This window comes from Nocardia brasiliensis (genome assembly GCF_011801125.1).
In the GTDB taxonomy this organism is placed as follows: Bacteria; Actinomycetota; Actinomycetes; order Mycobacteriales; family Mycobacteriaceae; genus Nocardia; species Nocardia brasiliensis_C.
The window spans coordinates 5,730,470-5,844,473 of the sequence record NZ_CP046171.1; the positions used below are offsets into that span (position 1 = coordinate 5,730,470).

Annotated in this window: 104 protein-coding genes and 2 tRNA genes (2 of these 106 cut by a window edge); 38 read left to right on the forward strand and 68 right to left on the reverse strand. The window is 68.8% G+C overall.

Going from position 1 to position 114,004, the window contains the following annotated elements:
- From F5X71_RS26010 to F5X71_RS26020, 3 genes are all read left to right on the forward strand, one after another.
- A protein-coding gene (locus tag F5X71_RS26010) for a hypothetical protein (protein WP_167464380.1) crosses the window boundary here: on the forward strand, positions 1-132 show its final stretch. It extends 666 nt beyond the left edge of the window; only the last 132 of its 798 coding nucleotides appear in the window; the start codon falls outside the window, past its left edge; its stop codon occupies positions 130-132.
- 260 nt (positions 133-392) lie between these two features.
- Entirely contained in the window at positions 393-692 is a 300-nt protein-coding gene (locus F5X71_RS26015; protein ID WP_167464381.1) for a hypothetical protein, read from the forward strand.
- A gap of 54 nt (positions 693-746) precedes the next feature.
- On the forward strand, positions 747-1,079 hold the full coding sequence (locus F5X71_RS26020) for a hypothetical protein (RefSeq protein ID WP_167464382.1): 333 nt from the start codon (positions 747-749) through the stop codon (positions 1,077-1,079).
- A 3-nt stretch (positions 1,080-1,082) separates the two neighbouring features.
- Here the strand turns inward: F5X71_RS26020 and F5X71_RS26025 are convergent, their stop codons facing one another.
- Positions 1,083-2,078, reverse strand: a complete 996-nt coding sequence (locus F5X71_RS26025; RefSeq protein WP_167464383.1) for an NAD(P)H-dependent glycerol-3-phosphate dehydrogenase — start codon at positions 2,076-2,078, stop codon at positions 1,083-1,085.
- Between the two features lie 31 nt (positions 2,079-2,109).
- Here F5X71_RS26025 and cofC point away from each other — a divergent pair, with 31 nt between their 5' ends.
- The 3 genes from cofC (at position 2,110) to F5X71_RS26040 (ending at position 6,065) form a co-directional block, all read left to right on the forward strand.
- Positions 2,110-2,793: a 2-phospho-L-lactate guanylyltransferase gene (gene cofC / locus F5X71_RS26030; protein ID WP_167464384.1), complete on the forward strand. Its 684-nt coding sequence runs from the start codon at positions 2,110-2,112 to the stop codon at positions 2,791-2,793.
- 153 nt (positions 2,794-2,946) lie between these two features.
- Positions 2,947-5,106, forward strand: a complete 2,160-nt coding sequence (locus F5X71_RS26035; RefSeq protein WP_167464385.1) for an RNA degradosome polyphosphate kinase — start codon at positions 2,947-2,949, stop codon at positions 5,104-5,106.
- Positions 5,107-5,126: 20 nt separating this feature from the next.
- Positions 5,127-6,065 carry an NUDIX hydrolase gene (locus F5X71_RS26040; RefSeq protein WP_167466744.1) on the forward strand — a complete coding sequence of 313 codons (939 nt, stop codon included), beginning with the start codon at positions 5,127-5,129 and terminating at the stop codon, positions 6,063-6,065.
- 247 nt (positions 6,066-6,312) lie between these two features.
- On the opposite strand, the gene F5X71_RS26045 is transcribed toward F5X71_RS26040, so the two are convergent.
- The 3 genes from F5X71_RS26045 to leuC all read right to left on the reverse strand — a co-directional run bounded on the left by F5X71_RS26045 (position 6,313) and on the right by leuC (position 9,194).
- The gene (locus tag F5X71_RS26045; protein WP_167464386.1) at positions 6,313-6,972 is read right to left on the reverse strand and encodes an HU family DNA-binding protein; all 660 of its coding nucleotides are present in this window, start codon (positions 6,970-6,972) and stop codon (positions 6,313-6,315) included.
- A 156-nt stretch (positions 6,973-7,128) separates the two neighbouring features.
- A complete protein-coding gene (leuD, locus tag F5X71_RS26050) occupies positions 7,129-7,737 on the reverse strand; it encodes a 3-isopropylmalate dehydratase small subunit (RefSeq protein ID WP_167464387.1) in 609 nt (202 codons plus the stop codon).
- 35 nt (positions 7,738-7,772) lie between these two features.
- A complete protein-coding gene (gene leuC / locus F5X71_RS26055) occupies positions 7,773-9,194 on the reverse strand; it encodes a 3-isopropylmalate dehydratase large subunit (protein ID WP_167464388.1) in 1,422 nt (473 codons plus the stop codon).
- A gap of 174 nt (positions 9,195-9,368) precedes the next feature.
- On the opposite strand from leuC, the gene F5X71_RS26060 reads away from it, so the two are divergent.
- From F5X71_RS26060 to F5X71_RS26070, 3 genes are all read left to right on the forward strand, one after another.
- Complete coding sequence (locus F5X71_RS26060) at positions 9,369-10,070, forward strand: IclR family transcriptional regulator (RefSeq protein ID WP_167464389.1); 702 nt, start codon at positions 9,369-9,371, stop codon at positions 10,068-10,070.
- Positions 10,071-10,103: 33 nt separating this feature from the next.
- On the forward strand, positions 10,104-10,604 hold the full coding sequence (locus F5X71_RS26065; RefSeq protein WP_167464390.1) for a pyridoxamine 5'-phosphate oxidase family protein: 501 nt from the start codon (positions 10,104-10,106) through the stop codon (positions 10,602-10,604).
- A gap of 171 nt (positions 10,605-10,775) precedes the next feature.
- A complete protein-coding gene (locus F5X71_RS26070) occupies positions 10,776-10,979 on the forward strand; it encodes a DUF5302 domain-containing protein (RefSeq protein ID WP_167464391.1) in 204 nt (67 codons plus the stop codon).
- Between the two features lie 415 nt (positions 10,980-11,394).
- Here F5X71_RS26070 and F5X71_RS26075 read toward each other — a convergent pair.
- From F5X71_RS26075 to F5X71_RS26090, 4 genes are all read right to left on the reverse strand, one after another.
- Positions 11,395-11,467: transfer RNA gene (locus F5X71_RS26075), tRNA-Glu, on the reverse strand.
- A 150-nt stretch (positions 11,468-11,617) separates the two neighbouring features.
- Positions 11,618-11,689, reverse strand: a tRNA-Gln gene (locus F5X71_RS26080).
- Between the two features lie 134 nt (positions 11,690-11,823).
- Positions 11,824-13,296, reverse strand: coding sequence for a glutamate--tRNA ligase (gene gltX, locus F5X71_RS26085; protein WP_167464392.1), 1,473 nt, complete (start codon positions 13,294-13,296; stop codon positions 11,824-11,826).
- A 16-nt stretch (positions 13,297-13,312) separates the two neighbouring features.
- A complete protein-coding gene (locus tag F5X71_RS26090; protein ID WP_167464393.1) occupies positions 13,313-14,086 on the reverse strand; it encodes a fumarylacetoacetate hydrolase family protein in 774 nt (257 codons plus the stop codon).
- A gap of 233 nt (positions 14,087-14,319) precedes the next feature.
- Between F5X71_RS26090 and F5X71_RS26095 the strand changes: the two genes are divergently transcribed.
- On the forward strand, positions 14,320-15,507 hold the full coding sequence (locus F5X71_RS26095; protein ID WP_194250732.1) for an MFS transporter: 1,188 nt from the start codon (positions 14,320-14,322) through the stop codon (positions 15,505-15,507).
- A gap of 92 nt (positions 15,508-15,599) precedes the next feature.
- Positions 15,600-16,244: a TetR/AcrR family transcriptional regulator gene (locus F5X71_RS26100; RefSeq protein WP_275106743.1), complete on the forward strand. Its 645-nt coding sequence runs from the start codon at positions 15,600-15,602 to the stop codon at positions 16,242-16,244.
- 87 nt (positions 16,245-16,331) lie between these two features.
- Here the strand turns inward: F5X71_RS26100 and F5X71_RS26105 are convergent, their stop codons facing one another.
- The 4 genes from F5X71_RS26105 to F5X71_RS26120 all read right to left on the reverse strand — a co-directional run bounded on the left by F5X71_RS26105 (position 16,332) and on the right by F5X71_RS26120 (position 21,463).
- The gene (locus tag F5X71_RS26105) at positions 16,332-16,922 is read right to left on the reverse strand and encodes a Uma2 family endonuclease (RefSeq protein WP_203218375.1); all 591 of its coding nucleotides are present in this window, start codon (positions 16,920-16,922) and stop codon (positions 16,332-16,334) included.
- 177 nt (positions 16,923-17,099) lie between these two features.
- Positions 17,100-18,107, reverse strand: coding sequence for a 3-isopropylmalate dehydrogenase (locus tag F5X71_RS26110; protein WP_167464395.1), 1,008 nt, complete (start codon positions 18,105-18,107; stop codon positions 17,100-17,102).
- Between the two features lie 24 nt (positions 18,108-18,131).
- On the reverse strand, positions 18,132-19,730 hold the full coding sequence (serA, locus tag F5X71_RS26115) for a phosphoglycerate dehydrogenase (protein ID WP_167464396.1): 1,599 nt from the start codon (positions 19,728-19,730) through the stop codon (positions 18,132-18,134).
- A gap of 845 nt (positions 19,731-20,575) precedes the next feature.
- Complete coding sequence (locus F5X71_RS26120; RefSeq protein ID WP_167464397.1) at positions 20,576-21,463, reverse strand: LysR family transcriptional regulator; 888 nt, start codon at positions 21,461-21,463, stop codon at positions 20,576-20,578.
- Positions 21,464-21,554: 91 nt separating this feature from the next.
- Between F5X71_RS26120 and F5X71_RS26125 the strand changes: the two genes are divergently transcribed.
- Together F5X71_RS26125 and F5X71_RS26130 are read left to right on the forward strand one after the other, a co-directional pair.
- Positions 21,555-22,766: an MFS transporter gene (locus F5X71_RS26125; RefSeq protein ID WP_167464398.1), complete on the forward strand. Its 1,212-nt coding sequence runs from the start codon at positions 21,555-21,557 to the stop codon at positions 22,764-22,766.
- A 47-nt stretch (positions 22,767-22,813) separates the two neighbouring features.
- Complete coding sequence (locus F5X71_RS26130) at positions 22,814-23,617, forward strand: nucleotidyltransferase domain-containing protein (protein WP_167464399.1); 804 nt, start codon at positions 22,814-22,816, stop codon at positions 23,615-23,617.
- A 90-nt stretch (positions 23,618-23,707) separates the two neighbouring features.
- Here F5X71_RS26130 and F5X71_RS26135 read toward each other — a convergent pair whose 3' ends face one another.
- The 10 genes from F5X71_RS26135 to F5X71_RS26175 all read right to left on the reverse strand — a co-directional run bounded on the left by F5X71_RS26135 (position 23,708) and on the right by F5X71_RS26175 (position 32,835).
- Positions 23,708-23,911, reverse strand: coding sequence for a cold-shock protein (locus F5X71_RS26135; protein WP_014987157.1), 204 nt, complete (start codon positions 23,909-23,911; stop codon positions 23,708-23,710).
- Between the two features lie 142 nt (positions 23,912-24,053).
- Complete coding sequence (locus tag F5X71_RS37525) at positions 24,054-24,182, reverse strand: hypothetical protein (RefSeq protein ID WP_275106744.1); 129 nt, start codon at positions 24,180-24,182, stop codon at positions 24,054-24,056.
- A gap of 280 nt (positions 24,183-24,462) precedes the next feature.
- Entirely contained in the window at positions 24,463-26,304 is a 1,842-nt protein-coding gene (gene iolD / locus F5X71_RS26140; protein ID WP_174817138.1) for a 3D-(3,5/4)-trihydroxycyclohexane-1,2-dione acylhydrolase (decyclizing), read from the reverse strand.
- The gene (gene iolB, locus F5X71_RS26145) at positions 26,301-27,188 is read right to left on the reverse strand and encodes a 5-deoxy-glucuronate isomerase (protein ID WP_167464400.1); all 888 of its coding nucleotides are present in this window, start codon (positions 27,186-27,188) and stop codon (positions 26,301-26,303) included. Before iolB ends, iolD begins: the two co-directional genes overlap by 4 nt.
- Complete coding sequence (locus F5X71_RS26150) at positions 27,185-28,078, reverse strand: Cgl0159 family (beta/alpha)8-fold protein (protein ID WP_167464401.1); 894 nt, start codon at positions 28,076-28,078, stop codon at positions 27,185-27,187. Before F5X71_RS26150 ends, iolB begins: the two co-directional genes overlap by 4 nt.
- Before the next feature lie 22 nt (positions 28,079-28,100).
- Positions 28,101-29,051 carry a 5-dehydro-2-deoxygluconokinase gene (iolC, locus tag F5X71_RS26155; protein WP_167464402.1) on the reverse strand — a complete coding sequence of 317 codons (951 nt, stop codon included), beginning with the start codon at positions 29,049-29,051 and terminating at the stop codon, positions 28,101-28,103.
- Positions 29,048-29,857, reverse strand: a complete 810-nt coding sequence (locus F5X71_RS26160) for an ATP-binding cassette domain-containing protein (protein WP_174817139.1) — start codon at positions 29,855-29,857, stop codon at positions 29,048-29,050. Before F5X71_RS26160 ends, iolC begins: the two co-directional genes overlap by 4 nt.
- The gene (locus F5X71_RS26165) at positions 29,854-30,906 is read right to left on the reverse strand and encodes an ABC transporter permease (RefSeq protein WP_174817140.1); all 1,053 of its coding nucleotides are present in this window, start codon (positions 30,904-30,906) and stop codon (positions 29,854-29,856) included. Before F5X71_RS26165 ends, F5X71_RS26160 begins: the two co-directional genes overlap by 4 nt.
- Positions 30,907-30,923: 17 nt before the next feature.
- Positions 30,924-31,928, reverse strand: coding sequence for a sugar ABC transporter substrate-binding protein (locus F5X71_RS26170; protein WP_238815475.1), 1,005 nt, complete (start codon positions 31,926-31,928; stop codon positions 30,924-30,926).
- A gap of 10 nt (positions 31,929-31,938) precedes the next feature.
- Positions 31,939-32,835, reverse strand: coding sequence for a TIM barrel protein (locus F5X71_RS26175; protein ID WP_167464403.1), 897 nt, complete (start codon positions 32,833-32,835; stop codon positions 31,939-31,941).
- Between the two features lie 264 nt (positions 32,836-33,099).
- Here F5X71_RS26175 and F5X71_RS26180 point away from each other — a divergent pair, with 264 nt between their 5' ends.
- Together F5X71_RS26180 and F5X71_RS26185 are read left to right on the forward strand one after the other, a co-directional pair.
- Complete coding sequence (locus F5X71_RS26180; RefSeq protein WP_167464404.1) at positions 33,100-34,104, forward strand: LacI family DNA-binding transcriptional regulator; 1,005 nt, start codon at positions 33,100-33,102, stop codon at positions 34,102-34,104.
- A gap of 59 nt (positions 34,105-34,163) precedes the next feature.
- Positions 34,164-35,183, forward strand: coding sequence for a Gfo/Idh/MocA family protein (locus tag F5X71_RS26185; protein ID WP_167464405.1), 1,020 nt, complete (start codon positions 34,164-34,166; stop codon positions 35,181-35,183).
- 411 nt (positions 35,184-35,594) lie between these two features.
- Here the strand turns inward: F5X71_RS26185 and F5X71_RS26190 are convergent, their stop codons facing one another.
- Entirely contained in the window at positions 35,595-36,335 is a 741-nt protein-coding gene (locus tag F5X71_RS26190) for an HNH endonuclease (protein WP_167464406.1), read from the reverse strand.
- An 85-nt stretch (positions 36,336-36,420) separates the two neighbouring features.
- On the opposite strand from F5X71_RS26190, the gene F5X71_RS26195 reads away from it, so the two are divergent.
- Positions 36,421-37,308, forward strand: a complete 888-nt coding sequence (locus F5X71_RS26195) for an HNH endonuclease (RefSeq protein ID WP_167464407.1) — start codon at positions 36,421-36,423, stop codon at positions 37,306-37,308.
- A 49-nt stretch (positions 37,309-37,357) separates the two neighbouring features.
- Here the strand turns inward: F5X71_RS26195 and F5X71_RS26200 are convergent, their stop codons facing one another.
- Together F5X71_RS26200 and F5X71_RS26205 are read right to left on the reverse strand one after the other, a co-directional pair.
- A complete protein-coding gene (locus F5X71_RS26200) occupies positions 37,358-38,779 on the reverse strand; it encodes a vWA domain-containing protein (RefSeq protein ID WP_174817141.1) in 1,422 nt (473 codons plus the stop codon).
- Between the two features lie 184 nt (positions 38,780-38,963).
- Positions 38,964-39,845: an AAA family ATPase gene (locus F5X71_RS26205; protein WP_167464408.1), complete on the reverse strand. Its 882-nt coding sequence runs from the start codon at positions 39,843-39,845 to the stop codon at positions 38,964-38,966.
- A gap of 85 nt (positions 39,846-39,930) precedes the next feature.
- On the opposite strand from F5X71_RS26205, the gene F5X71_RS26210 reads away from it, so the two are divergent.
- The 3 genes from F5X71_RS26210 to F5X71_RS26220 all read left to right on the forward strand — a co-directional run bounded on the left by F5X71_RS26210 (position 39,931) and on the right by F5X71_RS26220 (position 42,298).
- Positions 39,931-40,350 carry a PPOX class F420-dependent oxidoreductase gene (locus F5X71_RS26210; RefSeq protein ID WP_167464409.1) on the forward strand — a complete coding sequence of 140 codons (420 nt, stop codon included), beginning with the start codon at positions 39,931-39,933 and terminating at the stop codon, positions 40,348-40,350.
- Positions 40,351-40,491: 141 nt separating this feature from the next.
- Positions 40,492-41,712, forward strand: a complete 1,221-nt coding sequence (locus F5X71_RS26215) for a cation:proton antiporter (protein ID WP_167464410.1) — start codon at positions 40,492-40,494, stop codon at positions 41,710-41,712.
- Positions 41,713-41,998: 286 nt separating this feature from the next.
- On the forward strand, positions 41,999-42,298 hold the full coding sequence (locus tag F5X71_RS26220; protein ID WP_167464411.1) for a hypothetical protein: 300 nt from the start codon (positions 41,999-42,001) through the stop codon (positions 42,296-42,298).
- A 60-nt stretch (positions 42,299-42,358) separates the two neighbouring features.
- Here the strand turns inward: F5X71_RS26220 and ilvC are convergent, their stop codons facing one another.
- From ilvC to F5X71_RS26235, 3 genes are all read right to left on the reverse strand, one after another.
- Positions 42,359-43,360, reverse strand: a complete 1,002-nt coding sequence (ilvC, locus tag F5X71_RS26225; protein ID WP_171904443.1) for a ketol-acid reductoisomerase — start codon at positions 43,358-43,360, stop codon at positions 42,359-42,361.
- A gap of 62 nt (positions 43,361-43,422) precedes the next feature.
- Positions 43,423-43,926 (reverse strand): acetolactate synthase small subunit, encoded by a 504-nt coding sequence (gene ilvN, locus F5X71_RS26230; protein ID WP_014987182.1) that lies wholly within the window; start codon positions 43,924-43,926, stop codon positions 43,423-43,425.
- A 67-nt stretch (positions 43,927-43,993) separates the two neighbouring features.
- Entirely contained in the window at positions 43,994-45,916 is a 1,923-nt protein-coding gene (locus F5X71_RS26235; RefSeq protein ID WP_167464412.1) for an acetolactate synthase large subunit, read from the reverse strand.
- A 450-nt stretch (positions 45,917-46,366) separates the two neighbouring features.
- Between F5X71_RS26235 and F5X71_RS26240 the strand changes: the two genes are divergently transcribed.
- Both F5X71_RS26240 and ilvD read left to right on the forward strand, forming a co-directional pair.
- A complete protein-coding gene (locus F5X71_RS26240) occupies positions 46,367-46,819 on the forward strand; it encodes a PH domain-containing protein (RefSeq protein ID WP_238815476.1) in 453 nt (150 codons plus the stop codon).
- A 310-nt stretch (positions 46,820-47,129) separates the two neighbouring features.
- Positions 47,130-48,971: a dihydroxy-acid dehydratase gene (gene ilvD / locus F5X71_RS26245; protein ID WP_167464413.1), complete on the forward strand. Its 1,842-nt coding sequence runs from the start codon at positions 47,130-47,132 to the stop codon at positions 48,969-48,971.
- Positions 48,972-49,073: 102 nt separating this feature from the next.
- Here the strand turns inward: ilvD and F5X71_RS26250 are convergent, their stop codons facing one another.
- Complete coding sequence (locus F5X71_RS26250; RefSeq protein ID WP_167464414.1) at positions 49,074-49,925, reverse strand: DoxX family protein; 852 nt, start codon at positions 49,923-49,925, stop codon at positions 49,074-49,076.
- Between the two features lie 177 nt (positions 49,926-50,102).
- On the opposite strand from F5X71_RS26250, the gene F5X71_RS26255 reads away from it, so the two are divergent.
- Positions 50,103-51,206 carry a PQQ-dependent sugar dehydrogenase gene (locus F5X71_RS26255; protein ID WP_167464415.1) on the forward strand — a complete coding sequence of 368 codons (1,104 nt, stop codon included), beginning with the start codon at positions 50,103-50,105 and terminating at the stop codon, positions 51,204-51,206.
- 112 nt (positions 51,207-51,318) lie between these two features.
- Here the strand turns inward: F5X71_RS26255 and gatB are convergent, their stop codons facing one another.
- The 9 genes from gatB to F5X71_RS26300 form a co-directional block, all read right to left on the reverse strand.
- Positions 51,319-52,824 carry an Asp-tRNA(Asn)/Glu-tRNA(Gln) amidotransferase subunit GatB gene (gene gatB / locus F5X71_RS26260; protein ID WP_167464416.1) on the reverse strand — a complete coding sequence of 502 codons (1,506 nt, stop codon included), beginning with the start codon at positions 52,822-52,824 and terminating at the stop codon, positions 51,319-51,321.
- A gap of 53 nt (positions 52,825-52,877) precedes the next feature.
- Positions 52,878-54,260: an alpha/beta hydrolase family protein gene (locus tag F5X71_RS26265; RefSeq protein WP_167464417.1), complete on the reverse strand. Its 1,383-nt coding sequence runs from the start codon at positions 54,258-54,260 to the stop codon at positions 52,878-52,880.
- Positions 54,261-54,300: 40 nt separating this feature from the next.
- Positions 54,301-55,440: an MAB_1171c family putative transporter gene (locus F5X71_RS26270; RefSeq protein ID WP_167464418.1), complete on the reverse strand. Its 1,140-nt coding sequence runs from the start codon at positions 55,438-55,440 to the stop codon at positions 54,301-54,303.
- 224 nt (positions 55,441-55,664) lie between these two features.
- Positions 55,665-56,699: an ATP-dependent 6-phosphofructokinase gene (locus F5X71_RS26275; RefSeq protein WP_167464419.1), complete on the reverse strand. Its 1,035-nt coding sequence runs from the start codon at positions 56,697-56,699 to the stop codon at positions 55,665-55,667.
- A gap of 102 nt (positions 56,700-56,801) precedes the next feature.
- On the reverse strand, positions 56,802-58,556 hold the full coding sequence (locus tag F5X71_RS26280; protein WP_238815477.1) for a serine/threonine-protein kinase: 1,755 nt from the start codon (positions 58,554-58,556) through the stop codon (positions 56,802-56,804).
- Positions 58,557-58,693: 137 nt separating this feature from the next.
- A complete protein-coding gene (locus F5X71_RS26285; RefSeq protein WP_167464421.1) occupies positions 58,694-59,521 on the reverse strand; it encodes a hypothetical protein in 828 nt (275 codons plus the stop codon).
- Between the two features lie 52 nt (positions 59,522-59,573).
- Positions 59,574-62,054: a serine/threonine-protein kinase gene (locus F5X71_RS37800; protein WP_194250733.1), complete on the reverse strand. Its 2,481-nt coding sequence runs from the start codon at positions 62,052-62,054 to the stop codon at positions 59,574-59,576.
- A 43-nt stretch (positions 62,055-62,097) separates the two neighbouring features.
- Entirely contained in the window at positions 62,098-62,793 is a 696-nt protein-coding gene (locus F5X71_RS26295) for a response regulator (RefSeq protein ID WP_174817142.1), read from the reverse strand.
- Positions 62,790-64,115 (reverse strand): sensor histidine kinase, encoded by a 1,326-nt coding sequence (locus tag F5X71_RS26300; protein WP_167464422.1) that lies wholly within the window; start codon positions 64,113-64,115, stop codon positions 62,790-62,792. Before F5X71_RS26300 ends, F5X71_RS26295 begins: the two co-directional genes overlap by 4 nt.
- A 339-nt stretch (positions 64,116-64,454) precedes the next feature.
- Here F5X71_RS26300 and F5X71_RS26305 point away from each other — a divergent pair, with 339 nt between their 5' ends.
- Together F5X71_RS26305 and F5X71_RS26310 are read left to right on the forward strand one after the other, a co-directional pair.
- Positions 64,455-65,162 carry an ABC transporter ATP-binding protein gene (locus tag F5X71_RS26305; protein WP_174817143.1) on the forward strand — a complete coding sequence of 236 codons (708 nt, stop codon included), beginning with the start codon at positions 64,455-64,457 and terminating at the stop codon, positions 65,160-65,162.
- On the forward strand, positions 65,159-67,651 hold the full coding sequence (locus tag F5X71_RS26310) for an ABC transporter permease (RefSeq protein ID WP_167464423.1): 2,493 nt from the start codon (positions 65,159-65,161) through the stop codon (positions 67,649-67,651). Before F5X71_RS26305 ends, F5X71_RS26310 begins: the two co-directional genes overlap by 4 nt.
- A gap of 9 nt (positions 67,652-67,660) precedes the next feature.
- Here F5X71_RS26310 and F5X71_RS36680 read toward each other — a convergent pair whose 3' ends face one another.
- Complete coding sequence (locus tag F5X71_RS36680) at positions 67,661-69,532, reverse strand: serine/threonine-protein kinase (protein WP_203218211.1); 1,872 nt, start codon at positions 69,530-69,532, stop codon at positions 67,661-67,663.
- 269 nt (positions 69,533-69,801) lie between these two features.
- Between F5X71_RS36680 and F5X71_RS26320 the strand changes: the two genes are divergently transcribed.
- A complete protein-coding gene (locus F5X71_RS26320; protein WP_167464424.1) occupies positions 69,802-70,701 on the forward strand; it encodes a hypothetical protein in 900 nt (299 codons plus the stop codon).
- Between the two features lie 10 nt (positions 70,702-70,711).
- Here the strand turns inward: F5X71_RS26320 and F5X71_RS26325 are convergent, their stop codons facing one another.
- Both F5X71_RS26325 and F5X71_RS26330 read right to left on the reverse strand, forming a co-directional pair.
- Positions 70,712-71,377: a response regulator gene (locus F5X71_RS26325; protein ID WP_167464425.1), complete on the reverse strand. Its 666-nt coding sequence runs from the start codon at positions 71,375-71,377 to the stop codon at positions 70,712-70,714.
- A 42-nt stretch (positions 71,378-71,419) separates the two neighbouring features.
- Positions 71,420-72,637, reverse strand: a complete 1,218-nt coding sequence (locus F5X71_RS26330; protein WP_428981397.1) for a sensor histidine kinase — start codon at positions 72,635-72,637, stop codon at positions 71,420-71,422.
- 167 nt (positions 72,638-72,804) lie between these two features.
- Between F5X71_RS26330 and F5X71_RS26335 the strand changes: the two genes are divergently transcribed.
- The 4 genes from F5X71_RS26335 to F5X71_RS26350 all read left to right on the forward strand — a co-directional run bounded on the left by F5X71_RS26335 (position 72,805) and on the right by F5X71_RS26350 (position 76,523).
- Complete coding sequence (locus F5X71_RS26335) at positions 72,805-73,545, forward strand: hypothetical protein (RefSeq protein ID WP_167464426.1); 741 nt, start codon at positions 72,805-72,807, stop codon at positions 73,543-73,545.
- Between the two features lie 161 nt (positions 73,546-73,706).
- Positions 73,707-75,035, forward strand: a complete 1,329-nt coding sequence (locus tag F5X71_RS26340; protein ID WP_238815478.1) for an alpha/beta-hydrolase family protein — start codon at positions 73,707-73,709, stop codon at positions 75,033-75,035.
- Positions 75,036-75,076: 41 nt separating this feature from the next.
- Positions 75,077-75,520 (forward strand): SRPBCC domain-containing protein, encoded by a 444-nt coding sequence (locus F5X71_RS26345; protein ID WP_167464428.1) that lies wholly within the window; start codon positions 75,077-75,079, stop codon positions 75,518-75,520.
- Between the two features lie 157 nt (positions 75,521-75,677).
- The gene (locus tag F5X71_RS26350; RefSeq protein ID WP_167464429.1) at positions 75,678-76,523 is read left to right on the forward strand and encodes an SDR family NAD(P)-dependent oxidoreductase; all 846 of its coding nucleotides are present in this window, start codon (positions 75,678-75,680) and stop codon (positions 76,521-76,523) included.
- 67 nt (positions 76,524-76,590) lie between these two features.
- Here the strand turns inward: F5X71_RS26350 and gatA are convergent, their stop codons facing one another.
- Positions 76,591-78,075: an Asp-tRNA(Asn)/Glu-tRNA(Gln) amidotransferase subunit GatA gene (gene gatA, locus F5X71_RS26355; RefSeq protein WP_167464430.1), complete on the reverse strand. Its 1,485-nt coding sequence runs from the start codon at positions 78,073-78,075 to the stop codon at positions 76,591-76,593.
- Entirely contained in the window at positions 78,072-78,371 is a 300-nt protein-coding gene (gene gatC, locus F5X71_RS26360) for an Asp-tRNA(Asn)/Glu-tRNA(Gln) amidotransferase subunit GatC (RefSeq protein ID WP_167464431.1), read from the reverse strand. The genes gatA and gatC overlap by 4 nt, the downstream gene beginning before the upstream one ends.
- A 360-nt stretch (positions 78,372-78,731) precedes the next feature.
- Between gatC and F5X71_RS26365 the strand changes: the two genes are divergently transcribed.
- Positions 78,732-79,382, forward strand: a complete 651-nt coding sequence (locus tag F5X71_RS26365) for an amino acid-binding protein (protein ID WP_167464432.1) — start codon at positions 78,732-78,734, stop codon at positions 79,380-79,382.
- 3 nt (positions 79,383-79,385) lie between these two features.
- Here F5X71_RS26365 and F5X71_RS26370 read toward each other — a convergent pair whose 3' ends face one another.
- The 3 genes from F5X71_RS26370 to F5X71_RS26380 form a co-directional block, all read right to left on the reverse strand.
- Positions 79,386-79,925 carry a GNAT family N-acetyltransferase gene (locus F5X71_RS26370; protein ID WP_167464433.1) on the reverse strand — a complete coding sequence of 180 codons (540 nt, stop codon included), beginning with the start codon at positions 79,923-79,925 and terminating at the stop codon, positions 79,386-79,388.
- Between the two features lie 71 nt (positions 79,926-79,996).
- Positions 79,997-80,341 carry a hypothetical protein gene (locus F5X71_RS26375; RefSeq protein ID WP_167464434.1) on the reverse strand — a complete coding sequence of 115 codons (345 nt, stop codon included), beginning with the start codon at positions 80,339-80,341 and terminating at the stop codon, positions 79,997-79,999.
- 36 nt (positions 80,342-80,377) lie between these two features.
- Positions 80,378-81,622, reverse strand: coding sequence for an AAA family ATPase (locus F5X71_RS26380; RefSeq protein ID WP_167464435.1), 1,245 nt, complete (start codon positions 81,620-81,622; stop codon positions 80,378-80,380).
- Between the two features lie 262 nt (positions 81,623-81,884).
- Here F5X71_RS26380 and F5X71_RS26385 point away from each other — a divergent pair, with 262 nt between their 5' ends.
- Entirely contained in the window at positions 81,885-82,232 is a 348-nt protein-coding gene (locus F5X71_RS26385) for a hypothetical protein (RefSeq protein WP_167464436.1), read from the forward strand.
- Between the two features lie 72 nt (positions 82,233-82,304).
- On the opposite strand, the gene F5X71_RS26390 is transcribed toward F5X71_RS26385, so the two are convergent.
- From F5X71_RS26390 to F5X71_RS26420, 7 genes are all read right to left on the reverse strand, one after another.
- Positions 82,305-83,348: an S-adenosylmethionine:tRNA ribosyltransferase-isomerase gene (locus tag F5X71_RS26390; protein ID WP_167464437.1), complete on the reverse strand. Its 1,044-nt coding sequence runs from the start codon at positions 83,346-83,348 to the stop codon at positions 82,305-82,307.
- Positions 83,345-84,037, reverse strand: a complete 693-nt coding sequence (locus F5X71_RS26395; RefSeq protein ID WP_167464438.1) for an SDR family NAD(P)-dependent oxidoreductase — start codon at positions 84,035-84,037, stop codon at positions 83,345-83,347. The genes F5X71_RS26390 and F5X71_RS26395 overlap by 4 nt, the downstream gene beginning before the upstream one ends.
- 98 nt (positions 84,038-84,135) lie before the next feature.
- Positions 84,136-86,289 (reverse strand): NAD-dependent DNA ligase LigA, encoded by a 2,154-nt coding sequence (gene ligA / locus F5X71_RS26400; RefSeq protein WP_428981504.1) that lies wholly within the window; start codon positions 86,287-86,289, stop codon positions 84,136-84,138.
- Between the two features lie 99 nt (positions 86,290-86,388).
- Positions 86,389-87,492, reverse strand: a complete 1,104-nt coding sequence (locus F5X71_RS26405) for a methionine synthase (RefSeq protein WP_174817144.1) — start codon at positions 87,490-87,492, stop codon at positions 86,389-86,391.
- A 107-nt stretch (positions 87,493-87,599) separates the two neighbouring features.
- Positions 87,600-88,715: a tRNA 2-thiouridine(34) synthase MnmA gene (mnmA, locus tag F5X71_RS26410; protein ID WP_167464439.1), complete on the reverse strand. Its 1,116-nt coding sequence runs from the start codon at positions 88,713-88,715 to the stop codon at positions 87,600-87,602.
- Entirely contained in the window at positions 88,715-89,944 is a 1,230-nt protein-coding gene (locus F5X71_RS26415) for a cysteine desulfurase family protein (protein ID WP_167464440.1), read from the reverse strand. The genes mnmA and F5X71_RS26415 overlap by 1 nt, the downstream gene beginning before the upstream one ends.
- Positions 89,945-90,089: 145 nt before the next feature.
- Positions 90,090-91,499 carry a lipase family protein gene (locus F5X71_RS26420; RefSeq protein ID WP_174817145.1) on the reverse strand — a complete coding sequence of 470 codons (1,410 nt, stop codon included), beginning with the start codon at positions 91,497-91,499 and terminating at the stop codon, positions 90,090-90,092.
- 362 nt (positions 91,500-91,861) lie between these two features.
- Between F5X71_RS26420 and F5X71_RS26425 the strand changes: the two genes are divergently transcribed.
- Entirely contained in the window at positions 91,862-93,055 is a 1,194-nt protein-coding gene (locus tag F5X71_RS26425) for a PucR family transcriptional regulator (RefSeq protein WP_167464441.1), read from the forward strand.
- Between the two features lie 28 nt (positions 93,056-93,083).
- On the opposite strand, the gene F5X71_RS26430 is transcribed toward F5X71_RS26425, so the two are convergent.
- From F5X71_RS26430 to F5X71_RS26440, 3 genes are all read right to left on the reverse strand, one after another.
- The gene (locus F5X71_RS26430) at positions 93,084-94,115 is read right to left on the reverse strand and encodes a lysophospholipid acyltransferase family protein (protein WP_167464442.1); all 1,032 of its coding nucleotides are present in this window, start codon (positions 94,113-94,115) and stop codon (positions 93,084-93,086) included.
- On the reverse strand, positions 94,112-94,990 hold the full coding sequence (locus tag F5X71_RS26435; protein WP_167464443.1) for a GNAT family N-acetyltransferase: 879 nt from the start codon (positions 94,988-94,990) through the stop codon (positions 94,112-94,114). Before F5X71_RS26435 ends, F5X71_RS26430 begins: the two co-directional genes overlap by 4 nt.
- A gap of 268 nt (positions 94,991-95,258) precedes the next feature.
- A complete protein-coding gene (locus F5X71_RS26440; protein ID WP_167464444.1) occupies positions 95,259-96,551 on the reverse strand; it encodes an NAD(P)/FAD-dependent oxidoreductase in 1,293 nt (430 codons plus the stop codon).
- A gap of 111 nt (positions 96,552-96,662) precedes the next feature.
- Between F5X71_RS26440 and F5X71_RS26445 the strand changes: the two genes are divergently transcribed.
- Positions 96,663-97,520: a LysR family transcriptional regulator gene (locus tag F5X71_RS26445; protein WP_167464445.1), complete on the forward strand. Its 858-nt coding sequence runs from the start codon at positions 96,663-96,665 to the stop codon at positions 97,518-97,520.
- A gap of 44 nt (positions 97,521-97,564) precedes the next feature.
- On the opposite strand, the gene F5X71_RS26450 is transcribed toward F5X71_RS26445, so the two are convergent.
- The 4 genes from F5X71_RS26450 to F5X71_RS26465 all read right to left on the reverse strand — a co-directional run bounded on the left by F5X71_RS26450 (position 97,565) and on the right by F5X71_RS26465 (position 101,203).
- A complete protein-coding gene (locus tag F5X71_RS26450) occupies positions 97,565-98,719 on the reverse strand; it encodes a hypothetical protein (protein WP_167464446.1) in 1,155 nt (384 codons plus the stop codon).
- On the reverse strand, positions 98,716-99,213 hold the full coding sequence (locus tag F5X71_RS26455; protein WP_203218212.1) for a DUF4365 domain-containing protein: 498 nt from the start codon (positions 99,211-99,213) through the stop codon (positions 98,716-98,718). Before F5X71_RS26455 ends, F5X71_RS26450 begins: the two co-directional genes overlap by 4 nt.
- A 211-nt stretch (positions 99,214-99,424) precedes the next feature.
- A complete protein-coding gene (locus F5X71_RS26460; RefSeq protein WP_029898373.1) occupies positions 99,425-100,381 on the reverse strand; it encodes an electron transfer flavoprotein subunit alpha/FixB family protein in 957 nt (318 codons plus the stop codon).
- 36 nt (positions 100,382-100,417) lie between these two features.
- Positions 100,418-101,203: an electron transfer flavoprotein subunit beta/FixA family protein gene (locus F5X71_RS26465; protein ID WP_167464448.1), complete on the reverse strand. Its 786-nt coding sequence runs from the start codon at positions 101,201-101,203 to the stop codon at positions 100,418-100,420.
- Positions 101,204-101,429: 226 nt separating this feature from the next.
- On the opposite strand from F5X71_RS26465, the gene F5X71_RS26470 reads away from it, so the two are divergent.
- Genes F5X71_RS26470 through F5X71_RS26480 form a run of 3 tightly spaced genes read left to right on the forward strand, consistent with a single transcriptional unit; the run spans position 101,430 to position 105,075 of the window.
- Positions 101,430-102,224: a class I SAM-dependent methyltransferase gene (locus F5X71_RS26470; RefSeq protein ID WP_167464449.1), complete on the forward strand. Its 795-nt coding sequence runs from the start codon at positions 101,430-101,432 to the stop codon at positions 102,222-102,224.
- Positions 102,221-103,825: a 1,4-alpha-glucan branching protein domain-containing protein gene (locus F5X71_RS26475; protein ID WP_167464450.1), complete on the forward strand. Its 1,605-nt coding sequence runs from the start codon at positions 102,221-102,223 to the stop codon at positions 103,823-103,825. Before F5X71_RS26470 ends, F5X71_RS26475 begins: the two co-directional genes overlap by 4 nt.
- On the forward strand, positions 103,822-105,075 hold the full coding sequence (locus F5X71_RS26480; RefSeq protein ID WP_167464451.1) for a glycosyltransferase family 4 protein: 1,254 nt from the start codon (positions 103,822-103,824) through the stop codon (positions 105,073-105,075). The genes F5X71_RS26475 and F5X71_RS26480 overlap by 4 nt, the downstream gene beginning before the upstream one ends.
- Positions 105,076-105,148: 73 nt before the next feature.
- On the opposite strand, the gene F5X71_RS26485 is transcribed toward F5X71_RS26480, so the two are convergent.
- On the reverse strand, positions 105,149-106,480 hold the full coding sequence (locus F5X71_RS26485; RefSeq protein ID WP_238815480.1) for a PQQ-binding-like beta-propeller repeat protein: 1,332 nt from the start codon (positions 106,478-106,480) through the stop codon (positions 105,149-105,151).
- 280 nt (positions 106,481-106,760) lie between these two features.
- Here F5X71_RS26485 and F5X71_RS26490 point away from each other — a divergent pair, with 280 nt between their 5' ends.
- Both F5X71_RS26490 and F5X71_RS26495 read left to right on the forward strand, forming a co-directional pair.
- Positions 106,761-107,510 carry an acyltransferase gene (locus F5X71_RS26490; RefSeq protein WP_029898358.1) on the forward strand — a complete coding sequence of 250 codons (750 nt, stop codon included), beginning with the start codon at positions 106,761-106,763 and terminating at the stop codon, positions 107,508-107,510.
- 35 nt (positions 107,511-107,545) lie between these two features.
- Entirely contained in the window at positions 107,546-108,091 is a 546-nt protein-coding gene (locus F5X71_RS26495; RefSeq protein ID WP_167464452.1) for a DUF1697 domain-containing protein, read from the forward strand.
- Here the strand turns inward: F5X71_RS26495 and F5X71_RS26500 are convergent.
- The 7 genes from F5X71_RS26500 to F5X71_RS26530 all read right to left on the reverse strand — a co-directional run.
- Complete coding sequence (locus F5X71_RS26500) at positions 108,072-109,265, reverse strand: class I SAM-dependent methyltransferase (protein ID WP_167466760.1); 1,194 nt, start codon at positions 109,263-109,265, stop codon at positions 108,072-108,074. The genes F5X71_RS26495 and F5X71_RS26500 overlap by 20 nt on opposite strands.
- Positions 109,265-110,272, reverse strand: coding sequence for a class I SAM-dependent methyltransferase (locus tag F5X71_RS26505; protein ID WP_167464453.1), 1,008 nt, complete (start codon positions 110,270-110,272; stop codon positions 109,265-109,267). Before F5X71_RS26505 ends, F5X71_RS26500 begins: the two co-directional genes overlap by 1 nt.
- A 167-nt stretch (positions 110,273-110,439) precedes the next feature.
- On the reverse strand, positions 110,440-111,216 hold the full coding sequence (locus F5X71_RS26510) for an enoyl-CoA hydratase-related protein (RefSeq protein WP_167464454.1): 777 nt from the start codon (positions 111,214-111,216) through the stop codon (positions 110,440-110,442).
- A gap of 34 nt (positions 111,217-111,250) precedes the next feature.
- Positions 111,251-112,021 carry an NUDIX hydrolase gene (locus F5X71_RS26515; protein ID WP_238816039.1) on the reverse strand — a complete coding sequence of 257 codons (771 nt, stop codon included), beginning with the start codon at positions 112,019-112,021 and terminating at the stop codon, positions 111,251-111,253.
- A 114-nt stretch (positions 112,022-112,135) separates the two neighbouring features.
- A complete protein-coding gene (locus F5X71_RS26520; protein WP_167464456.1) occupies positions 112,136-112,969 on the reverse strand; it encodes an ABC transporter ATP-binding protein in 834 nt (277 codons plus the stop codon).
- A 62-nt stretch (positions 112,970-113,031) separates the two neighbouring features.
- Positions 113,032-113,205 carry a hypothetical protein gene (locus F5X71_RS26525; RefSeq protein WP_167464457.1) on the reverse strand — a complete coding sequence of 58 codons (174 nt, stop codon included), beginning with the start codon at positions 113,203-113,205 and terminating at the stop codon, positions 113,032-113,034.
- A gap of 154 nt (positions 113,206-113,359) precedes the next feature.
- On the reverse strand, positions 113,360-114,004 hold the 3' portion of the coding sequence (locus tag F5X71_RS26530; RefSeq protein WP_238815481.1) for an aminoacyl-tRNA hydrolase. It continues 162 nt past the right edge of the window; only the last 645 of its 807 coding nucleotides appear in the window; its start codon lies off the right edge, out of view — the gene reads right to left on this strand; it ends in the stop codon at positions 113,360-113,362.

The window sequence follows — 114,004 nt, forward strand, 5'->3', positions numbered from 1 at the left end:
CTGAAGAACCTGATCCGGGCTCCTGCCGGGTTCGATGTGGCCAAGTCGGGCGCGGTGACGTGGCCCGCCGGCGCGACCGACCTGTTCGACAGCAAGGACGACGACTGGCACCAAGACGGCGAGGAGAAATGATGCACGACACCGCGCGCTTCCGGCACCGAGCCGCTCGCCCACTGGCGGTGGCCGCCGTCTGCGGCGCGTTCGCGTTGTCCGCGTGCGGTTCCGGCGAGGACGGACGCGCGGCCCCGGCACCGAGTGCCGCGGCGGTGTCCACCACGACAGCACCGGGACGGTGTCCTGCGGGCCCTTCCTCTCCCGCACAGAACGAGGACGAGAAATACCTGACGGCGACACTCACCAAACTGCGGTTCCCGGTGGGAACCTGCCTGTTCATGGTCGACGCGGTGGACCGGACCGCGGAGCCGGGGCGGATATCGGTCACGGTCGATCTGCATGTCACGGAGTCGACGAGTCCGAACGATCTGCGGCCCGTCGCCACGGAGATCGCGCGCCGGCTGAAGCGGTCGTCGCTCGCCACCCGGATCTCGGTACTGGACGTCACCAACGCCGGCGCACCGAAGCCGAAGTACCGAACGTTGTTGACCGACGAGAATTTCCGCGACCATCCGTGGGACGGCACTCCGTCCGAAGCCGCCGAACTTGCTGTCTGGCGCATCGTCGAACCGGGCTGAGCACCGCCGGGCGCCCTGACTCAGCAAGCATCGAAATCCGTGGAGTGATCAAGCATGGCAAGAGAACTGAAGGTAGACGTCGACCTGCTCGAGCAGGTCTCCAAGGTGTGGCTCAACGAGGTGGCCCCGGAATTGGCGCAGACCGCAGGCGAGATCGACCCGCTGAAATACACCGTCGTGCAGTTCGGGCCGCTCTTCTTCGGGATGTGGGAGTCCTACACCGCCGCAGCGGAATTCATCCAGCAGCGGCTCAACGAGGCCAAGCCGGTCGCCGAGCAGATCGGCAACGCGCTGCACACCGCCGCCACCAGCTTCGGCCTGCAGCAGGAACAGCAGGTGCGCGAGACCGAGAAGCTCAACAACATGCTCGGGGACCCGGCGAGCTAGCCACTACTCCGGCTTGATGCGGCGGCCGAGCAGATTGCCGACGGCGGCGAGCACCGGGACGTTCTCGTGGCAGACCTGATGGACCGCGGTGGTCAGGGGCATGTCGACGGCATGCTTCTCGGCCAGGGCGCGGATGGAGGTGCAGGACTTCACGCCCTCGGCGACCTGACCGTGGGTCGCCGCCTGCGCGGACTCCATCGAGCCGCCCGCGCCGAGCGCGTGGCCGAAGGAGCGGTTGCGCGACAGCGGCGAGGTGCACGTCGCCACGAGATCACCGACGCCGGCCAGACCCGCCAGGGTCGCCGGTTCGGCGCCGAGCGCGACGCCGAGCCGGATGATCTCGGCCAGCCCCCGCGTGATGATGCTCGCGATGGTGTTGTCGCCCAAGCCCATTCCGGAGGCGATACCGCAGGCGAGGGCGATCACGTTCTTACAGGCGCCGCCGATCTCGCACCCGATCACGTCGGTGTTGGTGTACGGGCGGAAATATCCGGTGGCGCAGGCCTGTTGCACCGCCACAGCACGCTCGGCATCGGTACACGCGATCACCGTTGCCGCGGGCTGGCAGGTGGCGATCTCCCGCGCCAGGTTCGGACCGGACAGCACCCCGATCCGGCTCGGGTCGGCGCCGCTGACGTCGGCGATCACCTGGCTCATCCGGAGCAGGGTGCCGGTCTCGATGCCCTTCGCCAGGCTGAGCAGCGTCGCGTCCGGGCCGATCAGGTCCTTCCAGTGCGCGAGATTCGCGCGCAGGGACTGCGACGGCACGGCGAGGACGACGAGGTCAGCGCCGTCCAGTGCGACCGAGGGGTCGTGCGTTGCCGCGATCGGTGGCAACTGAATATCGGAAAGATAGGACGGATTGCGATGATCGGTGCGCAGTACCTCGGCGACCTCGGGTCGTCGAGCCCAGATGGTGACCTCGGTGCCCGCGTCCGCCAAAACCTTCGCGAACGCGGTTCCCCATGATCCCGCGCCCAGTACTGCCGCCCTCGTCATCAGCCCAATATGCCATGGAAGGATTGGTCGCATGCGCCCGCACGCCGTGCATGCCGTGATCGCGGTCAAGAGCCTCGATCAGGCCAAGAGTCGTCTGGCCGATCGGCTGCGCCCGGAACACCGGGCCCGGTTGGTGCTCGCCATGCTCGCCGACACCGTGACCGCCGTCGCGACCGTCGAGGAGATCGCCTCGGTCACCGTTGTCACGCCCGACCCCGCGGTGGCCGAGTCGGCGCGCGGCCTGGGCGCCGCCGTGCACCCGGAGCCGCGACCGATCGGCCCGGACAGCTTGAACGCCGCGCTGGCCGACGCCGCCACCGCGCTGCGCCGCCGCCACGGGGCCATCGATCTGCTGGCGGTGCAAGCGGATCTGCCCGCGCTGCGGCCGGAGGAACTGGCCGACATGTTGGCCACCGCGCCGCTCGGTATGCGCTCGATCGTGGTCGATCACGCGGGCACCGGAACGGCCGCGCTACTTGTCCGCGATCCCGTCGCTCCGCTCGATCCGCGGTTCGGGCCGGGCTCGGCGGGCAAGCACGTCGCGGCGGGGGCGGTGGACCTACCCGGCGAATGGCCGGGGTTACGGCTGGATGTGGATACGGCCGACGACTTGGACCTGGCGATCGAGCTCGGCGCGGGCGGGTCGACCCGTGCTGTGCTGCACGACATCGGCTGGCAGGGCCGCGTTCACCAGCCCGTGCGCCGAGTGTGCTAGAAGGTCGCCAAACCCGTGGCCGATGGTGACGGCAATCGCAGTGTCGGCCTGCACATCGCACCCCGAGTAGGGGATGATCGTTGGCGTGAGTAAGCGAACTATGGACCGGTGCGCATCGCGCATGTCGGCGCCGAGCGCCAGCGAGGTACGGGCATGAGCGATACCGAGACCGTCAAGCAACAGTTGCTGCCCACCCCGCCGCCCGCGGCCTCACCGGAGCCGACGGACGCCACCGTCGAGCAGTTGCCACGCGATCGCTATCTCAATCGCGAGTTGAGCTGGCTCGATTTCAACGCCAGGGTGCTCGCCCTGGCCGAGGACGCCTCGCTGCCGCTGCTCGAGCGGGCCAAGTTCCTCGCCATCTTCGCCTCGAATCTCGACGAGTTCTACATGGTCCGCGTCGCGGGCCTGAAACGGCGCGCCGAGACCGGACTGCTGGTGCGCTCCGCCGACGGCCGCTCCCCCGGCGAACAGCTGGAGTTGATCACCAAGCGCACCCAGGAGATCGCCGAGCGGCACGCCAGGGTCTTCCTCGACGATGTGCTGCCCGCGCTGACCGAAGAGGGCATCGCGATCATCGACTGGGACGATCTCAACGACGATGAGCGCCAACGCCTCTCGGGTCACTTCCAGGATCAGGTGTTCCCGGTGCTGACCCCGCTCGCCGTCGACCCGGCGCACCCGTTCCCCTACATCAGCGGCCTGAGTCTCAATCTCGCCGTGACAGTGAAGGATTCGTCGACCGGTGGCGAGCACTTCGCCCGCGTCAAGGTGCCCGACAATGTCGACCGGTTCGTCCGGGTGCGCCGCACCGACTCGAATTCGCCTATCGCCGCGTTCCTTCCGATGGAGGAGTTGATCGCGGCGCACCTGGACCTGCTGTTCCCCGGCATGGAAGTGGTTGAGCAGCACTCGTTCCGGATCACTCGCAACGCCGACTTCGAGGTCGACGAGGATCGCGACGAGGACCTGCTGCAGGCACTGGAGCGCGAGCTCGCCCGGCGCCGCTTCGGCTCGCCGGTGCGGCTCGAGGTCTCCGACGACATGACCGAGCACATGCTCGAATTGCTGTTGCGGGAACTGGATGTCGATCCCGGCGATGTCATCCAGGTGCCCGGTCTGCTCGACCTGTCCTGCCTGTGGCAGGTGTACGGCGTGGACCGGCCCAACCTCAAGGACACCCCGTACGTGCCCGCCACCCCGGCCGCGTTCGGCGAGCGGGAGACCCCGCGCAACGTGTTCGCGGCGCTGCGCGAGGGCGATGTGCTGGTGCACCACCCCTACGACTCGTTCTCCACCAGCGTGCAGCGGTTCATCGAACAGGCGGCCGCCGACCCGCAGGTGCTCGCGATCAAGCAGACGCTCTACCGCACCTCCGGCGACTCCCCCATCGTCAACGCGCTCATCGACGCGGCGGAGGCGGGCAAGCAGGTCGTCGCGCTGGTCGAGATCAAGGCCCGCTTCGACGAGCAGGCCAACATCAAATGGGCCCGCGCGCTCGAGCAAGCGGGCGTGCACGTGGTCTACGGACTGATCGGGCTCAAGACCCACTGCAAGACCTGCCTGGTGGTGCGCAGGGAGGGCGCGACGATCCGCCGCTACTGCCACATCGGCACGGGCAACTACAACCCGAAGACCGCGCGCCTCTACGAGGATGTCGGATTGCTCACCGCCGCACCGGAAATCGGCGCCGATCTGACCGATCTGTTCAATTCGCTGACGGGTTACTCACGAAAAGAGAACTACCGCAACCTGCTCGTCGCGCCGCACGGGGTGCGCGCGGGGATCATCGAACGGATCCAGCGCGAGACGGAACTGGCCAAGCAGGGCAAGGATGCCCGAATCCGGCTGAAGGCCAACGCGATCGTCGACGAGGAGATCATCGACGCGCTCTACCGCGCCTCGCTGGCGGGCGTGCCGGTGCAGATCGTGGTGCGCGGCATCTGTGGTCTGCGTCCCGGCGTCCCCGGCATGAGCGAGAACATCGAAGTGCGCTCGATCCTCGGCCGCTTCCTCGAGCACTCGCGCGTGATGCACTTCCAGGCCCAGGATCAGTACTGGATCGGCAGCGCCGACATGATGCACCGCAACCTCGACCGGCGCGTGGAAGTGATGGCGCAGGTCAAGGATCGGCGGCTGACCGAACAGCTCGGTCAAGTTTTCGACTCCGCGCTGCATCCCAACACCCGTTGCTGGGTACTCCGGTCGGATGGTAATTGGCTCGCTTGGCCGGAGCACGCCGGAGATGACGACGTGAAAGTACGTGACCACCAGGAATTCCTCATGCGGCTGCGGAGGCCCGATCAGCAGTGAGCGGTGTCACCGGGTACGAGATGACAGGGGGTCCGTTGTGGGACCCCCGGGTTACCGCCAACATTCACGCCGCGGGCGCGGTGGTGTGGCGCAAGGCGCCGAGCGGGGCGATCGAGATCGCCGTCGTGCACCGGCCCAAGTATCAGGATTGGTCGCTGCCCAAGGGCAAGCTCGACCCCGGTGAGACGCCGGTGCTCGCGGGCCTGCGTGAGGTGGGCGAGGAGACCGGGCTGGACTGCAGGCTCGGTCGCTACCTCGGGCACGTCACCTACCCGATTCCCGGGCACCGCAAGCTAAAGCGGGTCGACTACTGGGCGGCGACGGTGGCAGGCGGCGAGTTCACCGCCAATAGCGAAGTGGACGTGCTGAATTGGCATCCGCTGGATCGGGTGATGGACCAGTTGTCCTATCCGATGGACCGGCAGGTGGTGCGCGCGTTCACCCGGCTGCCACCGGATACCAGCACGCTACTGCTCGTGCGGCACGCGAAAGCCGGTCGGCGCGACCGCTTCTCCGGTCCCGACCCGTTGCGCCCGCTGGATCGCGAGGGCCAGTCCCAATCCCGGGTGCTGGTCCCGAATCTCTTGGCGTTCGGGGCATCTGAGGTTTACTCCGCCGATCCGGTGCGCTGTGTGCAGACGGTGACACCGCTGGCGGAGAAGCTCGGCACGGAGATCGTGCTGGAACCGCTGCTGTCCGAAACCGGTTATGCCGCAGCGCAGGACGAGGGACGCGCCCGACTCGTCTCGCTGGTCTCGGACACCGAGGTTCGCGTTGTGTGCAGTCAGGGCAAGGTGATTCCGGATCTGCTGCAGTGGTGGGCCGATCGCGACGGGGTCACCCTGCCTTCGGCGCGCAACCGCAAGGGCAGTGTCTGGGTGCTCTCGTGCTACCGCGGCAACCTGGTCGCGGCCGACCACATGGACCGCACGCTGTCCGCCGACGTCGTCCGCGACTGAGCACACCGGACCCAAACCCGGACCCCGACAGTCGAAACCGGCCCTGCTCGCCCGTATCGGGCGAAAAGGGCCGCTACGGCTGCGTCCGCCGGTCGATCACCCCCGTGACCGGGCATCGTCGGCGACGCCCGTATGCCGCGCGGGAGAGCCGAACTCAGCCCACACGGCCTGAAAGGCCGGTCGGGACAGCCGAAACGGCCCCGGAGGCGAGCCTCCGGGGCCGTTGTTGCGGTCTTACCGCGTGTTCCTAGCGGCTGCGACGAGCCGGCGCCTTCTTGGCGGCCGTCTTCTTCGCGGGCGCCTTCTTGGCGACGGTCTTCTTTGCCGCAGTGGTCTTCTTGGCCGCGGTGACCTTCTTGGCGGGGGCCTTCTTGGCCGCGGCCTTCTTCACCGTGGCCTTGGCCGGAGCCTTCTTGGCTGCGGTCTTGGTCGCAGTCGCCTTGCGAGCGGCGGTCTTTGCGGGTGCCTTCTTGGCAGCCTTCTTCGCCGTCGTCTTGGCGGGGCCCTTGGTCGGGGTCGCCTTCTTGGCGGCGGTCTTCTTGGCCGCCGTCTTCTTCGCAGCCGCTTTCTTCGCTGCCACCGGGGCATTCGCGCCGCGCTTGACGGCCGGACCGCTCGCCGTGAGCTTCTGCTTGCCGGCGATCACGGCCTTGAACTGAGCGCCCGGACGGAACGCAGGCACCGAAGTGGGCTTCACCTTGACCGTTTCGCCGGTGCGCGGGTTCCGGGCGACGCGAGCCGCACGCTTACGCTGTTCGAACACACCGAAACCGGTGATTGTGACGCTTTGACCCTTGTGCACCGCGCGCACGATGGTGTCGACCACATGCTCGACTGCCGCGGTGGCCGTGCGCCTGTCCGTACCCAACTTTTCGGTCAGAACGTCGATCAGTTCCGCCTTGTTCATTGAATCCTCCGCAGACTAATGGCCCGTCGTCGGACCGACTAGGTACCACGGTAAACCCACAATGGGCAAGAGTCTATGTGCCACGCCAAAATTCATGTGGTTTAGCACACGTCCAGCTATCGGCCCCCTGCCCATCCAGCTAACCCGGCGAGGTGTTTAGGACTGCGAAATACGTGCCGGGAGGGTAGTGGGTTTCCATGCTGGCCTTGCGTTTTCGAACTCGGCGATGGTGTCGTCGCGGCGCAGAGTGAGCCCGATGTCGTCCAATCCCTCGAGCAGACGCCACCGCGTGTAGTCATCAATATCGAACGGCAACACGGCGGTTCCGGCGGTCACCGTGCGTGCCTGGAGGTCGACAACCAATTCCAGACCGGGCTGTTCCTCGAGCAACTTCCAGAGCATTTCGACATCGTTCTGTGACATCTGAGCGGCCAGCAGACCGCCCTTACCGGCATTGCCACGGAAGATGTCGGCGAACCGGGACGAGATCACCACCCGAAAGCCGTAGTCCGACAGCGCCCAAACGGCGTGCTCACGTGAGGATCCTGTGCCGAAATCCGGACCGGCCACCAGCACACTTCCCCGCTTGTAGGGCTCGGTGTTGAGAATGAAGTCCGGATCCGATCGCCATGCGGCGAACAGTCCGTCCTCGAATCCCGTGCGGGTCACCCGCTTCAGGTACACGGCCGGGATGATCTGATCGGTATCGACATTGGAACGGCGCAGCGGCACGCCGATCCCCTGATGCACGGTGAAGGCTTCCATTGATTCTCCTGAGTCGGTAGAGGTGTCGCGCCCGGTCAGTCCAGATCCGCAGGCGAGGACAGGGTTCCGCGGACCGCCGTCGCGGCCGCTACGAGCGGGGAAACCAGGTGCGTGCGGCCGCCTTTGCCCTGGCGGCCCTCGAAGTTCCGGTTCGAGGTGGAGGCACAGCGCTGGCCCGGCGCGAGCTGATCCGGATTCATTCCCAAGCACATTGAGCACCCCGCCTGGCGCCATTCGGCACCCGCGGCCGTGAAAATGTCGCCCAGTCCTTCTAATTCAGCCTGTGCGCGAACCCGCATCGACCCCGGTACAACCAACATTCGCACTCCGTCGGCGACCCGGCGTCCCTTTAAAATCCCGGCCACGGCACGCAAATCCTCGATGCGCCCGTTGGTGCACGAACCGACGAATACGGTGTCGATCGCCACATCGCGCAGCGGGGTTCCCGGCGCCAAATCCATGTATCGCAGCGCTTTCTCCGCCGACTCGCGCGCCGTCTCGTCGGCTATCCGCGCGGGATCGGGCACCGATTCGCCAAGGGGCGCGCCCTGTCCCGGGTTCGTGCCCCAGGTGACGAACGGGGTCAGCGCGTCGGCGTCGATGTGCACCTCGGCGTCGAAAACCGCGCCCTCGTCGGTCTTGAGCGCCTCCCAGGCGGCCACTGCTGCCGTCCAGTCGTCCCCCTGCGGGGCGTGCGGCCGTCCCGCGAGGAATTCATAGGTTGTTTCGTCAGGGGCGATCATGCCCGCCCTGGCGCCCGCTTCGATGGACATGTTGCAGATGGTCATTCGCGCCTCCATCGACATCGCGCGAATGGCCGCACCGCGATACTCCAGCACATAACCCTGGCCGCCACCGGTGCCGATCTTGGCGATGACGGCGAGAATCAGGTCCTTGCTCGTCACGCCCGGCGCCAAAGTGCCGTCCACGGTGATCGCCATCGTCTTGAACGGGCGCAGCGAGAGTGTCTGGGTGGCAAGCACATGCTCGACCTCGGAGGTGCCGATGCCCATCGCCAGCGCGCCGAACGCGCCGTGCGTCGAGGTGTGACTGTCCCCGCACACCACCGTCATCCCGGGCTGCGTCAGGCCCAATTGCGGGCCGACGACGTGCACGATGCCCTGATCCAGATCGCCCATCGGGTGCAGCCGCACACCGAATTCCGCGCAATTGCGCCGCAGGGTGTCCACCTGGGTGCGCGAAATGGGGTCGGCGATCGGCTGGTCGATGTCGACGGTCGGGACGTTGTGATCCTCGGTCGCGATGGTGAGATCGGGCCTGCGCACCCGCCTGCCCGCCGCCCGTAGCCCGTCGAAGGCCTGCGGACTGGTCACCTCGTGCACGAGATGCAGATCGATGTAGATCAGGTCGGGCTCGCGCCCGGCGCCCTCGCCCGCGCCGCGGGCGACGACATGCTGCTCCCACACCTTTTCGGCCATGGTGCGCGGCTGTGCCATTCTCGGTCACCTTTCGACAAGCATCCGGTCCGCGATCGGGGCTGTGAACGCGGCGACGGCTGCACAAGTTGCTGCTCGGATATGCGAGATCGGATGTCGCGTGGCGAGAATCCGCGCCGGGGGAAGTCTCCGCGGCGGTGGATTTCCCAGCATCCGAGACGCTAGTATCGTTCTATGAGACAGCATAGCGGCATCGGCGTCCTCGACAAAGCAGTGGCGGTGTTGTACGCCGTCGCCGAGCACCCCTGCGGTCTCAACGAGCTGTGCGCCCGCACCGGACTGCCGAGGGCCACCGCGCACCGGCTCGCCGTCGGCCTCGAGGTACATCGGCTGCTCGCCCGCGACAACGGCGGCCTGTGGCGGCCCGGCCCCGCCCTCGCCGAGCTCGCCGCAGGAGCCACCGATCCGCTGCTGGAGGCCGCTTCGGCGGTGCTGCCCCGGTTGCGTGAGATCACCGGCGAAAGCGTCCAGTTGTACCGCCTGGACGGCAATGCGCGCGTCTGTGTCGCGGCGATGGAACCACCGGTCGGCCTGCGCGACACCGTCCCCGTCGGCGCCCGCCTGCCACTGACCGCGGGATCGGCCGCCAAAGTCCTGCTCGCCTGGGCCGATCCCGAGTTGCAGCGCACCATCCTGGCCGACGCGGTCTTCGGCGAACGCGCCGTCACCGAGGTGCGCAAGCGCGGGTGGGCGCAGAGCGCGGCCGAGCGCGCGTCCGGCGTGGCCAGCGTCTCCGCGCCGGTGCGCGACGCGGGCGGCACCGTCATCGCCGCCGTCTCGGTATCTGGCCCGATCGACCGGATGGGCCGCAGGCCGGGCGCGCGCTGGGCCGCCGACCTGGTCGCCGCCGCCGAGGCACTGCACAAGCGCCTATAACACGTTCTAGAAATCTGCCTCTAGAGTTGGCCCATGGGAGTCAACCAACGGGCACAGATCGTCATGTCCGATACCGAGATCACCGAGTTCTTGCAGCGCAGCCGCATCGCGACGCTCGCGACCCTCGGCAAGGACGGCAGGCCGCACCTGACCGCCATGTGGTACGCGCTGCTCGACGGCGAGATCTGGTTCGAGACCAAGACCAAGTCGCAGAAGGCGCTCAATCTGCGCCGCGATCCGCGCGTCACCTGCATGGTCGAGGCCGGCCAGACCTATGACCAGTTGCGCGGCGTCGCGATCGAGGGCCGTGCCGAGCTCGTCGACGATGCCGACCGGCTCTTCGCCGTCGGCGTCAGCGTGTGGGAGCGCTACACCGGGCCGTACAGCGAGCAGGCGCGTCCCATGGTCGAGGCCATGCTGCACAAACGCAGCGCCATCCGGGTCGTCCCCGAGCGCGTCCGCAGCTGGGACCACCGCAAGCTCGGCCTGCCCCCGATCCCCTTCGGCGGCACCACCGCACAGCCCCTGGATTGACCCGTCCCACTCGCTGGGACACCAGCGCGCCCACCCGAGTCGGGGACGCGCGGCGATATCGACCTGACATCGCCTCCCCCGGCGACTACCGTCGAACCGTTCGACACCGAATCGGCCGGGCACCGCCGCCCACGGGCTGTGGCGCACGACCGCGACGACGAGGAGCAGGCGATGGCGGAATCGGGAAGTTCCCAGAGCTCAGGCAGTTCCGAGGGCGCGAGCGCCGAAGAATTGAAGCGAAAGTTCAAAGAGGCGCTGGACCGCAAGAACAACAACCACGCCCGAACCGCCGACCATCTCGACGGCCGTTCCAAGGCATCCGCAACCCACGGCAACGCCAGCCACAAACGAGAGTTCCGCCGCAAGAGCGGATAAAGCCCCAGGCCCTCCACCCCGGAGGGCCTCATTTTTTTCCAGCCGCAAACCAGCGAGCGCACCCAACCACAAGTCCCCCTCAGCCAGGCCCGATCCCCAGCATCCAGCACAGCAACCCACCCCAAGAACCCAAGAACCACCCACCACGGGAAGCGAAGCGACCCCACCCCAGGGCCGCGAAGCGACCGCCCCCACAACCCGACCCGACCCGACCCAACCCCCACCCTCCCCCGAAAACCCAACCACCCCCACCAGGAATGCGAAGCGACCGACCCAAGGGGAGCGAAGCGACCCCGCAGCGGGGGTCCGGGGGCGGCAGCCCTCCGGGTGGGGCGTGGGGGCTTCGCCCCCACAAAATACGCGGAAACCAGAAAAGGCCCACGCTCTGTGTGAGCATGGGCCTTCCATCTGGTTGTAGCCCCGACGGGATTCGAACCCGCGCTACCGCCTTGAGAGGGCGGCGTCCTAGGCCGCTAGACGACGGGGCCCTAAGACAGCTTCTCGTTGGCACGAGGAGCACCTTGTGATCTTTCGATCTGGAGGCTCGGTTAGCTTAGCTTCCCGAGGCGTGGCGACCAAATCGCCAGGTGCTGTTCGATTTTCGGTCGCGCACCGATTGTCGTCAGCGTCTCTCTCCGCTGGGGTACCAGGACTCGAACCTAGAATGGCTGAACCAGAATCAGCTGTGTTGCCAATTACACCATACCCCAATGACCTGGTAATTCGGCCTCGCAGTCTGGCTGACTGGGAGGCCGTGTTCCGGCCGAGAAGAAGAGTACCAAACGGCTACCCGTTTACTACAAATCGGCTGGTCCAGGCCATGTTTTAGGCCGTTTGGGCCGGGTCAGGCGGTGGCCGACCACTCCTGGGCGGAGCGGAGGCGCTCGAGACTGACGTCGCGGCCGAGCAGTTCGAGGGACTCGTACAGCGGCGGGCTGATGTGCGATCCGGTGACGGCGACGCGCACCGGTGCGAATGCCTTGCGCGGTTTGAGCCCCAGTTCGTCGATGAGCGCGGTTTTGAGCGCCGCTTCGATTGCGGGGGTGGTCCACTCGTTCAGTGGCTCCAGCGCGGTAATGGCGGCTTCCAATACCGGCGTGGCTTCGGCGCCGAGATTCTTGGCCCCGGCCGCCGGGTCGATCGCAAATTGTTCGGCGGGCGCCAACAGAAAACGCAACAGTTCCCAGGCGTCGGACAACACGACGATCCGGGTCTGCACGAGTTCGGCCGCCGCGGCGAAGAGCTTCTCATCGATTTCGGCGCCGATATGCGAGCGATCGGTCAGATACTCGCGCAGCCGATGGGTGAAATCTCCGGTCTCCAGCAATCGGATGTGCTCGGCGTTGAGCGCGTCCGCCTTCTTCTGATCGAAGCGTGCCGGATTCGAATTCACTTTCGATATGTCGAAGGCGGCAACCATCTCCGCCATCGTGAACACATCGTGGTCATCAGCGATGCTCCAACCGAGTAATGCCAGGTAATTCAGCAAACCCTCGGGGATGAAGCCGCGGTCGCGGTGTACGAACAGATTCGACTCGGGGTCGCGCTTGGACAACTTCTTGTTGCCCTGACCCATCACGAACGGCAGGTGTCCGAACTCCGGGGTGAACTCGGCGACGCCGATCCGGCGCAGGGCGCCGTAGAGCGCGATCTGGCGGGGGGTGGAGGAGAGCAGGTCTTCACCGCGCAGCACGTGGGTGATCTTCATCAGCGCGTCGTCGACCGGGTTGACCAGCGTGTACAACGGCTCACCGGTGCCGCGGGTGAGCGCGAAGTCCGGCACGACACCCGCCTTGAACGTGGTCTCGCCGCGCACCAGGTCGTGCCAGGTGATGTCTTCGTCGGGCATCCGGAGCCGAATCACCGCGGTGCGCCCGGCATCTCGGTAGGCCTCGATCTGCTGCGCGGTGAGGTCGCGGTCGTAGTTGTCGTAGCCGAGTTTCGGGTCGCGGCCCGCGGCGCGGTGGCGGGCTTCGACTTCCTCAGGGGTGGAGAAGGATTCGTAGGCCTCCCCGGCTTCCAGCAACCGCCGGACCACATCGAGATGCTGGTCCCTGCGCAGGGATTGGCGGTACGGCTCGTAGGGGCCGCCCACTTCGGGGCCTTCGTCCCAGGTGAGCCCGAGCCAGCGCAACGCGTCCAGTAGGGCGCGGTAGGACTCCTCGGAATCCCGTGCCGCATCGGTGTCTTCGATCCGGAACACGAACTTTCCACCGTGGTGCCTGGCGTATGCCCAGTTGAACAACGCCGTCCGGATCAGGCCGACGTGCGGCGTGCCGGTCGGTGACGGGCAGAATCGGACCCGTACTTCAGTCATGGCTCTCTTTCGATGATCAGCGTTTGGCGGCAACAGGATTGATGAGCGTGCCGATGCCCTCGACGGTCACCGACACCTGCTGGCCGGCCTGCACGGGGCCGACGCCTTCCGGTGTTCCGGTGAGGATGACGTCGCCGGGCAGCAGCGTCATCACGGTGGTGATCCACTCGATGAGCTTCGGGATGTCGTGCAGCAGAAGTGAAGTGCGACTGCGCTGGCGGACCTCACCGTCGAGTTCGGTGACGATTTCCAGATCCGAGGGATCCAGAGCGGTTTCGATCCAGGGGCCGAGCGGACAGAAGGTGTCGTAGCCCTTGCCCCTGGTCCACTGTCCGTCGTGGCGCTGCTGGTCGCGAGCCGTCACGTCGTTGGTGACGGTGTAGCCCAGTACCACGTCCAGCGCGCGGGCGGCGGACACGTCCTTGCACGGCCTGCCGATCACGACGGCGAGTTCGCCCTCGTAGTCGACCTGAGAGGAGCTGGGCGGCAGGATGATCGGCGCGTTCGGCCCGATGATCGAGGTGTTGGGCTTCATGAAGATCACCGGGTCTTCCGGTGCGGGGCCGCCCATTTCGGCCGCGTGCGCGGCGTAGTTCTTGCCGATACAGATCACCTTGCTCGCCAGGATCGGGGCGAGCAGCCGCACGTCGGCCAGCGGCCAGCTCCGTCCGGTGAACGTCGGCGTTCCGAACGGATGTTCCGCGATCTCCTTGGCGATGCTGTCGCTTCCTTCTCCTTCGATGCTGACGAACGCGACCCCATCGGGACTGGCAACTCGACCTAGACGCATGTCCGGCAGTCTATCGACCCGCTTCCACCTGCCCGAACGCACCCGACCGAGCGGTAACGGCCCTGCGGCACCGCCGTTGTGAGCGGGTCGACATCCGCGCGGTTCGCACACCAGCGCCGCACGGTGTGAGAGATCGCTCACCCGCGAAATCCGCTTGCCCCCAAGGTGTAGCGTGGGCCATGATTTCAATAGTTGAGAAGCTCGTCCCAAATAGTGAGAAGTGAGGTGGGTCAATGGCCGCAGCGCAGACACGGACTGACATTCGACCGTGGTCGATGCTCGGGCTCGGCGTCTTCGCACAGGCGGCCAGCGCCGTTTTCGTACAGGGCGTGCCCTTTCTGTTGCCCGCGTTGACCGATCGCGGCATGCATCTGGCCGCGGCGGGACTCCTGGTGGCGATGCCGACGGTCGGCCTGGTCTGCACGCTGGTCGCCTGGGGCGTGGTGGTCGACCGGATCGGCGAGCGCAAAGTGCTGGTCAGCGGCCCCGTGCTGATGCTGGCGGCCGGCCTCGCCGCGGCCTGCACCACGAACAACCTCGCACTGGGCGCGCTGCTGCTGCTCGGCGGCGTCGGCGCGGCGAGTACCAACGGCGCCAGCGGCCGCGTCATCGTCGGCTGGTTCCCGCCGCAGCGCCGTGGCCTGGCAATGGGTATCCGGCAGACCGCGCAGCCGCTCGGCGTCGCCATCGCCGCACTGGCCGTGCCCGCCGTCGCCGCGACCTACGGTGTGTCCGCGGCGCTGCTTGTGCCCGCCGGGATGGCGGGCGTGGCCGCGGTCGGCTGCCTGATCGGGATCGTCGATCCACCCCGCCCCGAGGGGGCCGAAACCGACGCGGCGTTGCGTGCCAACCCCTATCGGGGTGATGCGACGCTGTGGCGCATCCACGCCGTCTCGGCGTTACTGGTGTTACCGCAAGGCACCGTATGGACTTTCGCGCTGCTGTGGCTGCACCGAGATGTCGGCTGGTCGCTGGCGGCGGCGGGACTTCTGGTCACCGCCACTCAAATCCTGGGCGCCGCAGGCCGAATCGGCGCGGGCGCGTGGTCCGACCGGGTCGGCAGCCGCATGGGTCCGCTGCGGATCGTGGCGATCGCCGCCGCGTTGTCGATGGCCGGACTGGCACTGGCCGCCTGGACCCACATGTGGTGGGCGGCAATACCGTTGCTGGTGGCCGCCTCGGTGATCACGGTCACCGACAACGGCCTGGCCTTCACCGCGGTCGCCGAGATCACAGGCCCGTACTGGAGTGGCCGCGGTCTCGGAATCCAGAACACCGGCCAGAACCTGGCGATGGCCGCCGTGCCGCCGGTGTTCGGCGCGCTCATCACCGCGAGCGGTTTCGCCGCCGCCTACGCCGTTGCCGCCGCACTGGCGGTGGTCGCGGTGCCGCTGGTTCCGCCGGACCGAGCGACCCAATAGTCCCGCCGCACTGACGGATTGGTCCAGTTCGTACCGATTCTCCCACTTCGCCCCGATGTCGGGTTTAGCGACATGGTGTTGCCAAGTGTACGATGAACTTCTTCCGTCGTCGTGACCAGGAGTGTCCCTTGCCGAGGATCGACGCACCAACTGTCGCCGAACACCGGGCGAACCAAGAGCGGGCGCTACTAGACGCCGCACGCGTTGTGTTGTTACAGAAAGGGCCACAGGCGGTTACGCCCGCGACCGTCGGCGCGGCCGCTGGGCTGGCCCGCAGCAGTGTCTACAAATACTTCCGCTCCGGCGACGAGATCCTGTCCAAGATCGTCTCGGATGCGTTGGCCGAGTGGGGCGAACGCGTCAGGGACACCGTCGAACGGGCCGAGACGCCGGCCGGCCAGGTGGAGGCCTACGTCCGAACGACCTTGGCACTGGCCGCATCCGGCGCACATCGCATCGCGATACTCGGCGGCACGCTCCCCCGCGACGAGGCCGCGCGCCGCGACCTCACGCACGCACAGCACGATCTGGCCGCACCGCTGCGCGCGGCACTGGACCATATGGGCACTCCCGACCCCGAACTGACCGCGGACCTGATCGACGGCGCGCTCGGCCGGGCCATCGAACGGATCGATGCGGGCCGCCTGCACGACGAGATCGCGCCGGAGACAGTCGCGTTCGTCCGTCGCGCGCTCGGCATCAGCCATCATCCGCACCGCGCCCGCGGCAAGGGCTGATCGCACGGTCCACCATGGCGAGCTGCCGCACAACGACTTTCGATCATGAACGACCCGGCACCGACCGTCCAGTATTGACAGAGTCGGTCAAACCTCAAGCAGTGCAGCGGGATCGAAGGTGACCCGGAACGGCCGGTCGGCTTCCACCACGGCGTCGAACATCGCGCCGGGCCCGACCACCTGATCCGCGCCGTAGGTGTCGCCGGTCAGCACCAGTCGATGCACCCGCACCGCGGGTTGATGCTCGACGATCCAGTACTGGGGTATGCCTGCCGCCGCGTACTCGTGCACCTTGCGTACCCGATCCGTGCGTTCGGTCCCGCCACCCGGCGCGAGCACCTCCACCACGAGCCGGACCTCGTGGCCCGGAACGAGTTTGGGCACCTCGGCGACCACGGCCGCGCGCGCCACGTCCCTGGGCACCACGATGATGTCGGGTTTGCGAACTCCACCGCGCGTGCTGATCTCCCAGCCGCTGCCGACGCACAGATGCACAGCCGCGCCGACCGCGCCCGCATCGATGAACCGCCCCAGCCGCTGCGCCACGTGATTGTGCCTGGCCCCGGACTCGACCTCGACCAGCCAGCCGTCCTCGAGCTCGTACCCCTTACCGCCGCCGGGCAATCCACGCAGATCCAGCGCGGTGTACGGCCCGCGACTCGACCGCGCTCGCCGCATGTTCACCCGCGCCTCCGTTCACCAGACGAGCCGTAGGTCGACAACCCACGGACGCGCACCCATGGCATCGACACCCCACTACGCGGTATTCCCACTCGATCCGGGAACACACAGCGACCGAAGAATAAAGGCCCCGCACCGACGATCCGGTGCGGGGCCCCATTCGACGCTTCCCGATCAGACGACGGCCGCGATGCGGTCACCGATCTCGACCGTCGACGCGCTGCCCGACCGCGCGGCGAGGTCCTTGGCGACGGCGGACTCGATGCGCGCCGCGGCGTCGGCGTTGCCGAGGTGATTCAGCAGCAACGAGACCGACAGGATCGCGGCGGTCGGGTCCGCCTTGGACTGACCCGCGATGTCCGGCGCGCTGCCGTGCACCGGCTCGAACATGCTCGGGTTGGCGCCCGAGGCATCGATGTTGCCGCTGGCGGCCAGCCCGATGCCACCGCTGACGGCGGCCGCCAGATCGGTGATGATGTCGCCGAACAGGTTGTCGGTGACGATCACGTCGAACCGGCCGGGATCGTTCACCATGTGGATGGTCGCGGCATCGATGTGCTGGTAAGCCGTTGCCACATCGGGGAATTCGGCGGCGACCTCGTCGACGGTGCGCTGCCACAGCGAACCGGCGAAGGTGAGCACGTTGGTCTTGTGCACCAGCGTGAGGTGCTTGCGCCGAGCCTGGGCCTTCGCGAAGGCGTAGCGCACCACGCGCTCGATGCCGAACCGGGTGTTGGTGCTGACCTCGGTCGCCACCTCGTGCGGGGTCTCGACGCGGATCGCGCCGCCGGTCCCGGTGTAGGGCCCCTCGGTGCCCTCGCGGACCACCACGAAGTCGATGTCGGGGGTGCCCGCCAGCGGACTGGTCACACCGGGGAACAGCTTGGACGGACGCAGATTCACGTGGTGATCCAGCGCGAACCGGGTGCGCAGCAACAGCCCGCGCTCGAGCACGCCGCTGGGCACCGACGGATCACCGATGGCACCGAGCAGGATCGCGTCATGCTGCTTCAGTTCCGGCAGCACGGACTCGGGCAGGATCTCACCCGTCGCGTGGTACCGCTTGGCGCCGAGGTCGTACTCGGTCTTCTCGACACCGGGCACCACCACGTCGAGCACCTTGAGCGCCTCGGCGATGACCTCGGGCCCGATCCCGTCACCCGGGATGACAGCAAGCTTCATGACAGCAACGCTCCGTTCGGTCGATCAGAACAGGTCGACGACGACGACCTTGGCGGCGCCGACGGATTCGCCGATCGCGGCCTCGACCTCGGCGGGCACCTCACGGTTGACGCGCAGGATCACCGTCGCGCCTTCCTTGTCCACGTCCTGGCTCAGCTGGGCGGCGAGAATATCGATGCCCGCCTCGCCGAGCTTGGTGCCGATCTTGCCGAGCGCGCCCGGCTTGTCCTCGTAGTTGAGAACGGCGACGTTGATGCCTTCGGCGCGCATGTCGTAGTTGCGGCCGTTGATGTTGACGATCTTCTGCACCTGCTGCGGCTCGGTCAGCGTGCCCGCCACGTTCAGGGTGCGACCGTCGCCGAACACGGCGCGCAGGTCGACGACGCTGCGGTGGCTCGGGCTCTCCGACACCGTGTTCACGGTGGCGGTGATGCCGCGGTCCTTGGCCAGCGCGGGCGCGTTGACGAAGGTGACCTGGTCCTCGACCAGCGCGGAGAAGATGCCGCGCAGCGCCGAAAGCTCCAGCACCGCAACGTCTTGCGCGGCGAGCTCGCCGCGCACCTGCACCTCGACGCTCACCGGGAGCTCACTGGAGAGCGCACCGAGCAGCGCGCCCTGCTTGCGCACGATGTCCAGCCACGGCGCGACGTCCTCGCCGACGCTGCCGCCGGTGACGTTCACCGCGCCGGGCACGAACTCGCCGGCGAGCGCGAGCAGCACCGACTTCGCGACATCGGTGCCTGCCCGGTCCTGCGCCTCGGAGGTGGACGCGCCCAGGTGCGGGGTCACCACGACCTGCGGCAGCTCGAACAGCGGGCTGTCGGTGCACGGCTCGGTCTCGAACACGTCGAGGCCCGCGGCGCGCACGTGGCCGGACTTGATGGCGTCGGCGAGCGCCTGCTCGTCGACCAGGCCACCGCGCGCGGCGTTGACGATGACGACACCCGGCTTGGTCTTGGCGATGGCTTCCTTGCCGATGATGCCCTTGGTCTCGGGCGTCTTGGGCAGGTGCACGGAGATCAGGTCGGCACGCTCGAGCAGCTCGTCGAGGCTCAGCAGCTCGATGCCGAGCTGGGCGGCGCGGGCAGGCGACACGTAGGGGTCGTACGCGACGATCTTGGTCTCGAAGGCGGCGAGGCGGGCCGCGAACAGCTGGCCGATGCGGCCGAGGCCGACCACGCCGACGGTCTTGCCGAAGATCTCGACGCCGTTGAACTTGCTGCGCTGCCAGGTGTGTTCGCGCAGCGTGGCATCGGCGGCCGGGATCTGGCGCGCGGCGGCGAGCAGCAGCGTGACGGCGTGCTCGGCTGCGGTGTGGATGTTCGAGGTCGGCGCGTTGACGACCATGACGCCGCGCTCGGTGGCCGCGGGCACATCGACGTTGTCGAGGCCGACGCCGGCGCGGGCGACGATCTTCAGGTTCTTGCCTGCCTCCAGGACCTCGGCATCGACCGTGGTCGCCGAGCGCACGAGTAGCGCGTCGGCTTCGGGCACCGCGGCGAGCAGAGCCGGACGGTCGGGGCCGTCGACCCACCGAACCTCGACTCCGTCACCGAGCGCGTCGACGGTCGACTGGGCAAGCTTGTCGGCGATCAGGACAACAGGACGGCCTGCTTGGCTCACTGTGGAGTACTCCTGGGGAAAGGGGTCGGCAATTACCGCCGATCAGCTTAGTGTGCGCGTTTTCGGCGATTGCTACCCCCTGGTAGGCGGCCGTCGTCAGTAGCGGGAATCCCCCTGGACCCGAGTGGGTCGAGCGGCCGCCGAGTGCCCCAAGCGCACCCGCCCAGGCACCGCGAAACGAGAAGGGCCCCGCACCGCTCGGGTGCAGGGCCCTTTCCGCCAGACGCGCCGCAATGGCGCGCGGCCCGGCCGATCAAACGGCCGTTACGTTTGTTCAGCGACCGCCGAAGGATCCCGTCCACAGGGTGTTGACGATTCCGTGCAGAGCGGCACCGAAGGTGTCCAGGAAACCACCGAGGGCAGCGCTACCGGTGTCGATGATAACGGGGATCATTGAAATACCTCTTCATTGGAAGACAATCCAGTTGTACTGGCTGACACAGGACACATCGGCCGCCGAGCAAATGCGGTTACGGAATTCGATCATTTAGTGACATAGGTAACAGTCTCATCACGAAGAACACCTGGTCAGACGTCCAACTGGCATGTAAGACCTGATGATCGGGGTCTTGACCGCACGGAGACGGCCCACTTGAAGCGAGCACCGTAAACATAAATTCTCTCTGAGAATTCACTTGCGCGCCCATAAGAGGCATCGCTTCACCTCATCGAAAGGCCGTGACCTGAGCCGTAGATGAAAACGTCGGGTTACGCATTCGTAGGTTGTCGAAAGGTCCGCGCACGCAACGGAAACAAAATCCTCGCGAGACCATCGGAAAGGCGTAGACAAGAAGGCCGATGACCGCGACTTCGGTGGCCGAATAACGCGTCACATAGCACGGGTACTAACTGACGGCGGCGACCGCACGCGAGAACGCGCGCACCCGGGCGGTCTCGCGATTGCGATGCCACACCAGCCCGAGCCGTGAATGCGCCAACCCGGTCACGGGCACGAAGGTGACCTCGGGCCGGTCGTGGAACACGGCCGTGGGATGGCACAGCAGCAACGCGCCGCGGCCCGCGGCCACCAGCTCGATCCCCTCCCACAGCGTGCCCACCTCCGGCCCGGCGGCGATCGGCCGCCCGCCCGGCGTGACGTCGAGCGCCTGCGCCCGTCGCCAGTACTCCGGGGCGGGCCCGTGCACGCCGATCAGCGCGAACTCGGCGAGCTCCTCCGCGGACAAGCCGCCGCGCCCCGCCATCGGATGGTCCCGGTGCATCGCCAGCAGCTGCGGCTGCTCCGAAAAGACCTGCCCCAGCACGAGGTCGCTCTCCCCCATCGGCAACAGCACCACCGCGATGTCGACCTCGCCACGCTGCACCGGACCGAACGGGTCGCACAGCGGTATCTCGATCACCTCGGTGGCGCAGGACGGGAAGCGGTCGGCGAACAGCGCGACGGCGGCCGCGAGATTCTCGCTCGTCGAGCCCTGAAATCCGATGCGCAGCAAGCCTTCCATGCCGCGCGCCGCCGCACGGACGCCGTCCACCGTCGCGCGCAGCGCGTGGTACGCGGGACGTAACTCGGTCACGAACTCCTTGCCGAGCGGGGTCAGCGCGACCTTGCGGCTGGTCCGCTCCACCAGCCGAGCACCGACCCGCTGTTCCAGCGACCGCAGCAGCTGACTCACCCGGCTCTGCGAGACGTACAGGCGATCGCCCGCGCGTCCGAAATGCAGTTCCTCGGCCAAGACGAGAAAGGCCTCCAGCTCGCGCACTTCCAAGCCAGTCATGGCTCCCTCTCCACCGTCGATGAATCCAGCTCATAGAACGATGAGAGCTTCGCCGTTGTTTCCACCTGGCCCGAAGTCGTTGGCTGGAGGCATGACACAGGTTCGAGAAGTTCCGAGCCCAGCACCGGACACGCGTGATTCGACCCGGCGCGGCTGGCTCGGCGTCGGTGCCGTGACGGGTGCCACGTTCACCGTCGTCACCTCGGAGATGCTGCCGGTCGGGCTGCTCACGCCGATGAGCGACACGCTGCGGGTGAGCGAGGGGGCCGCCGGGCTCTCGCTCACCGCCACGGGTTTCGTCGCGGCGGCGGCCTCACCGCTGCTGCCCGCCGCACTGCGCCGGGTCGACCGCAAACTCGTGCTGTGCGGCCTGCTCGCGGTCCTGGTGCTCGGCAACCTCGGCTCGGCCCTGGCGCCGAACTTCGGCGTCATGATGGCCGCGCGGGTGTTCGTCGGCATCGCGATCGGCGGCGTCTGGGCGATCGCGGCGAGCATGGCGGCGCGGCTGGTGCCCGCGCGCTCGGTCGGCACCGCGACCGCCCTGGTCTTCAGCGGTGTCGCGGTGGCCTCGGTGGTCGGTGTGCCCACCGGCACCTATCTCGGCGCGCTCGCGGGCTGGCGCACGGCCTTCGTGGTCACCGCCGGCCTGGCGCTCGTGGTGCTGCTCACGGTGGCAATTGTGCTGCCGACACTGTCCGCGACCCAGGGCGTCGCGCTGCGCGACGCCCTGCGGCTCACCCGCAGGCCGCAGATGAGCACCGGACTGCTGGTCATCGCGTTCCTGGTCACGGGCCACTTCGCCGCCTACACCTACATCCGCCCGCTGCTGGAGAAGGTGACCGGCGTCGGCGCGAGCACCATCGGCACCCTGTTGCTGATCTATGGAATCGCCGGTGTCGTCGGCAATTTCGGCGCGGGCACCACCGGAGTCCGCAATCCGCGGCGGACGCTGCTGACCATCGGTGTGCCGCTGGCCGCCACCGTGCTGCTGATTCCGGCGCTGGGCGGTTCCCTGCTCCTGGCCGTGGTGCTCATGGTGGTGTGGGGCCTGTCCTACGGCGGTGTCTCGGTGACCGCGCAGAACTGGGTGTTCGCCGCGGCGCCGGACGCCAACGAGGGTGCTTCCTCGTTGAACGCGGGTGTCTTCAACGGCGCCATCGCCCTCGGCTCGCTGCTCGGCGGCCGGATGGCCGACGGGTTCGGCGTCACCTCGGCGATGTGGCTCGGCGGCGCGCTGGTGCTCGTCGCGCTGGCGATCGCTGCGGTCAGCCCCACCCCGGGACGCCCTGAACAGCGCGGATAGCGAAAAACGAGGTGCGCCGAAGATCATCGCCCGCATAGCATCGGCCCATGTCCCTGCGCGCCATCCCCGCCTCGATGGACCCGACCGTGGTCGGGTCCATCGACGACGAGCTGGACCGGGTCGCGCGCGAGCATCGCGTCTCGGTCCGGCTGGCCATCGAAAGCGGGAGTCGCGCTTGGGGTTTCCCGTCGCCGGACTCGGACTACGACTGCCGGTTCGTCTACGTGGCGAGCCTGGACACCTATCTCTCGCCGTGGCGCACCCGCGATGTCATCGAGACGCCGTTGGCCGGGCTGCTCGACGTGAACGGCTGGGACCTGGCCAAGGCGCTGCGCCTACTCGTCGCGGGCAACGCCGTGCTGATCGAGTGGCTGATGTCGCCGATCGTGTATCGCGGCGACCCCGCGTTCCGCGACGAGCTACGCGAGCTGGCCGACGATGTCGCCGACCGTAACCGGGTGGCCAGGCACTACCTGCATCTGGGCGGTAAGCAGTGGGAGTTGTTCGACCGCAACCGATCGCTGAAGAAGGTGTTCTACGCACTGCGGCCCGCGATGGCACTGCGGTGGTTGCGTCAGCATCCGGACGCAGCGGTGGCGCCGATGCATCTGCCGACCCTGATGGACCAGTGCGAGCTACCCGCGGATCTGGTCGCCGCGGTCGCGGAGCTGACGGAACTCAAGTCACGCACCCGCGAAATGGGCAGTGGCACAGTACCATTGCCCATATCGTCGTTCATCGTGGACGAATTCGACTGTGCCGCAGATGCTTTCCCGAAGACACGGGAGCCGGATCTGGCACGCGCACAAGCGCGCACGGCGGAGTTCTTCCGCAGGGAAGCGATGCGATAGCCCAGGTAGGGTCGTTTCGGGACCCCCAGAAACGGTGAAAGGCCCCTCACCGCGCCGGTGTGGGGCCTTTCCAAAAGCTGGGGAGCGAGATCAGAGAACGCGAACGTCCTGCGCCTGCGGGCCCTTCTGACCCTGGCCGATTTCGAACTCCACGCGCTGCCCCTCGTCGAGGGACCGGAAACCCGAGCCGCTAACAGCCGAGTAATGCACGAAGACGTCGGGGCCTCCGCCGTCTTGCGCGATGAAGCCGAAGCCCTTCTCGCTGTTGAACCACTTCACAATGCCCTGAGCCATTTCATACTTTCTGTAGACGAGCCAGATTCTGACAATGGAATGTCCTGGTCTCGTAGATCAACGATGCCATGATCCGACGAATTTCTCCACATCTACCCCCACCAACTGTGAGCAAGCCAACCCTCACGGTGGGCTGTGGCGGTCACCTCCCCTGCTTCGACAGGCCCCGATCCGGGAAATCCAGGCGAAACAGGCGCGGCGACACCTGCGTCTCCAGTCGGGCGTGTTCGTCGGTGTCCTCCGACGAATCGGCCCGCGCCGCATCGATCATAAAGTCCGGTATGGGCGACACCGCCGCGATGCGGGCGCGCGGGCGGAGCCGACGCGCGCGCGGCACGCACGGGCGCCACCCCGGGGTTGCCGCCTCGATCGAGGGTCACCGGCCCGGTCCGACCACCTCGATCCACAGGGCTTCCCCTCTTCGGCGAGCACGTCGCCGATCCTCGGTGTACATCCAGTTGCCTTGTGCCGCAATGGCCATCACCATCCGCAGGACCGGACGCCGATAAGTCATCCTACGACTTTTCCCGGTGTCGCGCAGCACATCCCGGTCAGGAACGCAGGTAGCGCAGCTGGCGCGGCTTCGCCTCGGCGTTGGCCGTGCTGCCGGAGAGATGTTCGGGCACGCCGACCTCCCACCATGCCCCCGCCTCGGTCCAGGACGACGGTTGCGTGCGAACCACCAGCACCGCGGGCTTGGCCTCCCGAACCGCGGCCGCCTTGGCCTCGGCGTAGGCGGCCCGGAATTCGGCCAGATCGGTCGCGGTGAACACCGCACAACCCAGCGCGCGAGCGTGCGCGGCGAAATCCACCCGGGGCGGATCGGCGTGGGCGGTGCGGCAATCGGCATAAAAGTTGTTGAAAGGCGCGCCGCCCTGGCCCTCCTGCAATCGGGCGATTACCGCGTAGCCGTCGTTGTCGCATACGACCGCGACGAATGGGTGCCCGGCGAAAGCCGCGGAGAACAGCTCCGAATTCAGCATCAGATACGAACCGTCGCCGAGCAGCGTGGTCACCAGACCTTCGGTATGCGCCATCGCGGCGCCCCACGCACCGGCTAGTTCATAGCCCATGCAGGAGAAGCCATATTCCACGTCCATCGTCGGCGTGGCACCGGTGCCGCGCCAGCCGCCGACGAGTTCGCCCGGCATACCGCCCGAGGCGGTCATGACGTAGTCGCTCGGCCCGCTGAGCTCGTTGACGACGCCGACCACCTGGGCATAGCTCGGCGTGCCAGAGGTGTGTGCGCGCAGCTTGTCGATGTGCGCGTCCCAGGTGCTGCGCTGCGCCGCGGCGCGCGCGGTCCACTCCGGGTCCACCTGCCATTGCGTCAGATGCTCGGCCAGATCGACGAATGCGGCGTCGGCGTCGCCGACCACCGCCAGTGCGCCGTGCTTGACGGCGTCGAAGCGCGCGGCATTGATCGTGACCAGGCGGACCTCCGGCGCGAACACCGTCCACGACGCGGTCGTGAAGTCCTGCAACCGGGTTCCGACCGCGAGCACCAGATCCGCCGCTGCCGCCATGGCATTCGCGGAACCGGAACCCGTGACCCCGAGCGGACCGGCGTAGAGCGGATGCGCGTGCGGCACCAGGGTGCGGCCCGCCGTGGTCTCCACGACCGGAATCCCATGGCGCTCGGCGAATTCCAGCGCCGTGCGGCCTGCGCCCGAGTAGCGCACACCGCCGCCGAGCACCAGTAGCGGACGCGTCGACGCGCGCAGCGCCGCCGCCGCATCGGCCAGTGCACGGTGGTCGGCGCGGGAGCGCACGAGCCGATGCAACACCGGCGCGAACAGCGCGTCGGGGAAGTCGTAGGTCTCGGCTTGCACGTCCTGCGGCAGGGCGAGCGTCACCGGGCCCGCGTCGGCGGGGTCGGTGAGCACCCGAACCGCCTGCGGCAGTGTGGAAATCAGCTGCTCGGGTCGGGCGATCCGATCGAAATACCTGCTCACCGCGCGGAACGCGTCGTTGACCGTCGCGGTCGCGTCGCCGAAATGCTCGACCTGCTGCAGTACCGGGTCGGGCGCCCGCGTGGTGAAGGTGTCGCCGGGCAGCAACAACAGCGGAAGCCGGTTGGCATGCGCGACACCGGCCGCGGTCACCATGTTCAGCGCGCCGGGACCGATCGAGGAGGTCGCGACGCCCACCTGGCGTCGGTGCGTTGCCTTCGCGTAGCCGACAGCCGCCAGCGCCATGCCCTGTTCGGTATTGCCACGCCAGACCGGGATATCGGCGCGGCGCTCGTGCAGCGCCGTGCCGAGGCCGAGCACGTTGCCGTGCCCGAAGATGCCGAAAACCGCAGGAAACAGCGGTACCTCGCGCCCGTCCAGCGTCTCCGAGCGCTGCGCGACCAGCCACGCGACCAAAGCCTGTGCCGCAGTGAGTTTCATCCGATCCGTCCTTCGTGGGTGGTGACCGGGCAGCGCGGATCCGGTGCCGCGCCGTCCCAGCTGCCGCGCACCCAGCTGTGCGCCGGGTCGTCGCAGAAGGCCATCGAGCGCTGCGGTCCTGGACCCGCGAGCACGTTGAGGTAGTACATCGGGTAGCCCGGCGCGGCGATGCACGGACCGTGATAGCCGTGCGGCACCAGGAAGACGTCGCCGTCGCGCACTGCGACGTTCTCGTCCAGTGCGCCGTCGGCGGTGTAGGTGCGGTGCATGCCGAAACCGGTTCGCGAGGGGGTGACGCCGTCCGGTCCTGCGATGCGGAAGTAGTAGATCTCCTCGTTGACGACCTCGCAGTCGCTCGCCTCGTCGTGCTTGTGCGGCGGATAGGACGACCAGTTGCCGTCCGGGGTGATCAGCTCGCACGCGTTCAGCTTGTCCGCGTGGTCCCACACCCCCGGCACGCCGAAGTTGGTCACCTGGCGGGTGGCTCGGCCCGCGCCGCGAACGTCGACCGGAACCTGCTCGGCGGGTCCATATTTCGGCGTCAGCCGGTTCGTGCAGCGGGCCATCGGCAGCGCGACCTCGAGCGCGCGCTCGGCACGCAGCTCGACCTCGGCATCCCGCGGCACGTAGGCGAAGTCTGTCACCCGGGTGAAAACCGAGTCCCTACCGGCCAATTCGAAACTCATGCCGTCGACTCGCACCGTGCACGACCCGGCGAGTGGGAGCACAAAGGCCTCGAACTCGCCGGTGCGCACCGTCCGGGTCTGGCCCGCTGCCAGGGCGATCACCCGCAGGCCGGTGTAGTTCCATCCCGCGTCCTCGGGCGCGAGAGAGACCGGATCGTTGCCCGCGCCCAGGGTGCCGGCCGGGCGATGCAGCGTCATCGCGCCTCCCGCAGCATCTTCGCGGCCTGGTCGACGGCGGCCGCCACGTCACCGTCCGGCGGATACAGCAGGGTGCGGCCGACGACCAGACCGCGAACCACGTCGTGGCCGAGCGCGCCATCCCAGAACGCCAGGTCGGCCGCCGGATCGCCGGAGGGTGCCCCGCCCAGGACCACCACGGGCAGCGTGGTCGCGTCGAGCACCGAGACATCCTGTGGGGCCGGAATCTTCAACCAGGTGTAGGCGGAGGTGACACCGAGACCGGAGGCCACGGTGATGGCCCTGGACAGCGCGGGCGCGTCCTTGCTCATCACCAGCGCCCCGGAATCGTCGCGGTGGTAGGGCAAGGGCTCGACCATCGCGAGCAGGCCGTTCGCGGCCAGTTCCGAGACCGCCTGCGCGCAGGCTTGCAATGTCGGCACCGTCCCCGCGTCCGAATCGACCAGGCGCAGCAGCATTTTGCCGCCGTCGATGCGGAATCGGGCCAAGGAATCCGCGTCGTACCCGGTGAACCGGTCGTCGATCTCCCACTCCGCGCCTGCCAGGCCGCCGCGGTTCATCGAGCCGATCACCACCTTGTCGTCGAGGGCGTCCAGCAGCAGCAGTTCCTCGACGATGTCCGGGGAGCCGAGCACGCCGTCGACATCCGGATGCGCGAGCGCGACCAGCAGCCGCTCCAGCAGCGCCCGCCGGTCGGCCATCGCGGTTCGATCCGAGCCGACGCCGAGCGCACCGCGGGCCGGGTGATCGGCGGCGACCAGGAACAGGGTTTGCTTGTCCGCCAGCAGGTTCGGGCGGCGAACCCGTTTCGCATAGGCCCGCTCGACCGCCGCCGGGTCCGTCGCGCGGACGCGCAGCAGCTCACGCCAGCGTTCGTCGGTCAAATGCACCGTAGTTCCTCCGATTCCGCGTTCATCCGCCGGTTGAGCGGCATAACAGTTCTTCGATCTCCGCCTCCGTCGGCATGGCGTCGGCGCACGCCAGCCGCGAGGCCACCAGTGCCCCTGCGGCATTGGCGTAGGTGGCGATGCGGCGCGGATCCCAGTCCGCGCGCAGGCCGTGGATCAGCGCACCGCCGAAGCCATCGCCCGCGCCCAGCCCGCACACCACCTCGACGGGGCAGGGCGGCACGGTCCATCGCTCATGCTCGGTCGCCACGAGCACGCCCTCGGCGCCGCGTTTGATCACCGCGAGCCGCACGCCGCGCGCGAGCAGCCGGTCCGCGGCCGCCTCGGGGTCGGCGGTGCCCACCGCGACCTCGACCTCGGCACGGTTGCCGACGACCACGTCGACATGGTCGAGCATCCAGCCGATCTCGTCCCGCGCGGTCGCGACATCCGGCCAGAACATCGGCCGATAGTCGAGATCGAGCACGGTGTGCTCGCGTCGGGCCCGGCGCTCGAGTATCGCGCGCTGGGTGCCGCGTCCGGGTTCCGCGCTGACGCCGGTGCCGGTCACCCACAGCAGCGGCACCGAATCCACCACGTCCCACGGCACCTCGTCCACGGTGAGGGTGAGATCCGGTGCGATGGGCGCGCGATAGAACAGCAGCGGCGGATCGGCGGGCGGGTTCAGCTCGCAGAACACGACGGGGGTCAGCAGGTCCGCGGCGGTGGTCACATAGTCGGCGGATACCCCGAACTCGCCGAGCGCCTTTCGCACATAGTCGCCGAAGCCGTCCGGGCCGACCTTGGTCAGCACGGCACTGCGCCTGCCGAGCCGGGCGGCGGCCACCGCGACGTTGGTCGCGGTGCCGCCGAGCGACTTCGCGAACGATTCGACCTCGGCCAGGCCGACACCGCTCTGCTGCGGGTAGAGGTCGACACCGACCCGGCCGATGGTCAGCACGTCCAGCGCGGTCACGAGACCACCCGCTGCAATTCGTGTTGCAGCGCGTCCAACTCGGCGCCGCCGGCCATCTGCCTGGTGAGCTCGGCGACGTCGATCTCCGACTTCTCGTACGAGCCGAGCATCGCCCCGCGCTTGAGCAGCAGGAACCGATCCCCGACCGGGTAGGCGTGGTGCGGATTGTGCGTGATGAGGATGACGCCGAGCCCCCGATCACGGGCCTGCACCACGTATTTCAGTACCACTCCCGCCTGTTTGACGCCGAGCGCCGCCGTCGGCTCGTCGAGGATCAGCACCTTGGCGCCGTAGTGCACGGCACGCGCGATCGCGACGCACTGGCGCTGCCCACCGGACAGCGTGCCGACCGGTTGTTCCATGTCGCGCAGCTCGATACCCATGTCCGACAGACCTTTTCGGGCGATCTCGCGGCCCTTCGCGCGGTCGAGCAGCCGGAACGGGCCGTAGCCGATCGCGGGTTCGGAACCGAGCACGAAATTGCGCCACACGCTCATCAGCGGCACCACCGCCAAATCCTGGTAGACGGTGGCGATCCCGTGGTCCAGCGCCGCGCGCGGCGAGGCGAACCGAACCGGATCGCCCTCGATCCGCAATTCGCCGCGGTCGTGTTGATGCACGCCGGCAAGGATTTTGATGAGCGTCGACTTGCCCGCGCCGTTGTCGCCGAGGATGCAGGTGACCTCGCCCGCGTTCACCACCGTCGACACGTCCTGCAGCGCGACCACGCCGCCGTAGCTCTTGCCGAGGTCGACCGCCTCGATGAGCGGCACGGCCGCCGCCTCGCTGCCCGATGCTGTGGTCATCGGCGTACCCTTTCGGCTCGCTTCTGGAATCTGTTGTTGACCAACACCGCCACCAGCAGCAGCACACCGAGGAACAGCATGAACCAGTCACTGTCCCAGCGCGCGAACACGATGCCCTGGCGGGCCATGCCGAAGATCAGCGCGCCGATCGCGGCGCCGACGGCCGAGCCGAAACCACCGGTCAGCAGGCAGCCGCCGACCACGGCCGCGATGATGTAGTGCAGTTCCAGCCCCACACCCTGATTCGCCTGCACGCTGGCGAAGCGCAGGATGCCGCACGACCCCACCACCCAGCCGGCGAAGGCCGTGGTCATGAAGAGGATGATCTTCGTCCGGTCCGCGGGAACGCCGACCGCCCGCGCGTTCGGCAGCGCACCGCCGACCGCGAAGATCCAGTTGCCGAATCTGGTGCGCACCAGCACGATCGCGGCGATCGCGGTCAGCACGATCCACCAGATGACCGAGGCCTGAATCCGGGCGTCGCCGATATTCAACGTCGAGGCGAACACCCACCCCGCCGAGTTGTAGCCCTCGGCGCCGCGAATCCCCGACACCTGAACCGTTCCGGTGACCAGGCGGGTCACGCCGAGGTTGAGGCCTTGCAGCGCAAGGAAAGTGCCGAGCGTGACGATGAAACTGGGCAGGCCGGTGCGCATCACGAGCCAGCCGTTGAACGCGCCGACCAGCAGTGCCAGCGCCAGTGAGCCGAGCAGCGCGAACCAGACATTCCAGCCGGCGTGCACCGCGAGCAGCGCGGTGACCAGCGCGGTCGACGCGGTCATCACACCGGCCGACAGATCGAACTCACCACCGATCATCAACAGCGCCACCGCGACCGCCATGATGCCGAGCGTGGACGAATCGTCCAGCCAGGTCGCCACGCCGAGCGGGCTCAGGAAGCGGTCGGTGATGATCGAGAAGAACACGAACACGAGCAGCGCGCCGAGCGCGGCGCCGATCTCCGGACGCACGGCGAGGCGCTGCAGCAGCGAAGGCCCGTCCGGCTGGGCGGCCGGTGTGGCCGCGGCGGGTTTTGTGGCAGTAGTCATTTCGTTCACTCCTGACCTCAGCGCGTGCCCTGTGCCACGAGCGCGGCGACGGCATCGACGTTGTCCTTGTCGACGAAGGCCGGCCCCGTCTGCACCGGTGCGCCGCCACCGACGGTGTTCAGGTTCGTCCGGTAGGCCCGCAGCAGCACCACCGGCAGATAGCCCTGTTCGTACTGCTGCTGATCGACGGCGAACAGCAGCTTGCCCGCCCGAATCGCCTCGACCACATCGGTATTGAGATCGAACGTGGCCACCGTGGCCGCCGAGCGGGACTCGCGCACCGCGTCGACGGCGCGTGCCGCGACCTGGGAGTTCAGGGTGAGCACCGCGTCGATCGAGTGATCCGCCTCCAGCGCGCCCTTGATGCGGGACTGCGCGTCGGTGGGATTGTTGATGTCCACCTGGAGCGTCGCCGCGTTGCCGAAGGCCTTGCTCGCGCCCTCGCAGCGCTGGTTGGCGCCGATATTGCCCGCCTCGTGGATCACGCAGAGCATCTTCGTCTTCTTCGCCTCGGCCAGTCGCTTGCCCGCCGACTGCCCGGCCAGCGACTCACTTTGTCCCACATGGCCGATGGCGCCGTACGCGACGCTCTCCGACTCGCCGGAGTTGATGGTCACCAGCGGAATGCCCGCGGCGACCGCCTTTTCGATCGAGGGCCGTAGGGCGTCGGGGTTGGCCATCGAGACAACCAGTCCGTCCACACCCTGGGCGACCGCGTTGTCGATGAGCTTGGCCTGCTGGCTCGGATCGCCCGAGGAGTTGTACTCGACCCGGACCCCGAGATCCTTGCCCGCCGCCTCGGCGCCGTTCTTGACCACGTTCCAGAACGCGTCGCCCGGACTCCCGTGCGTGACCACCGCGACCGAGTTCAAGGTGCCCGCGGCCACCGGAGTTCGGCTCGGCCCGGCCACGTCGGCGCCCGGACCGCTACACGCGGCGAGTACCGCGGCCGCGGCGAGCCACGGCACCAGGCGGCGCGAGCGTTGCCACCCGCGGTGCAGTCGATGAGACATCGTTGTCATCACTTCCCTACTAGATTCGTGCGGCCGTCGGCACGATGCCCGCGAGGTGCCGCAGACTGCGTTCGGTATGCCTGCTCGGCAGCTCCGCCGATTCGGTCGGCTGCAGGGCGGTGTCCTGCTCCATCACGTACCAGCCGCGGTAGCCCGCGGCCTGCATGCTGTGCACCAGGGCGGCGACATCGACGTCCCCGTCGCCCAGCGGGACGTACATACCACGGCGCACCGCTTCGCTGTATTCCAGTGCGCCGCTGCGCACTTCGTCGGCGAGGGCGGTGCGCACGTCCTTCAGGTGGACGTGTCCGATCCGGTCGGCATGGCGCTGTGCGAGGCGCACCGGATCGGTTCCGCCGATCAACAGGTGACCGGTGTCCAGGCACAGGTCGAGCTCCGAATCAGCAAGGAAGCGTTCTACTTCCGCTTCGCTCTCCACGTGCGTGCCGACATGCGGATGCAGCACTGCGCGCAGGCCGTGCGCGGCGGCGATGTCCCGGATCGCGGCGGCGGTGCCGACCAGCGTGCGCCATTGGTCGTCGTCGAGTTGCGGTCGGGCGTCGTATCCGTCGAGTCCGGTCGCGGCTGCCAGCACGACCACGTCGGCACCGGTGGCGGCGAACAGCGCGATCGACCCCTCGGCCTGCGCGAGCGCCTGCTCCGGCGCCTCGTGCAGCACCAATGCCAGGAACCCGCCGACCGACGAGAGACCGAATGTGGCGAGCAGCGAACGCAGTTCGTCCGGGTCGCGGGGCAGATATCCGGGTGGGCCGAGTTCGGTGGCGGTCAGGCCGAGCGCGGCCATCTCCGCCAGGACGGTGTGCGCGTCGAGCACGTGCCCCCAACCGGGAACCTCGCAGACTCCCCAGGAGATTGGTGCGGCCGCGACGCGCAGCGGGTAGAGCGGTTCGGTCATCAGGACTTCTCCGACCTTCGATGTCGAGTTGGAGCGCTCCAAACTGTTGGAGCGCTCCAACTATGTAACGTGGGTCATAGCGTGTCAAGGGTTCGTCCGCTGGCCAGAATACCGCTACTACCTGGTAATACCTGGCCGATCAGGGAAAACGTGGATAAACCCGCAGGCCCAGAAAGTCCGATTAGAGCGCTCTATTGATTAGCGCGCTCCAACCTTGTAACGTCCGACACTGCACACATCATCGAAACGGGAAACGGAGGCGACATGGCCCGGCCGACCATGGAGGATGTCGCCGAGCGCGCCGGCGTCTCCCGTGCCCTCGTCTCGCTGGTCATGCGCGACTCCCCCAAGGTGAGCGAGCACCGCCGGCGCGCCGTGCTGGAGGCGGCGAAAGATCTCGGCTACCAACCGCACATCATGGCGCGGTCGCTGGCCAGCCGTACCTCCAACATCGTCGGCGTCATGGTCTCCGACCTGCGCAACGCGTTCTTCGCCGACGTCGTCGAGGGAATGGACACCGCCGCACAGGAATCCGGCCTCGAGCTCATCCTCAACACCGGCCGCCGCAGCGCCGCCAGGGAGCGCACCGCGCTGGAAAGTCTGCTGGCGTTCCGGCCCGGCGGCATCATCCTGCTCTCCCCGATCCTGCCCGCCGCCGCCATTCGCGATGCGGCACAGCAGGCTCCGGTGGTGCTGGTGTCCCGCGGCTCGGCCATTCCCGACGTCGACACCGTCAACGACGACGGCGAGGTGGGTGCCGCCCTCGCCGTGGATCACCTTGTCTCCCTCGGCCATCGGCGCATCGTGCATCTCGATGGCGGCGGCGCGTTCACCGCGGCGCCGCGCCGCAAGGGCTACCGCGCCGCGATGCGGCGCCATGGCCTCGAGCCGATGGTCATCCCCAGCGAACACACCGACGCCGCGGGCATGGCCGCGGTCCACAAGCTGCTCAACCTGTTCTCCCGCGACAGCTTTCCCACCGCGCTGGTGTGCGGCAACGACTTCAACGCCGTCGGCGCCATGTCCGCGCTGGAGGAAGCCGGCCTGCACGTGCCCGATGACGTCTCCATCGTCGGCTACGACAACACCTCGCTCGCCGCCCTGCGCCACGTCTCGCTCACCACCATCGACCAGCCGCGCATCCAGATGGGCGCTCTCGCAGTCGAAGCCCTCGTCGAACGGCTACGCGACGACCGCACCGAGCCGGTCCGCCGCCGCCTGCAACCCTCCCTCGTCGTCCGCGCGACGACCGCTGCCCCCGGCAACTGAATCCCGCTGCGCGCCACGTAGTTCCGCACCACCCGTACGTCTTCTCAGGAGGAAAGCCGATGTCATCTCATCACGCCGTCACCCTCGGCCTCGCCGGCACCGGCCGGATCGGCACCGCGCACGCCGAAACCCTCAAGAACCTCCCGAATGTCGCCAACGTCGTGGTGGCCGACGCCGAGGCCGACCGCGCCCGCGCCACCGCCACCAAGCTCGGCGTCGAATTCGCCGCCGACCTCGATGCCCTGTTCGCCGCCGACCTCGACGGCATCGTCATCGCCACCGCCACCGACTCCCACCCCGAGCTGATCGTGCGCGCCGTCGACGCGGGCATCCCCGTCTTCTGTGAGAAGCCCGTCGCCGCCGACATCACGGGCACCCGCGCCGTGCTCGACCACATCCGATCCGCCACCGTCCCAGTGCAAATCGGCTTCCAACGCCGTTTCGACGCCGGCTACCGCGCCGCCCGCGACGCCATCGCCGCGGGCTCCCTCGGCTGGCTGCACACCCTGCGCGCCACCACCCTCGACCCCGCCCCGCCGCCCGCCGACTACATCCCCCGCTCCGGCGGCATCTTCCGCGACTGCGGCGTGCACGACTTCGACATCATCCGCTGGGTCACCGGCCGTGAGATCGTCTCGGTCTACGCCACCGGCACCAACCAGGGCGAGCCCTTCTTCACCGCCGCCGACGACGTGGACACCGCCGCGGCGATCCTGCACCTCGACAACGACACCCTCGCCACCGTCTCCCTCACCCGCTACAACGGCGCAGGCTACGACGTCCGCCTGGAAGCCCTCGGCTCGAAAGCCAACGCCATCGTCGGCCTCGACGACCGAGCCCCCCTGACCTCAGTCGAACCCGACTACATCCCCTCCGCATTCCCCGCCTACCCCGGCTTCATGGAGCGCTTCCGCCAGGCCTACACCGACGAACTCATAGCCTTCGTCTCCGTAGCCACCGGCACCCTCGAAAACCCGTGCAGCCCAACCGATGCCCTAGAAGCATTCTACGTAGCCGAGGCGTGTGAGCTGTCCCGCCGCGAGGGGCGACCGGTACAGGTCTCCGAAGTCCGCCGCTGACCCCGGGATCCAAGGGTGTCTCCGCCTGCCGGAGAGTCGACGGGCAGGGACCACCTACTCGACCCCGGGTGAGGCCGAATCGTTTGTGCCACAGTCAACATCCGCTCGATCTCAGCAGAAGGACAATCTCCCGCTTGACCGGTAGGTCGAATCGTCGGCATTCCCTCAGCCCTGCAGATCGACCGACTGACTTGCCAGTGGTGCAGCCATCTGCGGCGACAAGTCGCGCTCGAGCGCGCGTCGACACTCGCAGCCACCCACACCAGCCTCCCTGTCCAGCGAATTGCCGCCACTGGACAAGCGATCACCAGGTAATGGTGGCGGTGCCCTCTCGACCGATGCCGCCACCATTACCTGGTGATCAACCGACCAGCAGCGAACACACGTCCGAGCAGGACTACGCCACCGTAGTTACTGGGTTGCGCCCTGGTTCTTCAGTAAGGCGCGTAGCTCGTCGGGATGCAGCCACTGCCGACCCGTGTGGATCATCCTGTGACAGTTGGCGCATAAGAGGATCAGGTCTTCCAGCCTCGTCTTGGTCTCCCCTGACACATGCAGCGGAACCACGTGGTGGACCTCGATGTAGCCGGAACCACGCTCGCCGTAGCAGGTTTCGAAATCGAACCCGCACACCTCGCAGCGGACCCGGTCCTCCTTCGACAGAAAAGAGTCGATCTTCTTCTTCCGAAACCGAGGATCCCGCTCACGGCGGAAGTACCGGCTGGCCAACAGCCGCCCCTCCCGGACCTCCAAGCCTTCCGGAAAGGCGACATCGACACCCTCTAGCACCGGCGGCGCCACCAGTGCACCGGCCGCCGCGTCCCGCCGGATCGCCTCGGCCGCCGCATGCATCGCCTCAGGCCACTTCTCAAAGTCTGCCAAGACTTCCCGATCGAGCTTCGCCCCCCGGGTCTGTCCTCCCGTATAGCCCGGCCGAGCTGTCTCGATATCCGCAGTCTTGCGCGACACACTCCCTGGACTGCGAAACTTCTCGCTCCGCCGCTCCACCGGGTGAATCGGCAGTGAGCGCAGCAGGTCGGACAACGCCACCGCACGAGGATCGGGTTCCCGAACCTGCCGCCACCCGTTCCCCATCATGAGATCACAAGCGAGGATCAGCTCATCCCGCGCCCAAGCTGGATCGGCCACCATACGCGCCACCGTACTGGACCACTGCGACAGGAACGCTCCAGTTGAAACGTTCCGTACTGGAACCATCCCGTGGCACACTCCACGGGTGACGTACGGGGTGGAGCTGGATCTACGGCTGATGATCATCAACCATGTCAAGCAAGCAATGGCGGAGCGGGGAGCGCTCACACGCAGCGAGCTCGCCGCATTCCCCGTAGGGGACTCTACGCTTAGGCTCATCGACCAGAACAAAGGAATCTGGAATCCGAGTTGGCTTCAGGCGACCTTGTCGATCGTCTCGAAACCGAACAGCCCGTACTCTGATGAAGAGGTCGGAGATTCGCTGTATGCATATGCCTATCGAGACGGCAGCACCAACGGCGACAATACGAAGCTCCGACGCGCATGTGAACTCGAACTGCCGATAATTCTTCTTCGCTGGATTCACCCGGGAACGTACGTCCCTGTCCTTCCCGTTTACGTCGTCCGTGACGACATCGCCAACCGGAAGTTCATACTGGCGCTCGACGAGACTCTCCGAACCGTCGGTGACCCACAACATCTCGACCCGATACAGCGGACATACGCCAAACGCCTTACGAATCAACGACTTCACCAGCCAGCGTTCAGGGGACGCGTGCTACTCGCCTACGGCCGGCGATGCACGATCTGCAGCATCGGGCATGTTCAACTCCTCGACGCTGCCCACATCATCTCCGACACCAAAGAGCACGGGTACCCGGAGGTCACCAACGGACTGTGCCTCTGCAAGATTCACCACGCCGCCTTCGATGCCGACCTGCTCGGAATTTCTCCTGATTACCAGATCCACATCAGCAAGAAGTTGATGCAGGATTCGAGCGAGGGCTCCATGCTCATGCACGGCCTCCAAGCCATGGATGGAAAAGAACTGAGCTTGCCTGCTCGGCGCACCGATCGCCCGGACAAAGAGCGACTTGCAGAGCGCTTCGCCGAATATCAGAGTGTCAATTAACGGCTGCTTGCAAGTACCGGCCGCGACGATAATCAGGGATCGAACTCGCCTACGCAGGCAGCAAGCGCCCAATGACCTCGGCTAGCTGTTTCACGTTTCGGCACTCGTGCATCGTCACGTGCTCGGCGTACACGGTGGCGGCGGAGTCTCCGGTGGTCCAGGAGCGGGCGGGCTCGGGGTTCAACCAGTAGGCGTGCTTGGCTCGGTCGCACATCGCCTCGAGGGCGGGGAGGTTGGGGTCGGTGCGGTTGGTGCGGGCGTCGCCAAGGATCAGGAGGGAGGTGCGGGGGCCTAGGGCGTCCAGGTAGTTGTCGGTGAAGCCTTGGAGGGCTTCGCCGTAGTTGGAGCTGCCGTAGCGAGTTACGTTGGCTTCGCGGAGGATTCGGGCTACCAGGTCGGGGGTGGGCGGGTCGCCGGGGGTGAAGTGGGCGGTGATTTCGTCGCAGGTGTCGATGAAGCCGAAGCTGCGGACCTTGGTGAATTGGTCTTGCAGAGCTTGGATGAGTTGAAGGGTGAACTCGGCGAAACCGGTGACGGAGCCGGAGAGGTCGGCGAGGACCACGAGGTCGGGGCGGCCGTGTTTGCGGGCGCGTAGGACGGGGTCGATCGGGACGCCGCCGGTGGCCATGGAGCGGCGCAGGGTGCGGCGCATGTCGATGTGGCCGCGGACGGATTTGCGGCGGCGGGCGGCGAGGCGGGTGGCCAGTTTGCGGGCCAAAGGGTTTACGAGGCGGCGCATTTCGGCCAGGTCCTGCTCGCGGGCGCCGAGGAAGTCGATCTGGTCGGAGCTGGCGTCGACGCCGCGGCGGGCGATGTACTCGGTGCCGCGCAGTTGGGCGGAACGCAGCCGGGCCTCGGATTGCACGGCGGTACGGAAGCGGTCGAGGCGGCGGTTGGCTTCGATGGTGTGCACGGTGCTGTCGAGGGCCGATGAGCCGCCCATGCCGGCCACGACACGGTCGATGAGGTCTTCTGGGCGTAGGGATTTCATGGTCAGGTAGGACGACCAGCCCGCGCCGGATGCGGTGGTGACCGGCGTGGCGGATTGGCCGGAGCCGGCTCCCCCGTAGGCGCCGAGTTCGGTGAGGGCTCGGCGGGCGAGGTCGGCCAACGCGTCGGGGTCATCCGTGGCGAGGGCTGCGGTCAGTCGATCACGGAGCGACGCAATGGATTCCGGCGTGGCGGGTGCCGTCGCCCGCGGCTGCTCGGTGGTCAGAAAATAGAGGTCGAAGAGCTGGTCGAAGACGGCGCGCTGGCCGTTGCGGCGCAACAGGCAGGCGGCCATCCCGGAACGCAGGCGGTTGCGGTCGGACAGGCCGAGCGCGACCATTGCCGCCGCGGCGTCAAGGGTTTCGCTGGGACCGGCGTTGATGCCGTGATCCCGCAAGAGCCCGACGAACTCGACCAAACGATCCGTCATCGTCTCGGGCGGCTGCGGAGCGGCGTGCCCCCGTCGCGCGGATGAAGTCATGCCGCCACACCCCTCCCCCTGCGGACGACCGCAACGCACGACGGCAGCACAACGGGCAACGGCAGTACACCCACCGAAGCCCGCACCCGCGAGCCTTCTTCCTCGCACCCCTCTCGAACAGCTGACGGTCGCGCGAAAGAACACCGAGGCGTGCGCACCCCACCAGACCGCGTCGAGCGGCCCCTCATCTCGACCGACCCTCGTCCGGCTCGGACAATCCCAGCTTCTCGTCGGCGATCCGATGGTCCGCTTGGTATTTCAACAACACGCCCAGCGTCGATCGGATCACGCTGCCGCTCACGGTGCGAGCGCCCAGCGCGACGAGAGTCCTTGCCCAGTCGATGGTTTCGGCGACGGATGGGGCCTTGCGCAGTGAGAGTTCGCGGAGCGCGCCGACGGTGCGCACCACGGGTTCGCCGAGGGCTTCGTCCAGCTCGGGTACCTTCATCCGCACGATCGCCCGCTCCAATTCGGCTGTCGGGTAGTCGATGTGGAGGTAGAGGCAGCGGCGTTTCAAGGCGTCGGACAGGTCGCGGTTGGCGTTGGAGATGACGAGGACGAACGGCGCGCGCACGGCGGTGACGGTGCCGAGTTCGGGGATGCTGACCTGATAGTCGCCGAGCACCTCGAGCAGCAGCCCCTCCAGTTCGACATCGGCTTTGTCGAGCTCGTCGATGAGCAGCACGGTGGGGTTCGGGTTGCGGATGGCGGCGAGCAGGGGCCGGGCGAGCAGGAACTCGTCGGTGAAGACGTGGTCGCGGGTGTGGTCCCAGTCCTCGCGCTCGGAGGTGATGCGGAGCAGCTGTTTGGCGTGGTTCCACTCGTAGAGGGCACGGGCCTCGTCGATGCCCTCGTAGCACTGCAGACGGATGAGGTCGGCGGCCGCGGCGGTGGCGACGGCCTTGGCGAGTTCGGTCTTGCCGACGCCCGCGGGCCCCTCGATCAGGAGCGGCTTACCGAGATGCCCGGCGAGGAAGACCGCGGTGGCGATATCGAGGGACGGAAGATATCCGGCCTCGGTGAGCCGCTGCGTGACCTCGTCGACGGAGCCAAAGAACTTACTCATCGGTAGCCAGTCTAGAACGCCCGACTACCAGGGGCGTCACGCGACGGCTTGAACTGAACCGCACTCGAGGTTCTACGGTCGAGCCATGATTTTCACCGACGTCGAACGCACCTACCTCGCCGGCCAGCGACTCGCCCGCCTCGCCACCGTCTCCGCCAAGGGCGCTCCGCAGGTCAGCGCGCTGGCGTTCCGGCTCAACCCGGACGACACCATCGATATCAGTGGTCCGAACCATGCTGCGACGCAACGGTATAAGAACGTTCTCGGGAACCCGCGGGTCAGTCTGCTGATCGACGACATGACACCGGACGAGCCGGGTGCGGTCAAACCGGGCTGGGGCCGGGGCATCGAGATCCGGGGTGTCGCGGAAACGCTGACGGTCGATGTCGCGCCGATCGCGCCCGAGTGGTTCTCCACCGACATCATTCGCATCCACCCCCGGCGGATCAAGAGCTGGCACCTCGACCCGGCCGACCCCGACGGAGGCTCGCGCAACGTCGGGTGACCCGGCGGGGTGCCGTCGGCCACCAATCCCCGATTCGGGCCGCAGGGAACCGCCGCGTCCCGAGTAAGCTCGACGTTTGCTGCCGACGGGCGGGCGGGTGCCCGGCGGCCGAAACCGCTCATGGGCTGAATCGGGAGACTCATGTTCATTGCGATCGCCGCGACGATGGCGGTCATCCTGATCTGGTCGTGCCTGTCCAGGACGATGGCGCGCTGGAAGGTGACCGCGCCGCTGGCGATGGTGACGGTCGGCGCGGTGGTCAGCTGGAGCAGTGACCACCGGCTGTCCGAGGCGATCAACACCGACGCCGCGCAGCGGATCGTCGAATTCATCTTGGCGCTGTTCCTGTTCCTCGGCGCGACCGAGGTGCGCGACGGACTGACCGGGCGGCGCCACACCGGTGTGTTCCGCTTGCTGCTCATCGCCTTCCCGCTGAGCCTCGGCGCCGCGTATCTGCTGGGATTCGCACTGCTGCCCGATGTTTCGTGGACCGTGCTGCTGCTGATCGCCTGCATCGTGATCCCGATGGACCTGGTGCCCGCGCAGGCGATCGTGCGGGATCTGCGTGTGCCAGAACGGGTTCGGCACGCGCTCACCGTGGAGAGCGGGTTCAACGACGGGCTGGTCGCGCCGGTCTTCCTGTTCGCGCTGACGGCCGCGGAGGCCAGCGCGGACTCCGATCAGGCGCTGCACGCCCTCGGGCAAGCGGTGCCCGCGGTGCTGAAGTCGATCGTCATCGGAGTCTCCCTCGGGACGTCGGCCGGATACTGCATGACCTTCGCCGCACGCAGGCGCTGGACCGACGCGCGCGCCGTGCGGGTCGGGACCATCGCACTTCCGGTGCTGACCTACAGCGTCGCGATCTGGCTCGGCGGCAACGGATTCGTCGCCGCGTTCCTCGCGGGCATCGCCTACAGCACGACCCGGCACGGACTGCCCGGCACGCCACTGCAATCGACCGACGACGTCGCCGAATTCTCCGGCCTGGCCATGTGGTTCATCGTCGGCAACATGGCGGCGGCCACGCTGTCGTGGCTCAGCTGGCAGGTCATCGGGTACGGGTTGCTCGCGCTGACGGTGGTGCGCCTGGTGCCGGTCGCGCTCGCGCTGCTCGGTTCGCCGTTCACCATGCGAGAACGACTCATGCTCGGCTTGCTCGGGCCGCGCGGTGTGGCATCGATCGTGTTCGCGCTGCTGGCGTTCAACGGATTACGCCAGGACGACGACGCGTTCCTGGTGATCGGCGTGACCCTGGTGGTGGTCGTGGGCAGCGTCGTGCTGCACGGCATCGGGGCACCGCTGGTCGCCGAGCATCTCGGTAAGCGGCGGCGTGACAAGGGAATAGCAGCCGGGCCCGAGTGACCCGCCGCGCGGCGTCCGGACGTGTATGGGGGTTAACCCCTACTACCAACGACTGAAATTCTCCGGTATGGGGATAACCCCCGTGACGCGAGGCCCCGCATGCGCGAGAGTGAGACCGTGCAGTCGGTGCTGCGCCGGTATGCCTGGGGCGCCTCGCGAAGCAGCGGCGACACAGTCGATCCCGGCCTGTTCGCGCCGTGCGTGGCAGCGACCACCGCGTGCCGTGGACGGACCGCAGCCGGGGGATGGCGGACGCACAGTTCGCCGCCGAGTGAAAGGATCCACGTTGTTCTCCACCACCAAGTCCACGCCGTCGCGGCGCCTGCTGGCCAGGGCGGCAGTCGCCGGTGCGATCGTCGCGGTTCCGCTGACCGCCATGGCGATTCCCGCCTCGGCGGAGCCGAACGTCGCCGCGCCGGGCGTCACCGAGGTCCGGCACCGGCCGCACCACCACCACAACAACTGCGACTTCGGCCCGTTCAAGAACTGGCGCTGCAACAACGGCCCGTTCGACCGCGGCAGGCACGACGACCCGTTCTGGCAGTTCCGGCACAACCGCCCGCACGGCCTGTTCGGCAGCAGCTAGCCTCGAAAACGGCGGTGGCCCGGCACCATTCGGGTGCCGGGCCACTGAACGCGGGGAAACCTACGCGGTTTCGGTGATCGGGCGATCGACCCAGCTCATCAGGCCGCGCAGCTTGGCGCCGGTGACCTCGATCGGGTGCTCGGCGTTCTGCTTACGCAGACCCTCGAGCTCCTTGTTGCCGCCCTCGACGTTCGCGACGAGGCGCTTGACGAAGGTGCCGTCCTGGATGTCCTTGAGGATGTCCTGCATCCGCTTCTTGGTGTCGGCGTCGATGACCCGCGGGCCCGACAGGTAGCCACCGAACTCGGCGGTGTCGGACACCGAGTAGTTCATCCGGGCGATGCCACCCTCGTACATCAGGTCGACGATGAGCTTGAGCTCGTGCAGCACCTCGAAGTAGGCCATCTCCGGCGCATAACCGGCTTCGACCATGACCTCGAAACCGGTCTTGACCAGTTCCTCGGTGCCACCGCAGAGCACGGCCTGCTCGCCGAACAGGTCGGTCTCGGTCTCTTCCTTGAAGGTGGTCTTGATGACGCCGGCGCGCGCGCCACCGATCGCCTTCGCGTAGGACAGGGCCAGCGCCTGACCCTCACCCTTCGGGTCCTGATCGACGGCGATCAGCGCGGGCACACCCTTGCCGTCGACGAACTGACGGCGCACCAGGTGGCCGGGGCCCTTGGGCGCGACCATCGCGACGGTGATGAACTCCGGCGCCTTGATCAGGCCGAAGTGGATGTTGAGGCCGTGGCCGAAGAACAGCGCGTCGCCGTCCTTCAGGTTGGGCTCGATGTCGTTGGTGAAGATCGACGCCTGCGCGGTGTCGGGGGCCAGCACCATGATCACGTCGGCCCACGCCGAGACCTCGGCCGGGGTACCGACGGTCAGGCCCGCCTCTTCGGCCTTGGGCCGCGACTTCGAACCCTCCGCGAGGCCGACGCGGACCTCGACACCGGAGTCGCGCAGGCTCAGCGAGTGCGCGTGGCCCTGGCTGCCGTAGCCGATGACAGCGACCTTGCGGCCCTGGATGATCGACAGGTCGGCGTCGTCGTCGTAGAACATCTCGACTGCCACTGGTTGGTTCCCTTCTGGATTTTTCTGTATAGGTCTGAAGTTTGCGAGCGCTAGCGCGTCGCCGTGATCGACTTCGGCCCGCGGCCGACGGCGACCACGCCGGACTGCACGATCTCCCGGATGCCGTAGGGCTCCAGCATGCGCAGCAACGCGTCGAGCTTGGACCGGGTACCGGTCGCCTCGACGGTGAGCGCGTCGGGCGAGACGTCGATCACTTTCGCCCGGAAGAGCGTAACCGCCTCGATCACCTGGGTCCGCACGCTGGCGTCCGCACGCACCTTCACCAAGATCAGCTCGCGGGCCACCGAGGTGTCGGAGTCCTGCTCGACGATCTTGATGACGTTGACCAGCTTGTTGAGCTGCTTGGTGACCTGCTCGAGCGGCAGGTCCTCGACGGTGACCACGATGGTCATCCGGGAGATCTCCGGCAGCTCGGTGCCGCCGACCGCCAGCGATTCGATGTTGAAGCCGCGGCGGGAGAACAGTGCCGCGACCCGGGCGAGCACACCGGGCTTGTCCTCGACCAGCACGCTCAGCGTGTGCGTCGTACTCATGCCCGCACCTCGCCCGCACTCGACCGCGACACGAGCACGCTCGTGGCTGCGCCGATTGTTCGCTCGCTCACTGCTCGCTCCCCTTGCTCTTCTCGTGCGACATCGCCTCGTGGATGACGGCGGGTTCGGCGGCCTGCTCGTCCTCGTCGAACAGCGGGCGGATGCCACGCGCGGCCATGATCTCGTCGTTGCTGGTGCCCGCGGCCACCATCGGCCACACCTGCGCGTCCTTGCCGACGATGAAGTCGATCACCACGGGACGGTCGTTGATGGCCTGCGCCTCGCGGATCGCGGCCTCCACGTCCTCCTCGCGCTCGACCCGGATGCCATGGCAGCCAAGGGCTTCGGCGAGCTTGACGAAGTCGGGGATGCGCAGGGTGTGCGTGCCGAGATCGGTGTTGGAGTAGCGCTCCTCGTAGAACAGCGTCTGCCACTGGCGGACCATGCCGAGGTTGCCGTTGTTGATCAGCGCGACCTTGATCGGGACGCCCTCGACGGCGCAGGTGGCCAACTCCTGGTTGGTCATCTGGAAGCAGCCGTCACCGTCGACCGCCCACACCTCTTTCTCCGGCGCGCCCATCTTGGCGCCCATGGCGGCCGGGACGGCGTAGCCCATGGTGCCGAGACCGCCGGAATTGAGCCAGGTGCGCGGCTTTTCGTACTTGATGAACTGCGCGGCCCACATCTGATGCTGGCCGACGCCGGCACAGTAGACGGCCTCGGGTCCGGCCAGGCGGCCCAGCGCCTCGATGACGAACTCGGGCGACAGCGATCCGTCGCTGGGCGCGCTCCAGCCCAGCGGGTAGCTGTCACGCACGCCGTCGAGGTACTTCCACCAGTCGGTCAGGTCGAGCAGCGGCGTCGTGGCGGTCGGCTCGGCCTTCAGCGTCTCGATCAGCTCGATGATCACCTCGCGGCAATCGCCCACGATCGGGACGTCGGCGTGGCGGTTCTTGCCGATCTCGGCCGGGTCGATGTCGGCGTGGATCACCCTGGCGTCCGGCGCGAACGAGTCGAGCCTGCCGGTGACCCGGTCGTCGAAGCGGGCGCCGAGGGTGATCAGCAGATCCGAGCGTTGCAGTGCCGCAACGGCTCCCACGGTGCCGTGCATGCCGGGCATGCCCATGTTGAGCCGGTGGCTGTCCGGGAACGCGCCGCGCGCCATCAGCGTGGTGACCACGGGGATACCGGTCAGCTCGGCCAGTTCCAGCAGTTCGGGCGAGGCGTCGGCCTTGATCACGCCGCCACCGACGTAGAGCACCGGCGACTTGGCTTCCAAGATCATCCGCGCGGCCTCGCGCACCTGCTTGCCGTGCGGCTTGGTCACCGGGCGGTAGCCGGGCAGACGCATCTCCGGCGGCCAGCTGAAGGTCGTCTGCGCCTGCAGCACGTCCTTCGGGATGTCGACGAGCACCGCGCCCGGTCGGCCGCTGGCCGCCAGGTAGAAGGCCTCGGCGATGATGCGCGGGATGTCCACGCCCTCGGTGATGAGGAAGTTGTGCTTGGTGATCGGCATGGTGATGCCGGAGATGTCGGCCTCTTGGAAGGCGTCGGTACCGATCAGCCCGCGGCCGACCTGCCCGGTGATCGCGACGATCGGCACCGAGTCCATCTGCGCGTCGGCGATCGGGGTGACCAGGTTGGTCGCGCCGGGCCCCGAGGTGGCCATGCAGACGCCCACCTTGCCCGTGGCCTGCGCGTAACCGGTCGCGGCGTGACCGGCGCCCTGCTCGTGGCGAACCAGCACGTGGCGCACCTTGGTCGAGTCGAACAGCGGGTCGTAGACCGGGAGAATCGCGCCGCCGGGAATGCCGAATACCGTGTCGACGCCGAGCTCCTCGAGCGAACGGACGACCGACTGCGCGCCGGTGACCCGCTCTGGCGGGACCTGGCGGCGGTTGGCCTGCGTCGAGCTGCCGGCGCCCGGCTGATTTGCCGCAGGCGCCGGCCTGCGGGCCGATGGCCCGGGCCGTGCGGTAGGTGCACTCACCGTCTTGTTCCTAACTGCTTGTCGTTCTGACCCCGGATTTGTGTCTGACATGCGGTGTCTTGCGACTCGCCCTGTCGGACAATTCGTCCGAACACAAAAAAGCCCCCGACAGCGCATGGCTGTTCGAGGGTGGCGCGTCGCAACGCGAGCTGACGTATTCGACTCAGGTAGTCAGGCTCAACGCTGGACGCGCCGGCCGATTACGAGCAACTCGTTTCGGTTCACGCGCATGACGGTATGTGTGCGTTGGCCGAAGAGTCAAACAGGTCCCATTATGTGGGATAGTGCGGCTGCTTGGGTCCTTCACCAGGATGCGAGGATGGTGGTGTGTCATCACCGCATCAGTCCGTGCCACCGGCTAAATCGTCCCACACCGCCACCGAGGGATCGGACACGGGTGGCGCCTCGACCGCCACTGTGATCCGCATCCCACGCCTGGCCTTCCTAGGCGTGTTCATCCTTCTGATGTGCATGTTCTTCATGTTCGTCGGTTGGCCCGCCGGGCTGTGGCCGCTGCTGCTCATCCCCGTCGCGGTGGCCGTCTGGGTGCAGCGCACGCAGACCACCGTCTCCGACGCCGGGCTCGATCTGCGGACCCTCTTCGGCTCGCGCCACCTCGACTGGTCTCAGCTGAAGGGGGTGCGTATCCCGAAGCGTGGATACGTACGCGCCGATCTGGTGGACGGCACCGAGGTGAAATTACCGGCGGTGAGTTATGACCGGGTGCGCGATCTCGCGGCCGCGTCGCACGGCTGGATTCCCGATCCGTACGTGGTGCCCAAACAATCGTCGGGCGAGACCACCGAAGCGGAATCGGCCGCATCCGGCGATGACACCGCGACCGCCGAAACCACCGAGAACAACGGCACCGCCGACAACGACGCGGACAAGAACTCGCGATAAGGAACAAAGCGCCGGCGTTACGATGTTGTCGGCTATGCGACGCGGTCACCGCGTCGGGCGGATCCGTCCCGGCGCGCACCCCGCCAGCCGATCGGCCGGCATCTACGGCCGACACCGTTCGCGCCGACGACCACCACCCGCGGCGACACCACGACGCGCACCGACCTGGATCGGACCAGGCCGACGGCCACGAGCCGCGCCGGACCGGCCGTGCAGGCCCACCTCCACGCGGGAGTACCGTGGAGCAGCCGCGCGGCCTACGCCGCGCCCGTCGCACGTCAGCCCCCCGCGACCAGACCGAGGACCCACCATGCCACCGCTTCGTTCACGCACCACCACCATCGGACGCAATGCCGCAGGCGCCCGCGCACTCTGGCGCGCCACCGGCATGACCGACAGCGACTTCGGCAAGCCGATCGTCGCCATCGCGAACTCGTACACCCAGTTCGTCCCCGGCCATGTGCACCTGAAGAACGTCGGCGAGATCGTGGCCGAGGCGGTACGGGCCGCGGGCGGTGTGCCCCGCGAGTTCCACACCATCGCCGTCGACGACGGCATCGCGATGGGACACGGCGGCATGCTGTACTCGCTGCCGTCGCGCGAAATCATCGCCGACTCCGTCGAATACATGGTGAACGCGCACACCGCCGACGCGCTGGTGTGCATCTCCAACTGCGACAAGATCACCCCGGGCATGCTGAATGCCGCGATGCGACTGAACATTCCGACGGTGTTCGTCTCCGGCGGGCCGATGGAGGCGGGCAAGGCGGTCGTCGTCGGCGGCGTCGCGCAGGCACCCACCGACCTGATCACCGCGATCTCCGCGAGCGCGAATCAGGCGGTGTCCGAGGAGGGTTTGTCCGAGGTCGAGCGCTCCGCCTGTCCGACCTGCGGGTCGTGCTCGGGCATGTTCACCGCGAACTCGATGAACTGCCTCACCGAGGCACTGGGACTCGCGTTGCCCGGCAACGGTTCCACGCTGGCCACCCACGCCGCGCGCCGCGCGCTGTTCGAGCGGGCGGGCACCGTGGTCGTCGACATCGCCAACCGCTGGTACCGCACCGACGACGACTCGGTGCTGCCGCGCAATGTGGCCAACGCCAAGGCTTTCCGCAACGCGATGGCCCTGGACGTGGCGATGGGCGGCTCCACCAACACGGTGCTGCACACGCTGGCCGCCGCGCAGGAGGGTGAGATCGACTTCGATCTGCAGACCATCGAGGAGACCAGCCGCCGGGTGCCGACCCTGTCGAAGGTTTCGCCCAACTCCGACTACCACATGGAAGACGTGCACCGCGCCGGCGGCATCCCCGCCATCCTCGGCGAACTGCGCCGCGCCGGGCTGCTCGAAACCGAGGTGAGCACCGTGCACACGCGCAGTTTCGACGAGTGGCTCGACACCTGGGATATCCGCTCCGGCAAGGCTTCCGACGAAGCGCTCGAGCTGTTCCACGCCGCGCCCGGCGGGGTGCGCACGACCGAGCCGTTCTCCACCGAGAATCGCTGGTCCTCGCTCGACACCGACGCCGAGGGCGGCTGCATCCGCGATATCGAGCACGCATACACCAAGGAGGGCGGCCTGGTCGTGTTGCGCGGCAACATCGCTCCCGACGGCGCCGTGCTCAAGACCGCGGGCATCGACGAGGAACTGTTCACCTTCCAGGGGCCCGCGCTCGTCGTGGAATCCCAGGAGGAGGCGGTGTCGGCGATCCTCAACAAGACGATCAAGCCCGGCGACGTGCTCGTCGTCCGCTACGAGGGCCCGGCCGGCGGCCCCGGCATGCAGGAGATGTTGCACCCCACCGCATTCCTCAAGGGCGCGGGGCTGGGCAAGCAGTGCGCGCTGATCACCGACGGCCGCTTCTCCGGCGGTACCTCCGGCCTGTCCATCGGCCACATCTCCCCCGAGGCGGCCAGCGGCGGCGCCATCGGCCTGATCGAGAACGGCGATCAGATCCGCATCGACGTCGGCACCCGCACACTCGAGGTGCTGGTCGAGGACGCCGTGCTCGCCGAGCGCCGCGCGAAAATGGAGGCCGCCGAACGTCCTTGGCAGCCGGTGCACCGCGACCGGCCGGTCACCACGGCGCTGCGCGCCTACGCCGCGCTGGCGACCTCGGCCGACAAGGGCGCCGTCCGCTACGTGCCGTAAGCCGGTCGAACCTCGACGGCGCCCGCTCGAAAGAGCGGGCACCGTCGTCGTTTCCGCACCGTGCGTGCGCTCGGCTCCGGCCCGAATACGCGCGGCGGTGGGCTAGCCGATCCCGATGAAGGGGTTGCCGCCGTGCAGGTACCAGTAGGCGCCGACGGCGGCGGCGATGGCCAGGACCAGCACCACGAACGAACCGGCGAACGGACGGGTGGCCCAGCCACGATTGCGGTCCAGCGCCCAGCGGCCGGGGCCGGTGAGAATCAGGACGGCGGTCACGCCCGCGAGGATGCTCTCCAGTTCGACACCGGTCTGCACGCCCGCCTTGTATTGGAGGCCGGGGACCATGCCCTGCTTCCAGGCCCATGCGTCGAGGATGACGGCGAGCAGCGCGCCCGCGGCGAACGGAGTGGCCAAGCCGAGCACGACGAGCACACCGCCGCCGAGCTCCCCGACCGTGACCAGGATGGCCGAGACGGTGGCGTGATCCCAGCCGCCGTTGGCCATCATGTCGCGCGTGCCGTCCAGGCCGGGACCGTGGAACCAACCGGTGAGCTTCTGCAAACCGTGATAGATGAACGTGCCGCCGATCACGAGGCGCAACACGAACAAGCCGAAATCCAGGGTGCCGCGCTGGGTTTCGCGATTGCGGCGACGCAGCCGCGCGGTGTCGCCCGGCGGGTTGGCTGCCGGGGGAATGCTCGCGTAGGCGTAGGTCGGGGCGTCCTGCGACTGGCCGTCGGCACCGACGGTCGGCACGTCGGGACCGGGGTCGAGGCCGAGTTCGTCGTCCGTGCGGGGCACGTCCTTGGTCAACTTGGGGAACTGCTCGGTCGGCGAATCGAAGGGGCTGCTGACGCCCCGACCGGTGGACGACACCGCCGACTGTTCGGCCGTGGACGGCGTCGAACCCTGGGCCGCCGAGGATTCGGAAGTGTCTTTCGACTTGTCGGTCACGGGCAATACCTTATGCCGCACTCCCCCGGAACCGGCCTCGAACACGGCGTGCGAGACGCTGTGTCACGGGCAACAGCGCCGCGCTCGAAACCTCGCGAACCGGTCTCGGCGGGAAATACCGGCGCCAAAGGTGGGGCGGAGGGGCGCGAGCGAGAAGATTTCCGTAACGTCTGAGCTATGAGGTTGGTTGGCATAGGTCGCGTAGCGGTGACCGTGGCGGTGGGATCCGCGCTGGTGACCGGGTGCGCGCGATTCGACGATGCGGCGTCGAGCCCGTTCACCCCGGAGCCGACGCTGCACGGGGCGAACATCGACCCGAAGAAGCCGTCGCAGCCGCCCACCTCGACCACCCGCCCCAGCGGTCCGTGCATCGACCCGGACCCGGCCGTGGTCGCCACCTGCCTGGACACCACCGGCGGCCTGGTCGCGCTCGGCGACGGCGCGCTGGTCGCCGAACGCCGCACCGGACGCATCCTCAAGGTCGCCCCCGAGACACCGCCGACCGAATACGCGCAGGTGGACGTGGACGGCTCGGGCGACGGCGGCCTGAGCGATCTCGTGCTCTCCCCCACCTTCCACGAGGACGGGCTGATCTACGCCTACATCACCACGCCCAGCGACAACCGGGTGGTCCGGATCGCCCAGGGCGGCGGACCGCCCAAGGACATCCTGACCGGAATTCCCAAGGGGCCGAGCGGAAATCACGGCGCCATCGAGTTCGCCACGCCCGATCAGATGCTGGTGCTCACCGGCGACGCGGGCAACCCCGGCGCGGCGAGCTCACCGTCGTCGCTCGCGGGCAAGCTGCTGCGGGTGAACTCGCCGGCACCCGGCGCCAATGCCGAGATCGCGGTGTCGGGCATCGGGATCGCGGGCGATATCTGCCGCGACACCAAGGACAGTGTCTGGATCACCGACCGCACCGCCGTCGAGGACCGGCTGCAACGACTCGGCAGCGACGGCAGCGTCACCACCGCGTGGACCTGGCCCGACCGTCCCGGCGTCGCGGGCTGCGCCGCCGCCACCGACGGTGTCGCGATCTCGTTGACCAAGGGCAAGGCGCTGGCCATCGCCGCCGCCGACTCGAACACACACGCCGTCACCTCCGCCCCCACCATGCTGGCGCAGGACAAGTACGGCCAACTCGGCGGCGCCGCGGTCGGACCCGACGGCACCATCTGGGTGGGCACGGTGAACAAGACCGACGGCCAACCCGGCCCGAATGACGATCGCGTCGTACGCATTCCGCCGCCGCAGGCCGGCGGCGGCGGGCCGGACTGACCCGCTGACAACAGTGCAGGGGCCGACTCCGCGGAGTCGGCCCCTGCACTTGTTATGGAGCTCGGTGGTGCACGAGCTCAGCGACGACTGCGGCTCACGCGGCGAATGCGGCTCAGCCGCACGCGGCGATGACGAGTTCGCGCACGCGCGCGGCGTCGGCCTGCCCGCGGGTGGCCTTCATGACGTCGCCGACGATCTTGCCCGCGGCCTGCACCTTGCCCGAGCGGATCTTCTCGGCGATGTCGGGGTTCGCGGCGAGCGCCTTCTCCACCTCGGCCTGCAGCGCGCTGTCGTCGCTGACCATGCCGAGGCCCTTGGCCTCGACGATCTGCGCCGGCTCACCCTCGCCCGCCAGCACGAAGTCGACGACCTGCTTGGCGACCTTGTTGTTCACCGTCTTCGCCTCGACCAGGTTGATCACCGCGGCGACCTGGGCGGGGGTGATCGGCAGGTCCTCCAGCGAAACCTCGCGCTCCTTGGCCTTTTCGGTCAGGTAGGCGACCCACCAGGAGCGAGCCTCGTTGACCGGGGCGCCCGCGTCGACGGTGGCGATGATCAGATCGAGCGCGCCCGCGTTCACCAGATCGCGCATCACCTCGTCCGACAGACCCCAGTCGGCTTGGATCCGCGCCCGGCGCAGCCACGGGTACTCGGGAATGGTGCCGCGCAGCTGCTCCACCCATTCCGCCGCGGGCGCGACGGGTTCCAGATCCGGCTCGGGGAAGTAGCGGTAGTCCTCGGCGGTCTCCTTGACCCGGCCCGGCGAGGTGGTGCCGTCGGCCTCGTGGAAGTGCCTGGTCTCCTGCACGATGCTGCCGCCGCCGGCCAGCACCGCGGCCTGGCGGCGCATCTCGAAGCGCACCGCGACCTCGACGCTCTTGAGCGAGTTGACGTTCTTGGTCTCGGTGCGGGTGCCGAATTCCGTTGCGCCGATGGCCATCAGCGAAACGTTGGCATCGCAGCGCAGCGAACCCTGCTCCATCTTGACGTCGGACACGTCGAGCGACTTGAGCACCTCACGCAGCGCGGTCACGTAGGCGCGCGCCACCTCGGGCGCCCGCTCCCCCGCGCCGGTGATCGGCTTGGTGACGATCTCGATCAGCGGCACGCCCGCGCGGTTGTAGTCGAGCAGCGAGTGGCTGGCGCCGTGGATGCGGCCGGTGGCACCGCCGACGTGGGTCGACTTGCCGGTGTCCTCCTCCATGTGTGCGCGCTCGATCTCCACCCGGAAGGTGCTGCCGTCGTCGAGCACCACATCGAGGTGGCCGTTCGTGGCGATCGGCTCGTCATACTGGCTGATCTGGTAGTTCTTCGGCTGATCCGGGTAGAAGTAGTTCTTGCGCGCGAACCGTCCCCATGGCGTGATCGAACAGTTCAGCGCGAGCCCGATGCGGATGGCCGACTCGACGGCCTTCTCGTTCACCACCGGCAGCGAGCCGGGCAGTCCGAGGCACACCGGGCACACCTGGGTGTTCGGCTCGGCGCCGAATTCGGTCGGGCAACCGCAGAACATCTTGGTCGCGGTGGACAGCTCGACGTGGACCTCCATGCCGAGCACCGGCTCGAACCGGGCGATGACATCCGAATAGTCCATCAAGTCGGCGGTGGCTGCACTCATGCCCCACAGTCTATGTAAGCGCCCCGGCCCGATCGCAGGGGCTCACACGCGGACTACTTCGGCGGGATGCGCTGGGTCAACCAGTCAGTCACGTAGGTCAGGACCTCGGGCGCGACGCTGGTCTCGATCTCGACGTATTCCTTCGGACTTCCGGTCCCTGCGGGCTGCATCAGATGGTTCAGACCGGGAAAGACGTGCACCGTCGCGTCCGGATTGTCCGCGAGGTTCGCGCGCATCGGCGCCTCGCTCTGCCCGGGCGGCACCTGCAGATCCTTGCCGCCGTAGAACGCCAGCACCGGCATCCGCAGCGCGCGCAGCGCCGGGGCCGGGTCGTAGGCGATCAGCGACGCGAAGTAGGTGGTCATGCTCGCGTCGATCTGCTCGTCGGTGGCCCGCTGTTCGGGCGGGGACTCCGCGTTCTGCTTGCGCGCCAAGGCCTTCGCGCCCTCGATGTCGCCTGCCTGCAACAGCGCCGAGATCTCGGCGGTCTGGCGCACCGACTTGTCCAGCTCCTCGGCGGGCGTCCCGTTGGCCGCGCCGATCAGCCTGGTCTGTTCGGTCAGTATGTCCGCGCCACTCACGGCCGGTCCGGCCATGGCGATGACGAAGGCGACACCGCTGTCCGGGCGCGCGGCGACCAGCGGCGCGAGATAGCCGCCCTCGCTGTGCCCGAACAGGCCGACTCGCGCCGGGTCGATATCGGAACGGCCGCGCAGGAAGGCGACGCCGGCCGCGGCGTCGGCGGTGAGATCGGCGTAGTTCGCGTCGTCCAACTTGCCGCCCGTGCCGCCGATGCCGCGGTCGTCGGTGCGCAGCACGGCGTAACCCGCCTTGGTCAGCGCGTCCGCGATCACCAGGAAAGGCTTGTGGCCGAACAGTTCTTCATCACGGTTCTGCGGTCCGCTGCCGGTGATCATGAGCACGGCGGGGAACTTGCGCTCGCCCTCCGGTTTGGTGAGCGTGCCCGCGATGGTGATGTCGCCGTTGCGGTAGGTGACGTCCTCGGACCGATACGGGAACGGCGGCTGCGGCGTCTGCGGGCGATCCAGCGGGGCGATCTTGCCGCGCTGCATCGAAAGCTTGAATGTCTGTCCGCCCTGGACGAAGTCGCCATTGATCCGATCGGCGCCCTTGTCGTAGATGCCGTGGAACTTCGGGTCGCCCGGCACGCCTGCGATCGCCCAGGACACCTCGTTACGGTCGGAGCGCACGTCCTTCAACTCGACCGCGGTCATCCCCTGCTTCGGGATATCGATGGTCGCCGTCCCGGTTCCGGTGAACGTCACCCCCACCTCGACCGGCTGGCCCGGTACCTCGATCGCACCGTGCCAGTCACCGGTCGTCGGTTCGGGCGGGTTCGAATCCGATCGCGACGAACACCCCACCAACACCGCGACGACGAACAGGACCAACGCGACAACTCGCCCACTGCGCATGAGATCAACAGTACAAGAGCAGAATGAGTAGTCCGATGAATTACTCGACGACCTCGGCGGCGCTCGACGACCGGACCACCGCGGCACGTGCCGCGGGCCAGACGCGGGCCAGCTCCAGCGCCTGACCGAGTTCGGTGTCGAAATCCTGCGCGGAGAGCAGTTCCGGCGGCACCTGACCGGTGCTCGGCGGTGCGAGACCCGACCGCCGCGCGCGGACCGCCATCGCGAGTCGGCGGGCGTAGTCACTCATCGTGCAGCCATCGCCCACCGTGTCCGGCGCGGTCTCGACAACCGGCAGGTACGGCGAAAGATGCAGCAGCGCATCGCGGATCTCGACCATGGCGCGCAGCAGGCGCGCGGTGGAGTCCGAGCGCGGGCCGTCCTCGGGCGCGAGCACGATCTCCGGCACCGCCGCGGTCAAGTCGCGCCACAGCGGGCGCAGTCGGCGCAGAATTCGGCCGTCCCGATCCAGATCCAGGTAGGCCAGCAGGTATTCGAGCATCCGGGTCGCGATGAGCGTCGAGGTCAGCACCGCGGTGCCGAAGAAAATCAGTTCACCTCGCACGATATGGGGATACCGCACCGACCAGCCGAGGGCGATCTCCCCGGCGCCGGCCAGCAGGTCGGCGCCGAACGGCACGAAGGCGAACAGCATGACCAGGCAGAACGCCTTCGTGTACGGTCGCGCGGTGCCGCTGCGGAGTTCACGCAGGCACAGCCGGATGAACAGCAGGGCCGTCGCCAGTTGCGGCGCCCCGAACGCTGTCCAGACGAGGATTCCGCCCCAGTTGAGCTGCTGGTCGGCGAGGCGCCCCACGCTGCCCGCCCACGGCCCGGCCACCAGGAACACCACCGTCGACGCGGCGGCGACCGCGGTGTATCCGCGCTGCCTGCGCCACGTCGTCGCCGCGTCCGCGTCGGTGTCCCACAACCGACCCAGGCCGTAGAGATACATCCCGAGCAGCACGACACAACCCATCGCGAGCTGCGTGGTCACCTCGGAGATGTGCACCGTCGGCGCGCACCGATAGAGCAGCAAGCCCGCGAGACCGCACAGCGGCAGCCGATTGACCAGCCGATCCACCGTGCTGCCGCGCAGGAACACCAGCCGTGCCGCGGCGACCGCACCCACATACCCGATCGCCACCCACCACACGACCCCCGAAATCGGCGACGCCAAGGACTCCCCTCCTGACTACTCGCGCAGAAGGATAAGCCCCGCCCCCGCCGAGTCGACTACCCGACCGTCTCCCCCGCGCGTACCGGACCGCGTCGGCCACCGCGGCCAAGTCGAGATCGAGTGCGGGGTCGGTGTTTTGGAGTTCGCGAAACTCGAGCACGGTATCCGTGCCGGAGACGCCGATCCGCTGTGCGCCGAAGGGCACAGCGGATCGGTGGGGTTGGTCAGCCGAAGAAGGCTTCGGCTTCCTGGTAGCGCTCGGGGGGGACGCGCTTGAGTTGTTTGGTTGCCTCGGAGAGGGGGACGAGTTCGATGGCGCTGCCGTGCAGGGCAACCATCTGGCCGAACTGACCGGCGTGCACCGCCTCCGCGGCGTGCAGGCCGAAGCGGGTGGCCAGGACGCGGTCGTAGGGCGTCGGGCTGCCGCCGCGCTGCACGTGCCCGAGCACGGTGGTGCGGACCTCTTTGCCGATGCGGCGTTCGATCTCCGCGCCGAGCTGCTGGGCGACGCCGGTGAACCGTTCGTGCCCGAACTCGTCGATCCCGCCCGCGCGCAGCGTGAACCCGGAATCCGCTGCCGGATGCGAACCTTCGGCGACCACGCAGATGAAATGCTTGTCGCCGCGCTGGAACCGGCGCTTGATCATGGTGCACACCTGGTCCACGTCGAAGGGCACCTCGGGCACCAGCGTCAGGTGCGCGCCGGCCGCCATGCCCGCGTTGACCGCGATCCAGCCCGCGTGCCTGCCCATCACCTCGACCAGCATCACGCGCTGGTGCGATTCCGCGGTGGTGTGCAGCCGGTCGATCGCCTCGCTGGCGATGCTGAGCGCGGTGTCGTGGCCGAAAGTCACGTCGGTGCAGTCGATGTCGTTGTCGATGGTCTTCGGCACGCCGACCACCGGGACGCCCTCGTCGGACAACCAACTGGCCGCGGTGAGCGTGCCCTCGCCGCCGATCGGGATCAACGCGTCGATGCCGTTGTCGTCTAGGGTGCGCTTGATCCGGCCGAGGCCGGCGCGCAGGACGTCGGGATTGGTGCGGGCGGTGCCGAGGATGGTGCCGCCCTTGGCGAGCAACCGGTCGGTGCGATCGTCGTTGTGGATCTGAATCTTGCGATCCTCCAATAGACCACGCCAGCCGTCCTCGAAGCCGACGATCGCGTCGCCGTAGCGGCCGTTCGCGGTGCGAACGACCGCACGGATGACAGCGTTCAGTCCAGGGCAGTCGCCGCCTCCGGTCAAAACTCCGATGCGCATGGCCGCTATCTTGCCCCGCTCGGCCACGCACGGCAGGTCGACCCCCATAAACCCTGCGTATCGAGTCGGGCAAACCCGGCCTGACCGTGGGTCCGCGCGAAATCAGTAGATGTAGACGATCGCGTTCGCGCCGCCGGTACAGGTGACCAGTCCGTCGCGCGTCACGCATTCCATCGTGTAGTCCTGCTGGGTCGCCGGACTGAACGCGGCGACCTGGCGGGTGCCGTCGGTGTCCGGGCCCGCGCCGTAGGCCTTCCGGACCTCCTCGGCGAATTCGCAGGTGGTGGCGGGGGTGCCGATGGCCGAGTAGGTGAACCGGCCGACCGCCGGGTACTTCGTCGCACAACCCTTGGCGTGCGCGGGAACCGGCGCGAGCGTCGGGGCGACCGTGCCGCGGGTGAACTGGTCCCGCAGCAGCCAACCGCAGGCGCCGAGCAGCGCGAGCGCGACTATCACGGCGGCGGCGAGCACTTTGGGCTTCCTGGAACGTTTTCGGGGTGCGGTGCGCTCCTGCGCCTCGTTCGTCGAATCCGCTTGTCGCTGTTCGATGTTCGGTTCAAGGGTGACGCGGCGGACTCGGGCGCCGCCGAGCTCGTCGGCGCGCGATGTCGGTGTGCCCTGGCGTGATCGTCCGGAGTCCGTCCGGTGCGGTTCCCGCGACGGGTCCGTGCGGTTCGGCGGATCGGTACGGCTCGACGGCTCGGCGCGATGCGGCAGGTCCGTGCGATTCGGCGGATCGGTACGGTTCGGCAGACCCGGGCGGCCCGGCAGGTCCGTGCGATTCGCCAGGTCGGTGCGGTTCGCGCGCGGCGGGCCGACGAAACCGCGTGCGGGTTCGGGTCGCTTCGGGCCGGTGTCCCCCGGACCGCGGGCACCCGGCGGACGCGCGATCGCGTCCGTGGGTAGCGCACTCGGGTTCGGCTCGTCCGGAGCGAGTGCCGCGAACTCCACCGTCGGTGGCGCTTTCGGCGCGCGCAGGTTCATCCGATCGGTGGGCAGCTGCGAGATCGCCACCACCGCACGGCCGGTCAGCGCGGAGCGCGCGGCGGAGGCCAAGCCGCCCGCGGTCGAGTATCGATCGGCGGGTTGTTTCGCCATGCCACGCACCACCACCTCGTCCAGCGCGACGGGCACGCCCGCGCGCGCCGCGCTCGGGCGCGGCGGCGGCATCGACAGATGCGACCGGATCAGCACACTCATCGATTCGGCCCGGAAAGGCTGTGTGCCGGTGAGGCATTCGTACAGGACGCAGGCCAGTGAATAGACGTCGGCGGTTCCGGTGACCGGTCCGTTCTCGAAACGTTCCGGCGCGATATAGCTGTAGGAGCCGATCGCGGCGGCCCCGGTGCCGGTCATGTCGGGATCCTGCGCCGACCTCGCGATACCGAAGTCGGCGAGATAGGCGAACTCGGACGCGGTGACGAGAATGTTGGCGGGCTTGACGTCGCGATGCACCAGACCCTCGGCGTGCGCCGCGTCCAGCGCCGCCGCGATCTGCTCGATGATGCCGATCGCGCGGACGGGCGAGAGCGGTCCCTCGCCGCGCAGCACCGAGCGCAGGTCGTGCCCGCGCACCAGGCGCATGTCGATGTAGAGCACGCCGTCGATCTCGCCCCAGTCGTGAATCGGGATGACGTGCGGTTCGGCCAGGCGCGCGGCCGCCTGCGATTCCCGCCGGAACCGCTGCTGGAAGACCGGATCCTCGGCGAGGTCGCTCGGCAGCAGCTTGACCGCCACCACCCGGTCCTTCACCGTGTCGTAGGCCTCGTACACCTCACCCATGCCCCCGCGGCCCAGCAGGGAGCGCAGCTGGTAAGGACCGAAAACCGTGCCGATCCTCGTCCGCGGTCCGTCCACCCCGTTACCTCCACTCACGCGCGCGACCCGGCGCACCACAACCGTAGGCCCTGTCGGGCCTATAACCGTAGGTCCGAGCCCCATCCGATAAGTCGAGATGTCCGGTGGCCGCCGTTACCCCGATCGAGCGTGCCGGATCAGGCGGGACACGTGCCGCCGGACAGCTCGTCGATGTGCTCGGAGATGAGCGTGGCCAGCTTGTCCAGGATCGTCATGCCGTCGGAGAACGCACCCGAGTCGGCCTGCGCGGCGAACGCCACCGCGACCCGGCCGGACGGCGCCGAGATCACGCCGAACTGCCGGACGAGGTAGGCGCCCTTGGGGTCCGGACCCCACCCGCCCTTGAACTCCGCGCCGGAGAACGCGCCGAGTCCCCAGCGCTGGCTGGGCTGGACCTGCTCCATCAAAGCGATGACGTTCGAGGTAGCGGGCAGGCAGGGCAGCCGGGAGGCGAACCGAACCTGGTCGGCCAGTGACCATTCCGCCTGGCCGAACGCCGAATGCTCGGACCGGGCCCGGCTGGCGGGCACGGTGGTCTTGGTGTCACCGCCCTCCCGCAGCACCGACTGCACGGCCTGCGCGGCGTCCTGGCCGCTGCCGAGCGACTGCCACAGCGTGTCGGCGGCGGCGTTGTCGGAGGCGGTGATCGCGGCCGAGGCGGCATAGCTGGAATTGCCGGCATCGCGGCGCAGCGCGGCGATCGTCAAGGGCACCTTCATGGTCGACCAGGCGGGCCCGCTGGTCCAGTCGCCGAAGCTGACCACCTGTTCGCCGCCCACCGGCATGATCGCCATGCCGAGACGACCGCGGGCGCCGGCCTGCAACTCGGCGACGTCGGCCGCCAGGGTGCCGGGCACGATGATCGACAGACCCTTCTGGTCCGCGTGCGAGGCCGCCTCGGTGATGCTGGTTTCCTCCGAGGCCGACTGCTCGGCCCCGGTGCCGCACCCGGCCACCAAGAGCATGGCTAATACCGCGCCGCCCAATGCCTTTCGCACACGAGCCGCACGGGATCGATCAATATACATACACCACCGCGTTTTCACCGCCGCTGCACGTGACCAGCTGGTCCTCGCTGCGGCAACTCATCGTGTAGGCCCGGCCGGTGACCGGGCTGGTCGCCACGACTGTGCGCGGCGTATCGCGCGAACCGCCCTGTGCGGTAGTCGTTTCGGCATAGGCCCGCCGGACTTCCTCGGCGAACTGACAACTCGTCACGGCCGAACCGGTGGCGGACTGGGTGAACGCGCCGGCCACGGGCGCGCCCTGGCCACACGGCTTCGCGCCGGCGGGCAGCGTGACCGCGCCCGGTTTGGCCGGTGTGGTGGTGACCGGCGGCGTGGACGAGGTCGCCGGTGCCGGGGCCGCTTGACTCTGCGACGGGACCGGGGCGCTCGCCTGCTGGTCGGCTGTCGTCTTCGGTTGCACTGTGCCCGAACCGAACACCTGCCAGGCCACCACACCGCCCACCGAGATCACCACAATGGTGGCGACGGCGATCAGGATGGGCAGCACGATGGAGCGGCCCTTCGCCGGCTGGGCGTACTGGTCGTCGTCGTACTCGGCGTAGCCCGGATCGCCGTAGTCCCGCTGATTCGCATAGTTGCCCTGCGGCGGGTAATCGGCTTCGGCGGCCGCGGAATACGCTGCGGGACCACTGTATTCGTCGGGTGCGGCGTACGGGTCGGCGGCAGGTGCCGAATATGCCTGGGTCGGCGCGTGATCGGCCGGGAAGTCCGGTATCGGACCGGGGGCCCGGTAGCCGGGGGCGTCGGGGAACTTCTGTGTCCCGTAGGACGGCACCTCCGAATACGCCTGCCCGCCAACGAACGGCTCATTCGCCGAATACGCCTGGGCACCCGGATGAGGCGAATAAGCCTGCGGGCCGGGCTGTTCGGCATAAGCTTGCGGGCCGGGCTGTTCGGCATAAGCCTGCGGGCCGGGCTGTTCGGCATAAGCCTGCGGGCCGGGCTGTTCGGAGTAAGCCTGCGGGCCGGGCTGTTCGGAGTAAGCCTGCGGGACCGACCGGTCCGGATACCCCGGCGCACCGGCAGACCCGGTGCCGCTCAGTGGCCCGTAATCCGGCTCCGGCGCACCGGCGTGCTCCACATACCCCGGCCCGCCGGGCTGCGCTGAATACCCTCGCGGGTCAGGATCACCGGCCGCCCCCAGCGGCCCATAGTCCGCCGAATACACCTGGGTCGCAGCATGATCCGGATAAGCACTCCCACCGGCTCGAGTGGGGTAACCGTTCGCACCCAGATCGTCCGGATAGTCCCCGGCCGCAGCGTCGTTCGGATATCCCGGTGTACCCGGCTGGGCGGCGAATCCCTGGGGGGCCGAATATGCCTGGGTGGCGGGCTGGTCGGGGTAGCTCTGTGCGCCGGACTGCTCCGAGTACAGGTGGGCGTCGGGGAAGGGGCGCATCGGGGGGAGCGCCTGGTCCGGCGTCCAGCGGGGTTGCGGTCCGGCAGGGGCCAGGGGCTGGGGCTCGGACGAGAGGGTGGTGAACTGGATCTCGGTCGGCCGCACCACGGTCGGCGCGCTCGGCAGGATCACCGCCGAGATCTCGCCGGTCGACTCCGGCGGCACGGGTCCGCGATTCTTGGCGGGCGCACGCACGACGAGCATCGGCCCGGTGGGCGGGGCGGTGGTCAGCGCGGCGCGCGCGGCCGCGGCCAGCTCGGACGCGGTCGGCCAGCGCTCGGCCGGATCCTTGGCCATGCCGCGGCTGATCACCGCGTCGAAACCGGCCGGGATACCGGCCTGCTGCGCGCTCGCGCGCGGCGGCGAGTCGGCCAGGTGCGACCGGATAAGCACGTTCATGCTGGCGGCGGGGAACGGGCTGGCTCCGGTCAGGCATTCGTGCAGCACGCAGGCCAGCGAGTAGGTGTCGGCCCGCCCGGTGATCTCGGCGACGTCGAAACGTTCCGGGGCCATGTAGATGTAGGAGCCGACCGCCATGCCGACCACCGTCACGGCACTGTCGCCCTGGGTGTGCGCGATGCCGAAGTCGGCGAGGTAGGCGTGGTCGGACTCGGTGACCAGGATGTTGGCCGGTTTCACGTCGCGGTGCACCAGGCCACCGGCATGGGCGGCGTCCAGTGCCGAGGCGATCTGCTCGATGATGCCCACCGCCCGCACCGGGGTGAGCGGTCCTTCGCTGCGTAACAAGGTGCGTAGATCGACGCCGCGGATCAATTCCATGTCGATGAACAGCACACCGTCGATCACGCCCCAGTCGTGGATGGGGATGATGTGCGGCTCTGCCACCCGTGCGGCCGCCTGCGATTCGCGCCGGAAGCGCACCTGGTACACGGGGTCACCGGCGAGTTCCTCGTGCAGCAGCTTGACCGCCACCACCCGGTTCTTCACCGTGTCATAAGCCTCGTATACCTCGCCCATGCCCCCCTTGCCCAGCAGCGATCGCAGTTCATACGGCCCGAACCGTGTGCCGGTTCTCGGTCCAGGTGCCTCCACCCCGTCAATCCTCCACATCCCGGGCCAGAAGTGCACGTTTATGATCTCGTGACCTTGCCCGTCAAAGAGTGGATTCTCCGGGTGTCACCACCCCGTGGTCAAACGCAAAGACGATCGCCGCGGCCCGATCGCGCAGCTCGAGCTTGCCGAATATGTGCCCGACATGGCTTTTCACGGTGACTTCCGAGATGCCGAGTTCGCGCGCGATCTCGCCGTTCACCCGGCCGCGCCCGATCAACTCGAGCACCTCGTACTCGCGGGCGGTCAGCTCGGCGAGCCGCGCGCTGGACCGCACCGGGCTCGGCTGGACCCGCCGATAGGTGGACAGCACGCGTTCGGTGACCGACGGGTCGAGCCAGGCACCACCGCCCGCGACGGTGCGCACCGCGCGGATGAGATCCTCGGCGGGCGAATCCTTGAGAATGAACCCGGCCGCGCCCGCCCGCAGCGCGCCGGAGAGCAACTGGTCGTCGTCGAAGGTGGTCAGCACCAGGACCGGTGGCGCGCCGCCGCGGGCCCGCAGGATGCGGGTGGCGTCGATGCCGCCGACGCGTTTCATCCGCAGATCCATCAGCACCACGTCGGGCCGTTCGGCGGCCACCGCGGCGAGCACCTCGTCGCCGTCGGCGCACTCGCTGACCACGAATCCGTCGCGCCTGCGCAGGATCCGGCGCAGCCCGCCACGGACCAGTTCCTGATCGTCGACCACCAGGACGGTCACCGCGTCCTCGGCGCCCGCGCTCGATGCCGTTGTCACAGCTCCTCCTGGGTTCGACGGGAGACCGGCTCCCACATCGAGCAGTACGTCCCGGCGCGGGGTGGCGCGAGCGGGATGGCGGCCCGCACCGACCACCCGTCCGGACCGGGACCGGCGCTCAGCGCACCGCCGAGCAACTCGGCCCGCTGCCGCATGCCGGACACGCCCATGCCGGTGCCGAGCTGCGCGGGCAGTCCGCCCGGCAGTGTGTTGCCGACGGTCAGTGCGGCCGCCGTGCCGTCGACCGCCACGCGCACCGTCGCGGTGCCGCCCGGCGCGTGCTTGACGACGTTGGCCAGCGATTCCTGACCGATGCGATAGAGCGCGAGGCCGACCGCGGGCGAGACCTCGCGCAGATCGTCGGTGCACCGGTACCGCACGTCCAGGCCCGCCCGCGCGAAATCGCCGACCAGTGCCTCGATGTCGTGCACCGTCGGCTCGGGCACCAGCTTCGACGGTCGCGCGTCGAGCAGCCCGACCGTGCGCCGGATATCCGCCATGGCCTGTCGGCCGAGTTGTTCGGCCTCGGCCAGCGCCTCGACCGCCTCATCCACGTCGCGGTCGGTGCGCAACGCGTGCCGGGCCGCGGTGATGTGCAGCAGCGTGATGCTCAGCGAGTGCGCGATCACGTCGTGCACCTCGCGCGCGATCCGGCGGCGTTCCTCGTCGGCCGCCTGGGCCGCGCGCATGTCCTGATAGCCCCGTTCCTGGTAGAGCGAACGCCGTTGGTACTGCAGCATCAACCCGGCCATCCAGCCGAACGCGACGGCGACCACGTACGTCGGCAACCCCTGTGCCATATCCCGATACAGGTCGAACACGACCAGTTCCAGCATCAACGCCAGGGTGATCGGGACGCTGACCCATTTCGGCGCGATCGCCGCCACCTCGCCCGCCGCGGCGACGAGCACGAACGGCGCGAGATCCGGGGAGACCGGTTGGAGCAGGAACAGCGCCTCGGCGAGCATGGCGAACAGGCCGAGTGTCAGTGGCCGCGGCATCACCCCGACAAACGCGTACATCGGACCGAATGCGCCGGTCAGCAGGACCGCGATGATCGGGAGCAGGGTCGGAAAATAGCTGTGCCGCTGGATCGCCGCCGCGACGGCGACGACGAACAGCGACAGATCCACGGCCACGATGACCGAGGGCGGGTAGTCGAACGGCAGCTCCTCGACCCGGCGCTGGAACGAGGCCACCGGTTCGCGGACGAATTCGGCGACCCGCTCCTTGGTGTGCTGCCACCCCAGCGCGACCCGGCGCCGCACACGGGTCGCCCGTCCCGGCGCACCCGCCGGCGCGGAGACGCCGATCACACCCATGCGCCAAGGCTAACCGGCCGCGACCGGACGAGACATCGTGCTACGAGCGGTCCGCCTCTCCTACCGTGGTCGGAGATCTATTCAGGTCCCTGGCACGAAGACATCATCTCGCGACCTCCGTAGCGTGAGACGCGTCGTCGCATGGCAGGCGGGGCTGGAACAACCGTCTCGACGCGAAGCTGGATCAGGCATTGACGCGCGGGCCGTCCGCGACCGACGCTTACCTCGAGCCGGCCGCCGAGCGGCCTGCCCTGCGCGCGCGGGCAGCGGAGGTCATGGCTCGCTGACACCACGAGAGACGACCAATTGGTATTCGACCGATCACAGCGGAGGGCAGCGATGCCGGCAGCGGCGATGCTCGAATTGTCCGGCGTCACCAAGCAATACCGAGTGGGCGGGCAGTCGGTCCGCGCCCTCGACGGGATCGATCTACGCGTCGACACCGGCGCGTTCACCTCGATCATCGGGCCATCCGGTTCCGGCAAGAGCACACTGCTGCATCTACTCGGCGCGCTGGACACCCCCGATTCCGGCTCGATCCGGTTCCAGGGCAGCGAGATCGGCGCGCTCGACGACGAGCGCCGGTCCGAGTTCCGGCGCCGTCGCGTCGGTTTCGTCTTCCAGTTCTTCAACCTCTTGCCCACCCTGTCCGCGTGGGAGAATGTCGCGCTCCCGAAGTTGCTGGACGGCACCGGACTACGCAAGGCCAAGCCGCGGGCACTGGAACTGCTGGACCGCGTGGGCCTGCGCGAGCGTGCCGAGCACCGTCCGGCCGAGCTGTCGGGCGGACAGATGCAGCGGGTCGCGGTGGCGCGGGCCCTGATCATGGACCCGCCGCTGATCCTGGCCGACGAGCCCACCGGCAATCTCGACTCCAAGACCGGGGCATCGATCCTCGAATTGCTCAGCGAGCTGGCCGGTTCCGGCAGCTCTGTGGTCATGGTGACCCACGACATGGGCGCAGTGGCCTACTGCGATCGAGTGGTCACCCTGCGCGACGGACGGATCGGCTCGAACGAACCCGCGGTGCGATCGGCCATCGCGTGATCGGCGCCGCATGGGATCGCCTGCGGCTGTTCAATATCGGTGAGCTGCTCGCCCATCGCGGGCGCACCGTGCTCTCGCTGGTGGTGATGGGGGTGTCGGCGGGCCTGCTCGTCGCGGTGCTGAGCATCTCCGGCTCGGTCACCGGGTCGGTGCAGCGGCTCACCGAGGCGCTCGGCGGCCGAGCCGCGCTCGAGGTCACCGGGATCACCGACGCGGGCTTCGATCAGCAACTGCTGCAACGGGTCGCGCACACGCCGGGCGTGGACAAGGCGGTGCCGATGCTGCGGGCGCAGCTCGGCGCCGGCGCGAACCGCGCGCTGCTCATCGGCGCCGACCAGAACATCGCCGCGCTCGGCGGCGAGCTGGCCGGGCCGCTGGCCGCGCAGACCGGCAAGCTGCTCTCGGTCCCCAACGGTGTACTCGTCGGCGCCGCCATGGGACATCATGAGGGCGAACAGTTCTCGCTGGGCACGGGGACCGTCACCGTCGCGGGCGTGCTCGACGAGCGGAGCTCCGCACGACTCAACGGTGGTCATCTGGTCGCCGCGCCGCTCGGGCTCGCGCAGCGGCTGACCGAACGGCCGGGCCGCCTCGACTCGATCCAGATCATCCCCGCGCCTGGCGTCTCGGTGGCCGCGCTGCGCACCGCACTCACCGCGGCGGTGGACGGTCGCGCGGTGGTCGCCGAGCCGAGCCTGCGCACCGCCCAGGCCGGCGGCGCGATCCAGCTCGTGCGCTATTCGACCACCATGGCTTCGGCCGCGGCCCTGATCGTTTCGGCATTCCTCATCTACAACGCGATGAGTATGGCGATCGCGCAGCGCAGGCCGATGCTCTCGCTGCTACGCGCCATCGGCGGCAAGCGCGGGCCGCTGGTGCGGGACCTGCTGGCCGAGGCCGCGCTGCTCGGCCTGTGCGGCGGCGCGGTCGGCGCGTTGATCGGTATCTTCATGGGCCGCATCGCGATCGGCCGACTACCCGCCGCGGTGCTGTCGTCGGTGGAGGCGCGCACCGAATACCTGGTGCCCGGCTACGCCGTGCCGTTCGCGATCGCCGCGTGCGTGCTCGCCAGTGTGCTCGCCGCCTGCATCGCCGCGCGTCAGGTGTACAAGGTCGAGCCCGTCGAGGCGCTGGTTCCGGTCGGCGTCGGCCGGGCCGACACCGCGAGCGCCGCGTGGCGTCGGGCCGCGGTGGTGCTCGGGCTCGCGCTGGCGGTGAGTGCGATGGCGATCGCCGAAATCGACCTGGGCCGTTACTCGCTCGCCGCCGTCTCGATCGCGATCATCGCGGCCGTCGTGCTCTGCTTCGGCGCGATCGGCCCCATCGTGCGGTGCGCGGCGGCGACCGCGCGGCGCTTCGGCGCACCGGGCGCGCTCGGCGCCACCACGCTGGAACGCGCGCCGCGGCGGGTCTGGGCGACCGTGATGACCGTGCTGATCGGCGTGGCCGCCACCGTATCGATGGGCGGCGCGACGACCGACATGGTGGACTCGGCGATCACCACCTTTCAGGACCTGGCCGAGAACGACGTCTACGTCAGCCACGCCGCCATGGACCAATTCCCCACCGGCCCCGCACTTCCCGCCGGGTTGGCCGACCGGATCGCCGCCGTCCCCGGCGTGCGCTCGGTGAGCCGGGCACAGATGGCCTTCGCCACGCTCGGCGCAGGCCGGGTGATGCTGCAGGGCTTTCCCGCCGACGCACGAGAAACCAGGATGCACCTGCTCGACGACGAGGCGGCCGCTCGGCTTTCCGCCGGTCAGGGTGTGGTGATCTCGCGCGACATCGCCCGCGATCTCGGCGTCGACGTCGGCGCCGCACTGACCTTGCCGACGCCGACCGGCGCGCACACCGTGACTGTGCTGCAGGTGATTCCGTATTTCTCGGCGATCGCGGGCGTGGTCGTGCTCGATCTCGACCTGATGCGCGCGTGGTACGAGCGACCGGGCGAGACGATCGTGTCCGCCGACTTCGCACCCGGTGCGGATCACGCGGCGGTGCTGGCGGCGATCCGGCAGGTGGTCCCGCCCGAACTGCACGTGGACACCGGACCGAATACCGTTGTCGCGGCGGCCTCCAGCATCCGGCAGGGTTCGGCGATGAGCAACGCGATCCTGTGGATCGTCGTGCTGGTCGCCACGGTGGCGCTGCTGAACACGCTCATGCTGTCGGTGCTCGAACGGCGCAGAGAGTTGGGCGTGCTGCGCGCCATGGGCACGAACCAGCGCTTCCTGATGCGCTCGGTGCTCGCCGAGGCCGCGGGCATCGGATTGGTCGGTGCCGCACTAGGTCTCGTCGTCGGCCTGGCCGTGCAGTACCTGGCCACCGTCGCCATCTCGCACGCGCTGACCATCGACGTCGCCTACCAGCCGCGCCCGAGCCTGCTGGCCTACGGTGCGGCCGCGCTCGCGCTGGCCATGCTCGGCTCGATCCCGCCCGCGGTGCGCGCGGCCCGGCTGCCGATCGTGGCCGCGCTCGCGGTCGACTGAATCTCCCTGCTACAGCGGCAGACTGGCCAACCAGGCCTTGAACTTCTGCTGGGTCAGCCCGAAGCCGGAGTCCGGCATGCTGTCGGTGATCGTGACCTGCGCGAAGAACAGGTAGTTCGCGCGCGCCGGGTCGTTGTCGAAGCTGACCACCAGATACCCGTCCGGGAGGCCGCTGTCCTTCTGCTGCCACCGGTAGGTGGTGTACGGCTTGCCGTTGGCGGTCTCGCTCGCCTTGGTGTTAGACGGCAGGTCGCGGGCCGCGGCCTGGGCGTCCTCGGCGCTCTTGAACGCGATCGCGGTGAAATCGGGCTGGTTGATCGGCACGCCCCAGCAGTTCCAGACCGTCTCCCAGTTCGCGAAATCGGGCACGCCCGCCGAACTGGACACCTTCTTGCCGGGCTTGGCTGTGCCGAGGAAACAGGTCTTGTCCTGGTAGCCCTTGCCGCTGCCGACGCCGTACTTGGTGTCGACGCCCTGCGGCAGAATCTTCGGGAACGCCTTGGCCAGCGCGTCCGCGTCGGTGGTCGCGGCCGCGGCGGCCGTCGGCGGCTTGGCCTGGTCGGTCGGCGAGGACGAATCCGAGGAGGTCAGCTTGGCGATCACCACCCCGGCGCCGACCAGCACCACGATGCCGACCAGCGCGATCCCCACCAGCAGGCCCGTGTTCGAGCGCCGCTGCGGTGGCATCGGATAGCCGGTGGCCTGCGCGTAGCCCATCGGCGGCGGGGCGGGTGGCGGGAAGGACTGCGCGACACCGGAATTCGGCGGTCCGTAGCCGGGTGGGAGCGGCTGCCCGGCACCCGCGTTGGGCGGCACGTCCTGATAGCCCGCCGACGGAAAGGACTGTCCGGCAACCGGTACCGCGTCCTGATAGCCGCCGGAGGCGAACTGCTGGCCCGCGAAAGCGCTCTGCCCCTGCTGTTTCCACGCGGCATCGGCGGCCTGCGGCACGTAGGTCGGCTGCGCCGCCTGATACGCGCCCTGGCTGGGCATCGGCGGCTGGGCGAGCGCGGTCGGCGCGGGCGGGGTGTACGGCAGCGGCGGTGGCGTATTGGTGGTGAGCGCCAATCGGGCGGCCGCGGCGAAATCGGCGCAGGACGCGAACCGCTGATCGGGTCGTTTCGCCATCGCGACCGCGAGCACGGTGTCCAGCGCCGGGGTGACGCCGGCCCGGCGGGCCGCGGCCGAGGGCGGCGGCAGCTGCAGATGGCCGCGGATGATGTCGGCGGGCGCGGGCGCGTCGAACGGCGCCACCCCGGTCAGCAGCCAGTACAGCGCGCACGCCAGCGAGTACTGATCGGAGCGGTGATCCAGATGCGCGCCGGTCATCTGTTCCGGCGAGGCGTAGGCCAGGGTCGCGGTGAACATGCCGGTCTGGGTCAGGTGCGTGGAGTCCTCGCGCAGCCTGGCGATGCCGAAGTCGGTGAGGAACACCCGCTCGCGGTTGCCGCTGGACCTGGCCAGCATGATGTTCGCGGGCTTCACGTCGCGATGCAGCACGCCCATGCCGTGCGCGTAGTCCAGCGCGTCGGCGACGCCCTCGATGATCTGCACCGCGCGCTCCGGCGGCAGATTCTGCGGGTTGACCGTCGCGGCGTCGACGCCGTCGACGTACTGCATGGAGATCCACAGCTGGTCGTCCTCGGTGCCGCGGTCGTACACCTGGACGATGTTCGGGTGGTCGAGCTGGGCGGCCAGGTCGGCCTCGCGCTCGAAGCGGGCGCGCACCTCGACGTCGGTGAACAGCTCGCGGTTGAGGAGTTTCAGCGCGGTCTGGCGCGGCAGTCTGGGATGTCGGGCCAGATAGACCGATCCCATGCCGCCTTGCCCGAGTAACTTCTCGATGGTGAACCCGGCGAACACCTCACCGCTGGTCAGCAATACGATCCCTTCCGATTTTCCCGCGACGCCGCGCTGCCACGTCCGTGCGCTCCCTCAGATCCTGGAGCATAGCGGTACCCCCGTGGCCACACGGTTTCGAATTCTTCGCGGCGATCGGCGAAACTAGGGTGGAGATCCCCATCGTTACGTCAACGTTCCACTGGGCGTTCATGATGGCCTCACGCCCGATTACCGATCGGGACCGACCGATGAGCTAAATTTTGCACCGCCGACGAACAGCGATCACGCAGGGGTGGTGGGGAGGACGCGTGGTGAAGTCGACGGGAACACGCTTCGGGTATCGCGTCGCGCTGCGCGCGAGCGCCCTGCTCACGCTGCTCGTAATGACCTCGTGCGCCCTGCTGCCCGGCGACCGCGACGAGGACCAGCCCGCCGTGGTGGTCGACACCGCGGGCTCGTTCCGGCCCGGGCTCTCGGTGTCCATCCCCGATTCGCTCGCGGCCGACTTCACCCAGCTGCAACCGAACCTCGGCGGCCAGGTCGGTCTGGCGATCATGCCGGTCGGCGGCGGCCGGATGACCATCTTCGGCGACTGGGTCAGCGGCATCGCGTGGTCGACGATCAAGGTGCCGCTGGCCATCGCGGCATTGCGGCACAACGCCGACAACTACGTCGCCGCGAACGCCGAGGCCGCCATCACCGTCTCCGACAACGGTGCGGCCGAGGCACTCTGGCAATCGCTCGGCGACGGCTTGACCGCGGCGCAGGCGGTGCAGGACGTGATCGACGAGGCCGGCGACTCCACCACCGGCCTCGCCGGGCCGCGAACCAGGTTGGACTACACCGCTTTCGGGCAGACCGAGTGGACGCTGGCCAACCAGGTGCGCTTCGCGTCCCGGCTGCTGTGCCTGCCCGAGACCTTCCAGGTGCCCGAACTCATGGCCGAGATCACCCCCGACCAGTCCTGGGGGCTCGGCAACCTCGAGGGCGCGGTGTTCAAGGGCGGCTGGGGCCCCGACGACGACACCGGCATCTACACCGTTCGCCAGTTCGGCGTGGTGCCGACGCAGAACGGGATGGTCGCCGTCGCCCTTGCCGCACAAGCCGATTCGGGGACCTACGAGGACTCCACCGCCATTCTGAGCAGACTGGCCGTGCTGCTCGGCAGGCACCTGGGCGAATTGCGCGGCGGCGCCTGCGCGCAGTGAGCCGAGCCGCTCAGCCGGGAACGACCAGACCCGATTCGTAGGCCAGCACAACGGCCTGCGCCCGGTCGCGCAGGTTCAGCTTCGAGAAGACCTTGGACACATGGGTTTTCACGGTCTGCTCGGCGACGAACAGGGATTCGGCGATCTCGGTGTTGGACATGCCCTTCGCGATCAGCTCCAGCACCTCGCGCTCGCGCGGGGTCAGCGTGGCCAGCGCCGGTGCGGGCTTGACCCGCGAGGCCGCGCGGCGACTGGTGACATCGGCGATGAGCCTGCGGGTGACCGTCGGCGCGAGCAGTGCCTGCCCCTCGGCCACCACCCGGACCGCGCGCACGAGTTCCTCGGCAGGCGCGTCTTTGAGCAGGAAGCCGCTCGCACCGATGCTCAGCGCCTCGTAGACGTAGTCGTCGATATCGAAGGTGGTGAGCATCAGCACCCGCACCGGCGGATCGAACCCGGCGGCCAGAATCGCGCGGGCCGCGTCGAGGCCGTTCATCTCCGGCATCCGGACATCCATCAGCACCACGTCCGGACGCAGCCGCTTGGCCTCCGCCACCGCGATCTTGCCGTCCGGAGCGTCGCCCACCACGCTGATGTCGGTCTGGGCGGCGAGCAGGGCGCCGAAGCCCTGCCGCACCATCGCCTGGTCGTCGGCGATCAACACGGTTATTGCCACCGCACCACCCTATGCGGCTCCGCCCCACACCAGCGAGACGGCTCAGTTACCGGCTTGACCGAGCAGGGCGGTGTCCAGTGCGACACCCGGATGCAGCGGCAGCCGCGCGTGCACCTCGAAGCCGCCCTCGGCGGTCGGCGCCGCGGTGACCGTGCCGCCGACCGCGAGGGCACGGGCCTGCATGCCCGCGATGCCGTGCCCGCCGTTGCCGATCGGCTTGGCGGCCACCCCACCCGGACCGTTGCCGACGATGAGTTCCAGCACCGGGCCGCCCACCCGCAGCCGCACCTGGATCGCGGCCTCCGGCGCGTGCCGTGCGGCATTGGACAGCGACTCCTGCGCGATCCGATAGAGCGCCAGCCCCGGTGCGTCGGGCACCGACTCGAGCATTCCGTCGATCGTCCACGCGATCCGCACGCCCGCGCGCAGCGCACTCTCGAACAGGCCGGGCACATCGGCGGCCTTGGGTTGCGGCGTGTGCTCCGGGACCTGACCGTCGCTGCGCAGCACGCCGAGCATGCCGCGGATCTCGTTGAGCGCCTCGCGCGCGGTCGCGCCGATGGACTCGAATTCGGCACGGGCGGCAGGAGTTACCCCTTCTACCCGGTACGGCGCGGTCTGTGCCTGCACCACCACCAGCGACATGTGGTGGGCGACCACATCGTGCAGATCGCGGGCGATGCGCGCCTTCTCCTCGAGGATGGCGCGGCGCGCGCGCTCGACCTCGTTCTCCTCCTCCTGGCGCACCAACTGCTTGCGCGAGGCCACCAACCACCGGATCAGCAGACCGAACAGCACCACCGCACCCAGCGCGATCGGCCAGCCCCAGACCGAACTGCCCAGCTCGCCGTTCTGATTCGACATCGTCGTGCCGAGCAGCAACGAGGTCGCGACCCAGGCGACGGCGACGATCGGCGGCGCCGCCAACACCGCCACCGCGAGCAGCAGCACGAACAGGGTCAGAATGTGCACGACCTGTATCGGCAACTCGTTGTTCGGCTGATGCGGGATCGCCAGCGCGATGATCAGCCCGGAGCCCGCCGAAATGGCCCAGCCCAGCGGCGGATTGAGCCGCACGAGCAGTATCGGGAACGCCGCGAGGGCCGCGATGAACGGCTGCACCGCGGGCGCGACGCTGTGCGTGAGATGCAGCGTCGGCCACGCCACCGCGTAGAAGACGAGGGCGACGAGGACGGTCAGCACGTCGAACCACATCTGCCCCGACATGCGCCCGATCCGGGCGCGGCTCTTCTGCATCATGTCTACGACACTAGAAAGCGGGTGGTGCAGGCACGTCATACCGGCGGGTGATTTCGCACCCCGTACCACGGTGCGAGACATACTGCCTGCTCACCCACCGGCCGCACGGCCGAAACCGGTCCCCGGCGTGAGGTCGGCGAGCGGCGCGCGTTCCTAGCGTCTAGCCCATGAGCACACCGACCCCCGCAGGGCCCACGGCGACGCGGCCCGCGCCGGCCGCGAGCACCACCACCCGGCGCGCCGCCGCCTGCGCCGCCGCCGCGCTGACCACGATGGCGGCCACCGTTTTCCTCGCGCCCGCACCCCAGGCCGCGGCGGCCTCGGAACTGCGGGCCCCCGCCGAGAGCGCCCTGGCGCGCGTGGCGGTCGCGGAATTGACCTCCGGCGGGCCCGGTTCGCTCACCGCCATCCCGGCCGACTTCCCCGCACGGTTCGGCTATCGGCCCGGCACGCTCGACGGACTGGTGGTGAACCCGCAGGGTGACTGCTCGTCACCGGTGACGCTGCCCGCCGAGTTCGACACCGCGTGCAAGGCCCACGACCTCGGCTACGACCTGCTGCGCTACGCCGAGGAGCGCGGCGAGCCGCTCGGCCCCTGGGCGCGGCAGGCACTCGACGCCACCCTGGATCGGCACATGCACCAGGCCTGCGGCACCCGCGCCGACGCGTTCTCCAGAGCCCGCTGCGACACCATGGCGACGATCGCCGCCACCTTCGTCGACCTCAACTCGCGCCGCCAGGACTACGGCGCGCCGGTCGCCGAATCGCTCCTCGACGCCGCCCCCGCCGCCACCACATGGCAGCTGCTCGGCGTCCTCGGCGCGGGCCTGGCCGGACTCGCCGCCGCCCTGACCGTACGCAACCGCAACCGCAACAATCCCGCTGCCGCACCGGGGGTTCCACAATGACGAGCACACTGCCACACCGAACCGAAAGCGGCACACGCACAACGCCGCACACCGCAAGGCAAGCCGTGCACCGGCCGACCGAACCTCCTGCCGCCACGGACGGCGCACCGCGGCGACGTACGGGGTTGCGGGCGCGAGTCATTCGAGGTGTCGCCGGACGAGTGGACTGGCCCCGGGTGGGGACGACGCTCGCGGTCGGGGCTGGGACGTTGGTGTCGCTCGGCCCCGGCCTCTTGCCGCGTACCGCTGGCGCACAGGCGATTCTGACCGCGTTGCTGGTGGTGATCGGCCTCGGGCTCGCCGGGCTCGCTCGATTCGTGGTGCGGCGCTGGGGATTCGATATCAATCGGCGGCTGCCCGGTGTGCGAGCGCCGTTGCTCGCCGCGGTATTGCTGTTCGTGACCGCGGCGGTCGCGCACGCGTGGCTCTGGCAGAACCGGCTGCGGGGCGCGATGGACGCCGCGCCGATCGGCGCGTGGTACTGGGTGCGGTGGTCACTCGAAGCCGCCCTGCTCGTCGGCGCGGTCGTCGCGGGCGCGCGGGCGGTGGGCTGGGTGCTGCGCGAACTCGGTTGGGCGCGTGGCGTTTCGCTGGCCGCGGTGGCCGGGGCGCTGGTGTACTTCGTGGTGACACCGACGCTGATCGGGTGGCGGCAGTCGGCGTACGCCGGCGCCAACGCGGCGCTGGATCCCAGCCTGGTACAGCCGGTTTCGAACACCAGGTCGGGTAGCGCCGACTCGGCGGTGAGCTGGTCCTCGCTCGGCGCCGAGGGGCGCAAGTTCGTCAGCGGGTCACCCGCGGGCCCGGTCCGCGTCTATGTCGGGGTGGAATCCGCACCCAACCTGGAAGCGCGTGTCGCGCTGGCGATTCGCGAGCTGGAACGCGCGGGCGCGTTCGACCGCTCCCATCTGGTGCTGATGGTGCCGACAGGCTCTGGCTGGATCGACAAGAACGCCGTGCGCGGATTCGAGCAGCGCTTCGGCGGCGATGTCGCCATGGCCGGCGTGCAGTACTCGTTCGCGCCGAGCTGGGTCACGTTCGTGTTCGGCCGCGAGCAGGCCGTCGCCACCGCCCGAGCGCTGTTCACCGCGGTCGAGGACCGCATCCGCACCCTCGAGCACAAGCCGCGGCTCTACCTCTACGGCCAGAGCCTCGGCGCGTTCGGCGGCAGCGCCGTCTTCGCCGACGACGCCGCACAGGATCGCCGGACCTGTGCCGCGCTCTGGGCCGGACCGCCCGCCGGGCAGGTGCATCGCACGGGCGCGACCGTGCTGGCCAACAGCTCGGACCCGGTGCTGCACTGGTCCCCCGCGCTGCTGTGGCGCGCGCCGGACCTGACCGTCGCCCGCTCGGACGCGCCCCTGCCGCGCTGGCTTCCGGTGGTCAGCTTCGTCCAGACCACCGCGGACCTGCTCGCCGCGCTCGACGCACCGGCGGGCCACGGCCACCGCTACGGCACCGACCAGGGCACGGCGATGGGCAGCTGCTGAGTGCCCACCGAAGCGAGTTAGAACATGTTCTAATCATCGACATGCCCTTTGTCATCGACGCCGCCATGGAGATCGACGCGCCCGCCGAACTGGTCTGGCAGGTGATCACCGACTTCCCGCGCTACGGCGAATGGAATCCCTTTGTCACCGAGTGCCGTAGCTCGCTGGTACCGGGCGAGCCGATCGACATGGTCGTGCGGCTCGGCGGCCGCCCGCGCCGGCAGCGCGAATGGGTTCGTTCACACACACCGGGACACGAGCTGAGCTACTCGATGCGGCCAGTGGCCCTCGGCACCCTGCACAGTCTGCGCTCGCACACCCTCACCCCGCTCGGCGACCACCGCACCCGCTACGAGTCTCACTTCGAGCTCAACGGGTGGCTGCATCCCGTAGTGGTGGCCCTGCTCGGCAAGCAGCTGAAATCGGGGTTCGCCGGCATGACCGCGGGCATCCAGCAGCGAGCCGAGTCGCTGCGCACCCCATGACCGAACCCCACTGACGCCCGCGCCCGAACGGGCGCGGGAATCCCACACCCAAGACCACCCATTCAACGAGACGGTACGGTTCGTCTTGACATCTCGCGTCGCGGCTGCCACTCTCGATTCAACGAGACGGAGCGTCTCGCGACGAAAGGAACGATTCATGACCAGAACCTGGTTCATCACCGGCGCCAACCGCGGACTCGGCCGAGCCTTCACCGTGGCCGCGCTCGCCAAGGGTGACCGGGTCGTCGCGACCGCCCGCGACCCGCGCACCATGGCCGACCTCAGCGACGCGCGACTGACCGTGCTGCCGTTGGACGTTCGTGCCCGCGAGGACGTGATCGCCACGGTCGACAAGGCGTTCGCGCAGCTCGGCACGATCGACGTGATCGTGAACAACGCGGGCTACGGCCTGGTCGGCGCGATCGAGGAGCTCGCCGAGGCGCAGATCCGCGACCAGATGGACACCAATTTCTATGGTGCGCTCTGGGTTTCACAGGCGGCGGTGCCGCATCTGCGGGCGCAGGGCTCCGGCCACATCGTGCAGATCTCAACGGTCGGCGCAGTGGGCAGCCTGCCGCTGTTCGGCCTGTACAACGCGAGCAAATGGGCGCTGGAGGGCTTCAGCGCCTCGCTGGCCGACGAACTGCGGCCCTTCGGCATCGCGGTCACCCTCGCGCAGCTGGGCGGCTTCGACACCGACTGGGCGAAGTCGAGCATGCGATTCGGCGGCGCCCTACCGGCGTACGAGGATCTGCGCACCGGCATCCTCGGCATGCCGGACTATCCGGATCCGAGCACACCGCCGCCGGCGACCGACGACAACGCCGAATGGCAGGAGGCCGCACCGGAAGTCGCCGCCGCCGAACTGCTCGAGCTGGTGAACCTGCCGAATCCGCCGGTGCGCAAGGTCATCGGACCCGGCGCGCACCAGATGGTCGCCATGGCACTGGATCAGCGTCGGCAGGACTACCTCACCGACCCCGAGTTCACCTGGCCGGCCTGACCAGCACGTCTGCCACTCGAAACCGATTGCCCGGAGCACGAACTCGGCGTCCTCCGGGCAGATCCGGTCAGGCGATCGGTCCGCGCACGCCTTCGTAGGCCGCGCCGACGCGGTAGAGCCGGTCGTCGGCCAGGGCGGGCGCCATGATCTGCAGGCCGACCGGCATGCCGTCGTCCTTGCTCAGCCCGGACGGCACCGACATAGCCGGATGCCCGGCCAGGTTGGTGGGCAGGGTGCACAGGTCGGACAGGTACATGGCCAGCGGGTCGTCCACCTTCTCGCCCAGCTTCCACGGGGTGAACGGGCTGGTCGGCGAGACGAGCACGTCGACCTGCTGGTAGGCCTTGTCGAAGTCGCGCGCGATCAACGTGCGGACCTTCAGCGCCTGGCCGTAGTACTCGTCGTAGTACCCGGACGACAGCGCGTAGGTGCCGATCATGATGCGGCGCTTGACCTCAGGGCCGAAGCCGGCGGCCCGGGTGGCGGCCATCACCTGTTCGGCGCTGTGTTGCCCGTCGTCGGCGACGCGCAGGCCGTAGCGCATCGCGTCGAACCGGGCGAGGTTCGAGGACACCTCGCTCGGCATCACGAGATAGTAAGCGGACAGAGCGTATTCGAAGTGCGGGCAGGACACCTCGATCACCTCGGCACCCAGCTCCTTGAGCACCGCGACCGCGGCATCGAAGGATTCGAGCACGCCCGGCTGGTAGCTGTCGGAGTGCAGTTCTTTCACCACACCGACTTTCACGCCGCTCAGATCGCCCTTGGCGCCTTCGCGCGCCGCGGCGACCACCGGGGGCACCGGCACGTTGCGCGAGGTCGAGTCGCGCGGGTCGTGCCCGGCGATCACCTCGTGCAGCAGCGCGGTGTCGAGCACGGTCCGGCCGCAGGGCCCGCCCTGGTCCAGCGAGGACGCGCACGCGACCAGGCCGTAGCGCGAGACGGTGCCGTAGGTCGGCTTGGTGCCGACGGTGGCCGTCACCGCGGCGGGCTGGCGGATCGAGCCGCCGGTGTCGGTACCGATGGCCAGCGGCGCCTGATACGCGGCGAGCGCCGCGGCCGAACCACCGCCGGAGCCGCCGGGAATCCTGGTGGTATCCCACGGATTCCGGGTCGGGCCGTACGCCGAGTTCTCGGTGGAGGAGCCCATCGCGAACTCGTCCATGTTGGTCTTGCCGAGAATCGGGATGCCCGCCGCGCGCAACCGCGTGGTCAGCGTCGCGTCGTAGGGCGCGACCCAGCCATCGAGGATCTTCGACCCACAGGTGGTCGGCATGTCCGTGGTGGTGAAAACGTCCTTGAGCGCCAACGGAACTCCGGCCAGCGGCGAGGCGGGCGCGGTGCCCGCGGCCAGCGCGGCGTCCACCGCGGCGGCGGCCGCGAGCGCCTGCTCCCCCGCCACATGCAGGAACGCGTGGTACTCGCCGTCGACCTCGGCGATCCGATCCAGGTGCGCCTGGGTGACCGCGACCGAGCTCACCTCGCCACCGTGAATCTTGCCCGCCAGCTCGGCGGCCGACAGTGCGGTCAGTTCGCGCCCGTCGGTGCTCATTCGCCCTCTCCCAGAATCTGCGGAACCATGAATCGCTGCTCCTCGGCGGCCGGAGCGCCGGAGAGCGCCTGCTCGGGCGTCAGGCAGGGGACGACCTCGTCGGGCCGGGTCACGTTGGTCGTGGGATTCGGCGACGCGGTGGCCGGGACATCGGCGGCGGCGACCTCGGAAATGGTCCGCACGTGGCTCAGGATCGAATCCAGCTGACCGGCGAACTGATCCAGTTCGGCATCGGACAGCGCGAGCCGGGACAGCCGGGCGAGGTGTGCGACCTCGTCACGGGAGATGGCGGGCACCGCGGGACCCCTTTCGGCTTCGGTATCAACAATGTCGTTCGCGCCTGGCGCAACCGTGGCAGCGTACGGACTAAGAGCCTAGCCATCGTCCGTGCGACCCACACCCGCACCCCGGCGAGCGGACCACCGTGTCACCCCCGCGCAGTAGGCTGATCGCGCCGCCGACGGCAACTGAAACAGGTGAAGCGGCGCGACGACACGGTTTCGCGATCTAGCTCGACACGCCGTATTGTCACGAAATCGCCGCGTGGCGTACATCACTGGCCGCACTTCGGGTCGATAACCCGGCCCCAGGGGTGTAAGTATTGCGTGACCCGGGTATCCGTTCAGAGCCTCGGCCGCCCAAGGAAAGGAAAGCACGTGTCGTACCTGCTCCGCGTGCAACTTCCGGATCGACCGGGAAGCCTCGGTTCGCTCGCGCTCGCACTCGGCTCCGTCGGCGCCGACATCCTCTCGCTGGACGTGGTGGAGCGCGGCGCCGGGTTCGCCGTCGACGACCTCGTCGTCGAGGTGCCCCAGGGCGCGCTGCCGGACACGCTGATCACCGCCGCCGAATCGATCGGCGACGTGCGGGTCGACTCCATCCGCCCGTACTCCGGTGTGCTGGACACCCATCGCGAACTCGAACTCATCGACCAGGTCGCCAGCGCCAAGGACGACCGGTTACAGGTGCTCGTCGACGGCGTGCCCCGGGTGCTGCGCGTCGGCTGGAGCACGATCATCGACATGGGCCCGCAGGGCGCCTACCGCGTCGTCGGCAGCCCGAGTGCGCCTGAGACACAAGCGGGTTCGGCCCCGTGGATGCCGCTGGAGAAGCCCGCCATCCTCGATCCGGAATCCGAATGGGTGCCCGAGATCTGGCGGGACATGGACACCAAGCTCGCCGCCGCGCCGCTGGGTAACACCGGCAAGGTGCTGATGCTCGGCCGCCCGGGTGGCCCGGACTTCCGGCCGTCGGAGGTCGCCCGGCTCGGCTATCTCGCGGGCATCGTAGCCACCGTGCTCGGCTGAGAATTACCGGCCGCCGCGCTCTCGCGCGAGGTCCAAACGCAGCACCGTCAGGAGTTCGCCTGCGGGCGTGCGCCAGTCGCGCTCGGGCGTGGGGACGAAGCCGTGCCGATCGTAGATGCGGCGGGCATCGGTCATGGCGGGCATGGTGGTGAGCACCACGGCCGCAAAGCCTTCCGCCTTCGCGATATCGATCACGGTGCGTACCAACGCGGTTCCCGCACCGAGGCCGCGGGCGGTCTTCGCCACGGCGAGCATCCGGAACTCGAGTTCGCCGGGGTGCGCGATCTCGGCGTAGGGCGTGCCGGGCCGCGCGACGGTGAGCGACCCGACGATCCGGCCCGCGTGCGCGGCGACCAGCAGTTGCGCGGACGCGCCGCGGTGCGCGGTATCGGCCAGCTCGGCCGCGTACGGCGTGCCCGCGCGGACGAAGCCCTCGCCGACGTACACCTCGACGGTCAACTCACCGACCGCCGCGTACTCCTCCGGTCGCGCGGGCCGAATCTCCAGCGCGTTCTCGGTATCGGTGGCAGCGTTCGGATCCATACCCGGCATCGTGCCATTCGACGTAACTCGGTCTACGTCACACCCGCCCGCGATGTCACGCCCGCCCGCGCTCAGGAACCGAGGCTCGGCCTGGCGCCGGGATGCGCGATGGACCAATTCTGCGGATTGCGCGGTGAGTAGACCACGTCGAGGTAGTCGCCGATCGACGGCCAGGCGTTGACATCCCAGGCGAAGCGCCCGTAGACGACCACGCCCGATACCGACGGACCGGTCAGGTTGCCCGTGATGGTCACGTACTGCTCGCCCTGCGCCGCCGGACGCGGGCTCACACCGGTGATGTAGAGCGTGCCCGTCTCCCCCTGCGCGCGCTGGAAGCCGCCGCGGCCGCGCAGATAGAGCGCGACCATTCCCGCCAGGGCCAGCCCCATGATCAGCAGCATTCCGAATTCGAGCATGGGCCCATGCTATTGCCTCGGCGGGCGGCTCCCGCGCTACCGCGCGGCGAGTTCGCTGGTGCCGTGCTCGGTCCGGCGGACCTGCCACACCACGCTGCGCGTGCGGGCCGAGCGCCCGTTGCCGCGATCGATCAGGGCCCGATTGTTGGTGGTGTAGATGAGTTGGGCGCCTTGGGCATTGGTCTCCGGGTTCTGGAAGAGCTGGATCAGTCGATCGGTCTGCTCGGCGGGCAGGTGCGCGCCGATGTCGTCGACGGCCAGGACCCGGCCGGAATCGAGGGCGTCGAGCATGGTCGGCAGCACGCGCAGCAGCGAAATGGTGGCGGTGGATTCGTCGGCGAGGTCGAACGGGTTGCCGATGCCCTCGTGCACCAGGCCGAGGCCCACCCCGCGCCGGGCCACCATCCGGGCGTACAGCGCGTCCCTGGCCGATTTCATATTGGTGAGTTCGCGTTCGAGCAGCACCGGCGTGGCACCGCTGTCGCGCAGCAGCCGGTCGACGAACTCCGCCGAGGTGGCGCACAGCTCGAGTTGCTTGCCGAGCGCGGCGATGTCGGCATCCAGGTCGCGCAGGTAGTCGGCGTACATCGGATCGTTCTCGGCGATGAGCAGATCGGTGATCCCGAGTTCGGCGGTGCGCAGCAGCACCAGCAGCCGCGCGGCGTTCTCCGGCGAGCGGGACAGGTGGCCGCCCAGTCGGTGCGCCACGGCATCGGTCTCGGCCGGACCGATCTGGACCTCGAGCATCGACTCGAACCAGCGATAGGCGGGCACCAGCGCGTCGGCGTACATCTGCCCGGCGAGGCTGAGCAGCAACGCGTTCGGACGCACCAGCGGCACCAGCGCGGCGATGCCGTAGCGGGCCGCCTCGAACATCGGCCCGATCTTGATCTGTTCACCGTTGCGCTCGAACACGATTCGCTTACGCGAGCGCGGCTGGGTATGCAGCCACTCGGCCGTCACGTCGGCGTTGTCCAGGCGGAAGCCGTAGGTGTAGGGCACGCCCTCGGCGACGAAGCTCGCCACGAATTCCGAAGGGCGGTCCGGGAATCCGAGATGCGGCGCCCGCACCGGCCCGGCGTAGGGATCCCAGCCGGTGACCGAGTGCAGCACCGCGTCGCGCATCCGCGCGAGCGCGTCGATCAGGTTGGTCTTGCCCGCCGCCGCGGCGCCGTGGATCGCGGTCACCGGCACCGCCACCGGCCCGCTCCCCTTGGTGAGCCGCAACTCCTGCTCCTCGGCCAGCGATCTGTGATTGGTCACCTGAAAACTGCGCAGCATCCCGCCATCCTGTCCTCCGGCGGCGGCCGCCGCGACAGCAGGGGCGTTGCGAGCGCCGCCACACTCGACTGCACAGATCTCAACCAGTCATAGCTATTGCGCATATAGAGAGCTCCCAGGTCTAGTCGGACTACCGCGGACCGGCTGACCTCCGCTGATCGCCCGACAAACCACCCGGAACCGGGTTAGCATGCTGGACGCTGTGGCCCGACCGGGGCCGCACCTGCGAGAAACGCTCGAAACCGATGGGTAGTGATCAGGTATGACGGTTCGTCGCCTTGTTGTCCGAAGCTCCGTCGCCGCCGCGCTCGCCCTCGGGTCGATCGCGGTCGTCGCGCCACACGCGGCCGCCGACACCTGTAGCGACGGCACCGCGCGCATCTTCTTCGCCAACGCCGAGCCCGCGTGCGTGACCGGCACGACCAGCTACAGCACCAAGACGGTAGCGAAGGTGTGCTCGATGCCGGGGGCCGATGTGGTCGCCGAGGCCACCTTCCCGAAGCTGCGCGGACAGGATGTCACCCAGCGCCTCGAGCTCTCCAACGGCACCTGCGGACGGTTCGAGATCATGACCCAGGAGAGCGCCACCGTCTCGGTCACCCGGAACTGACTCCGGCCCCGCCAGGGACCTGGTGCGCCTCGCCCAGGACGGTCGTACCGAGGTTCCCGGACGAGGCGCAGGCTAGCCGCGCGTGCCATCACCCAGCAGCAGGGCGCTGTCGCCGAATTCGTGCCAGAGGTAGCCGGTGTCCAGCGCCGCCGCGTAGGCCGCGTGCACCGTGGCTTCCCCCGCCACCGCGACCAGCAGATCCAGGTGCGAAGCCCCGGGCGCGTGCCAGCCGGTGAGCAGTCCGTCGACCACACGGGCGGGCCGGTGCGGACCGAGCACCAGCTCGGTCCAGCCGCGCATCGGCCGCACCACTCCCGCTGCGTCGCAGGCGGTTTCGAGCGCCCGGGTCACCGTGGTGCCGACCGCGATGACGCGCCCGCCCGCCGCCTTCGTCTCGTTCACCCGACGGGCGGTCGACTCCGGCACGACGAAGCGCTCCGGACTCGGCGGCTCCCCCGCCTCCGGTGACGAGACCCCGGTGTGCAGGGTGATCGGTGCGAGACCGACACAGGCCGCGATCAGGTCGAGCACCAGTCGCTCCGTGAACGGCCTTGCCGCACTTGGCATCTCCGCGCTGCCTAGAACGCGGCCGAACACCGTCTCGTAGTAGGACGACGACCATCGTTGCGGCACATACGAATAGGTGATCGGATAGCCGTAGACCGCGAGCAGCTGCCTGGGGTCGGCGGTGAGGTCGGCCACCCAGAGCCGTCGCCCGCCGGGCAGCCACGGTCCCCGCAGCGTGGCGCGCACGCCGTCCGGCAACCTGATCACCAGGCCTGACGAAAGTTCGTCCGCCGGAAAAGGTGTGCGCGCGGTGGTGCGCAGCTCGACCACCCAGCCACCGTCATCCAGCCAGGTCGCGAAGTGCACGGCCAGCGGCAGATCGCCGAGCCTGCCGTCGACCGCGGCGGCGAGGGTCGCCGAATTATTCACCACCACAAGGTCACCGGCGCGCAGCTGGCACGGCAGCTCGCGGAACCGCGCGTGCGTCAGCCCCGCACCCGCGACGAGCAGCCGGACCTCGTCCCTGGCCAGTCCGCGTGCCTCCGGCGGCGCGGCGGCGTTTCGTTCCGGCGGCAGGACGAACTGCGGCCGATCGACGAGCACGGTCATGCGCGCCGCCCCACCGCGAAATCGGCGGCGACGTATCGGCCGCTCTTCGGTTTCTCGCCCAGCAGGCGCAGCAGCGCGGGGACGACGACCTCCGGTTCGGGTCGATCGGAGATGTCGACGCCAGGAAAGGCCGCCTGATGCATCCCGGTCCGCATGTCGCCGGGATCGAAGGCGTAGACCGACAACTCCGGATGCTCGGCGCCCAGGATCGCGGTGAGCTGGTCGAGCGCCGCCTTCGACGAACCGTAGCCGCCCCATTCGGGATACGGTTCGATCGCGGCGTCCGAGCTGATATCGACCACGACGCCGTCCGCCGCCAACAGCGGCACCGCGAACTGGAGCACGGCGAGCGGCGCGATCACATTGGTCCGGTACACCAGCTCGAGTTCGGCGAGCGGATAGTCGGCGAGCCGGACCAGCGGACTCGGCCCCAGCCTGCTCGCGTTGTTCACCACCAATGCGAGTTCGCCTGCGCCTCCGATTCCTTCGGCCAGCTCCGCGCGATGGGCCGGGTCGGTCACATCGCCGGGCACCGCGACGAAGGCGGCACCGAGCTCTGTGGACACCGCGGCGAGCCGCGCGGCGTCGCGGCCCGTCCCGATCACCCGCCAACCCCCGTGTACGAGCGCGCGGGCCAGTGCCCGGCCGAATCCGGCGGACGCGCCGGTGATCAATGCCGTACGAGCCATGATGACCTCCTGGTAGTTACCTACCAACCGATCCTCATACCTGAAGGTAACTTCAGGTCAAGGGCTCGTCGCGGAACATCCGAATATCATTGTCCCGCTTACTCTTCCACGTCTCCGTCCGGCTGTGACCGCACCGCGTCCGGCCCCGATTCGAGCAGCAACCGGAACCCCGCCTCGTCGAGGATCGGCACCCCGAGTTCCTCGGCCTTGGCGGCCTTCGAACCGGGTGCGTCGCCGATCACCACGAACGCGGTCTTCTTCGACACCGAGCCCGCCGCCTTGCCGCCGCGCACCAGAATCGCCTCCTTCGCGCCGTCACGGGAGAACCCGTCCAGCGAGCCGGTGACGACGATGGACAGCCCCTCGAGCGTGCGCTCGATGGACTCGTCGCGCTCGTCGGCCATCCGCACACCCGCGGCCCGCCACTTGTCCACGATCGCGCGATGCCAGTCGACGGTGAACCACTCCGCGACCGCCGCCGCGATCGTCGGCCCGACACCGTCGGCGGCGGCCAGTTCCTCGGCCGAGGCGGCCTGGATCCGCTCTAGGCTGCCGAACTCCCGCGCCAAAACCCTTGCCGCCGTGGGGCCGACGTGCCGGATGGACAACGCGACCAGCACCCGCCACAGCGGCCTGCTCTTGGCCGCGTCCAGGTTGTCCAGCAGGCGCCGGCCATTCGCGGACAGCCCGCCGTCCTTGTTCGCGAACAGGGTGGTGCTCAGCAGCCGCGCCTCGTCGAGGTCGAACAGATCGCCCTCGTCGGCGATCACGCCCGACTTCAGCAGGTCGTTGGCCGCCTCGTACCCGAGCGACTCGATGTCGAACGCGCCGCGCCCTGCCACATGGAACACCCGTTCGCGCAGTTGCGCGGGACAGAACCGCTGGTTCGGGCAGCGGATGTCGGCGTCGCCCTCCTTCTGCGGGGCCAATTCGGTGCCGCAGGCCGGGCAGTGCGTCGGCATCACGAACGCGCGCTCCGCGCCGGTGCGCGCGTCCACCACCGGGCCGAGCACCTCGGGAATCACGTCGCCCGCCTTGCGGATGGTGACCGTGTCGCCGATCAGCACGCCCTTGCGCTCCACCTCGGCGGCGTTGTGCAGCGTGGCCATCGAGACCGTCGATCCCGCGATGGAGACCGGCTCCATCACCGCGAACGGGGTGACCCGGCCGGTGCGCCCGACGTTCACCTCGATGTTGAGCAGCTTGGTCGTCGCCTCCTCCGGCGGATACTTGTAGGCGATCGCCCAGCGGGGCGCCCGCGAGGTGGACCCGAGCCTGCGCTGCAACGCCGTCTCGTCGATCTTGATGACCTGGCCGTCGATCTCGTGCTCGATGTCGTGGCGATGCTCGCCCCAGTACGCCACGCGCTCGATCACGGCGTCGATACCCTGCACCAGCTTGGTGTGCTCGGACACCGGCAGGCCCCAGGCCGCGAGCGCCCGATACGCTTCGTGCTGGGAGGCCGGGGCATAACCCTCGATGCGGCCGAAGCCGTGGCAGATCATCCGCAGCCGCCGCCGCGCGGTGACCGCCGGGTCCTTCTGCCGCAGCGAGCCCGCCGCGGTGTTGCGCGGATTCGCGTACGGCGCTTTGCCATCCGCCACGATCGCCGCGTTGAGCGTCTCGAAATCCGCGAGCCGCATGTACGCCTCGCCGCGCACCTCGAGCAGCGCCGGGATCGGGAACTCCGCGCTCGGCGTCAACTCACCGGGGATATCGGCGATGGTGCGCGCGTTGAGCGTGACGTCCTCGCCCGTGCGACCGTCACCGCGGGTCGCGCCGCGCACCAGCCGCCCGTTCTCGTAGACCAGGTTCAGCGCGACACCGTCGATCTTCACCTCGCACAGATAGTGCGGCTCGGACCCCGCCTCGGCCTCGACCCGGCTCGCCCACGCGCGCAGCTCGTCGAAGTCGAACACGTTGTCCAGCGAGAGCATCCGCTCCAGATGGTCGACCGCGGTGAAGTCGGTCGCGAAGCCGCCGCCGACCAGCTGGGTCGGCGAGTCCGGCGTGCGCAGATCGGGGTGTTGCTCCTCCATCGCCTGCAGGCGGCGCAGCAGCGTGTCGAACTCGCCGTCGCTGATGATCGGTGCGTCGCGCACGTAGTAGCGGAACTGATGCTCGCGCACCTCGTCCGCCAATTGCTGCCACCGCACGCGTTGCTCGGCCGTCGCCGGGGCGGGCGCGCCCGCGTCGCTGTCCACCGCACTGCTCTCGCTCACCCAACGCACATTAGTCGAGGCCACCGACATCGCAGGGCGATGTTCGCGCACGTCGCGGCACCGCGGGCGGGGCTATTCCGCCGCCAACTAGAACCGGACGAACGACCGATCCGAGCGGTCGGTCCGGCCTCACCCGACGGCGAGCGACTCCGGGTCCTCCGCGTAGGCGCGGGCGACCTCGCCGGCCCGGCTCAGCGCCTGCCGCGCCCAGGTCAGCGGCGCGTTCGCCAGCCCGCACGCCGGGCTGACCAGGATCTGCTCGGCCAGGGTCGAGCGCGCGAAGCCGAGCCGATCGACCAGCCGGACACCGGGTTCGGCGAGCTCGCGCCAGGTCGGGGCGAGCGCAGGCGCTGTGGTGGGCACCAAGCCGAGTACCAGATGTTTGCCGGCGTCCAGCAGCTCGCCGACGCGGTCGAGGTCACCGGTGCCGATCGTGGCGAGATCGAATCCGATCGCGGCCGCGCCGGTCCGGCGCAGCAGGCCGAGCGCGGGCGGTGCCGCGCAGCTGTGCACCAGCACCGGCCCGGACTGCGCCGCGAGCACCGATTCCAGGACGGCGAGCGCCTCGGGTTCCGGCATGGCGCGCACGGTGTCCAGCACGCTCACACCGCGCAAGGATCCGTCGAGCACGGCGGTCAGCGACGGCTCGTCCAGTTGCAGCACGACCTGGGCGCCGAGCCGCTTGCCGAGCTCGGCGACATGGTTGCGCAGCCCCTCCGCGAGTGAGTCCGAAAGATCGCGCAGCGCACCGGAATCGGTGAGCGCCAGATGCCCGTGCGGCAGTTCCACCTGTGCGGCGAGGGTCAGCGGGCCGACGGCCTGCACCTTGATCGGGCCGCTCGATCCCGTTGTCTCCCAGACCTCTTCGAGCGCGTCGAGGTCGCTGCGGAGCAGGTCGCGGGCGCGCCGCGACAGCGCACCGGGGCGTGCGGCGAGGCGGTAGCCGCGCGGCGTGGTGTCGAACCGCATGTCGACGAGCAGTGCCGACATGCGCCCGATCGCATCGGCGCCCGCACCGCGCGCAGGCAGCTCCACCAGGTGCGGCAGCTGCGGCAACTCGCCGAGCACGGTCGCGGCGGCCTCGCGCGGATCGGTGCCGGGCCACGAGCCGACGCCGGTGGCCGTGCCGCCGTGCAGGAGGGGTCGCGCCGCTGGTTCGCCCTCGGTGGCACTGTCGCGTCCTTCGGCCATGCCGTCCTGATACACCGTTGTCCGTTTCCGTCGGTCGATCATCGGGTGGGCACACCGATCACCGAGGTGCCCCGATCATTGTGCGCGCCTTGCGCATTGCGCGAAGCGCCACGGCCCGGAGCACCGGGGCGCCCGTGCGGCGAGGTGAATCACCGTGTCGCGGTTGCGGCCTCGCTGTTCGCGGCGCTTTCCCGACCGGTCCCGGAGATGGTTCCGCTTCCGATCACCTCGTCACCCAGCTCGTCGGGGCGGTACAGCACGACCGCCTGACCGCGTGCGACGCCGGTCAACGGCTCGCGCAGGCGCACCGTGAGCCCGTCGCCGACCGCCTCGGCGATCGCGGGCGCGGTGCCGCCGTGCGCGCGCACCTGCGCGACGCACTCGATCGGCCCGGTCGGCGCGGTGCCAGAGGTCCAGATGGCCCGCTCCGCCTCGACGGTCCACACCTGGAGGTCCTCGGCCGAACCGACCCGGACGGTGCCGGAATCGGGATCGATGCCCGTCACGTAGCGGGGCTTGCCGTCGGCGGCCGGGCCGGGCAGGCCGAGCCCCTTGCGCTGACCGATCGTGAACCCGTGCACGCCTTCGTGTTCGCCGAGCACCTGACCGTCGGCGTCGACCACGGCGCCGGGCCGGATGCCGATCTTCGCGCCGAGGAAGGCGCGGGTGTCACCGGAGGGAATGAAGCAGATGTCATGACTGTCCGGCTTGTTCGCGACGGCAAGCCCGCGCTCGGCGGCCTCCTCGCGGATCCGCGGCTTCGGCGTGTCGCCCACCGGGAACATGGCGCGCGAGAGCTGCTCGGCGTTCAGCACGGCGAGCACGTAGGACTGATCCTTGTCGGCGTCGACGGCGCGGCGCAGCACCCCGTCGTCGAGGCGCGCGTAGTGACCGGTGACCACGGCGTCGAAGCCGAGCGCCACCGCGCGGTCGGCGAGGGCCGAGAACTTGATCTTCTCGTTGCAGCGCAGGCACGGGTTCGGCGTCTCGCCCGCCGCGTAGGCCGCGACGAAATCGTCGATCACGTCTTCCTTGAACCGGTCCGCGAAATCCCAGACGTAGAACGGAATCCCGAGCACGTCGGCCGCGCGGCGGGCATCGCCCGCGTCCTCCTTCGAGCAGCAGCCGCGCGAACCGGTCCGCAGCGTGCCCGGTGTCGCGGACAGTGCCAGATGCACGCCGACCACCTCGTGGCCCGCGTCGACCGCACGCGCCGCGGCCACCGCCGAATCGACACCACCGCTCATGGCGGCAAGTACCCGCATCACACACCTCCCTTCGCACCGGCCAGACCCGCGGCCCTGGCCCGCTGCACCACCTGGGGCAGCACCTCCAACAATCGGTCCACCTCGGCGCGGGTCGAGGTGTGCCCCAACGAGAATCGCAACGATCCGCGGGCTTGCCACGGTTCGACGCCCATGGCGATCAGCACGTGACTCGGCGAGGCGACACCGGCGGTGCACGCCGAGCCGGTCGAGCATTCGATCCCGGCCGCGTCGAGCAGCATCAGCAGCGAATCGCCTTCGCAGCCGGGGAAAGTGAAGTGCGCGTTGCCGGGCAGCCTGCGCGCGCCGGGCGCGCCGTTGAGCACCGCTTCCGGGTCGAGGGCGAGCACGCCGTCGATCAAGCCGTCCCGCAGTGCGGTCAACTCCGCGGTGCGCGTCGGCAATTCGCGCACGGTATGGCGCAGCGCGGTGGCCAGGCCGACCGCGGCCGCGATATCCGAAGTGCCCGAACGCAGGTCGCGCTCGTGCCCGCCGCCGTGCAGCAGCGGCACGCAGGGCACCTCCCGGCCGAGCAGCAGCACGCCGATGCCGTGCGGGCCGCCCACCTTGTGCCCGGCGAAACTCGCCGCCGACAGCTCGCTCGCGGTGAAGTCGATCGGCAGCTGCGCCGCGGCCTGCACCGCGTCGCTGTGCATCGGCACGCCGAACTCCTGTGCCACCGCGGCCAATTCGCCGATCGGCTGGATGCTGCCGACCTCGTTGTTCGCCCACATCACGGTGACGAGGGCGACGTCGTCGGGGTCGGCGGCGAGCGCGGCGCGCAGCGCGCGCGGCGAGACAACGCCCTGGGCGTCCACCGGCAGCCAGGTCACCCTGGCGCCCTCGTGCTGCTCCAGCCACTCGACCGCGTCGATCACCGCGTGATGCTCGATCGAGCTCGCGATGATCCGGGTCCGGCGCGGCTCGGCGTCGCGGCGCGCCCAGTAGATGCCCTTGATCGCAAGGTTGTCGCTCTCGGTGCCGCCGGAGGTGAAGATGACCTCCGAGGGTCGCGCGCCCAGGTCGGCGGCGATCGATTCGCGCGCCTCCTCCAGCGTGCGGCGGGCGGCACGGCCCGAGCCGTGCAACGACGACGCGTTCCCCACCAGTCCGAGCGCAGCCGTCATCGCCTCGATGGCGGCAGGCACCATCGGGGTGGTGGCCGCATGATCGAGGTAAACCGTCTGGGGCGCCGCGTTGTGCTCCGGACCCGAATAACCCGCCATCATGACCTAGAAAGCCTATCCCAGCGTTGACCTGCGTATCTGCGGGGTCTCCCCCCAGTGAGTTATGACTCACCTACCAACCAGAACCCGGCGACGGTGTCCGGCTATTCCCGGTAGGCGTGTCCGCGCACGCGGTCCGCGGCCGGGATCAGTTCCCGATCGGGTACTGGAAAACGGCGGGCACGAAAGTGGCGACCTTGCGCAGCCATTCGGGCCAGGTGGACTGGTCCAGCGCCATCGACCCCACATCGTTGAACACACAGCCCTGCGCCACCGGCACACCGTCGAAGCGGTCCTTAAGCCAGGTGAACTCCTTGGCCCAGGCGATCACCATCAGGGAGAAGTGCTCGCTGAAGTTGTCGCGCGTGTATTCGACACGGGCCTTCGGGTCCGCGCAATAGGTCCCGAAGAGATCGTTGACCGGGGCGACCGGCACGATCCAGTCGGGATTGGACTGGAACATGAACACCGGCATGTCCGGGGTCGAGTGGCCCATCCGCAGTTTGTCGAACACCGCCGCGGGGATCGGGTCGCTGAATACATCGGGGCTGTCGAACAGACCGGGCAGGTTCAAAAACGGCAGCACCGCCGCGGACCAGATGCACAGGGGCGCCTTCACGACGGCCATCGCCTTGCCGAACCCGTTGAGGTGGCGGTCGTAATACTCCGACAGTTCCGGATATTCGCGCGCGGCGGCCAGCATGCCCGACAGCAGCAGCCCGGACCCGACGTTGTTGCTGGCCAGCTTGATCATCCGGACCAGATCGGCGGGGATGCCGCCCATCACCGAGCCGACGACGTCGAGCTCCGGCGCGTAGGAGGCCTTGAGCTCGGCCGTGTGCCCGGTGGCGATGGCGCCGCCGGAGTAGCCGAGCAAGCCCACCTTGGTCGCGACACCCGCGAGCCCGAGCAACTCGAAATTCTCCGCGGCGCGGATGCTGTCCAGCGTGATCCGCGCGTTGAGCGGTCCCGCGCCGAAGGCCATGTTGCCGCCGTCGTAGTCGGGCATGTTCAACGCCCAGCCCAGCCCCACCGCGGTGATCGCGTTGATGAACTCGGCCGGAATGTTGAACGCCCCGGTGATATTCGGCGGCACCGAGGCCTGTTGCAGCACATAGGACGGCGAGCAGTATTTCGCGCTGGAGTCCGGGGCGAACTGGAAGGACAGCAGATTGCGTGGCACGCCGTTGTTGTCGCCGCGCGGCTTGACCACCGTGGTGACCGCCGCGATCGGTTCGTTCCTGGTGTTGGTGGAACGGAACGACAGCTGCCAGGCGTCGACGTTGTACGGGATCACCGAGTACAGCGAGACGTGGACCTCGCGCGCCGCGATGATCTCGCCGGGCTGCTTGGCGGCGACGAGCGCCGGGTCCGGCTCGTAGAACGCCGGATCGAATTCCGGCGGTGTCGGCGGGATGGGGAACGGCAGCACCGGCTGCACGGGGACCGGCTCGGCAGGCGCGGTCGCGGCGCTCGCCACGAGGCCGACCGCGCACAGGACCGCGAGCGGCATGAGCGACCACCGGCGCAGCGGGGACCGTGCTTCGACCACAGGCATGGCGCACTCCTCGACGAGAGATCAGGAACGGATCGGTGCTGATGCTGGAACATTCGCCGAGATTGCCGACCCGATGCCGATTCGTTCGATCACACGCCGCACGCGAGTCTCCACGAAACCAGCGGGCCCCTCAACTCGACCCCTGCGATGCGCAGCAATATACCACTACGAGTAGCTCCACATTCGCTCTGCGACTGTGTCGCACCCAGCAATTCAAAACCAAACGGTTCGTATCATCGATGGGGCGTCCATGAGGGGGTACCGGTCTCGTTCGCCGACGATGCGCAGCGACCCCGTACGCGGCCGGATGTGATGATTCGAGGTCAGCAAGTTCTCCGACTCTGCCGAAGTAGGTGATGCCGGTGCCCGATGGTGCGCACGAGCGCGCGACCGATGCGGTGCTCGATCGCCTGCACGCGCTGACCGCGGGCCTGCTCAGTGAGTTCAGTGCCGGAACCACGCCGTACGACCAGCTGTCGCCGTCGCTGATGGACGCGGATTTCCGGCCCGGCGCGGAACTGAACGTCGACCTGTTCTTCGAGTTCGCGCGCACCGGCGTCGAGCCCGCCGAGGCCGCGACCCAGCCGCTGGTGGACCGCGCGGTGGGCCTGGTCCGGCAGGGCATGGGACTGACCGAAGCGATGACCAACTATCGGCTCAGCGTGTCGTTCCTGTGGACGCAACTGACGCGGGCCTGGTGGGCCGAGCAGCAGTCGCCGCTGCCCGAGGAGCTGCCCTACCTGCTCAACGACTACCTGGGCCTGGTCACCACCCGGATCGCCGCCGCGGTGGTCGAGGACATCCGGCAACCACGCTGGGACGTCATCGAATTGCACCGCGAGATCGCCGACGCACTGCTCGACGGGCGCGATCCGGTCGAGTGGGCCACCGGCCAGGACATCACGATCGCGGCCTCGTTCCTGATCGCGGTGGTGCGCCTCGGTGACCCGAATCCCGGCTCGGTCACCCTGCTGCGCAACATCTTTCACGCTATGCCCGGCGCATTCCTGCGCCGGGACGGCGGCGGCTGGACGGCGCTGATCCCCTACGACACCGCCGCGGAGGAGGACGCCGTCGCCGCGCTGGCGGTACAGCTCACCGAGATCTCGGCCGCGACGCCCGCCGGACAGCCCCAATTGTGGATCGGTGTCGCGGCGGCGGCGACCCATGCGGCGATCCCCGCCGCCTATGCGGAGGCGCAGGCGGTGGCAGAGGTCGCGCGCGGCACGCGCTGGCCCGAACTGATCTGCCGCCGCCGGGCGATGATGTTCGAATACCTGGTCGCTACGGCGACTCCGGCCCGAACGGCCCTCGCCGGCCTGCTCGAGCCGCTCGCGGATCAGCCGGTGCTGCGCGAGACCCTCGGCCTGTTCATCGACCGGGACTTCAATCAGAACGCGGTGGCCCGCGAGATGTTCGTGCACCGCAACACGGTCACCTACCGCTTGAACCGGGTCGCCGAGTTGACCGGACTCGACCCGCAACGTCCGTCCGGCATCGCCACGCTGATGGCCGCACGCATCGCCGAGTCGCTCATCGCGCCACCGCACAGCTGACCCGGTCCGCCCAGGTCGCGTCACCGCGTTACCCGGCGACCTTGTCCGGCCTGCGGCCGCGCAGCAGCGGCAGCCGGCGGACCGGCCTGCGCACCTCGGGCGCGTCCGCGGCGACCGACGGGTCCTGGACCCTGGTCGAGCCGGCCTCGATCCACACCGTCGCGTCGAACGCGCCGTGCCGCGACAGTTCCGTGCCGCGCACCGCGGCCTCGCACCGCCGCGCCAGCTCACGCCGATCGGTGCCGGGCTGCTGCAGCGGCTCGAGCACCACCTCGGCGACCATGCCACGCGCGCGCAGCACCCGCCGCGCCGACGAGCCGAACGAGTCCTCTCCCACGAATCCCGGTACCGTGCACTGCTTTCCGTGCCGGTCCAGGTAGCGCAAGCGGACCGGCTGCACCGCGGTCGCGGTGTCGACGGCGGCCTGGAAGAGCGCGGGCCGCATGGTGCCGTAGGCGCGACCGCACCAGGTGGTGCCCTCCGGGAACACCGCGATCCGCTCGCCCGCCGCGAGCCGGGCGCCGACCTGTGCGACCACCCCGGGCAGCGCGCGCAGCTTCTCCCGCTCGATCGGAATCACCCGCATCAACGTGGCGAGTTTGCCGAGCACCGGCCAGTCGACCATGTCGGCGCGGGCGACGAACCCCAGCGGCTGCACGGCGGCCAGCGCGACGATGTCGGTCCAGCCGATATGCCCGACCACCACCATGACTCCGGCGTCATCGGCGCCATACCCGACGGGCGCGGTACTGCCCTCGTCGACAGCGCCGCGCCCGTTCTGCTCGACCCTCCGGTCGACTATTCGCAATTCCATACCGAGACAACTCAACAGCGTCCGCGCGTAACCGCGCTGCAGATTCTCCCGTTTACCTTGCGGGGTAACCAGATTCACCAGTGGGAAGCTGATCAGCAGCCCGGCCACGCCGAGCAACCTGCCCAGCGCCCTTCCGGTGCCGACCTCATCGATCGGCTCGATGCAGCCGGGTCCGCACGGACTCGACGGCATCCACGAGTGCGCCGTCGCCTTGGCGGGTGGTGCGTCGAAAACCATGTCGCTCACCGTCCTTCGTCGAAATTGGCGGCCGCGCCCTGCAACCGATCGAGGTAGCGGGTGTTGATCGTGTCCAGCCCGAGCAGCACGACGAAGTCGGCGACCGCGAAGTCCGGATCGTGTGCCGGTTCACCGCAGATCTGCGCGCCGAGCCGCAGATACCCTCGGACCAGCGGCGGCAGCTTGGGCCGGGCCGGCGGGGTGAGTTCGTCGAGGGTCTTGCCGTCCACCACGACCGGCCGGTACGGCCGCACCCGCTGCGCCGCGGCGCAGGCGTGCTTGCCGAGCAACAGGTCACGTACGCCGCGGACGTTCACCCCCGGCGGGTCGGCCGGCGTGTCCCGCATCGGCACCGAGGCGCAACCCATCACCCACTCGTACCCGGTGAGCTGGATGTAGTGCAGGATGCCCGCCCACATCAGGGTGAGCACCGACCCGTTGCGGTGCTCGGGCACCACGCAGGCCCTGCCCATCTCCACGATCCGCCTGCCGTGCGGATCCAGTTGGGACAGTTCGAATTCCGTGGCCGTGTAGTACCCGCCCGCGGCGGCGACCTTGTCCGGCGGCAGCATTCGATAGCAGCCGACGAACTCCTCGGTGCGATCGTCACGCACCAGCATGTGGTCGCAGTGGTCGTCGAACCGGTCGGCGTCCAAACCGGTGCCGTTGTCGGGGATGTCGAAGCCGGGCTCGTTCGCGAACACGTCGTACCGGAGCCGCTGCGCGGCGGTGCGATGCTCGGCGTCGGAGGACACGACCAGCGAGTACCGTGACCGTTGCGTTCCGGTGCCGGTCGAGGGCGCCGGAGCGGTCAGCACGGACGACAACGGCCCACCCGTCGCCCGGTCGACATTCCTGATCGAATCGCTGAGCGATGCTGTCATACCCGTGATGAAGCCAGCCCGACACTGCGCCGGAGCAACCTCGAAGTGTCCCCGCGATGCCGGTTCGGTGAACGCGACACCGATCACACCGGGCGTTCACCGCGCCGTCGCGTCGCGTTCGCGCCACCGCGCGGTCGATGTGGTTTCGCGGCGCCGGAGGCGTTGTCCGTGAACACGATTCGAACGGGAGCCGAACAGCACGAAGTCGCACCGCGCGAATCGCGATGCGACTTCCGATGCTGTGCCGAGGCCTATCGGCCCCGAACCGTCAAGCGGCGCTGCGTTCTTCGGCGTCGACGTGGCGTGGCGCCTTGTCCACCTCGGCGAAACCGGGACGACCGGTGCCGATGAAGGCGACCAGCCAGGAGGCGACCGCGGCGAACCGGTTGCGGAACCCGACGAGATAGAACAGGTGCACCGCCAGCCACACGAACCAGGCGAGCACGCCGCGGAAGGTGATCTTGTCGGTGAGCTTGGTGACCGCGCTGAACCGGCTGATCACCGCCATGCTGCCCTTGTCCCAGTACTTGAACGCGGTACCGGCCTGCTTCTTGCGGCGGATGATGTCGGCGGCGTGCCTGCCCTCCTGCATGGCCACCGGCGACTGTCCCGGGTAGCCGTTGAGCGAGGTCATGTCGCCGATCGCGTAGATATCGGCGTACCCGCCGACGGTGAGGTCGGGATTGATCAGCAGCCGGCCCGCGCGGTCGGTCTCCACCCCGGTGGCCTCGGCCAGGACCTTGGCGAACCCGCCTGCCTGCACACCCGCCGACCAGACGACGGTCTCGGCGGCGATGCCGTGCTCGACGCCGCTCTTGTCCTTCACGGTCACCTTGCCGTGCTCGATGTCGGTGACGAAGGTGCCGAGCAGCACCTCGACGCCCGAACGGGTCAGCGACTTCTTCGCGTATTCCGACAGCCCGCCGCCGAACGGGGGCAGCACTTCGCCCGCGCCCTCGACCAGGGTGACCGAAACCTCTTGGTGGTAATACCGCTTCGCCAGTTCCTTGAGCTGGCCCGCCACCTCGACGCCGGTCGCGCCCGCGCCGACCACCACGAAGCTGAGCAGCCTGCGCTTGGTCTCCGCGTCGGCGTTCGCCGCCTCGGCGAATACGCGCTGGATCTGCGACCGCAGCAGCTTCGCGTCGTCGATGGTCTTGAGCGAGAAGGTCTTCTCGGCGAAATCGTCACGCCCGAAATAGGACTGGCTGGCACCGGTGGCGGCGATCAGCGACCCGTAGCGGATCCGGTGCTGGGTGCCGTCGTGCTCATAGGTGACAATCGCCTTGTCCGGGTCGATGGCGACCACCTTGCCGAGGCGCACGTCAGCCTCGCGGTGGCGGCGCAGAATGCCCGCGATCGGCGGGGCGATCTCCTCCGATGCCAGCACACCGGTCGCTACCTGGTACAACAGCGGTTGGAACAGGTGCTCCGGCGTGCTGGAGATCAGCACGTAATCGATACCCGACTTGGCAAGTTGCTTGGCGGCGGACAGCCCGCCGAACCCCGACCCGACTATGACAACACCCGCGGTTTCGATTCCCGCATCCACGTACTGCATGACAGCCTCCTTCTCTCATTACCAACCGTCATCCAGAAGCGAGATATTTCAGGTGTTAGGGCGCATAATGCAGATGACTCTTATCTCGATCCGTCATTAATCGGAGGCGCTGTGGAACTTCGGCAGCTCACCTACTTCGTCGCCGTCTGCGAGGAGCTCAGCTTCAGCGGAGCGGCCGCACGGTGCTTTATCTCACAGTCCGCGATCAGCCACCAGATCTCCCGGCTCGAGCGCGACCTCGGCGTACAACTGTTCGAGCGGTCGACAAGATCAGTAGTACCCACCGACGCCACCGCACGGCTACTTCCCCTTGCGAAACAGATGCTGAGCCTGGAATCGGCGATCCGGGCGGCGGTGCGCACCGTGGGCCCGCGCATCCGGCTCGCGGCGAACATGTCCTTCGCGACCAGATCACTGTCCGCGATCGCGGGCGCGCGGGCGACACACCCGGAGGCGGAGATCGAATTCGTGATCAAACCGTTCCGTCAGCGGATCACCGCGGTCGCCGACGGCGACTGCGATCTGGCGCTCATCCGCGGCAGCGTCGATCAGCCGGGACTGGAGGTGGAGAAGCTGTGGGTGGAAGACCTGGTGATCGCGACCTCGAGCGCGCATCCGCTCGCCACCCGGGACACGGTGACGCTGTCCGACCTGAGCCGCTACCCGCTGCTGCTGCCGCCGGAACAGGAACAGGTGCTGTTGCACACCGTGATTCGGTCCGCGTTCGCCGAGCTGCCCACCGGCCCCACCTTCGGCCCGCCGATCCCGCCGGACCACACCGCAACGCTCGAATTGATCAACCGCCCCGACGCGTGGACCGTCCTCTACGCGGAGAGTTCCACCGAGGGCCTGGTCGTACTGAAGCTGGCCGAACAGAAACTGCGCATCCCCGTCTCGGCGGTGCTGCGCAGCGACGTGCGCCGCTCACCGATCCTCACCACACTGCTCGCGGGACTGCATCGCAACTGAATCCGCGCCTACCAGCGCGCCCGCCAAACTCTTGGCGGGCGCGCTCAGGGCTGACGATCGACAAAGCTCGGGTCCACACTGATTGTTCCAGTGAGCCGCCAAACACCACGTTCGAAGATCAAGTCACCTGAGACGACAATGGGCTGCTTACTCTGGTGTGCACGGATCGCCCATACGTATTCCTCACCAGTCAGTGGTACGTGAACCTTTCGTGGGCGGCCGTCCACATGGGTGGAAAGCACGATGCTTGTGGCTTCTTGGTCCTCGTCGCCTAGGTCGTCCCGATTGAGCGTGCGCACAGTACCGAGCAGTGTCATGTAGCGGGGCGGTTCCTCACGCCTGACGAGCCGTTCCCGCACCCGCGGCAAACCAGCCATTGCGTTGCGATCGACAACGATCCGCGAGGCGCTGATCTCAGGTGGCGGCATCGTTGCCGCCCAATCGAACGACAAATCAAGCGCACGTAGCGTTTCCGGCTGTGTCAACTCCAGGACCGACTCGACCAGACTGGCACTCAGCCCCAGCTGCCCAGCATTATCCAGAGCGCGCTCGTCCCAATCGAGTGCTAACTGCCGAGTCGACTGCAGACCTGTAGCCAACGTTGTCATCACCTTACGCGGAAATGGCACAGCCGGAGATCCGTCCCCGTGCGGCGTCACGACATCGCCGAGCCGAGTTACTACGGTGAATACGAAGCTGCCACGTTTTGTGTGTCCGAGGCGAATATCTTCTTCGAGGAACTCGGTGACCGTTGCCGATCTCCTACCACGGTGCGAATGGGTCGGATCATCAGCAGTCGTCGCGGCCGCCCTCAACATCGTGAACAGCGCTTCCAACGTCGTCTCTGCCTGACGAAATGGGATCGTCCCGTCGGTCATTTCTTGATCGAGTCGGACAAAGAAGAGATCGGCACGCGCCGCAACGATGCGTTCGGCCAATTGCCGGAGATCCCAGTCGTAGATCGTGGCAAGCGCCTGGAGAGTGTCACGGAAACGTACGGGAAAGTCGACGTAGTCAGTAGCCAAAGGCACCATGACCCGACCTAGAGGGCCACTCTCCCCCGGCAGACGCCAGATTTCCTTGACGTCGTCGTCGCGAGCTTCCAGCTGCCAGTCATGGCTCGCCAGATACTGTGACACGGCTGGCGGCGACAACGAAGAGGCGACCTCGGACAGAGCGTCGAGCGGGGCCTTCTTCACCACTGACCTCCTTCGCCGATTACCTGCATAATGCCCTGAAGACTGCTCACGTCAAACAAGTTGCACCTGGGCAAGCGCACCGTCTTGCTAGCCTTACCATCGTCGATCTCGCCAAGCTTCTTCGCATGTTCCCAGTACATACGGCTCGAGCTGGTCAAACCCGCTTCGGAAAGATCAAGTAGCTGGTCAGGATTCTCGGGTATGAGCAGCACTCCGAGCAGCGCAGGTGCAAATCGTTTGGGGCTCACCAGCTTGAGGAACCGATCGCGCTTCAGCGTCCACGCCAGGTGATCGGCCTCTAGTAACCGACTCTGTGTCGTGCACTTGAGCTGCATCTCGAACTCTGGGCAGTAGTACCTTGTGTACTCCGCAGACGCGACAATCGTGATGTCGACGCCGTCATAGTCTGTCTCATGGCTCTTGATCGAGCAGCCAGCTGCTGCAGCCACCATACGGACAAACGCCAGGCTGAATTGCTCCTGCCGCGCAGTCATCGGCAAGCCACCATCCAGGCTCAACGATGCAGACCGAGCTCGGAGACATTCACCGCCTTCAATCATGCCGCCCCTCCCGGTGTCCCCTTCGGACTTGCTGAGTACGTATGTTCCGCGAACTCTAGCTGCTCACGTCACCCGACTACACTGCAACGAAAGAGGTGGCCCCGACTGAACTTCAGTCGGGGCCACTGCCTTTGGTCGGCCGCGATCAGCCCTTGTGGGCCTTGACCGCCTCGGTCAGCTGCGGCGCCACGTTGAACAGGTCGCCGACGATGCCGTAGTCCGCGATCTCGAAGATCGGGGCCTCTTCGTCCTTGTTGACCGCGACGATGGTCTTCGAGGTCTGCATGCCCGCCCGGTGCTGGATGGCACCGGAGATGCCGAGCGCGATGTAGAGCTGCGGCGAGACCGTCTTACCGGTCTGACCCACCTGGAACTGGCCCGGGTAGTAGCCGGAGTCGACCGCGGCACGCGAGGCGCCGACGGCGGCGCCCAGCGAGTCGGCCAGCGCCTCGACGACCGAGAAGTTGTCGGCCGAGCCGACACCACGGCCACCGGACACGACGATGGTCGCCTCGGTGAGCTCAGGACGGTCACCGGCGACGACCGGCTCGCGCGAGGTCACCTTGGTCACGCCGTCTTCCTGCGCCGGCACGTCGACGGTGACCTTCTCACCGGCGCCGGCCTGCGCGGACGCCTCGATGGCGCCGGGACGCACCGAGATCACCGGCACGTCGCCGGTGGCCTTGGCGTCCACGGTGAACGCGCCACCGAAGATGGAGTGCACGGCGGTGCCGTCGGACTTCACGTCGATCACGTCGACGAGCAGACCGGAGCCGATGCGGGCGGCGAGGCGGCCCGACACCTCCTTGCCCTCGGCCGAGGCGGCGACGATGACCGCGGCGGGCGAGGCCTGCTCGGTCAGGCCGGCGAGCACGTCGACCTTCGGGGTGACCAGGAAGTTGTCCACATCGTCGGACTCGGCGATGTAGATCTTCTCCGCGCCGGCGGCGGCCAGCGCGTCGGCCAGCTTCTCGCCGGTGCCCGCGGTGCCGAGCACCACGGCGGCCGGGGTGCCCAGGTTGCGGGCGGCGGTCAGGAGCTCGGTGCTGACCTTCTTGATCGCACCGTCCGCGTGCTCGATGAGCACAAGTACTTCAGCCATTTGTGTTCTCTCCTAAGCAGTCTCGGACCGGCGGACTCAGATGATCTTCTGACCGACGAGGTACTGCGCGATCTTGGTACCGCCGTCGCCCTCGTCCGCGATCTTCTCGCCCGCGGTGCGCGGCGGCTTCGGGGTGGCCGCGCTGACGGCGGTGCCCGCGTTCGCCACACCGACGGTCGACGGGTCGACGCCCAGGTCGGCGAGGGTGAAGGTCTGCACTTCCTTCTTCTTCGCGGCCATGATGCCCTTGAAGGACGGGAAGCGCGGCTCGTTGATCTTCTCGGTGACGCTGACGATCGCCGGGAGGGTGGCCTCCAGCTTGAACACGCCGTCGTCGGTCTCGCGCTCGCCGGTGATCTTGTCACCGTCGACGGTGAGCTTGCGCAGGTGCGTCAGCTGCGGCAGGCCGAGGTACTCGGCGATGATGGCAGGCACGGCGCCGGCGCGACCGTCGGTCGCCTCGTTGCCCGCGATGACCAGCTCGACACCCTCGACCTGGCCGAGCGCGCTCGCCAGCACCCAGGCGGTCTGCACGGCGTCGGAGCCGTGGATCGCCGGGTCGTTGATGTGAATGGCCTTGTCGGCGCCCATGGACAGCGCCTTGCGGATGGCCTCGGTGGCGCGATCCGGACCGGCCGCCAGCACGGTGACCTCTCCGCCCTGGGCCTCCTTGATCAGCAGCGCTTCCTCGACGGCGCGCTCGTTGATCTCGTCGAGGACGGCGTCGGCGGCTTCGCGATCGAGGGTGAAGTCACCGTCGGTCAGCTTGCGCTCGGACCAAGTGTCGGGAACCTGCTTGATGAGTACGACGATGTTCGGCATCGGTCTTCGTCGACCTCCTGTTCTGGTTACACGTGTGGGTGGTCGCACGAGCGGGGAGCCGTACGTCCGTGTGAGTAGCTCGGGCGTGACATTACCCTACGCTAAGTTACCCATGGGTAACTTATCCGCTTCTCTCTCACAACGCCACCCCCAGCGTTATGGTGCGCCGGCTCGGGGAGGCGGGTGCGAGTGCCCGGCAACCAGACCTACCAGTAACGTGCGAGTGATGAGCGAGGCTGTGACCCCTGCCGCAGTGGCCGAGACTTCCGGCACGAACGACGCCGAACCGCTGCCGTTGACCGGCGAGCGAACCGTACCCGGCATCGCCGAGGAGAACTACTGGTTCCGCAGGCACGAGATCGCCTACGCCGAACTACTGCCGCGATGCGCCGGAAAAACCGTGCTGGAGGCCGGATCCGGCGAAGGCTACGGCGCCGACATGATCGCGGGCGTGGCCACCAAGGTCACCGGCGTCGACTACGACACCAGCGCGGTCGAGCACGTGCGCGCGCGCTACCCGAGGGTCGAGATGATCCAGGGCAACCTCGCGGCACTGCCGCTGCCCGACGCCTCGGTCGACGTGGTGGTGAATTTCCAAGTGATCGAACACCTCTGGGATCAAGCACAGTTCCTCCGGGAATGCCTGCGGGTGCTGCGTCCCGGCGGTGAACTGCTGATCAGCACGCCCAACCGGATCACCTTCTCCCCCGGCCGCGACACCCCGCTCAACCCGTTCCACACCCGCGAACTCAACGCCGCCGAGCTCACCGAGCTGCTCGTCGAGGCCGGATTCGAGGTCGCCGAGCTCACCGGCGTGCACCACGGCCCGAGCCTGAAAGCGTTGGACGCCAAGCACGGTGGCTCGTTCATCGATGCCCAGATCGAACGCGCGCTTGCCGGTGAACCCTGGCCCGCGGAATTGACCGCCGACGTCGCGGCCGTCACCACCGCCGACTTCGTGCTGCGGGCCGAGGACATCGATGCCAGCCTCGACCTGGTCGCCATCGCGGTGAAGCCTTGAACGGCACCGTTCCCGGCCAGTTCACCCTGGTACTGCACTCGCACCTGCCCTGGCTGGCGCACCACGGCCGCTGGCCGGTCGGCGAGGAATGGCTCTACCAATCCTGGGCCGCCTCTTACCTTCCCGTCGCCGAGGTGCTGCGAACCCTTGCCGCCGAAGGGCGTTCGCACCTGCTCAGCCTCGGCATCACGCCGGTGCTCGCCGCGCAGCTGGACGACCCGCACTGCCTGGCGGGCATGCACCACTGGCTCGGCAACTGGCAACTGCGCGCCGACGAGGCGGCGATGGCGGGCAACCACGCGCTCGGCAGGCACGAACATCGTTTGGCCACAGCGGCTCTCGCGGATTTCGAAACGCGCTGGCGGCACGGCGCCGCACCGGTCTGGCGCGAACTCATCGACGCCGACGCGATCGAACTGCTCGGCGGACCGCTGGCCCACCCGTTCCAGCCGCTGCTCGATCCCCGGCTGCGCCAATTCCAGCTCGACGAGGGCCTCGGCGACGCACGGCACCGCTGGGGCCACACTCCCACCGGCATCTGGGCGCCGGAGTGCGGCTACACCCCCGGCATGGAGCTCGGCTACGCGGCCGCCGGTGTGACCCATTTCATGGTCGACGGGCCCGCGCTGCGCGGCGACACCACCCTCGGACGGCCCGTGCGCGACTCCGACGTGGTCGCCTTCGGCCGCGATCTGCAAGTCAGCTACCGGGTCTGGTCGCCGAAGTCCGGCTATCCGGGGCAGAGCGCCTACCGTGACTTTCATCACTACGACCACGCGACCGGCCTCAAGCCCGCGCGGGTCACCGGCAAGACGGTGGCCGGTCCGGACAAGGCGCCCTACGACCCCGAGCTCGCCGCGGCGGCGGTCGGTCGCGACGTCGACGACTTCGTCCAGACGGTGCGCGAGCGACTGATCGGCGAATCCGCGCGGATCGGCAGGCCCGCGCTGGTGGTGGCCGCGTTCGACACCGAATTGTTCGGCCACTGGTGGCACGAGGGCCCGCAGTGGTTGGCCCAGGTGTTGCGGGCGCTGCCCGAGGCGGGCATCACCGTAGGCACCCTCGCCGACGCGCGCGAACGCGGATTCGTCGGTGCGCCTGTGCCGTTGGCCGATTCGTCGTGGGGATCGGGCAAGGACTGGCGGGTGTGGGCCGGAGACCAGGTGCGCGATCTGGTCGAGCTCAATGCCGACATCGTGCGGCTCGCCCTGGACACCATCGACAAGATGCGGGCCGCCGACGGCGGCCGCGGACTGCGCGATCACGTTGCCGACCAGTTGCTGCGCGAGGCGATCCTCACCGTGTCCAGCGACTGGGCCTTCATGGTCAGCAAGGACTCCGCCGCGGGCTACGCGCGCGAGCGCGCACACCAGCACGCGCACGCCGTGCGGGAGATCGCGGCTGCCGTCGGCGCGGACCAAGTCGCCAAAGCACGGCAGTTGGCGGCAGGATGGGGGGCGGCTGACGGACTGTTCCCCGGTGTGGACGCCCGGCGGCTCGCGAGCGCCGGAACCGGAACGCACGTCGCAGTGCCTGCCCAGCACGCCGCCGACGCAGGATCGGGCCCCGATGAACGGTCCACCGCAGAAGGACATGCATGAAGATTTTGATGGTGTCGTGGGAGTACCCGCCGGTCGTGGTCGGCGGGTTGGGCAGGCATGTGCACCACCTGGCTACCGAACTGGCCAAGGCGGGCCACGAGGTGGTCGTGCTCGCACGCAGGCCATCGGGCACCGACTCCTCGACCCATCCGACCCACTCCTTCATCGCCGAGGGGGTGCTGGTCGTGGCCGTCGCGGAGGATCCGCCGGTGTTCGACTTCGGCGAGGACATGCTGGCCTGGACGCTGGCGATGGGGCACGCGATGGTGCGCGCGGGCATCGCGCTCGGCAAGCCGGGCATCGGTGACGGCTGGGTGCCCGACGTGGTGCACGCGCACGACTGGCTGGTCGCCCACCCGGGTATCGCGCTGGCCGAGTACTACGACGTGCCGCTGGTCTCGACCATCCACGCCACCGAGGCGGGCAGGCACAGCGGCTGGGTCGCGGGCAAGGTGAACCGGCAGGTGCACTCGGTCGAGTGGTGGCTGGCCAACGAATCCGACGCGCTGATCACCTGCTCGGCCTCGATGCAGGACGAGGTGGAGCGGCTCTACGGGCCGGAGCGGGTGCCGATGACGGTGATCCGCAACGGAATCGACGTGGGCGCCTGGACATTTCGGCCGCGCTCGCCGCGCACCGGGCCGCCTCGGCTGCTCTACGTCGGCCGCCTCGAATACGAGAAGGGCGTGCAGGACGCGATCGCCGCGCTGCCGCGCATCCGCCGGGCCCACCCCGGCACCACGCTCACCATCGCGGGCGTCGGCACCCAGTTCGAATGGCTGCGCGAACGCGCCAGGGTGCATCGGGTGGCCCGCGCGGTCACCTTCGCCGGCCAGCTCGACCACACCGAATTACTGGGCTGGCTGCACGGCGCCGACGCCATCGTGCTGCCGAGCCGATACGAGCCCTTCGGCATCGTCGCCCTCGAAGCCGCCGCCGCGGGCACGCCGCTGATCACCTCCACCGCGGGCGGACTCGGCGAGGCCGTGATCGACGGCGTCACCGGCGCCTCGTTCGAACCCGCCGACGTCGACGGATTGGTGGAGGCGACCCGCGCCACTCTCGACGACCCGGCCGCCGCCCAGGACCGCGCCTACGCCGCCCGCGAGCGCCTCACCGCCGACTTCGCCTGGGACGTGGTGGCCGCCGAGACCGCGCAGGTCTACCACGCCGCCAAACGCCGCGTACGCAACCCACTCGGCCGCCCCACCATCATCGAGCGCCCTCTCCCGGAGCGCGACCCGAAGTAACCCGCTTGACCTGGCGCGCAACGGCTTTCGCCCGCACGCGCGCAGCCTTTCGAAGGAAGCGCGCGGCCTGCTCTCAGCGTTCCGGCCGGAAGACGAACAGTTCGCCGATGCGGGTGGCGACGACGACCTCGCCCTTGGGGCCGATCGAGGTGCCGGTGGTGCTGCCCTGGGCGCCGGGCAGCACATCGGAGTCGATGGTGGCGCCGGTCTCGGTATCGAAGGTGATCAGATTGAGGCCGTCACCGATCGCGGCGGTGGTGTAACCGGTGCCGCCCGCGGTTTGCACCGGGGTGCCGCGCAGTGCGAGATCCTTACGCTCCCAGGCGATCTGCGGTGCGTCACCGGTGTCCCGGAGGGCGAGCAGGTAGCCGTCGTCGCCCGCGGGCAGGATCAGTCCGTCCTCGGACACCGAAATGCCGCCGCGCGGAGCCCATTCCAGCTGGTGCACCCACTTGGTGCGGCCGTCGGCGGTGTCCACCGCGATCAGCCGCTTGCTGTTGTCGCCGACGTAGAGCGTCTTGCCGTCGCTGGAGAGCACCGGGCTGGTGGCGCTGCCGCCGGACAGCATCTCGGCGCTCCACTCCTGCTGAATCCTGTTGTCCGCGTAGCGCAGTGCGACCAGGGCGGCGGCGGGCTGCCCCGGCTTCCATACCGTCACGAAGAAGCGGCCGCTCGCGGCGTCGACGGCGGAGATGTTCGCGACCGGGCACTGCGGGCCGCCGGTGACGCAGTCGTCGAGCCCCTGCCCCGCGGCGGGCCTGGTCAGGTTCGGGAACTCGAGGAAGTCCGGCTCGCCGAGCAGCTGGGTGCTCGGGACGGTCCGTTCGCCGGTCTGGCGCGACAGCACGTCGACCTGGCCGGACTGCGTGACGACCAGCAGCCTTCCGTCGCCGGTGAATTGCAGCGAGACCGGGGTGCCGCCGATCGGCGTGCGCCAGCGCGGCTGCCCGAGATAGTTGTAGGAGTTCACCGCGTCGTCGTCGCCGACGTAGACGTTGGTCGTGCCGTCGACCACGCTCGGCGCCGAGATCGCGCTCGGACCGAGCTTGCCGCAGAACCGCTTGCGTCCGGTGGCCATCTGACCGGAGAAGAGCACGCAGTCGCGCGAGAGCGTGGTCAGGAAGAACTGCCCGTCGGGTCCGATGGTGACCGGCTCGGCGATCGGCCCGCCGATCGGGCGCGACCAGCTCAGCGCGATTTTCTTGGCGCCGGCGACGGGGCTGGTGCCCGCGTTGCGACCGTCGTGGAAGGCGGCGGGCCAGCCCTTGCCCGGTCCCACGGTGATGTCGTCGACATCGGTGCCACAGCCGGTCAGCGCCAGCGCGCTGAGCGCGGCAAGCGACGCGGCCAGCCGCACCCGCGACGGTCGCCACCGGGAACTGGCCAGTATGCCGCCGCTACGCACCTGCTGCACTCCTGTCGTCGTTTCCGCTCGGACGAGACTAAAGGGTGTCGACCCACACTCGGCGCAGCAACCCGGTTTCGGGTGTACGCGTGTGGATTCCGGGACGCCGCCCGCGGCGTCGGAGCCACTGTACGGGAGCCCCACCCGCGCCTCGGTCACGCGGTGCGGTTCCGGGGCAGGTGGCCTGCGGATGGACTGCGTCCGACCACGCCAACTAGGCTCTGTCTCGTCGCCGCCCCGGCGCGCGACCAGTCGTTGGACCAGGACAGGAGAGCCGTACGTGACGAGCATGTGGGGCGCGCCGTTGCGCTCGCGCTGGCGGGGATCGCGCCGCCGGGATCCGCAGCAGGCACGCTTTCTGACGGTGGCCTCGCTGCGCTGGGTGCTGGCCAACCGGGCGTACACGCCCTGGTATCTGGTGCGCTACTACCGGCTGCTCAAGTTCCGCCTGGCCAACCCGCACATCGTGCTGCGCGGCATGGTCTTCCTCGGCAAGCGGGTCGAGGTGCACGCGACCCCGGAACTCGGCCGGATGGAGATCGGCCGCTGGGTGCACATCGGCGACGGCAACGCCATCCGCTGCCACGAAGGTTCGCTGCGCATCGGCGACAAGGTGGTGTTCGGCAAGGACAACGTCGTCAACACCTACCTCGACATCGAGATCGGCGAGTCCACGCTGGTCGCGGACTGGTGCTACATCTGCGACTTCGACCACAAGATGGACGACATCACGCTCCCGATCAAGGATCAGGGCATCGTAAAGAGCCCGGTGCGCATCGGCCCCGACACCTGGATCGCCGCGAAGGTCACCGTGCTACGCGAGACCCGGGTGGGTCGCGGTTGCGTGCTCGGCGCGCACGCGGTCGTGAAGGGCGAGATCCCCGACTACAGCATCGCCGTCGGCGCGCCCGCCAAGGTCGTCAAGAACCGCAAGGCCGCGTGGGAGGCGGGTGCCGAGGAGCGCGCCAAGTACCTTGCCGCGCTGGAGGACATCGAGCGCAAGAAGAACGGCGCCACCACCACCGCGTAGCCGCCGCGCCACGGCTACTCGGTAGCGTCTGCGGTATGCAGACCTACGCCGCGCTGTTGCGGGGAATCGCGCCCAGCGGAAAGAACATGAGCAACGACAAGTTGCGCGGCGTGTTCGACGGACTCGGGTTCGACCGCGTCGCCTCGGTGCTCGCCAGCGGCAACATCGTGTTCCGCAGCGCGGACACCGAGGTCGGCGAGCTCGAGGACCGGATACAGCGGGCGCTGCATCGAGAGCTCGGCATCCCCGGCGGCACGATCATCCGCAGTCACGCCGAACTACGCGCGCTGCTCGACAGCGACCCGTTCCCCGGCCTGACCCACGGGCGCGGCACCTATCTGGTGGCAACCTTCTTCAAGGACGGGACGCAGGCATCGGGCGAACTGCCGGACCAGCCCGACCCCCTGACCCGCGTCGTCGGCTACGACAAATCCTGCCGCGCCTTCCTCGCCGTGATCGACAACAGCGAGCCGGGAAAGACCCCCGACTTCATGAGCTGGCTCGACAAGACCTACGGCAAGAACATCACCACCCGCACCTGGCTGACAGTGCAGCGCATAGTCAAGAAGATGGAAGCGTAGCGGCGCCGGGCGCGGTGGCGTTGCAGAGGAATGCTGTCGGGGTGCGGCCGATTCGGGTGATGATCAAGGTGAAGGGCTGGGCGCCTTGCGGTTTCAGGGTGCGGCGGAGTTTGTCGGGGTCGACGTCGACGCCGCGGACCATGATCTCCAAAGGGCCGCAGTCGTGCAGGCGGAGGGCGGCGCGCAGCGTCTTCTCGCGGTAGTCGAGGCGCTCGATGACGCGGAAGCCGCGGGTGCCGGGCGGGACGGTATCGCCGGTGAGGTAGGCGATGCGCGGATCCAGTTGCCAGAGACCGTGTTTCGCGGCGTAGTGGCGCACCAGGCCGGCCCGGACCACGGCGCCGTCGGGATCGACGATCCAGGCGCCGGGCGCCTGCTCGGGGATCTCGTCGGGATCGGCGTCGGTGAGGGTGAAAGATGTTCCGGCCGAGGACAGTACGGTCGCGCGCCGGCGGACCGCGGGATCGGCCACACCGCGTGACCACAGGCATGCTTCGCGGACCGCGCCGTCGAGCGAGGCGACCTCGATCTCGCCGGGCCAGTCCAGCCGGTCGAAATCCAGTCCGGGAGCACACTTCACGACCAGATCGCGGCCCGGGTAGGCGGCGAGCAGGTCGGGCAGTGGCGGTTGCAGCTTCGCCGGATCGTGCGTGCGCCTGCCATCGGCGCGCCGGGCCGGATCGGCGACCACGACGGTGCCCCTACTGACCGGCACCAATGCATCCGCCTTGGCCAGCAGCACATTTCGCGGATCGGCGAGATTGTGCGCGGCCATCGCCAGCCGCACCTCGTCGAGGTCGCTGCCGAGCACCGCGGGACATACGCGCGCCAGCTCGGCGAGTTCGGCACCGATCGAGCATGTGACGTCGTGCACGGCGCGCCCGGCCAGCCGCGCGGCCCGATGCCGGGCGACCAGCGTCGGCGTGGCCTGCTGCAGGGCGTCGTCGGTGAACAACCACTCCCCCGCGCCGGTCAGCTTGCTACCCGCCTTGCGCCGCAGCCGCACCGTCTCGACGAGCGCGGCCGACCACGTGCCGTGGTCGCGCCGCACCCGCTCCAGATCGCGCAGCAGCGAGGCCGAAGTCAGCTCGAGCCGGTCCACCTCGGCCAGTGCGGCGCTACCCGCCGCACTGCCGAGGAAGGCGACATCGGCACGACCGAAACCGTACCCCACTACTCGGTCGAGCTGTTCGCACCCGCCGCGCCGGCTTCCATCCCCCACGGCTTCACACCGGTGATCATCGCGTTGTAGAAGAACTGGCGCGGCACCACACGGCGCATCACGTTCTCGTCCAGCCAGCTCAGCCGCAGCCATGCCTTGTACATGGCCATCCGGTAGCCCATGGTGAGCTTCTCATCCGGCACGGCCGCCTCGAAGGTACGCACCGGCCAGCCCCACAGCGCCGCCGCGAACTCCTCGGTGCTCGCCTTGACCTCGACGGCGCCGGCTGAGCTCGCCATGGCCTCGAGGTCGCTGGGATCGAAGGTGTGCAGGTCGACGACCGCCTCGAGCGCCGCAGCCCGCGAGGACTCGTCGAGCTCGGTCTGCGGGCGCCGCCAGCCGGCCAGCTGCGGCAGCTTGGTGACGGTGGTGGTGGCCTTCCAGGTGATCCGGCCGAGCCAGCGCGCGTAGAAATTACCAGCGGTGGTCGGCTCGCCCGCGAACACGAAGCGCCCGCCCGGCTTGAGCACGCGCAGGCATTCCTTCAGTGCCAGTTCGACATCCGGGATGTGGTGCAGCACGGCGTGCCCGCACACGAGGTCGAAGGTGTTGTCCTCGTACGGGATGGTTTCGGCGTCGGCGACCCGGCCGTCCACGTCGAGGCCGAGGTTCTGCGCGTTACGCAGCGCGACCTTCACCATGCCCGGCGACAGGTCGGTGACGGAGCCGGTCTTCGCCACGCCGCCCTGCATCAGGTTCAGCAGGAAGAAGCCGGTACCACAGCCCAGCTCGAGGGCGCGCTCATACGGCAGCGGTGCGGGACCGACGGCCGCGTCGAACCGGCCACGGGCATATTCGATGCAACGCTCGTCGTAAGAGATCGACCACTTGTCGTCGTAGGTCTCGGCTTCCCAGTCGTGGTAGAGGACCTGGGCAAGCTTCGTATCCTTGCGCGCTGCTTCGACCTCGGCCTCGGTGGCGTGCGGGTTCGGCGCGGGGTCGTCAGGGCGTACCGTCATGGCAGCCAAGCCTACTCGAGGTCATCGAGTGATCCCGTCGTCGGCCCACCCATTAGGACACCCGCTGGACCGGCGGCCAGATAGCAACCTGTTCCTATCAGGCGATCTGCCGGAAACCGCTGCTCAGCACCCCGCGGCGGAGATCACACGGGGCACCGGCGCACGGCTCAGTGACCGACGAAAGCGGCCGATCCGGGACCGTTGGCCAGATAGGACTCGGTACCGATACGACGGTCCTCGGTCCGGAACAGATCAGACCATTCGGTCTGTGCGCGATCCAGCCCGTGCGGGCCCGCCTCGAACACCGCCTTGGCCGCGGCCAGCGCCCGTGCCGGCGCTTCGGTGAACCGCCGAGCCCACCGCAGCCCGGCGGCGTACACATCGTCGGGCGCGACCACCTCGTCGACCAGACCGAGCGACAGCGCCTCGGCGGGCTCGACGAACCGGCCGCTGTAGACGAGGTCCTTGGCCGGGCCGGGCCCGATCAGCAACGCCAGCCGCCGGATCCCGGCGAGCGGGATCAGTCCGGCCTTGATCTGCGGCAACCCGAGTTTGACGTTGTCGCCGATGATCCGCCGGTCCGCGCCGAGCGCGAGCTCGAGGCCGGCACCGAGTCCGTAGCCGCTGATCGCCGCCACCGTCGGCTGCGGCAGCCGGGCCAGACACCCGAGGTGGCCCTGGAGATCCGCGGCCAGCGCGCGCGCCTGGTCCGCGCCGAGCCCGGCCAGTTCGGCCAGATCGTCGCCCGCGCAGAACACCCGCTCGTCGCCGTAGACCAGGACCGCGGCGACCGCCGGATCGGCCGCGACCGTCTCGGCCGCTTCGGCCAGCTCCCGTGCCAGCTGCAGGTTCAGCAGGTTCAGCGGTGGGCGGTCGATCCGGAGGACGGCCACGCGGCGCGCGGCATCACCCTCGGTCAGCTCCAGGGTCACGAATTCGGCCATGGGAGCAAACGCTACCGGGTGCCCGGCCGACGCCTCACTCGCGCACGGATCCCTTGAGCTTGCTCGAATCCGGCAGATCGGCCAGGTAGCGCCCGTTGTCCGGGAACATCAATACCCGCCGCCCGTCGCGTTCGACCAGCTCCGGCATGATCGGCTCGATCCGCGCGTCGACCGCGAGGATCTCCGCGGTGGAGCCGAACGCGCTGAGCGCCTGCAACTGCGACCAGGTCGGCGGCAGCAGCACATCGGTGCCCTCGCGCCACCGGCGTAACGCCTCGGCGGCGGTACGCCAATCGACCTGCGCCGCTTCGGAAGTGGCGCCGTCGGCCAGCTGCCCCTCGGGCAGCACCGCGACGAAGAAGCGGGTGTCGTAGCGGCGCGGCTCGACCACCGGCGTGATCCAATTCGCCCACGGCCGAAGCAGATCCGCGCGCAACACCAGGTTCTCCTCGGCAAGGAACCCGGCGAAGGACAGCTCGCGGCGTTCCAGCCTGCCGCGTGCGGCGCGATACCCGGTGGTGTCGGAGACGACCGTGTCCGCGGTCGGACCGGCAAGCAGCACCCCGCACTCCTCGAAGGTCTCCCGCACCGCGGCACAGACCAGCGCCTTGGCCCGCGGCTCGGTGGTCGCGAATCGCTCGGCCCACCAGGCAGGTTCGGGTCCGGTCCAGGCGATGTCGGCGGTGCCGTCGGTGGGATCGACGCCGCCGCCGGGGAACACGGTCATCCCGGCCGCGAACGCCATCGCGCCGACCCTGCGCTGCAGGAAGATCTCCGGCCCTGCGGCACTGTCACGCACCAGCATCACCGTCGAGGCATCCTTGACCGGCGGGACCACCTGAGAGTCGGCCGCGGTATTCGTCTCACTCACCCCTGCACAGTAACCCGCGTGCGCTACGCGCTGTCACGGGTAGACCGGTCAGCGGGTGCGATGCTTGCCCGCCCGGCGGGCGCGCCGGGCGAAGTAGCGGCCGTCCACCTGATCCAGCGCGATCGACTGCCGGAAGGCATCGCTGAGATTGGCCGAGGTGAGCACGTCGGTGAGCAGACCCTGCGCGATCACCTGGCCCTCGTTGAGCAGCAGACCGTGCGTGAAGCCGGGCGGGATTTCCTCCACGTGATGGGTGACCAGCACGATGGCGGGCGCGTCCGGGTCGGCGGCCAGATCGCCGAGCCGTTCCACCAGTTCTTCGCGGCCGCCCAGGTCCAGACCCGCGGCAGGCTCGTCGAGCAGCAGCAGTTCCGGATCGGTCATCAGGGCGCGGGCGATGAGCACCCGCTTGCGCTCGCCCTCGGACAGGGTGCCGTAGGTGCGGTCGGAAAGATGTTCGGCGCCCAGGCTTTCCAGCATGTCGACGGCACGGTCGGTGTCGACGTCGTCGTAGCGTTCCCGCCACCGGCCGAGCACGGCGTAACCCGCCGACACCACCAGATCGCTGACCTTCTCGTCGCGCGGCACCCGCCCGGCGACGGCCGCCGAGGACAGGCCGATGCGCGGCCGTAGCTCGCTGATGTCGACCTTGCCGAGCACTTCACCGAGCAGATGCGCCACGCCGGAGGTGGGGTGCAGCTCGGCGGCGGCCATGCGCAGCAGCGAGGTCTTGCCCGCGCCGTTGGGGCCGAGCACGACCCAGCGTTCGTCGAGCTCGACCTGCCAGGTGACCGGGCCGACGAGCGTGTGGCCCGAACGACGAACGGTGACGTCGGTGAAATCGATGAGCAGATCCGGATCCGGTTGTGGCACGCGGTCCATCTTGGCCCACCCATGGGATCACTGGCCAATGCGGGCGGGGCCGCGTGGCGCGTGTCGCCGGGTCAGCGACGGCGACCGAGCACGAACAGACCGCGTAGCCGCTGGTCGACGTCCTGCTCGGCGGTGGGACGGGCCGCGCCCCGCTCGGGCGAGCGATGTAGCAACCGGGCCACGAGGAAGGCCAGGGGAACCGACAGCAGCACCCAGACGGCGAGAATCACCAGCAGCGTCGTCATAGCTGGTCCATCCCTTCGGTCGACAAAGCCGCGTTGCTTCGGGTCTGCGATCCTGCGCCCGGCATACCCGGCGAGATAGAGCACAACGTCCTCGAGTGATACCCCGATTCGCCCCGGCCGAAGCCTTTTCCCAGCGCGCCGCTGTCGCGCGCGGTCACCACTGCCGTGGGGGAACCGCTATCACTGTCATCGAGCCGGGCGCCACTTCCGTGAACCCGGCGTCACGCACGGCCACTGCCGAGCCGTGTGCGACCGCATCCGCCAACGCCTTCCATTGTCGCGCGTCGGCTTCCCGGACGGCACAACGAAATTCTCGCGCGGCCCAGCACCGCGCGGCTGCCACGGGCAACGCGCCTGCCAGCAGCATGCTGGCGTGCCCGACCTGCGCGGCGGCCTTGCCCAGCGTCATGCCGAGCGCCGAATCCACCCACAGCACCGGCAGATCCGGGTCGGCGGGACCGGGATCGTCGTGCTCGAGCTCGGTGCCGCCGATCTGCAGCCGCCTGATCCGCGGATCGACCGCGCCGACCGGGCCGGGGACGAACGCGCGGGCCTGTGCCCCGTCGACCTCGACGGTGATCCCGTCCACCTCGTTCGCGGCGAGCCACTGGGCGCCGCGGGCCCGCCTGCTCACCTTGCGGATGCGCGAACGCTTCCAGGCCAGATAGCGCTCGGCCCACTCGCCGCCGGGGCCGACCCGTTGGTCCAGGCACAGGGCCACCGAGGCGGTGGCCGCCGCGGCGAGCAGCGCGCTGCGCGGCGGCGGGTCCTGCTTGGGCAGGTGCAGCACGATCTGCAT

Excerpts from the sequence above, each read along its gene's own strand:
- F5X71_RS26420 (WP_174817145.1), bottom strand. The coding sequence starts at position 91,499 with ATGCCTGTGGTCGAAGCACGGTCCCCGCTGCGCCGGTGGTCGCTCATG.
- mnmA (WP_167464439.1), bottom strand. The coding sequence starts at position 88,715 with ATGCGGGTACTTGCCGCCATGAGCGGTGGTGTCGATTCGGCGGTGGCC.
- F5X71_RS26065 (WP_167464390.1), top strand. The coding sequence starts at position 10,104 with ATGGGAGTCAACCAACGGGCACAGATCGTCATGTCCGATACCGAGATC.
- F5X71_RS26335 (WP_167464426.1), top strand. The coding sequence starts at position 72,805 with ATGAGCACACCGACCCCCGCAGGGCCCACGGCGACGCGGCCCGCGCCG.
- F5X71_RS26120 (WP_167464397.1), bottom strand. The coding sequence starts at position 21,463 with ATGACTGGCTTGGAAGTGCGCGAGCTGGAGGCCTTTCTCGTCTTGGCC.
- F5X71_RS26130 (WP_167464399.1), top strand. The coding sequence starts at position 22,814 with ATGTCCCTGCGCGCCATCCCCGCCTCGATGGACCCGACCGTGGTCGGG.
- gltX (WP_167464392.1), bottom strand. The coding sequence starts at position 13,296 with ATGACTGAAGTACGGGTCCGATTCTGCCCGTCACCGACCGGCACGCCG.
- F5X71_RS26190 (WP_167464406.1), bottom strand. The coding sequence starts at position 36,335 with ATGGTGGCCGATCCAGCTTGGGCGCGGGATGAGCTGATCCTCGCTTGT.
- F5X71_RS26175 (WP_167464403.1), bottom strand. The coding sequence starts at position 32,835 with ATGACCGAACCGCTCTACCCGCTGCGCGTCGCGGCCGCACCAATCTCC.
- F5X71_RS26125 (WP_167464398.1), top strand. The coding sequence starts at position 21,555 with ATGACACAGGTTCGAGAAGTTCCGAGCCCAGCACCGGACACGCGTGAT.
- F5X71_RS26070 (WP_167464391.1), top strand. The coding sequence starts at position 10,776 with ATGGCGGAATCGGGAAGTTCCCAGAGCTCAGGCAGTTCCGAGGGCGCG.
- F5X71_RS26060 (WP_167464389.1), top strand. The coding sequence starts at position 9,369 with ATGAGACAGCATAGCGGCATCGGCGTCCTCGACAAAGCAGTGGCGGTG.
- F5X71_RS37800 (WP_194250733.1), bottom strand. The coding sequence starts at position 62,054 with ATGTGGAGGATTGACGGGGTGGAGGCACCTGGACCGAGAACCGGCACA.
- F5X71_RS26025 (WP_167464383.1), bottom strand. The coding sequence starts at position 2,078 with ATGACGAGGGCGGCAGTACTGGGCGCGGGATCATGGGGAACCGCGTTC.
- F5X71_RS26160 (WP_174817139.1), bottom strand. The coding sequence starts at position 29,857 with ATGACCACAGCATCGGGCAGCGAGGCGGCGGCCGTGCCGCTCATCGAG.
- F5X71_RS26200 (WP_174817141.1), bottom strand. The coding sequence starts at position 38,779 with ATGACTTCATCCGCGCGACGGGGGCACGCCGCTCCGCAGCCGCCCGAG.
- F5X71_RS26265 (WP_167464417.1), bottom strand. The coding sequence starts at position 54,260 with ATGCGCAGTGGGCGAGTTGTCGCGTTGGTCCTGTTCGTCGTCGCGGTG.
- F5X71_RS26515 (WP_238816039.1), bottom strand. The coding sequence starts at position 112,021 with ATGCTGGTGCGTGACAGTGCCGCAGGGCCGGAGATCTTCCTGCAGCGC.
- gatA (WP_167464430.1), bottom strand. The coding sequence starts at position 78,075 with ATGAGCACCGACGGGCGCGAACTGACCGCACTGTCGGCCGCCGAGCTG.
- ilvN (WP_014987182.1), bottom strand. The coding sequence starts at position 43,926 with ATGAGTACGACGCACACGCTGAGCGTGCTGGTCGAGGACAAGCCCGGT.
- F5X71_RS26405 (WP_174817144.1), bottom strand. The coding sequence starts at position 87,492 with ATGATCGACCGACGGAAACGGACAACGGTGTATCAGGACGGCATGGCC.
- F5X71_RS26100 (WP_275106743.1), top strand. The coding sequence starts at position 15,600 with ATGAACTTCTTCCGTCGTCGTGACCAGGAGTGTCCCTTGCCGAGGATC.
- F5X71_RS26435 (WP_167464443.1), bottom strand. The coding sequence starts at position 94,990 with ATGACAGCATCGCTCAGCGATTCGATCAGGAATGTCGACCGGGCGACG.
- gatB (WP_167464416.1), bottom strand. The coding sequence starts at position 52,824 with ATGAGTGCAGCCACCGCCGACTTGATGGACTATTCGGATGTCATCGCC.
- F5X71_RS26095 (WP_194250732.1), top strand. The coding sequence starts at position 14,320 with ATGGCCGCAGCGCAGACACGGACTGACATTCGACCGTGGTCGATGCTC.
- iolD (WP_174817138.1), bottom strand. The coding sequence starts at position 26,304 with ATGAAACTCACTGCGGCACAGGCTTTGGTCGCGTGGCTGGTCGCGCAG.
- F5X71_RS26395 (WP_167464438.1), bottom strand. The coding sequence starts at position 84,037 with ATGGCTCGTACGGCATTGATCACCGGCGCGTCCGCCGGATTCGGCCGG.
- leuC (WP_167464388.1), bottom strand. The coding sequence starts at position 9,194 with ATGGCACAGCCGCGCACCATGGCCGAAAAGGTGTGGGAGCAGCATGTC.
- F5X71_RS26525 (WP_167464457.1), bottom strand. The coding sequence starts at position 113,205 with ATGACGACGCTGCTGGTGATTCTCGCCGTCTGGGTGCTGCTGTCGGTT.
- F5X71_RS26275 (WP_167464419.1), bottom strand. The coding sequence starts at position 56,699 with ATGCGCATCGGAGTTTTGACCGGAGGCGGCGACTGCCCTGGACTGAAC.
- F5X71_RS26015 (WP_167464381.1), top strand. The coding sequence starts at position 393 with ATGGTCGACGCGGTGGACCGGACCGCGGAGCCGGGGCGGATATCGGTC.
- F5X71_RS26300 (WP_167464422.1), bottom strand. The coding sequence starts at position 64,115 with ATGGGTGTGATCGGCGTCTCCGCGCCGGCGGGTGCGCCGGGACGGGCG.
- F5X71_RS26330 (WP_428981397.1), bottom strand. The coding sequence starts at position 72,637 with ATGATGCAGAAGAGCCGCGCCCGGATCGGGCGCATGTCGGGGCAGATG.
- F5X71_RS26035 (WP_167464385.1), top strand. The coding sequence starts at position 2,947 with ATGAGCGATACCGAGACCGTCAAGCAACAGTTGCTGCCCACCCCGCCG.
- cofC (WP_167464384.1), top strand. The coding sequence starts at position 2,110 with ATGCGCCCGCACGCCGTGCATGCCGTGATCGCGGTCAAGAGCCTCGAT.
- F5X71_RS26170 (WP_238815475.1), bottom strand. The coding sequence starts at position 31,928 with ATGACAACGATGTCTCATCGACTGCACCGCGGGTGGCAACGCTCGCGC.
- ilvD (WP_167464413.1), top strand. The coding sequence starts at position 47,130 with ATGCCACCGCTTCGTTCACGCACCACCACCATCGGACGCAATGCCGCA.
- F5X71_RS26520 (WP_167464456.1), bottom strand. The coding sequence starts at position 112,969 with ATGGACCGCGTGCCACAACCGGATCCGGATCTGCTCATCGATTTCACC.
- F5X71_RS26345 (WP_167464428.1), top strand. The coding sequence starts at position 75,077 with ATGCCCTTTGTCATCGACGCCGCCATGGAGATCGACGCGCCCGCCGAA.
- F5X71_RS26205 (WP_167464408.1), bottom strand. The coding sequence starts at position 39,845 with ATGAGTAAGTTCTTTGGCTCCGTCGACGAGGTCACGCAGCGGCTCACC.
- F5X71_RS26370 (WP_167464433.1), bottom strand. The coding sequence starts at position 79,925 with ATGGATCCGAACGCTGCCACCGATACCGAGAACGCGCTGGAGATTCGG.
- iolB (WP_167464400.1), bottom strand. The coding sequence starts at position 27,188 with ATGACGCTGCATCGCCCGGCCGGCACCCTGGGCGCGGGCAACGATCCG.
- F5X71_RS26480 (WP_167464451.1), top strand. The coding sequence starts at position 103,822 with ATGAAGATTTTGATGGTGTCGTGGGAGTACCCGCCGGTCGTGGTCGGC.
- F5X71_RS26470 (WP_167464449.1), top strand. The coding sequence starts at position 101,430 with ATGAGCGAGGCTGTGACCCCTGCCGCAGTGGCCGAGACTTCCGGCACG.
- F5X71_RS37525 (WP_275106744.1), bottom strand. The coding sequence starts at position 24,182 with ATGATCGATGCGGCGCGGGCCGATTCGTCGGAGGACACCGACGAACAC.
- F5X71_RS26440 (WP_167464444.1), bottom strand. The coding sequence starts at position 96,551 with ATGCAGTACGTGGATGCGGGAATCGAAACCGCGGGTGTTGTCATAGTC.
- F5X71_RS26510 (WP_167464454.1), bottom strand. The coding sequence starts at position 111,216 with ATGGCCGAATTCGTGACCCTGGAGCTGACCGAGGGTGATGCCGCGCGC.
- F5X71_RS26455 (WP_203218212.1), bottom strand. The coding sequence starts at position 99,213 with ATGACTGCGCGGCAGGAGCAATTCAGCCTGGCGTTTGTCCGTATGGTG.
- F5X71_RS26380 (WP_167464435.1), bottom strand. The coding sequence starts at position 81,622 with ATGCTGCGCAGTTTTCAGGTGACCAATCACAGATCGCTGGCCGAGGAG.
- F5X71_RS26255 (WP_167464415.1), top strand. The coding sequence starts at position 50,103 with ATGAGGTTGGTTGGCATAGGTCGCGTAGCGGTGACCGTGGCGGTGGGA.
- F5X71_RS26495 (WP_167464452.1), top strand. The coding sequence starts at position 107,546 with ATGCAGACCTACGCCGCGCTGTTGCGGGGAATCGCGCCCAGCGGAAAG.
- F5X71_RS26350 (WP_167464429.1), top strand. The coding sequence starts at position 75,678 with ATGACCAGAACCTGGTTCATCACCGGCGCCAACCGCGGACTCGGCCGA.
- F5X71_RS26135 (WP_014987157.1), bottom strand. The coding sequence starts at position 23,911 with ATGGCTCAGGGCATTGTGAAGTGGTTCAACAGCGAGAAGGGCTTCGGC.
- F5X71_RS26045 (WP_167464386.1), bottom strand. The coding sequence starts at position 6,972 with ATGAACAAGGCGGAACTGATCGACGTTCTGACCGAAAAGTTGGGTACG.
- F5X71_RS26165 (WP_174817140.1), bottom strand. The coding sequence starts at position 30,906 with ATGACTACTGCCACAAAACCCGCCGCGGCCACACCGGCCGCCCAGCCG.
- F5X71_RS26385 (WP_167464436.1), top strand. The coding sequence starts at position 81,885 with ATGACGGTTCGTCGCCTTGTTGTCCGAAGCTCCGTCGCCGCCGCGCTC.
- F5X71_RS26465 (WP_167464448.1), bottom strand. The coding sequence starts at position 101,203 with ATGCCGAACATCGTCGTACTCATCAAGCAGGTTCCCGACACTTGGTCC.
- F5X71_RS26020 (WP_167464382.1), top strand. The coding sequence starts at position 747 with ATGGCAAGAGAACTGAAGGTAGACGTCGACCTGCTCGAGCAGGTCTCC.
- F5X71_RS26375 (WP_167464434.1), bottom strand. The coding sequence starts at position 80,341 with ATGCTCGAATTCGGAATGCTGCTGATCATGGGGCTGGCCCTGGCGGGA.
- F5X71_RS26185 (WP_167464405.1), top strand. The coding sequence starts at position 34,164 with ATGTCATCTCATCACGCCGTCACCCTCGGCCTCGCCGGCACCGGCCGG.
- ilvC (WP_171904443.1), bottom strand. The coding sequence starts at position 43,360 with ATGTTCTACGACGACGACGCCGACCTGTCGATCATCCAGGGCCGCAAG.
- F5X71_RS26390 (WP_167464437.1), bottom strand. The coding sequence starts at position 83,348 with ATGACCGTGCTCGTCGATCGGCCGCAGTTCGTCCTGCCGCCGGAACGA.
- F5X71_RS26505 (WP_167464453.1), bottom strand. The coding sequence starts at position 110,272 with ATGACGGTACGCCCTGACGACCCCGCGCCGAACCCGCACGCCACCGAG.
- F5X71_RS26210 (WP_167464409.1), top strand. The coding sequence starts at position 39,931 with ATGATTTTCACCGACGTCGAACGCACCTACCTCGCCGGCCAGCGACTC.
- leuD (WP_167464387.1), bottom strand. The coding sequence starts at position 7,737 with ATGGAAGCCTTCACCGTGCATCAGGGGATCGGCGTGCCGCTGCGCCGT.
- F5X71_RS26040 (WP_167466744.1), top strand. The coding sequence starts at position 5,127 with ATGACAGGGGGTCCGTTGTGGGACCCCCGGGTTACCGCCAACATTCAC.
- F5X71_RS26305 (WP_174817143.1), top strand. The coding sequence starts at position 64,455 with ATGCCGGCAGCGGCGATGCTCGAATTGTCCGGCGTCACCAAGCAATAC.
- F5X71_RS26090 (WP_167464393.1), bottom strand. The coding sequence starts at position 14,086 with ATGCGTCTAGGTCGAGTTGCCAGTCCCGATGGGGTCGCGTTCGTCAGC.
- F5X71_RS26215 (WP_167464410.1), top strand. The coding sequence starts at position 40,492 with ATGTTCATTGCGATCGCCGCGACGATGGCGGTCATCCTGATCTGGTCG.
- F5X71_RS26415 (WP_167464440.1), bottom strand. The coding sequence starts at position 89,944 with ATGATGGCGGGTTATTCGGGTCCGGAGCACAACGCGGCGCCCCAGACG.
- F5X71_RS26105 (WP_203218375.1), bottom strand. The coding sequence starts at position 16,922 with ATGCGGCGAGCGCGGTCGAGTCGCGGGCCGTACACCGCGCTGGATCTG.
- F5X71_RS26110 (WP_167464395.1), bottom strand. The coding sequence starts at position 18,107 with ATGAAGCTTGCTGTCATCCCGGGTGACGGGATCGGGCCCGAGGTCATC.
- F5X71_RS26460 (WP_029898373.1), bottom strand. The coding sequence starts at position 100,381 with ATGGCTGAAGTACTTGTGCTCATCGAGCACGCGGACGGTGCGATCAAG.
- ligA (WP_428981504.1), bottom strand. The coding sequence starts at position 86,289 with ATGTCGGTGGCCTCGACTAATGTGCGTTGGGTGAGCGAGAGCAGTGCG.
- F5X71_RS26180 (WP_167464404.1), top strand. The coding sequence starts at position 33,100 with ATGGCCCGGCCGACCATGGAGGATGTCGCCGAGCGCGCCGGCGTCTCC.
- F5X71_RS26285 (WP_167464421.1), bottom strand. The coding sequence starts at position 59,521 with ATGCTCTTGGTGGCCGGGTGCGGCACCGGGGCCGAGCAGTCGGCCTCG.